The organism is Oceanobacillus manasiensis, from assembly GCF_000724085.1.
GTDB lineage: Bacteria > Bacillota > Bacilli > Bacillales > Amphibacillaceae > Oceanobacillus_B > Oceanobacillus_B manasiensis.
The window spans coordinates 1,555,184-1,670,526 of the sequence record NZ_CCDL010000001.1 but is presented as its reverse complement, the minus strand read 5'-3'; the positions used below and the strand labels follow the sequence as shown (position 1 = coordinate 1,670,526).

At 39.8% G+C, this 115,343-nt stretch carries 112 protein-coding genes, 2 pseudogenes and 3 riboswitches (1 of these 117 cut by a window edge); of the genes and pseudogenes, 23 read left to right on the top strand and 91 right to left on the bottom strand.

Going from position 1 to position 115,343, the window contains the following annotated elements:
* Positions 1–146: 146 nt before the first annotated feature.
* The 18 genes from hpf to BN985_RS08115 all read right to left on the bottom strand — a co-directional run bounded on the left by hpf (position 147) and on the right by BN985_RS08115 (position 14,164).
* Complete coding sequence (gene hpf / locus BN985_RS08200; protein WP_042222463.1) at positions 147–704, bottom strand: ribosome hibernation-promoting factor, HPF/YfiA family; 558 nt, start codon at positions 702–704, stop codon at positions 147–149.
* A gap of 270 nt (positions 705–974) precedes the next feature.
* Positions 975–1,328 (bottom strand): flagellar protein FliT, encoded by a 354-nt coding sequence (locus BN985_RS08195; protein ID WP_042222461.1) that lies wholly within the window; start codon positions 1,326–1,328, stop codon positions 975–977.
* The gene (gene fliS / locus BN985_RS08190; protein ID WP_084157481.1) at positions 1,328–1,726 is read right to left on the bottom strand and encodes a flagellar export chaperone FliS; all 399 of its coding nucleotides are present in this window, start codon (positions 1,724–1,726) and stop codon (positions 1,328–1,330) included. The genes BN985_RS08195 and fliS overlap by 1 nt, the downstream gene beginning before the upstream one ends.
* A gap of 30 nt (positions 1,727–1,756) precedes the next feature.
* Positions 1,757–3,304 carry a flagellar hook-associated protein 2 gene (locus BN985_RS08185; protein WP_042222457.1) on the bottom strand — a complete coding sequence of 516 codons (1,548 nt, stop codon included), beginning with the start codon at positions 3,302–3,304 and terminating at the stop codon, positions 1,757–1,759.
* A 29-nt stretch (positions 3,305–3,333) separates the two neighbouring features.
* Complete coding sequence (gene flaG, locus BN985_RS08180) at positions 3,334–3,675, bottom strand: flagellar protein FlaG (RefSeq protein WP_042222455.1); 342 nt, start codon at positions 3,673–3,675, stop codon at positions 3,334–3,336.
* 80 nt (positions 3,676–3,755) lie between these two features.
* On the bottom strand, positions 3,756–3,983 hold the full coding sequence (gene csrA / locus BN985_RS08175; RefSeq protein ID WP_042222453.1) for a carbon storage regulator CsrA: 228 nt from the start codon (positions 3,981–3,983) through the stop codon (positions 3,756–3,758).
* A gap of 2 nt (positions 3,984–3,985) precedes the next feature.
* The gene (gene fliW, locus BN985_RS08170) at positions 3,986–4,435 is read right to left on the bottom strand and encodes a flagellar assembly protein FliW (protein WP_042222451.1); all 450 of its coding nucleotides are present in this window, start codon (positions 4,433–4,435) and stop codon (positions 3,986–3,988) included.
* Positions 4,436–4,452: 17 nt separating this feature from the next.
* Entirely contained in the window at positions 4,453–5,010 is a 558-nt protein-coding gene (locus tag BN985_RS08165; protein ID WP_042222449.1) for a DUF6470 family protein, read from the bottom strand.
* 96 nt (positions 5,011–5,106) lie between these two features.
* Positions 5,107–5,979, bottom strand: a complete 873-nt coding sequence (flgL, locus tag BN985_RS08160; RefSeq protein WP_042222447.1) for a flagellar hook-associated protein FlgL — start codon at positions 5,977–5,979, stop codon at positions 5,107–5,109.
* Positions 5,980–5,988: 9 nt separating this feature from the next.
* Positions 5,989–7,521 (bottom strand): flagellar hook-associated protein FlgK, encoded by a 1,533-nt coding sequence (gene flgK, locus BN985_RS08155; protein ID WP_084157480.1) that lies wholly within the window; start codon positions 7,519–7,521, stop codon positions 5,989–5,991.
* Positions 7,522–7,544: 23 nt separating this feature from the next.
* Positions 7,545–8,033, bottom strand: coding sequence for a flagellar protein FlgN (locus BN985_RS08150; protein WP_042222443.1), 489 nt, complete (start codon positions 8,031–8,033; stop codon positions 7,545–7,547).
* A gap of 30 nt (positions 8,034–8,063) precedes the next feature.
* Complete coding sequence (gene flgM / locus BN985_RS08145) at positions 8,064–8,324, bottom strand: flagellar biosynthesis anti-sigma factor FlgM (RefSeq protein ID WP_042222441.1); 261 nt, start codon at positions 8,322–8,324, stop codon at positions 8,064–8,066.
* 102 nt (positions 8,325–8,426) lie between these two features.
* Positions 8,427–8,840 carry a TIGR03826 family flagellar region protein gene (locus tag BN985_RS08140; RefSeq protein ID WP_042222439.1) on the bottom strand — a complete coding sequence of 138 codons (414 nt, stop codon included), beginning with the start codon at positions 8,838–8,840 and terminating at the stop codon, positions 8,427–8,429.
* 42 nt (positions 8,841–8,882) lie between these two features.
* Positions 8,883–9,557, bottom strand: coding sequence for a ComF family protein (locus BN985_RS08135; RefSeq protein WP_052360647.1), 675 nt, complete (start codon positions 9,555–9,557; stop codon positions 8,883–8,885).
* Positions 9,557–10,969 (bottom strand): DEAD/DEAH box helicase, encoded by a 1,413-nt coding sequence (locus BN985_RS08130; protein ID WP_232225558.1) that lies wholly within the window; start codon positions 10,967–10,969, stop codon positions 9,557–9,559. The genes BN985_RS08135 and BN985_RS08130 overlap by 1 nt, the downstream gene beginning before the upstream one ends.
* Positions 10,970–11,085: 116 nt before the next feature.
* Positions 11,086–11,928: a DegV family protein gene (locus tag BN985_RS08125; RefSeq protein ID WP_042222437.1), complete on the bottom strand. Its 843-nt coding sequence runs from the start codon at positions 11,926–11,928 to the stop codon at positions 11,086–11,088.
* Between the two features lie 300 nt (positions 11,929–12,228).
* Positions 12,229–12,924 carry a response regulator gene (locus BN985_RS08120; RefSeq protein ID WP_042222436.1) on the bottom strand — a complete coding sequence of 232 codons (696 nt, stop codon included), beginning with the start codon at positions 12,922–12,924 and terminating at the stop codon, positions 12,229–12,231.
* Between the two features lie 100 nt (positions 12,925–13,024).
* The gene (locus tag BN985_RS08115; protein WP_042222434.1) at positions 13,025–14,164 is read right to left on the bottom strand and encodes a sensor histidine kinase; all 1,140 of its coding nucleotides are present in this window, start codon (positions 14,162–14,164) and stop codon (positions 13,025–13,027) included.
* A gap of 172 nt (positions 14,165–14,336) precedes the next feature.
* Here BN985_RS08115 and BN985_RS08110 point away from each other — a divergent pair, with 172 nt between their 5' ends.
* Positions 14,337–14,975, top strand: coding sequence for a YigZ family protein (locus BN985_RS08110; protein WP_042222432.1), 639 nt, complete (start codon positions 14,337–14,339; stop codon positions 14,973–14,975).
* A 36-nt stretch (positions 14,976–15,011) separates the two neighbouring features.
* On the opposite strand, the gene nagB is transcribed toward BN985_RS08110, so the two are convergent.
* The 10 genes from nagB to BN985_RS08065 form a co-directional block, all read right to left on the bottom strand.
* Complete coding sequence (nagB, locus tag BN985_RS08105) at positions 15,012–15,737, bottom strand: glucosamine-6-phosphate deaminase (RefSeq protein ID WP_042222430.1); 726 nt, start codon at positions 15,735–15,737, stop codon at positions 15,012–15,014.
* A gap of 3 nt (positions 15,738–15,740) precedes the next feature.
* Positions 15,741–16,904: an N-acetylglucosamine-6-phosphate deacetylase gene (nagA, locus tag BN985_RS08100; RefSeq protein WP_156960100.1), complete on the bottom strand. Its 1,164-nt coding sequence runs from the start codon at positions 16,902–16,904 to the stop codon at positions 15,741–15,743.
* Positions 16,905–17,003: 99 nt separating this feature from the next.
* Positions 17,004–17,174: a hypothetical protein gene (locus BN985_RS19215; RefSeq protein WP_198029983.1), complete on the bottom strand. Its 171-nt coding sequence runs from the start codon at positions 17,172–17,174 to the stop codon at positions 17,004–17,006.
* 142 nt (positions 17,175–17,316) lie between these two features.
* Entirely contained in the window at positions 17,317–17,808 is a 492-nt protein-coding gene (locus BN985_RS08095; protein ID WP_042222429.1) for a VanZ family protein, read from the bottom strand.
* Between the two features lie 186 nt (positions 17,809–17,994).
* On the bottom strand, positions 17,995–18,324 hold the full coding sequence (locus BN985_RS08090) for a helix-turn-helix domain-containing protein (RefSeq protein WP_042222427.1): 330 nt from the start codon (positions 18,322–18,324) through the stop codon (positions 17,995–17,997).
* A gap of 71 nt (positions 18,325–18,395) precedes the next feature.
* Positions 18,396–18,530 carry an anti-repressor SinI family protein gene (locus BN985_RS08085; RefSeq protein ID WP_156960099.1) on the bottom strand — a complete coding sequence of 45 codons (135 nt, stop codon included), beginning with the start codon at positions 18,528–18,530 and terminating at the stop codon, positions 18,396–18,398.
* Positions 18,531–18,553: 23 nt separating this feature from the next.
* Positions 18,554–18,636: riboswitch (cyclic di-GMP riboswitch) on the bottom strand.
* A 153-nt stretch (positions 18,637–18,789) separates the two neighbouring features.
* Complete coding sequence (locus tag BN985_RS08080; RefSeq protein ID WP_042222424.1) at positions 18,790–19,461, bottom strand: hypothetical protein; 672 nt, start codon at positions 19,459–19,461, stop codon at positions 18,790–18,792.
* Between the two features lie 36 nt (positions 19,462–19,497).
* Positions 19,498–20,088 (bottom strand): signal peptidase I SipW, encoded by a 591-nt coding sequence (sipW, locus tag BN985_RS08075; RefSeq protein WP_042222422.1) that lies wholly within the window; start codon positions 20,086–20,088, stop codon positions 19,498–19,500.
* Between the two features lie 2 nt (positions 20,089–20,090).
* Positions 20,091–20,945, bottom strand: a complete 855-nt coding sequence (tapA, locus tag BN985_RS08070; protein WP_198029982.1) for an amyloid fiber anchoring/assembly protein TapA — start codon at positions 20,943–20,945, stop codon at positions 20,091–20,093.
* A 141-nt stretch (positions 20,946–21,086) separates the two neighbouring features.
* Positions 21,087–21,701 carry a CalY family protein gene (locus tag BN985_RS08065; protein ID WP_042222419.1) on the bottom strand — a complete coding sequence of 205 codons (615 nt, stop codon included), beginning with the start codon at positions 21,699–21,701 and terminating at the stop codon, positions 21,087–21,089.
* 439 nt (positions 21,702–22,140) lie between these two features.
* Here BN985_RS08065 and BN985_RS08060 point away from each other — a divergent pair, with 439 nt between their 5' ends.
* From BN985_RS08060 to BN985_RS08050, 3 genes are all read left to right on the top strand, one after another.
* Complete coding sequence (locus BN985_RS08060) at positions 22,141–22,731, top strand: class D sortase (protein ID WP_042222416.1); 591 nt, start codon at positions 22,141–22,143, stop codon at positions 22,729–22,731.
* Between the two features lie 142 nt (positions 22,732–22,873).
* Positions 22,874–24,901: a penicillin-binding transpeptidase domain-containing protein gene (locus BN985_RS08055; protein WP_042222414.1), complete on the top strand. Its 2,028-nt coding sequence runs from the start codon at positions 22,874–22,876 to the stop codon at positions 24,899–24,901.
* Between the two features lie 83 nt (positions 24,902–24,984).
* A complete protein-coding gene (locus BN985_RS08050; RefSeq protein WP_052360646.1) occupies positions 24,985–25,602 on the top strand; it encodes a hypothetical protein in 618 nt (205 codons plus the stop codon).
* 297 nt (positions 25,603–25,899) lie between these two features.
* Here BN985_RS08050 and aldA read toward each other — a convergent pair whose 3' ends face one another.
* The 23 genes from aldA to motA form a co-directional block, all read right to left on the bottom strand.
* Complete coding sequence (gene aldA, locus BN985_RS08045) at positions 25,900–27,342, bottom strand: aldehyde dehydrogenase (RefSeq protein ID WP_042222412.1); 1,443 nt, start codon at positions 27,340–27,342, stop codon at positions 25,900–25,902.
* Between the two features lie 93 nt (positions 27,343–27,435).
* The gene (locus tag BN985_RS08040) at positions 27,436–27,873 is read right to left on the bottom strand and encodes an IDEAL domain-containing protein (RefSeq protein WP_042222411.1); all 438 of its coding nucleotides are present in this window, start codon (positions 27,871–27,873) and stop codon (positions 27,436–27,438) included.
* 159 nt (positions 27,874–28,032) lie between these two features.
* Complete coding sequence (locus tag BN985_RS08035; RefSeq protein ID WP_042222409.1) at positions 28,033–28,380, bottom strand: DUF779 domain-containing protein; 348 nt, start codon at positions 28,378–28,380, stop codon at positions 28,033–28,035.
* Between the two features lie 22 nt (positions 28,381–28,402).
* A complete protein-coding gene (adh, locus tag BN985_RS08030; protein WP_042222407.1) occupies positions 28,403–29,923 on the bottom strand; it encodes an aldehyde dehydrogenase in 1,521 nt (506 codons plus the stop codon).
* A 285-nt stretch (positions 29,924–30,208) separates the two neighbouring features.
* Positions 30,209–30,391, bottom strand: coding sequence for a cold-shock protein (locus BN985_RS08025; protein ID WP_042222405.1), 183 nt, complete (start codon positions 30,389–30,391; stop codon positions 30,209–30,211).
* Positions 30,392–30,559: 168 nt separating this feature from the next.
* Entirely contained in the window at positions 30,560–31,300 is a 741-nt protein-coding gene (locus tag BN985_RS08020) for a Cof-type HAD-IIB family hydrolase (RefSeq protein WP_042222404.1), read from the bottom strand.
* Between the two features lie 3 nt (positions 31,301–31,303).
* Positions 31,304–32,497: an MDR family MFS transporter gene (locus BN985_RS08015; protein ID WP_042223044.1), complete on the bottom strand. Its 1,194-nt coding sequence runs from the start codon at positions 32,495–32,497 to the stop codon at positions 31,304–31,306.
* A gap of 104 nt (positions 32,498–32,601) precedes the next feature.
* Complete coding sequence (locus BN985_RS08010) at positions 32,602–33,201, bottom strand: pyroglutamyl-peptidase I (RefSeq protein ID WP_042222403.1); 600 nt, start codon at positions 33,199–33,201, stop codon at positions 32,602–32,604.
* A gap of 1 nt (position 33,202) precedes the next feature.
* Complete coding sequence (locus tag BN985_RS08005) at positions 33,203–34,150, bottom strand: 5-oxoprolinase subunit C family protein (protein ID WP_042222401.1); 948 nt, start codon at positions 34,148–34,150, stop codon at positions 33,203–33,205.
* Positions 34,151–34,175: 25 nt separating this feature from the next.
* Positions 34,176–34,904 (bottom strand): 5-oxoprolinase subunit PxpA, encoded by a 729-nt coding sequence (locus tag BN985_RS08000; protein ID WP_042223042.1) that lies wholly within the window; start codon positions 34,902–34,904, stop codon positions 34,176–34,178.
* Position 34,905: 1 nt separating this feature from the next.
* Positions 34,906–35,658, bottom strand: coding sequence for a 5-oxoprolinase subunit PxpB (gene pxpB / locus BN985_RS07995; RefSeq protein ID WP_042223040.1), 753 nt, complete (start codon positions 35,656–35,658; stop codon positions 34,906–34,908).
* Positions 35,659–35,682: 24 nt separating this feature from the next.
* Positions 35,683–36,885: a CynX/NimT family MFS transporter gene (locus BN985_RS07990; protein ID WP_042222399.1), complete on the bottom strand. Its 1,203-nt coding sequence runs from the start codon at positions 36,883–36,885 to the stop codon at positions 35,683–35,685.
* A 392-nt stretch (positions 36,886–37,277) separates the two neighbouring features.
* A complete protein-coding gene (locus BN985_RS07985; protein WP_084157475.1) occupies positions 37,278–37,373 on the bottom strand; it encodes a putative holin-like toxin in 96 nt (31 codons plus the stop codon).
* A gap of 292 nt (positions 37,374–37,665) precedes the next feature.
* A complete protein-coding gene (locus tag BN985_RS07980; protein WP_042222397.1) occupies positions 37,666–39,684 on the bottom strand; it encodes an LTA synthase family protein in 2,019 nt (672 codons plus the stop codon).
* Positions 39,685–40,023: 339 nt separating this feature from the next.
* Complete coding sequence (locus BN985_RS07975; protein ID WP_042222395.1) at positions 40,024–41,718, bottom strand: methyl-accepting chemotaxis protein; 1,695 nt, start codon at positions 41,716–41,718, stop codon at positions 40,024–40,026.
* Positions 41,719–41,830: 112 nt separating this feature from the next.
* A complete protein-coding gene (locus tag BN985_RS07970; RefSeq protein WP_052360644.1) occupies positions 41,831–42,466 on the bottom strand; it encodes a response regulator transcription factor in 636 nt (211 codons plus the stop codon).
* Positions 42,467–42,575: 109 nt separating this feature from the next.
* On the bottom strand, positions 42,576–44,285 hold the full coding sequence (locus BN985_RS07965; RefSeq protein ID WP_042222393.1) for a methyl-accepting chemotaxis protein: 1,710 nt from the start codon (positions 44,283–44,285) through the stop codon (positions 42,576–42,578).
* Between the two features lie 35 nt (positions 44,286–44,320).
* A complete protein-coding gene (locus BN985_RS07960) occupies positions 44,321–44,677 on the bottom strand; it encodes a response regulator (RefSeq protein WP_042222392.1) in 357 nt (118 codons plus the stop codon).
* A gap of 21 nt (positions 44,678–44,698) precedes the next feature.
* On the bottom strand, positions 44,699–45,157 hold the full coding sequence (locus BN985_RS07955) for a chemotaxis protein CheW (RefSeq protein WP_042222391.1): 459 nt from the start codon (positions 45,155–45,157) through the stop codon (positions 44,699–44,701).
* Positions 45,158–45,448: 291 nt separating this feature from the next.
* Complete coding sequence (locus BN985_RS07950; RefSeq protein WP_042222389.1) at positions 45,449–47,434, bottom strand: chemotaxis protein CheA; 1,986 nt, start codon at positions 47,432–47,434, stop codon at positions 45,449–45,451.
* A 33-nt stretch (positions 47,435–47,467) separates the two neighbouring features.
* The gene (locus tag BN985_RS07945) at positions 47,468–47,935 is read right to left on the bottom strand and encodes a chemotaxis protein CheX (protein ID WP_042222387.1); all 468 of its coding nucleotides are present in this window, start codon (positions 47,933–47,935) and stop codon (positions 47,468–47,470) included.
* Positions 47,936–47,947: 12 nt separating this feature from the next.
* Positions 47,948–48,730: a flagellar motor protein MotB gene (motB, locus tag BN985_RS07940; protein WP_042222385.1), complete on the bottom strand. Its 783-nt coding sequence runs from the start codon at positions 48,728–48,730 to the stop codon at positions 47,948–47,950.
* A complete protein-coding gene (gene motA, locus BN985_RS07935; protein ID WP_042222383.1) occupies positions 48,723–49,508 on the bottom strand; it encodes a flagellar motor stator protein MotA in 786 nt (261 codons plus the stop codon). The genes motB and motA overlap by 8 nt, the downstream gene beginning before the upstream one ends.
* Before the next feature lie 153 nt (positions 49,509–49,661).
* Positions 49,662–49,745, bottom strand: a riboswitch (cyclic di-GMP riboswitch).
* Positions 49,746–49,991: 246 nt separating this feature from the next.
* Between motA and BN985_RS07930 the strand changes: the two genes are divergently transcribed.
* Complete coding sequence (locus tag BN985_RS07930; protein WP_042222380.1) at positions 49,992–51,977, top strand: methyl-accepting chemotaxis protein; 1,986 nt, start codon at positions 49,992–49,994, stop codon at positions 51,975–51,977.
* Between the two features lie 199 nt (positions 51,978–52,176).
* Here BN985_RS07930 and BN985_RS07925 read toward each other — a convergent pair whose 3' ends face one another.
* The 4 genes and pseudogenes from BN985_RS07925 to BN985_RS07910 form a co-directional block, all read right to left on the bottom strand.
* Complete coding sequence (locus tag BN985_RS07925) at positions 52,177–53,472, bottom strand: NCS2 family permease (protein ID WP_042222378.1); 1,296 nt, start codon at positions 53,470–53,472, stop codon at positions 52,177–52,179.
* A gap of 248 nt (positions 53,473–53,720) precedes the next feature.
* Positions 53,721–53,820, bottom strand: a riboswitch (purine riboswitch).
* Positions 53,821–53,968: 148 nt separating this feature from the next.
* A complete protein-coding gene (gene ltrA / locus BN985_RS07920; protein WP_198029994.1) occupies positions 53,969–55,237 on the bottom strand; it encodes a group II intron reverse transcriptase/maturase in 1,269 nt (422 codons plus the stop codon).
* Positions 55,238–55,832: 595 nt separating this feature from the next.
* A complete protein-coding gene (locus tag BN985_RS07915) occupies positions 55,833–56,636 on the bottom strand; it encodes a flagellin (RefSeq protein ID WP_408634677.1) in 804 nt (267 codons plus the stop codon).
* Between the two features lie 272 nt (positions 56,637–56,908).
* A pseudogene (locus tag BN985_RS07910) lies at positions 56,909–57,115 on the bottom strand (flagellin N-terminal helical domain-containing protein); the annotation flags it as partial.
* A gap of 295 nt (positions 57,116–57,410) precedes the next feature.
* Here BN985_RS07910 and BN985_RS07905 point away from each other — a divergent pair.
* Entirely contained in the window at positions 57,411–58,745 is a 1,335-nt protein-coding gene (locus BN985_RS07905) for a short-chain fatty acid transporter (protein WP_042222372.1), read from the top strand.
* A 71-nt stretch (positions 58,746–58,816) separates the two neighbouring features.
* Here the strand turns inward: BN985_RS07905 and BN985_RS07900 are convergent, their stop codons facing one another.
* The 5 genes from BN985_RS07900 to putP all read right to left on the bottom strand — a co-directional run bounded on the left by BN985_RS07900 (position 58,817) and on the right by putP (position 63,804).
* Positions 58,817–59,020, bottom strand: coding sequence for a hypothetical protein (locus BN985_RS07900; protein WP_042222370.1), 204 nt, complete (start codon positions 59,018–59,020; stop codon positions 58,817–58,819).
* Positions 59,021–59,199: 179 nt separating this feature from the next.
* Positions 59,200–59,454 carry a hypothetical protein gene (locus BN985_RS07895; protein WP_042222369.1) on the bottom strand — a complete coding sequence of 85 codons (255 nt, stop codon included), beginning with the start codon at positions 59,452–59,454 and terminating at the stop codon, positions 59,200–59,202.
* A gap of 167 nt (positions 59,455–59,621) precedes the next feature.
* Positions 59,622–60,938, bottom strand: a complete 1,317-nt coding sequence (locus BN985_RS07890; RefSeq protein WP_052360643.1) for a globin-coupled sensor protein — start codon at positions 60,936–60,938, stop codon at positions 59,622–59,624.
* A 394-nt stretch (positions 60,939–61,332) separates the two neighbouring features.
* Positions 61,333–62,286: an agmatinase family protein gene (locus tag BN985_RS07885; protein WP_042222366.1), complete on the bottom strand. Its 954-nt coding sequence runs from the start codon at positions 62,284–62,286 to the stop codon at positions 61,333–61,335.
* A gap of 18 nt (positions 62,287–62,304) precedes the next feature.
* Complete coding sequence (gene putP / locus BN985_RS07880; protein WP_042222364.1) at positions 62,305–63,804, bottom strand: sodium/proline symporter PutP; 1,500 nt, start codon at positions 63,802–63,804, stop codon at positions 62,305–62,307.
* A 402-nt stretch (positions 63,805–64,206) separates the two neighbouring features.
* Between putP and BN985_RS07875 the strand changes: the two genes are divergently transcribed.
* Entirely contained in the window at positions 64,207–64,590 is a 384-nt protein-coding gene (locus BN985_RS07875) for a hypothetical protein (RefSeq protein WP_042222362.1), read from the top strand.
* 164 nt (positions 64,591–64,754) lie between these two features.
* Here BN985_RS07875 and BN985_RS07870 read toward each other — a convergent pair whose 3' ends face one another.
* From BN985_RS07870 to BN985_RS07760, 23 genes and pseudogenes are all read right to left on the bottom strand, one after another.
* On the bottom strand, positions 64,755–65,888 hold the full coding sequence (locus BN985_RS07870; RefSeq protein WP_042222361.1) for an endonuclease/exonuclease/phosphatase family protein: 1,134 nt from the start codon (positions 65,886–65,888) through the stop codon (positions 64,755–64,757).
* 291 nt (positions 65,889–66,179) lie between these two features.
* On the bottom strand, positions 66,180–66,467 hold the full coding sequence (locus BN985_RS19570; RefSeq protein ID WP_408634676.1) for an FIMAH domain-containing protein: 288 nt from the start codon (positions 66,465–66,467) through the stop codon (positions 66,180–66,182).
* Positions 66,444–67,670: pseudogene (locus tag BN985_RS07865) on the bottom strand (exo-beta-N-acetylmuramidase NamZ family protein); the annotation flags it as partial. The pseudogene BN985_RS07865 and the gene BN985_RS19570, both read right to left, overlap by 24 nt.
* A gap of 99 nt (positions 67,671–67,769) precedes the next feature.
* Entirely contained in the window at positions 67,770–70,445 is a 2,676-nt protein-coding gene (gene ggt / locus BN985_RS07860; protein ID WP_042222359.1) for a gamma-glutamyltransferase, read from the bottom strand.
* Between the two features lie 78 nt (positions 70,446–70,523).
* Entirely contained in the window at positions 70,524–71,984 is a 1,461-nt protein-coding gene (locus BN985_RS07855) for a serine hydrolase domain-containing protein (protein WP_042222357.1), read from the bottom strand.
* Positions 71,985–72,006: 22 nt separating this feature from the next.
* Entirely contained in the window at positions 72,007–72,594 is a 588-nt protein-coding gene (locus BN985_RS07850) for a CalY family protein (protein WP_042222355.1), read from the bottom strand.
* 31 nt (positions 72,595–72,625) lie between these two features.
* The gene (gene sipW / locus BN985_RS07845; protein ID WP_042222353.1) at positions 72,626–73,180 is read right to left on the bottom strand and encodes a signal peptidase I SipW; all 555 of its coding nucleotides are present in this window, start codon (positions 73,178–73,180) and stop codon (positions 72,626–72,628) included.
* On the bottom strand, positions 73,158–73,619 hold the full coding sequence (locus tag BN985_RS07840; RefSeq protein WP_042222351.1) for a SipW-dependent-type signal peptide-containing protein: 462 nt from the start codon (positions 73,617–73,619) through the stop codon (positions 73,158–73,160). Before BN985_RS07840 ends, sipW (BN985_RS07845) begins: the two co-directional genes overlap by 23 nt.
* A 32-nt stretch (positions 73,620–73,651) precedes the next feature.
* Positions 73,652–75,679 (bottom strand): glycoside hydrolase family 3 protein, encoded by a 2,028-nt coding sequence (locus BN985_RS07835; RefSeq protein WP_232225557.1) that lies wholly within the window; start codon positions 75,677–75,679, stop codon positions 73,652–73,654.
* 760 nt (positions 75,680–76,439) lie between these two features.
* Complete coding sequence (locus tag BN985_RS07825; RefSeq protein WP_042222348.1) at positions 76,440–77,447, bottom strand: HAAS signaling domain-containing protein; 1,008 nt, start codon at positions 77,445–77,447, stop codon at positions 76,440–76,442.
* Entirely contained in the window at positions 77,434–77,796 is a 363-nt protein-coding gene (locus BN985_RS07820) for a PadR family transcriptional regulator (protein WP_042222346.1), read from the bottom strand. Before BN985_RS07820 ends, BN985_RS07825 begins: the two co-directional genes overlap by 14 nt.
* 166 nt (positions 77,797–77,962) lie before the next feature.
* A complete protein-coding gene (locus BN985_RS07815; protein ID WP_042222344.1) occupies positions 77,963–78,232 on the bottom strand; it encodes a hypothetical protein in 270 nt (89 codons plus the stop codon).
* A 3-nt stretch (positions 78,233–78,235) separates the two neighbouring features.
* Positions 78,236–79,078, bottom strand: coding sequence for a carbohydrate ABC transporter permease (locus tag BN985_RS07810; RefSeq protein ID WP_042222340.1), 843 nt, complete (start codon positions 79,076–79,078; stop codon positions 78,236–78,238).
* 36 nt (positions 79,079–79,114) lie between these two features.
* Positions 79,115–80,008 (bottom strand): carbohydrate ABC transporter permease, encoded by an 894-nt coding sequence (locus tag BN985_RS07805; RefSeq protein WP_042222338.1) that lies wholly within the window; start codon positions 80,006–80,008, stop codon positions 79,115–79,117.
* Positions 80,009–80,084: 76 nt separating this feature from the next.
* The gene (locus BN985_RS07800; protein ID WP_042222336.1) at positions 80,085–81,449 is read right to left on the bottom strand and encodes an ABC transporter substrate-binding protein; all 1,365 of its coding nucleotides are present in this window, start codon (positions 81,447–81,449) and stop codon (positions 80,085–80,087) included.
* Positions 81,450–81,513: 64 nt separating this feature from the next.
* Positions 81,514–82,428 (bottom strand): N-acetylmuramic acid 6-phosphate etherase, encoded by a 915-nt coding sequence (gene murQ, locus BN985_RS07795; protein ID WP_042222334.1) that lies wholly within the window; start codon positions 82,426–82,428, stop codon positions 81,514–81,516.
* A gap of 376 nt (positions 82,429–82,804) precedes the next feature.
* A complete protein-coding gene (locus tag BN985_RS07790) occupies positions 82,805–83,659 on the bottom strand; it encodes a MurR/RpiR family transcriptional regulator (RefSeq protein ID WP_042222333.1) in 855 nt (284 codons plus the stop codon).
* Between the two features lie 12 nt (positions 83,660–83,671).
* Positions 83,672–84,634, bottom strand: coding sequence for an N-acetylglucosamine kinase (locus tag BN985_RS07785; RefSeq protein ID WP_042222330.1), 963 nt, complete (start codon positions 84,632–84,634; stop codon positions 83,672–83,674).
* Positions 84,635–85,230: 596 nt separating this feature from the next.
* A complete protein-coding gene (locus BN985_RS07780) occupies positions 85,231–86,253 on the bottom strand; it encodes a LacI family DNA-binding transcriptional regulator (protein WP_042222328.1) in 1,023 nt (340 codons plus the stop codon).
* 21 nt (positions 86,254–86,274) lie between these two features.
* Positions 86,275–88,632, bottom strand: coding sequence for a glycoside hydrolase family 31 protein (locus BN985_RS07775; RefSeq protein ID WP_042222326.1), 2,358 nt, complete (start codon positions 88,630–88,632; stop codon positions 86,275–86,277).
* A 28-nt stretch (positions 88,633–88,660) separates the two neighbouring features.
* Positions 88,661–89,503, bottom strand: a complete 843-nt coding sequence (locus tag BN985_RS07770; RefSeq protein WP_042223033.1) for a sugar ABC transporter permease — start codon at positions 89,501–89,503, stop codon at positions 88,661–88,663.
* Positions 89,504–89,508: 5 nt separating this feature from the next.
* Positions 89,509–90,807 (bottom strand): sugar ABC transporter permease, encoded by a 1,299-nt coding sequence (locus BN985_RS07765; RefSeq protein ID WP_042222324.1) that lies wholly within the window; start codon positions 90,805–90,807, stop codon positions 89,509–89,511.
* Between the two features lie 85 nt (positions 90,808–90,892).
* Positions 90,893–92,167 carry a sugar ABC transporter substrate-binding protein gene (locus tag BN985_RS07760; protein ID WP_042222322.1) on the bottom strand — a complete coding sequence of 425 codons (1,275 nt, stop codon included), beginning with the start codon at positions 92,165–92,167 and terminating at the stop codon, positions 90,893–90,895.
* A gap of 263 nt (positions 92,168–92,430) precedes the next feature.
* Here BN985_RS07760 and BN985_RS07755 point away from each other — a divergent pair, with 263 nt between their 5' ends.
* A complete protein-coding gene (locus BN985_RS07755) occupies positions 92,431–94,194 on the top strand; it encodes a glycoside hydrolase family 13 protein (RefSeq protein ID WP_042222321.1) in 1,764 nt (587 codons plus the stop codon).
* A 37-nt stretch (positions 94,195–94,231) separates the two neighbouring features.
* Here the strand turns inward: BN985_RS07755 and BN985_RS07750 are convergent, their stop codons facing one another.
* Positions 94,232–94,744, bottom strand: a complete 513-nt coding sequence (locus BN985_RS07750) for a DinB family protein (RefSeq protein WP_042222319.1) — start codon at positions 94,742–94,744, stop codon at positions 94,232–94,234.
* Between the two features lie 202 nt (positions 94,745–94,946).
* Here BN985_RS07750 and BN985_RS07745 point away from each other — a divergent pair, with 202 nt between their 5' ends.
* On the top strand, positions 94,947–95,387 hold the full coding sequence (locus BN985_RS07745) for a cell wall hydrolase (protein ID WP_042222318.1): 441 nt from the start codon (positions 94,947–94,949) through the stop codon (positions 95,385–95,387).
* A gap of 93 nt (positions 95,388–95,480) precedes the next feature.
* On the opposite strand, the gene BN985_RS07740 is transcribed toward BN985_RS07745, so the two are convergent.
* Positions 95,481–95,834: a VOC family protein gene (locus tag BN985_RS07740; RefSeq protein WP_042222316.1), complete on the bottom strand. Its 354-nt coding sequence runs from the start codon at positions 95,832–95,834 to the stop codon at positions 95,481–95,483.
* 254 nt (positions 95,835–96,088) lie between these two features.
* Here BN985_RS07740 and BN985_RS07735 point away from each other — a divergent pair, with 254 nt between their 5' ends.
* From BN985_RS07735 to BN985_RS07715, 6 genes are all read left to right on the top strand, one after another.
* Positions 96,089–97,165 (top strand): EAL domain-containing protein, encoded by a 1,077-nt coding sequence (locus BN985_RS07735; RefSeq protein ID WP_042222315.1) that lies wholly within the window; start codon positions 96,089–96,091, stop codon positions 97,163–97,165.
* Positions 97,146–99,590 (top strand): bifunctional diguanylate cyclase/phosphodiesterase, encoded by a 2,445-nt coding sequence (locus BN985_RS07730; protein WP_042222313.1) that lies wholly within the window; start codon positions 97,146–97,148, stop codon positions 99,588–99,590. The genes BN985_RS07735 and BN985_RS07730 overlap by 20 nt, the downstream gene beginning before the upstream one ends.
* A 96-nt stretch (positions 99,591–99,686) precedes the next feature.
* Positions 99,687–99,818, top strand: coding sequence for a hypothetical protein (locus BN985_RS19490; RefSeq protein ID WP_269635266.1), 132 nt, complete (start codon positions 99,687–99,689; stop codon positions 99,816–99,818).
* A 62-nt stretch (positions 99,819–99,880) separates the two neighbouring features.
* A complete protein-coding gene (locus BN985_RS07725) occupies positions 99,881–100,096 on the top strand; it encodes a hypothetical protein (protein WP_042222311.1) in 216 nt (71 codons plus the stop codon).
* Between the two features lie 407 nt (positions 100,097–100,503).
* Positions 100,504–101,667: an erythromycin esterase family protein gene (locus tag BN985_RS07720; protein ID WP_042222310.1), complete on the top strand. Its 1,164-nt coding sequence runs from the start codon at positions 100,504–100,506 to the stop codon at positions 101,665–101,667.
* 232 nt (positions 101,668–101,899) lie between these two features.
* A complete protein-coding gene (locus BN985_RS07715; protein WP_042223032.1) occupies positions 101,900–103,960 on the top strand; it encodes a thioredoxin domain-containing protein in 2,061 nt (686 codons plus the stop codon).
* A gap of 316 nt (positions 103,961–104,276) precedes the next feature.
* Here the strand turns inward: BN985_RS07715 and BN985_RS07710 are convergent, their stop codons facing one another.
* Both BN985_RS07710 and BN985_RS07705 read right to left on the bottom strand, forming a co-directional pair.
* Positions 104,277–104,516 (bottom strand): indolepyruvate ferredoxin oxidoreductase subunit alpha, encoded by a 240-nt coding sequence (locus BN985_RS07710; protein ID WP_036575320.1) that lies wholly within the window; start codon positions 104,514–104,516, stop codon positions 104,277–104,279.
* Between the two features lie 99 nt (positions 104,517–104,615).
* Positions 104,616–104,942: a CHY zinc finger protein gene (locus BN985_RS07705; protein ID WP_042222307.1), complete on the bottom strand. Its 327-nt coding sequence runs from the start codon at positions 104,940–104,942 to the stop codon at positions 104,616–104,618.
* An 82-nt stretch (positions 104,943–105,024) separates the two neighbouring features.
* On the opposite strand from BN985_RS07705, the gene BN985_RS07700 reads away from it, so the two are divergent.
* Positions 105,025–105,222: a DUF2188 domain-containing protein gene (locus BN985_RS07700; RefSeq protein WP_036575325.1), complete on the top strand. Its 198-nt coding sequence runs from the start codon at positions 105,025–105,027 to the stop codon at positions 105,220–105,222.
* Positions 105,223–105,287: 65 nt separating this feature from the next.
* Positions 105,288–105,800, top strand: coding sequence for a YtxH domain-containing protein (locus BN985_RS07695; protein ID WP_042222301.1), 513 nt, complete (start codon positions 105,288–105,290; stop codon positions 105,798–105,800).
* Between the two features lie 183 nt (positions 105,801–105,983).
* On the opposite strand, the gene BN985_RS07690 is transcribed toward BN985_RS07695, so the two are convergent.
* Positions 105,984–108,155, bottom strand: coding sequence for a DNA topoisomerase III (locus BN985_RS07690; protein ID WP_042222299.1), 2,172 nt, complete (start codon positions 108,153–108,155; stop codon positions 105,984–105,986).
* A 149-nt stretch (positions 108,156–108,304) separates the two neighbouring features.
* Between BN985_RS07690 and ytaF the strand changes: the two genes are divergently transcribed.
* Positions 108,305–108,907 carry a sporulation membrane protein YtaF gene (ytaF, locus tag BN985_RS07685; protein ID WP_042222297.1) on the top strand — a complete coding sequence of 201 codons (603 nt, stop codon included), beginning with the start codon at positions 108,305–108,307 and terminating at the stop codon, positions 108,905–108,907.
* Between the two features lie 213 nt (positions 108,908–109,120).
* Here ytaF and BN985_RS07680 read toward each other — a convergent pair whose 3' ends face one another.
* Complete coding sequence (locus BN985_RS07680; RefSeq protein WP_042222295.1) at positions 109,121–110,017, bottom strand: AEC family transporter; 897 nt, start codon at positions 110,015–110,017, stop codon at positions 109,121–109,123.
* A 13-nt stretch (positions 110,018–110,030) separates the two neighbouring features.
* Positions 110,031–110,255, bottom strand: coding sequence for a hypothetical protein (locus BN985_RS07675; RefSeq protein WP_156960097.1), 225 nt, complete (start codon positions 110,253–110,255; stop codon positions 110,031–110,033).
* Between the two features lie 101 nt (positions 110,256–110,356).
* On the opposite strand from BN985_RS07675, the gene BN985_RS07670 reads away from it, so the two are divergent.
* From BN985_RS07670 to BN985_RS07655, 4 genes are read left to right on the top strand one after another with little or no spacing between them, the layout of a single operon-like run.
* Positions 110,357–110,731: a GntR family transcriptional regulator gene (locus BN985_RS07670; RefSeq protein ID WP_042222290.1), complete on the top strand. Its 375-nt coding sequence runs from the start codon at positions 110,357–110,359 to the stop codon at positions 110,729–110,731.
* 4 nt (positions 110,732–110,735) lie between these two features.
* Positions 110,736–111,590, top strand: coding sequence for an ABC transporter ATP-binding protein (locus BN985_RS07665; RefSeq protein WP_042222288.1), 855 nt, complete (start codon positions 110,736–110,738; stop codon positions 111,588–111,590).
* Positions 111,587–112,228: an ABC-2 transporter permease gene (locus tag BN985_RS07660; protein WP_042222286.1), complete on the top strand. Its 642-nt coding sequence runs from the start codon at positions 111,587–111,589 to the stop codon at positions 112,226–112,228. The genes BN985_RS07665 and BN985_RS07660 overlap by 4 nt, the downstream gene beginning before the upstream one ends.
* A gap of 13 nt (positions 112,229–112,241) precedes the next feature.
* Positions 112,242–112,907: an ABC-2 transporter permease gene (locus BN985_RS07655; RefSeq protein WP_042222284.1), complete on the top strand. Its 666-nt coding sequence runs from the start codon at positions 112,242–112,244 to the stop codon at positions 112,905–112,907.
* A 193-nt stretch (positions 112,908–113,100) separates the two neighbouring features.
* Here BN985_RS07655 and BN985_RS07650 read toward each other — a convergent pair whose 3' ends face one another.
* Positions 113,101–114,522, bottom strand: a complete 1,422-nt coding sequence (locus tag BN985_RS07650; RefSeq protein WP_042222282.1) for a serine hydrolase domain-containing protein — start codon at positions 114,520–114,522, stop codon at positions 113,101–113,103.
* Between the two features lie 574 nt (positions 114,523–115,096).
* Here BN985_RS07650 and BN985_RS07645 point away from each other — a divergent pair.
* Positions 115,097–115,343 carry the 5' portion of a CvfB family protein gene (locus tag BN985_RS07645; RefSeq protein ID WP_042222280.1) on the top strand. Its footprint extends 608 nt past the window's final position, so only the first 247 of its 855 coding nucleotides appear in the window; it begins with the start codon at positions 115,097–115,099; the stop codon falls past the right edge of the window.

Here is a 115,343-nt window from a genome sequence, read left to right as displayed (position 1 = left end):
TACAAAACAAGATTATTTACAGCAGAAAATGCGATCTAAAATCCTATTTCGGTGTTTTGATCTACATTTTTCGACATCGTGAAAAATAGCATGCAAAAAGCGACCCCTCAGCTTTCAAGGGATCGCTTTATTTCTAGTTTTTATTATTATGCATTTGGTTCAATCAATCCGTAACGTCCATCTTTTCTTCGATAAACTACGTTGGTGTCTCCTGAAACATCATTTGTGAAAACATAAAATGCGTGTCCAAGCATGTCCATCTGCAATACTGCTTCTTCAGAGTCCATTGGTTTTAAGTTAAATCGCTTCGTTCTTACAATCTCAATATCTGATGATTCATCTTCAACAGCTACACTTGCTGCTTCTTTTTCTAAATCCGCAAAAACATGCTTAGCAGCACCATTTTGTCTCGTTTTACGATTTACTTTTGTTTTATACTTTCGAATTTGTCTTTCAAGCTTATCGACAACCAAGTCAATGGCAGCATACAGGTCAATGTGTTGGACTTCCCCACGCAATAGTAGGTTTGTCATTGGAATCGTAACCTCAATTCGCTGCTCATCATTATAGACACTTAAATTCACATGTACATCCGATATTGGCGTTGAATCAAAATACCTTTCTAGTTTACTGATCTTTTTCTCTACATATTCTCGTATTGAGCCAGTCACCTCTAGATTTTCACCACGAATGTTAAATTTCATTAAAGTGTCCTCCTTTCATCTTGTACCTATATTATACTATGTTTCCCATGAAAATTCCTGCATAAACCCCGTACAAATTCTAATATAGCTTACTTTTTTACGAATTTTCTGTACAAAACCCTGTCACACCGCTTTACACTCGCTTCATAAAGTTTACAATAATAAAAACAAATTTTCTTTTTTGTTAATAAAGAGTTTAGATTCTTTCAATGTTTTGATCGAGCTCAACTAATAAACACCCACGAAACATTTCTGCTCCGTGGGTGTTTATTAGTTTCTGCTATCCATAAATTTCCCATCTCGAGAACTCACTTTTTCATATGGATTAATATAAGTACGATTTGATTTCTTTTGTTTTTTGACCTGTTTCATTTCCAACTTAAGGTCACGGAATAAACTTTCCATTTTCTCTTCAATCGTCCGATTCATCCCTAAAAGCAATTCACCTAGCTGTATTTCTTCATTGGAAAATGGGGGAAATACTTTTTCCATCTGCTTTCCTCGCAACTCCACCAACTGATTGACCTGCTCTATAATGGTTTCTCTGTTTTTTGGAGTTGTCTCCTGGCTTAATACTTTTTCAAGTCTAAGGGTAACATCATATACAGGCTTAACACGATTCATTACACTTGCGCGCCCTGTGTATAAGTAGTCTGTCGGCTTTTTAGGATCACTTGTTTCCACGTATCCCTAAAATCCACTGTTAGTCCGAGCACTTCTTGTAAAATAGCAGGGTCATTTTTTATATTGGCTTCTTTTAGCTGAAAATGCATGTACTCATACAATGGTAAGATTTGCTTAGAAATCTCAACCTTTTGATCTAGTGTGATCATAAGTTCTTGTATGATGTTTTGCGCCTTTTGAATATTGGTGTTCTTCTGTTCAAACTCACCATTTTCAATATTTCTGCTCGCCTGCTTAATGAATTTAATACAGCCATTATAAAGCATGAGAGTCAATTCCCCGCTAGATGCTGTATTTACTGCGTTGTTCTGGTACGCCTGATACTGCTTAGTCGACAATACACTCACTCCTCTGTTGGTATTCCATTTTTACATTTGGCCTCCGCCAAATTGTGACATTAGTTGAGCGGACTGGTTATTCATTCGGGAAATCGCTTTTTCCATTGCAGTAAATTGGTTCCAGTAACGGGTTTCTACCTGTGTAAGCCTATCTTCAAAAGCAGATATTCGTGTATCTAACTGCTTCATTCGTTTGCCAAGGGTATAACTTTCCAACGTTGTACTTGTAGCTTTTCCAGCCCGTTCTCCAATCGTATTCATCGTCCGATCTAATGAATCTTCTAAACGATTGATAATTCCCCGATCAGTTCCATCACTACTATTAGCAAAAAGTTTCTGGACATCTGCCGGGTTCTCTTGTAAGGCTGTTCTTAATTCATCTTCATCAACGATTAACTTCCCACCATCCATGTAGTTAGAGGAGGTGGTGATGCCAATTTGCGTTAGGGATTTATATTCCCCATCTGTTTTAACTGAAGAGTACCAGCTTTGACGCATATCAAAAAGTCCTGACGTTAAGGAGGATTCCCCTCGGAGAATACCGCTTTTCGCTCGTTCTTCCCAACGTTCTATTTCATCCTCTGACATTTCTTCTTTTTGTTCTTCTGTTAAAGGTGGATAGTCACGGTATCTCTCTTCTTTTTGAACATCATTTATTTTTTCAACCACTTCATTATATTTATCAACGAACTTCATGATCTTTTCCACGGATGCATCTACATCATTTGATACTGTAAGCTTGGCAGATTCAGCCCCTGTTGTATTCTTGAAGTTAAATGTCATTCCATTTAGTTTATAGCTGTTTTCTTTGGACTCCACTTCGTGGACGCCATTGTATGTGAATTTTGCGTTTTGTCCACCTTTTTCAGAACCTTGGTCCATTCTTAAAACTTTGGCGAAGAAAGAATTGTCTTCAAAGGTGATTTCTTGTCCACCAGTATTATTATTTTCATCATTTTCTGGATCATTGAAATTCCCTGTACGAGTCGTTTCCATGATAACTTTATCTGTTACTTCATCATAAAATGCTCGTACATTGTTATCCTCATCGGTAATCCTTTTTAAGAGACTGTTAAGCGTGTCGCCGTCCTTAATATCAACAGTCTTTTCTTCAGGTTTGCCCTCGGAATTATATGTTGTAAAAGCTACGACACCTTTAAATTCCTCTATTACACTATCTGGCAGAGGCTCGGTAGCAGAAGTGACACGGATAAAGTTTTCATCTCCTGATACTTCTTCACTCAAGCTTTTTGTACTCACATTAATCGCATTCGTAGCAAGTTGCTCCACTTTCATCTCGAAGGAGCCATTAGAAGTACTTGGTGTTCCTGTTGCGGTTACTGCGCCTGCCATCGAAGAAGAGATCGTCTTCGGATTGTATGTCTTACTCAATTTCATATCAAGCATCAAGTTGTCGAGCTCTGATAATTTTGTGTTGATTTCACGGAATCCATCCCGTTTCCACTCCAGCATTGTTTTGTCTTGCTGCATTTTATCCAATGGCATTCGTTCTGCTGTCATAAGTTTATTTACTAGCTGATCTATGTCCATTCCGGATGCTAATCCACCAATACGCATGGTTATCCCTCCTCCTCATATCTTTCAATCTAGATCTTCTTATCAATTAAAATCCCCATGAATTCTGCCATATTAGCGTACATATCCAAAAACTTTTTAGGTGGAATTTCCTTAATTACTTCATTTGTTTCTGAATCCACTACTGACACATAATATTTCTCCAATTTATCATGGAGCTCAAATTTCAAATTAGTGCGTAATGGTTTCATCAATTCATTTAACGTATCGGCAGCCTTCTCTATGTCTGTTCTGTTAAACTCTGGTAGAAAATTATTTGTTTCACTTTTTCTATCTATCTCTGGAGCGATAGTCTTGTTGTTTTCACTTGATAGAAGAGGTAGTGATGTGTTTACAACATTATCTATGCGCATGTTCATGCAACTCCTCAACTATATTATTCAATTTTTATATCGGCTAAGATGGATTAAAAGTAAAGCAGAATAAAAAACTTCTACTCTTTATCTGGATTTTTTAATAGTTGCAATAAGTCCTCTGTTACATTTAATGCCTCATTGTTTTGCTGTTTCGTGTCTATGTATAGCTCTTTGCGGTAAATATCTACTGATCCTGGTGCCTCTATCCCAATCTTTACCTGATCGCCTTCAATGCCGAGAATTTTAATTTCAATCTCTTCGCCTATTTGGATGGACTCATTTCTTTTTCGTCTAAGTACCAGCATTGTTATTCCCCTTTCACTTCCAGTGGATTCTCAGGAACAATGGGAGCCGTTGTAGAATATTCATCGATCGCTACGATATATTGCTTGCCTCGTTTACTTCTTGAATTAATGACCAGTGGGGATTTTAAGTTTAATGTACTTTTTTGAAATGGACTTTTTAACGTCACAATAGAAAATAATAGAACATCGTTTTCCGACTCTATCTGCAGACTCTCAATAATGGTATCATCCAGTTTAATCGTATAATCCGGGTATACGGTATGCGGGCTTGTTACAACAAAGGCCACGTCCTTTGTCTCGACAGATTGTAGAATCTGAAATGCAGGATTATCCGCTAACTCCATTAATATAAAATGTTTTTCATCTATAAAGCCAGGAATACCTGATGCAAAATGAATCAGTCGCTGTTCATCTATCTCAACTTCTCCTAAGTATTTCGTTGGGATTTTCAAAAAAATCTTCCTTTCGTTTACAGGTTAACAAAATCAATTTCTAATGACGGTAGCTGTTTCAACCCTGTTTCCACCTTACCTGGAATATAGCTTATTTCCGGTTTATTTGACTTGGCTTCGATTATCGGTTCATTGGCTTTCACCGAGATATCTAGTTGAGATGGTTGATAGCTTGTTTTCACACTAAATGCTGAAGGGATAAAAGTCAGTCCGAGCGATTTCAATGGCTCCTCAGAATTGGTCTTTGCTTGCGTTATAATTGGGTTCCCGCCGTTTTCAATCTTCATCAGGGCTGTACCCTGTTGAGCGCGACGTGCCATTCCTTCTTTAACCGCTGCAAGGCCTTCCTGTGCATAACGATCATTTCGTTTAAAAATATGCATGAGGTTCATATCCTCCCATGCTTTCGTTTGGTCTATCATTAATTTAGAGGGCGTTGTCTTCATCGTCATCTGTGCAGCTGGTTGCTGAATACTTAGATCTGCTTTCGGCTGCCTGATCTCTTGCCTAGCCGGCGTTTGCTGTATTTGAATTTTTGCCATTTGCGATTGCATCCTGATTTGAGGTAATTTCAACTCATTCCACCACCTAGTTTTTAACGAGCCATTTCAGCCCTCTCTTAACAAATAAATAAACCCTGCGCCCTTTTCTGGGTCAGGGTTTATGTTTAACTACCGCAGGAAATCAACCAATGAAGGTTGAATAATTCTGGATCCAGCAGACAATGCTGCTCGATGTAAGCTTTCTTGGGTAATCAATTCTGTTATGGCTTTTTCATAATCCACATCTTCATTATCAGCCATCGTTTTCGTTGCGACAATTTCTTGTTCACTCAGTCTGTTCTCAACAAGCTCTAGTCGATTCATTCGTGCCCCAAGGTCCGCACGAGCATTAATGATATTATCAATCCCACCCTGAAGTTTCTCTATATTGCCTTCGATCGCTTCCTGATCGTTATTTCCAAGGTCTTCGATAAACGAATCAATGTTTGCAAACAGGTTGTCCCCGAACACGTCCTCTGGGTTTACGTTAGCTTGTAGCTTTGTGCCACCAGCCACATCAATTAAAACGGGGCTTGTACTGGAAGGAGCAAATTCGTCAGCCTCATTAACAGGAGGCGTCTCTGTATCTGTCCCATTAAAAATATACTTCCCATTTACACTAGTGTTCGCAATATCCATCATATGTTTTTTCAACTGTTCTACTTCCTTCATGATATTTTCACGCTCAGAAGCATCATATGTATCATTGCTTGCCTGTACAGCTAGTTCACGTAACTTTTGCATTGTTTGTGTTGCTTTATCAAGTGCTGAATCCGTATTATCCATCCAGTTATGAACTTCACTTGTATTACGTTTATATTGTTCAATTTGCTTGAGCTCTGTCCGATAGCCCATTCCCTTCATTGCAATAACAGGATCATCAGAAGGGCGGTTTATTTTTTTGCCTGTACTAACTTGATCCATCAATGTATCCATTTTTGAATAGCTGGATGTTAGATTACGAAGCATATTATTAGATAACATTCCTTGTGTTATTCGCATCTATTCTCCCTACCTTCCTACTAACCCCATATTGTTAATCACACGATCAATCATCTCATCAATTGTTGTCATGCTTCTGGCTGCAGCACTATAAGCATGCTGGAATTTAATCATATTGGACATTTCCTCATCAAGCGAAACGGAGCTCACTGACATACGCTGATTTTCTACCTGAGAGCGAAGCACATTTGCATTATTCGTCATTCTACTTGCTTCCTGTGCCTTTACACCCATCTCACCTATTAAAGACTGATAAAAGGTATTAACAGATGTATTCTCCCCAAGCGGGTCGTCTGCTAACGATGTATCATTAAATACCTCTGCTAGCTTCGAAGCATTGCCGCCATTTCCTGTATTACCTGTTTCATCACCTGGTGCAGCTGCAATAAGATCAGGTTCATCCAGAACGTCTTGGTTTACTTTTAGCCCCTCTGCTGTACCAACAAGGCCATCTTTAAATTCAAAGAAATCTACGCCTGCTTTACCGTCAAGATCCTTACCTGAGCGATGCACTTTATTGAACGCATCCGCAAAAGTCTTCGCCATTTTATCAAGGTCTGTCAGCATATCTGTATATGTTCCAGAAACGCCGTCTTCCGCCTCATAACCATATGCATCAATTAGCCCTTTGATAGAACCATTCGACGACATAATGGAGTTACCACCAGCAGTTAGACCAGTTACCGCAGCTGTATTATCATCTGCGTAAGCCACACTGATTTCATTTACTGCACCAGGGTTGCCTGCATTGGTGCCGTCAACAAGTTTGACAGGTGGGTTAAGTGCTTTCCCTTTGTTATCAACAACTTCAATGCTTGCAAGCCCAGCCGCTATATCGGGCGAGCTTTCGGAACTCTTGTCATAGCTAACCTTGATGTTCATCATGCCAGAAAGCTTGTCTACTAATCTGTCTCGTTCATCATAAAGATCATTGGGTAGATAGCCATGTGGTTCTAATGCACCTATCTGTGCATTTACTCCATCGATTTGTCTTAGCAACGAGTTAGCATCACTTACAGATACACCAATCTGTGTTTTCAGATCTGTTCGAATGGAGCTTAATGACTCAGATAAATAGTTAAATGTCTCAGCCACAGCGCGGCCGCGTTCTACTACAACCGATCTCGCACCAGAATTTTCAGGTGTTGTTGCCAAATCCTGAAGTGATTGCCAGAAGCTATCCATCGTCTTAGATAAGCCACTATCTGATGGTTCGTTCATAATACCTTCCATTCTCACATAAGAACTGGAAAGCGATTCCCAATAACCCGTTTTGCTGTTTTCTGAACGGTATTGGTAGTCTAAAAAACTATCTCTCACTCTTTCTACAGATCCAGCTTGTACACCTGTCCCGAGCTGACCAGGGATTTCTGGACGATTCCTCGACCCAGCAGGAAAAGGATTCATCGTTTCGAAATTAACCCGTTGTCTGGAGTATCCTTCTGTATTTGCATTTGAAATATTGTGGCCTGTTGTATATAGCGCTGACTGTTGCGTGAAAAGCGCTTGCTTGGCCATTTCCAATCCATGAAATGTGCTCATCATTTTACTCCTTTATTCTTAAATTAAGCCTTTGAATCAAATACCGATCGTTTGGCAGCAGAAGATGCTGCCTTCCCTTCTCCATAATTCATGTTTTTAAGTGAGGGGTTTATTAAGTCAAGTGAAAGCTGAACAAATTGCATGGACTGGCTAATTAATGCCTGATTTAACTGCTCTTGCTGCTTTAATTTGGTAATTGTTTCGGTTAGCGAAATGGCAAGGTCAGTTAATTCTGCTTTCACTTCATTATCATCCAAATGTTCTAATAAGGAAGTAATAGAAGCATCGGTAATGGCCGGATGCTCGTTCACATAAGTTTCTACTACTTCGATACGCAAAGCCTCCGCTTTTTCCAGCTCACGAATCCGCTTTTTCTCTTTTACAAGAATCGCTTGTAGTTTCTCTACTTTACCTTCTTTGATAACTTCTGTTTTTTCTCGGGAGATTTCTAGTAAAGCTTCATGAAGCTTTACTAGACTATTTAATGCCTCTTGCACATTTTGAATTGCCATGGTGTGGTCCTCCCTGTTTATCCGAAACATCTATTTACCTGCCCAAAAATCGATCATTTTTTGAGCTGTCTTTTCTGCATCGACTTTATATTCCCCTGCATCTACTGCTTTTTTTATGTTTTGTATATACTCCGCACGTTCGGGGCTCGTTTTTCCGCCCTCCTGAAGCTGTTTAGCTTGGTTGGAAATCTCCAGTTGATCCTGCTTCGTTTCTTTCTTTATTTCCGTATGCTTTTGCAGGTGACTTTTATAAGGATTAAAGTTCGTTTGATTAGGTCCATTAATCTTCATGGCTTTCACACCTCTTTACTGAAATATACTTCTATTTTAAATTCACTGGTATCATACTCTTGTTCATTATATCGGTATTATTTTTCATTTCTAAAGGATAAATTACGATTTATCAAATAAATAGTACGTTCTACTTGGTTCATTTGACTCATCTTTTTGTTCAACAGATCTAGTTTTTTCAAATCTCTTTAAATCATCTTTTAACTCTTTCACACATTTTTCACAAAGTTCCCCTTGTACGATCGGCTCCCCACATTTGGTACATGGATAAGCAAGTTTAGGAAATTGTGATGTTCTCAGCCTTTTTTGTTTTACAAATTTCAGGATCAGCATTTGCTCGACTCCAGTTGCTTCCACAACTTCCTGGAGTGTTGCTTCTCTATTTTTTCGTTCACGTAAAAAGCGATAAACCGTGTCAAATGCAGCTTCTTCTTCTTTAAAGCAGTTCTGGCATATATCCCGCATTCCTTTTACAAATACCGCATCACAGCGAGAACAGTTTGCTAATTCAGCCATTTTTCTTTCTCCTTTAATTCTATAATAATAACACCGCAGTGACTACCCTCTGATTAAGGTATAAGAACTAACCTTTGGGCAACCATTTTGTCGTAATAGCTCTGCTGCATGTCTTAAAGTTGTACCTGTCGTATATATATCATCGACCAAAATTGCGGGTTTGTTAAGTGTTTCTGTCATGATAAATGGATTCTTTCCTGCAATTCTTTGCTTCCTTGATTTTTTTGATTGCTTTTCACTATCTGTTCGTGTAAGAAGGTTCTTCGATTGAATTGGTAATTGTCTCGCCAAGGCTTCTGCCTGGTTAAACCCTCTTTCGGCTAACCTTGCATCACTTAGTGGAATAGGGACGAGAACGGTATCTTTATACTTACCAAATTCTTTTCTAAACGCTTCAAGGAAAGCCTCCTCGAATACTTTCTTTAGAACATAATCCCCACGATATTTCCATTTCGCAATAATTTCCTTCATAAAAGCATTGTACACATAGATAGAATGATTTTTTGCCAAGACCTCTCGTTTTTGGGTAGACCACCACTGACAATCGGAACATATCTGCTCGGCTGACTTTCTACTACATTTTTCACATCGACTTCCTGTTATCCGCTCTAGTTTCCCTTCACACTCTTCACAAAGTGTAAGGGAACGTGGTGGCAGCATAAGATTGCCCCAGTTAACAGATGAGATAATTTCCTGGTCACACCATAAACAATACATTATACAAAACCTCCTCGTCTGTTCATGTCCCGAATAGAAGCAGCTGCTTCTACCATGGCATCTGTCTTTCCATCATGAAATAACAACACTTCACCATGTGGATCATCTGGACTCCTGCCAGCTCTTCCCGCAATTTGCACAATTGCTGCCTGATCAAACACCTGATGCCCGGCATCCAGGATCACCACATCTACAGATGGAAATGTCACACCACGCTCTAAGATAGTCGTAGTTACGAGCACAAACAATTCCCGATTTCGATAAGCTTTCACTTTTTCTTCTCTTTCAGCATCTGAAGCATGCACGGCACTTGCCTGTTGTTTTGTTTGAATGACATTATTTTCTAGTAAGAAGTTGGTAAGTGGCTTTTGTAAGTGGTCAGCTAAATTAATTGTAGGAACGAAAATAAGGATTTGACGTTGGGTCTTTTCACGAGTTAGGAGCCATTTTAAGAAAGCTTTAGGGAGTTGCTTGCTTTTCAATTGTCGCTTAAGGTTAATAACTTGTTTCGTCTTTGGAACAGGAAGGGGATAGCCATGAAAGCGACGGGGGACAAAAATGTGGGGCAAGTTGTTTTTACGAAGACGTTTTAATTGTTGTTTTCTAGGCGTTGCTGTTAGGTAGATCGTCGTACCGCTAGGTTTAACCGCCCGTTTTGTAGCAAAGGATAATGAAGGATCAGCATGATAAGGGAAGGCATCGACTTCATCAATTATCATGACGTGAAAAGCTTGCTTAAATCGAAGTAACTGATGTGTGGTGGACAATATAAGCTGTGCCGAACCTGTTTTGTCATTGCTCCCCCCATAAAGCGCCTGAACTGTCACTTCCTCAAAAGCCTGCTGAATTCGAGGCTTTAGTTCACGGACAACGTCAGCCCTCGGTGTAGCAAGGCAAATTCTTTTGCCCTGTTGCAATGCAATCGTAATAGCAGGAAATAACATCTCTGTTTTCCCTGCCCCACAGACCGCCCAAGATAATAACTCTTTTTCTTCAGCTTGTATGGCTGTCGCAATACGATCTGCTGCGTGCTGTTGCGCATCTGTCAGAGTTCCCTTCCAACTACAAGGGTTCACATAAATTGGCCAATGTGGTGTTTGGTCAGCCCACTCATAGAGCATACTGCAGGTACTTACTCTTCCCATTGCAATACACTTACGACAATATCTATGTGCTTTGCCACAACGACTACATGGATAGCGAGGCAGTAGATGCTTGGCAGTATTCCCGCATCGATTACATTGCAGAGTGAAATGCTTCTTAGAAAATGGGGAGACAGTACGGAAGATCTCTTGCTTTAAAGCTTGTGAAAAGTGGGCTTCAGAGAGAGGAATTTCGTGACGGAGTAATAATTTACCGGCAAATAGTTTCGCAAGATCCATTTCTTTCTGCCGGTGTTGCGGAACAATCATCATACCAAATCCTTTCTTTAATAAGAAGGCAACCTAATAAGCGGTGGAAAATACGGGCACTTCTTAAAATGCCAAGCATTTTCCGGATCGCTAATAGTATTTATACGTAAAGGACACTATTTTACATACCAACCAACACCAATGGCGCCTTCCCCTAGATGGGTACCAATAACAGGCCCAAAATAACTAATGGACGTATCCATATTCGGATACTTTTCCAAAAACGATTGCTGTAACTCTAATGCTGCTTCTTCGTTATTTCCATGAATGAAGACAATGCGTAGCTCGTTTCCTTTCACTGCATCTTCTTCCACCATACCCATTATGCGGGAAATAGCTTTCTTACGGGTTCGGATTTTTTCAAAAGGAACGATTACTTTATCAACAAAGTGAAGTACTGGCTTAACTTGTAGCAGGCTTCCAACAATTGCCTGTGCGCCATTTAGCCTTCCACCACGTTGTAAATTTGTCAGATCATCTACCATAAAATAGGCAATCATCGACTGTTTCATGTGATGCAGTCGATTCATGATCTCTTCTGGCGATTTATCCTGTTTCGCCATTTCCGCTGCCTCTAGTGCATAAAAGCCTTGTGGCATACAGCTCAATTCTGAATCAAATGCGTAAACTTCAATATTATCCACCATTTCACCAGCACTAACAACTGTTTGGTATGTACCACTAATACCACTAGAAAGATGGACTGAAATGACCGCATCATACTCTTCAGCCAACTGTTCCAATTTTTCTGTTATATAACCAATAGACGGTTGAGAGGTCTTTGGCAATGTTTTCGTTGTTTTTATTTTTTGGTAAAATGCCTCTGTGGTAATATCTAATTCTTCTCTAAACGATCCATCTTCAAAAACAACACTAAGTGGAACCATATGTATGTTATGCTGTTCGCGGATATCGCTAGGAATGTATGCTGTACTGTCTGTCATAACAGCAACCTTCATGACTACCTTCTCCTTTTTTATCACAATTTAAGGTATATTACATAAGTATTTAATAGCTTTAGTAGAATGATGATTAAGATACTATTATTTTACAACAATCGCTAAGAAAAAGCACCAGTTAGTTTTATAAAGAGAAAGCACTTGGGTCTACCTGTAATAATTGCTGTATTCCAATAATTTAGCGAATAGAAATAAAAAAACACTCCGGCTTAGAATCCGGAGTGCTCGCTATAGGTAGAATAGCTATAAAAGGATAAAACATTGTGGCAGGAACAAATATATTTAGGGAGTAGGACTTTACTAGATTACCTCTACCCAGCCTTTGCGAATTGCAGAAACAACAGCTTGCGTACGATCATTTACATTCATTTTCTGTAAGATGTTACTAACATGGTTTTTTACTGTTTTTTCACTGATGTATAATGTTTCTGCTACCGCACGATTGCTCTTTCCATCTGCCAAAAGTTGTAACACCTGACATTCTCTCTTTGTAAGTAAATGCAGTGGCTTACGGTATTCAATTCCATTTTCCGTCATATTGGAATTGTTTTCCTTCGCAAGTCTCCGGTATTCCAAAACAAGATTGTGGGTAACTTTAGGATGTAAATAAGAACCGCCTTCCGTTACCACTTTAATTGCTTCTATTAAAGCATCAGAGTCCATCTCTTTCAGTAGATATCCCTGGGCTCCTGTTTTCAAAGCATGAGTCACATAACTTTCGTCATCATGAATAGATAAAATGATTACACTTGTGTTTGGGAAATAGCGAACGAGATCGGCTGTAGCTTGTACACCGTTCATGTTCGGCATATTAATATCCATCAAGACTACATCGGGTTCGTTTTCTTTCACTAGTTTAGAAGCAACAGACCCGTCATCCCCTTCTGCTACAACATCGAAGGATGGTTCAAAATCTAGAATTCGTTTTACACCTTCTCGAAATAATTTATGATCATCAATTAATACAATCTTAATTTGTTTTTCCGTCGTGTTCATATTTTGTTCCTCCAGGTTCTTTTTCTATATTTACCCTATTACAATGGAAATGATAGATTGAGAGTCGTATATTTATTACATATCTATAACTAGTATAACCTTAGCTCGGCGTATAAGGAACTTTTATTAGAATTGATGTTCCATTGCCGATATTAGAATTGATCTCCAGCTTCCCTTCTAGCATTTCTACTCTTTCTCGCATTCCAATTAATCCAAAGGACTTGTCTCGCTTCATTGAAGTGTCAAAACCTTTTCCGTTGTCTTTAATTAACATCGTTAAGTTCTGCTTACATATCTCCAACTTAACCTGTATCACCGTTGCTTCGGAGTGTTTCACTGCATTCTGTACTGCTTCTTGGACGAGTCGGAAAAAAGCTACCTCGTATTTCGTATTCAACCGCTTTTCTTCCCCAATTGAAGCAAATTCTATTTTCATGTTATTGTAATCAGCGATTGTCGCAACATACTTTCTGATTGTAGGGATAAGACCGAGATCATCCAAAGCCATTGGTCGCAGGTCATAAATAATACGTCGGACTTCATATAGAGATGAGCGAATCATCTTTCGAATGTCTTTAATTTCTTTTAGTGCTTGGTCCACATCATTCTGACGAAAAATACGATCCACCAATTCAGATCGCAGCAATATGTTGGCAAGCATTTGGGCTGGTCCATCGTGAATTTCTCTAGAGATTTTTCTTCTTTCATCTTCTTGAGCTTCGATGATCTTTAAACCAAACTGTTGTTTTTCTTTCGCTTCCTCAATCATTTCGTTCACTTGTCTGAAGTCATCATGTAAGTAGTTAAGGATAACCGATATCTTCCCTGCTAATCCCTCCGCCCTGTCTATCGTTTGGCTTAAGGATATTAAGCGTCGTTCGAGATCATCGCGTTTTTCTCTTAAAGCACTCTCTTCTTGACGAAGCATTGCTAGCTTTGTTTGCATGGCATGCGTATTTTCATAGACTTCACGAATTTCGTTTTCTGAATACCTATCAAAATACCTGCTTACCTCTGCAAGCCTTTGTCTGGAAAATCTTACTTTTTGTTCAAGTTGGTCTCCATCCTCGATATGCTGGGCGACTTTGTGCTTTGTATCCTTTAATTCACGGACGAGGTGTTCATGCTCACTACGCGCTTCTTCACTAATATTAAAAATCTCGTCCTTGCTGTTTTCAACTACCTCAATCATTTCATTTATAATATAATCGAGTGCTGTTTCACTTATCTTTTGTGCCATCGTCTCCCACCAACCTATGTTATAATTATACGTATATATTCAAAATTTTTATAGGGTCTTTTCTCATGCATCTTACAATTTTTCAAACCCGACTTCCTACCTATGTACATAAATGTGCATTATAGAAAGGTTTTACACTCATATCATCTCTGTTAAGGAGGCTAATTGCAACATGCTAGCAACTTATTTTACAGTAAAACAACCTGCAATTGAAGAAATAACCATACAAAAGTCACGGTTTATTGGCCATGTAGCTAGAGTAGAAACAGAAGAAGCAGCTCAACAGTTTATCCAGGAGATTAAAAAGAAACACAATACAGCAACACACAATTGCTCTGCTTATATGATTGGCGAACATGATCAAATTCAAAAAGCAAACGATGACGGTGAGCCGAGTGGTACAGCCGGTGTTCCCATGCTTGAAGTATTAAAAAAGAAAGGACTAAAGGATACCGTTATTGTGGTGACACGATACTTTGGTGGTATAAAACTGGGCGCTGGTGGGTTAATCCGTGCTTATGGTAATGCTACGACAGAAGCTCTCCGTGGCAGCGGTATTGTCCAGAGACAATTAATGCAAGGCATCTCTGTTACAGTGGATTACACCCTGCTTGGAAAACTGGAAAATGTTTTGCGGCAATCGGAATATGTCCTAGAAACTATCAACTATTTAGAAAAGGTAGAGTTTGTTGTCTTTGTAAAAACAGGTGAAGAAGATCAATTTCAGAATTGGATTATTGACCTTACAAGCGATCAAGCTACACTAATACAAACAGAAAAGAAATATATGGAGATAGATGTTGCAATATAGCGAACAACTATCTCCATAATCAGATTTCTGTAATGTCTATAATAAGGACAAGGCAGCCTTATCACCAACGACGGTAACATGTGGATGCTTTTGCAGGATTGATGCTGGGAATTCTTCAGAGATTTCCCCTTCTAGCATTCTGGATACTGCTTCTGCCTTTTTCTCTCCTGATACAAGCAGAAGAATTTCCTTACTATCCATTATTGTGTCAACCCCCATGGTGATGGCCTGTTCTGGAACTTCCTCCAAGCTATCAAAGAAGCGAGCATTTGCTGTTCTTGTAGATTCTGCCAAATCGATTATATGGGTCCTGCTTGAAAAATTAGTTCCTGGTTCATTAAAGCCGATATGGCCATTTAATCCGATTCCTAATACCTGTATATCGATCCCGCCTGCCTGTTTAATTCTAGCTTCATAATCAATGCACTCTTGATCCAAGTCTGCTGAAGCGCCATTAGGCAAATAGGTGTTTGCTAAATCAATGTCAATATGGCTAAACAAATTCTCGCGCATATAGTAATCGTAGCTTTGTTTATTTTGTTTCGTTAATCCAACATATTCATCTAAATTAAACGTCTTCACATTTTGGAACGAGACGTTATCTTGTTTATACTGCTCGATCAATTGTTTATATAATCCTTCTGGTGTAGAACCTGTGGCTAAGCCAAGCACAGGACTTTCCAGTTGTTTTACTTTTTCCATAATAATAGAACATGCAACCATGCTCATATCCTGGTAATTTTCTACTGTTTTTAATTGCATCTATTATTCCTCCCTAAACGCTACTTCCCCGCGACAAATAGTTGAAGCGATTTGAAGCTCGCGATCAACTAACAACAGGTCAGCATCCTTTCCTACTGTTATACTACCCTTACGTTCATAAATGCCAAGCTGTTTTGCTGGGTTTACAGAAGCCATTTCAATTACATCCCGTAGAGTTACCCCATTTAGATCTAGCATTCGTTTTACGCCATCACGCATTTTAAGGATACTGCCTGCCAAGGTTCCATCTTCTAGAACTGCACGGTCTTCTGTTACCTCAACAGGTTGACCTCCAAGCTCATATTGACCCTTTTGCAAGCATTTAGCGCGCATAGAATCGGTAATAAGCAACAGTCGTTTACTCCCCATTGTTTGATATATCAATTTCAGCATTTCCTCACTCACATGAATACCATCCGCAATCAACTCTGCTCTTAAGTCTTGGAGCATAAAGGCAGCTCCCACAGTCCCAATATCCCGATGATGTAAGCCAGTCATGGCATTACATAAATGCGTAACCTGTCTAACACCATGGGATACTGCTTGTTTCATATCTGAAAAATTTGAGTCTGTATGGCCTGCTGATACATTTATACCTCGATCATATAAGTGCTTAATAAATGTTCCCTCTGGATCGTGTTCTGGAGCCATCGTGATAGTCCTAATTTTGTTTCCCGATAGTTGCTGCCACTTTTCAAACAGGTCAATGTTAGGCTCGCTTATATATTTATGAGGCTGTGCTCCTGCCTTGGCCTTTTCGATAAACGGCCCTTCCAGGTGAACGCCAATCACCTCAGCTTGTCCCGGTTTATTATGATAAGAAGCTATTGCCTGTAGTGCTTTTTCAATATTTTCTGGTGCTTGCGTTATCGTTGTTGCAAGAAAGCTGGTGGTACCTTCTCTTGGTAGAACTGATGCTATACTGTCAAGTGCTGCATCACTGGCATCCATTACATCTGCTCCATTAGCACCATGAATATGTCCATCAATAAATCCAGGAATCACTATTTTTCCTTTTCCATCCAAAATATATACTTCTTCAGGAAGGGACTCTAATTTTCCAATCTTAGCGATCTTCCCATCTTCTATAAAAAGTGCGCTATCTTCGAGAAGTGTATTTTCTGAAAAAACACTAACATTTTTTATGTAAATTGATTTTGTTTGCAATCATTTCCCCTCCTTTACTCTACCTATATCATACCATTTTTCATAAGGTTTTGTAGAAAGAAAAAACTGCATTTCACTAAATGCAGTAAAGGGAATCCATTATTTACTTTTCAATCCAGATTGTGGTGCACTTGCATTTGGAATTAGTGTTTCGTGTGTAAGTTCATTTATTAGCGTCTGGATCATTTCTTGAGAGGATTTTATATGATGATTTTCTGTCTCATGAATTACTTTACTTAACATCAGTTTAAACTTTTCTTGCTCAACCATGTTCTATTCCCGCCCTTTTGAATTTGTCATACTTGTTGAATCGTAGCATACGGATAACGAAAACGCTGTCGAATTATGTCGCAAAGCATCAATTTTTACAAAAACTTTAGATTTATTACCTTATTCGTACGTTGATGTGGTTTTAATGAGGTCTTCTTGCTTTTCTTCTATTAAATAATGCTAGAAGCCCTATAGCCAATAGTGCCCCAAAACTATCCAGGATTACATCTCCTGCATAAGGTGTTCTATTTGGTGTAAATCCTTGATGCACTTCATCTGTAATGGCATATATTACCGTTAGCAGAAAAGAAAAACCAAGAATTTTACTAGATTTTAGTGTACTAGATTTTCTAAAAGCCAAATAAAATAGCAAACAGAGTATTAAAAAGACAGATACGTGTGCACCTTTACGTATGAAAAATTCAATAAATCCTGCAACACCTAAACTTTCCACACTCACTACACTATTATGATAAGTAAAGGCTATCCAATTAAGATAAGGCTCAAGAAAAGATAAGTCTATTATAGTATTTAAGAATGGCTTAACATCCTGGTTTTCATAGGGCTGATGTGAAGAATAAAAAATGACCCCCATCCAGCATACGGGCAAAAGCCAAAAAATGTGTTTTTTCATGATTGTGCTCCCTGTTCCAATTATTATGGAGTTATATGAAATAATTGCTTGTTTAACCAATTTGCAGAAGTTAAAAACTATCCTTTTAATAAGATAACCTTAAAAATCCCTATCGACAATACCCCCGTTTGAAAAAGACCAAACAAAAAACCGTGCATCACTGCAACGGTTTTCGAGAGAGTCATCTCATCTACCTTTATTGCTACGCCATTTGTTAAACTCAAGGTATTCTTTAAATTGTTCTTTTGAGACACCAGACTCCATTGCTTCCTGTACGATTCTTAACCATTCGTCATCTAAATCCTCAGGATCGGTTATGTTTTCTTCCCGTAAGAGATCATTTACCGTCGTACCAAGAACGGTGCTTATTTTTTCAATAAACTGGATCGATGGATTTGTCTGTAGGTTCCGCTCAATTGAACTCAGGTATGACTTAGCCACCCCTGCTCGTTCAGCTAGTTCAGAGATAGACATCTTTTTTTCATTTCGAAGTTGCTTGATTTTTTCACCGATCAAGTCCTCACCTTCTTTCAAAGCGAATTATATCATAAAGTGGGTGAGGAGTTCTATATAAAGTACAATTAAATTCATGCATTATGTACTGATTCCGACTGTTGTAGAAATTGGCGGATTTCCTCTGTTGTCATTCCTAAATTTTTTGCCCGTTTAATTAATTCAACCCATTCACCATCTAATGAAACTTGCTCCACTATTTTTTCCATATCCCTATCCCCCATCATTATTTCCAGATAACCCAGCCATCTTAGCACATGCCTTAGACCTGTGGTTTTGCGCCCCCGCCTTTCGAAGAGTATGCCTTTTTCTGAGGAAAATTTAAATTAGATACCAATTAGAAGTGCCTAGTGATATGATACTATAAAGCTGCGACTATTTGCGTAGGTTCTTTTGTCTTATTTCAACTAGTTTTGTAAGAGAAAGAAATTCAATTACACCTGTTTTGTCGAAGGATATGGAATTTTTTTAAATGCGTTGATCTTTTATTGTTTGTGCCTTCCGTATGAGGAGAATTCCAGCCCCGACAGATAAGAGGATCGTTCCAATAAGAAGAAGGGTAAATATACTTGTTGCTGTATTAGGTAACGCTGCTCCGTTTTTATCTGACGTAGCTCCACTTCCATTTCCATCTCCATTACTAATATTGCCACCCACACTAATTACGTCCTGTTGTTCTTTCCCTTCTGCTGTTACGATGAGAATAAATTCTGTCGCTAATCCTTGAAATTCATTACCCAAGTGTTCCGGGAAAAAAACGGTAAATTTAAGTTCCTCCTGCTTACCTGATGCAAGATTTCTTTCCTGAATTTCAAAGTTTGGTAGATTCCCTTTATAAAGTATTTCATCCCCGTCCATTACCTCGATAATTAATTCATTAAAGAGCTTTTCCTCATCCTGTGTATTTCGAAGCTCTATCTGATAGTCGAAATGCTGTCTACCATTGTTCGAAACGATAAGATTCCGCGGGGCCCAGTCACCTGGCTTCATATTTTGAACCTGAAACAAGTAGTCATTTGGTGACAGTTTTATATCTAACTCCTCTGAAGTGTTTGAAGCATCATCTGCAGAAACGTATCCTAAAGGAACAAAGGCACATAGCAATACGATAAGACTTGAAATGAAAAACCGTTTATTCATGGAATCCACCCCCTATGATCAGAATTTCGCTTTCTATTAGGAAGAGAGCGATTGGCTCTCTTCCAGTTTTTCATTGTTCTTTTTATTTTGCTTCTCTATTTCTGCTAACGTTCTCCATATCGTAATGCCAGAATAGAAGAGAAGCATAATTCCTGGTATGAGCAATAAAAAGGCACCGTTTTTCGACTGAGCAAAGTTGACCAGGTATCCTAGGTAGGGGATGGTAAACCCTGTATATTCCGCTACAACATTATCAGATAGTACTGGTTCAAGATCCACTGCATTATTATTATCACCTTTCGTGCGGTACATCACTTGCTCACCACTTGTGACAACTTCGGTGATACGGTGAGTAATGAGTTTTTCTTCCGCATCCATAAACGTGATGACATCTCCATCTTTAAATCGCTTCATATCTCCGTCAGGCTTTACTGCGATCAGAGAGCCTGTTTGGATCCCTGGTTCCATCGAGCCAGACAGAACTGTTTTCAACTGGTACCCAGCGATCTCTGGTTCCCCTCCAGAAGCTTTGGAGGTAACAACAACGACTGCCAGGACAATGAGTACAGCAAATAGTAGATAAGTGGTAAGCGCGCTAACCCACTTTTTTATTTTTTTAAATGACATGTTTATTCTCCCTCTTCCTCTTCTGTAGCTTGTGGCTGCTCTTGCGTTTTAGCTTTCTGATCTTCTTGAGACTTCTCTGCTTTTTTGCTTTGTGTTTCCTTCTCAGTCTGTTGCTCTTCTTTTCCTTCCTGCTTAGAAGATTCCGTATTCTGTTCGTTGTTTTGCTTTGTTTCTGGTGTTACCTCACTATCTTCTTCAGGTGCTTTCTCTGTTTCGACTGTCTTCTGCTCTTTATTGTCTTTGTTGTTCTCCGCACTTTCTTGTTGTTCATTTTCTTCGGTTTGGACTTCCTCTACTTGATCCTTTTCTACCTCTTCAATCTTTTCTTCTTCTTTTACTTTTTTCTCTTTACACTTCACCTTTACTTTTTTACTCCAGACCTCTGATGCTTTATCGGTTTCTTCTTCATATAGTGAATGCTGGTATGTTTTGAAAATATAAAACCCTTCTTTTTCTGCTGTATAAGTGAGGGTTGTCGTTTCATTTTGATCAAGTGGGACAATTTCTCCAGACCCTACTTTCTCACCTTTCTTATCTGGGTTGCCCTGTTTGGAAAAGAACACTTCATAGGTAGTTGGCTCTGTCATGGAAAAACCTTTATTTTTCAATCCCACCGATAAATTTACTTGAGGACATGATGTTTCATCCGCTTTCGGATCCCCTATAAAGGCAAGTTCACTACCATCCCACCAGGTCCCTGCCTGGATTATCTGTTCATTTTCCTGTGAGGATACGAAATAGGCTCCTGTTCCGGAAGCAAGGTATCCTAATGTAAAGATAGAAATATAACAAATAGCAGTAACCTTCCACAGTGTTACAAATTGCTTATACCTTTTAAACTTACGCATCCGACTCATTCGCAACATTTTCCCTCCATTCAACATGATTCATTGCTTTCGTAAACGTAGCGATCTAAGTGCTACCCTTACGAAAGCAATATCTCTGTTTTATAATATGTATGGAAGAAAGACGGGAATATCCCGCCTTTCTTTTAAAGCTTATCTGCTTTGCCCTTCACCTTGGTGTCCAGTAAAGTTCCAATTAAGTTCTAAAGAATCTCCCTGGAATTTGTTTTGATCTTCTCCGCTATCAACAAATTCAAATTGAACATGTAATTCATCCGAATCGCCTGGTTGTAGTCCACCACGTTCTTCAAAGAAAGGAATAAAGACTTCATTAGCAACTGCGTCTGGAGACATACTCTGCAATTCTGCAAGCGTCGTATAGTAGACAACATTGTCTGGAGACCATGGTCCTAATACTGCTTTATCTTCATTCCATAAGAAGTTAACTCTGATATGCTCACCGAAATCTTCTCCAGCATTGTTGCTGCCAGCATCGATAACTTCATATGATGTTTCTAGTAAAACTTCAGCAATTTCAAGTGAGCCCCCATTACCAAGAGTAAACGAACGGTTCATCCAATCACCTGGCTTTAAGTTTTCAACATCAATGATTGTAGTTGGATTAGCATTAAGATCTAATGTACCTGCAGCAAATGTGCCATTTGTTTCTGCTGTATCACTAAAGTATGCAAATGTTCCTCCGCCTACTAATGAAATTCCTAGTGCTGCTGATGCAATACCTAAACCTAATTTTTTCTTCATGCTCATAATAAAATTCCTCCTCTTATTTTTTACATATTGTGAGATACATTACGCTGCTGTTTCCTGAAGAAATACATGATAATTACCTTGACAAACGAACAGATACTACTTCAATCATCTTCATATACAGCGAATATCCCCCTCCCTATGTATAATCCTCGTTCTTTTTATCTATAATTGCGTTTGTTATAACGAACGATTACTTGCAGTATAGGTCATATTTCACAGTTTGAAAAACTTCAAATTTGCTCATTAATTCTATATAAAGAACAATAAACTCTACTTTTCTTTCATTTACTTAAAATTTCTTACTATTTTAATTTTTTGACCGGAATTTTGTTCTTAATAAAATGTAAAATTATTGTTTCTTTCTTTTTCTAATCTTTTAAAAACAGAAAGCTTTCTATATACTAGAAGTAAATGATGAACCCAAGGAGAATTGCCTATGAAAAAGCTCTCTCTATTACTAATTGTTGCTGGAATTGTTTTACTCGGTTTTGGAGGGTATCAGTGGTTCCATACGGCCCAAGCTCAAAAAAACAGTCTCGCTGAGGCGCACACTATGCTGGATAAGGAAGGCAAAGTTTTGGAAAAGGAAGAGGTTGCAGAAACAGCTAAGAGTTTCTTTCCGGAAATGGGTGAAACTACTGGTATTTTAGAAATCCCAAGGCTTAATGCCGAGTTACCTATCGTAGAAGGAACTGACGAAGATGAACTTGCCAAAGGTGTAGGCCATTACAAAGGAACAGCCTATCCTGGACAGAATGATCAAATTGTATTATCAGGTCACAGGGATACTGTTTTTCGCAGTATGGGAGAACTTGAACTAGGGGACCATTTAACTGTAAAAGTTCCTTATGGTGAATTCACCTATGAAATAGTAGATACAAAGGTTGTGGATGCAGATGATCGTACGATTATTTCGCCTACTACACCTGATGAAGTGTTGACCTTGACCACCTGCTATCCCTTCTCTTTTGTAGGCAGTGCCCCAGATCGTTATATCATTACTGCATTACCAATCGAGAAAAAATAGTGTACCCATCACAATAATTGTATAGTAGCAAAATAGCCACCGGGGTTTCTAACTCCTTGTGGCTGTCTGTATTTGCTGAATTCTTTGCCAAACATGTTATAATAGACCTAGATAATTAGATAGAATACTGGAGGGGGATCCGATGAAAAAGATAATATTAGCCTTAGCTGCTATCATTTTGGTAGTGTTAGCCGGCTGTTCAGACGATGAAGTGACACCAAATGAACGATTTGATACATATGTGAAGCATTGGAGTGAAAAGGAATTTTCTGATGCTTATGAGATGCTTTCAAGTGAATCAGAAGAAGCGTATCCGACCGAGGAATACGTGGATCGTTATAATAAAATATACGAAGATCTAGGAATCTCAGATCTTTCCATTAGTTTCTCAGAGTTGAAAGAGGAAGAGCTGGAAACCGCCATGGAAGAAGGAGCAGCTACCATTCCTTTTGAAGTAACCATGGAAAGCATCGCGGGACCGATTAACTTTGACTATGAAGCAACCCTTATACAAGAAGGAGAAGAAGAGGAACAAAACTGGTATGTGCAGTGGGACCCTGGCTTCATATTTCCAGAATTGCAAGATGGCGGGGAAATTAGTATTGTAACTGACCAAGCTACACGAGGGGAAATTCGCGACAGGAATGAAATGCCGATTGCAATGAATGATAAAGTTTACGAAATTGGAATTGTTCCTGGGAAACTGGGCGACAATCCTGAACAGAACAAAAAAGCAATTGCAGACCTTTTAGGACTTTCAGTAGATGCCATAGATGAAGCATTAAATGCCTCGTGGGTAGGACCAGATGTATTTGTTCCTATTAAGAAGATACCAGCTACGGAAGAAGAGCTATTATCTCAATTATGGGAAATTGCAGGTGTTGGTGGGAATGAAGGAACTGGCCGTGTCTACCCTACTGGTGAGACTGCAGGGCATCTAGTCGGTTATATTGGGCTGATTACAGCTGAGGAGTTAGAGGAACAGGAACCTGGCATGTATAGCGCTAACGATATGATTGGTAAAAGAGGCCTTGAAAGCCTTTATGAAAAGCGGCTGAAAGGAAAAAAAGGTACACGTATCGAGGTAGTGAAGGAGAACCAGGAACCTGTGATACTTGCTGAAACCCCTGTGGAAAACGGAGAAAATATTACGGTTACCATTGATGTTAACGTACAAGAAAGCATTTATGAATCTTTTGAAGAAGATTCCGGTACTGCTGCAGCCATAAATCCTAAAACCGGTGAAACGATGGCACTTGTAAGTAGTCCGTCATTTGATCCAAATGACATTTTATATGGTACAGATGCCAACCTTTGGGCAAACTTGGAGGAGGAAGAACAGCAACCACTGTTAAATCGATTCAGTGCGACTTTTGCACCTGGTTCAACCTTAAAACCAGTTACCTCTGCGATTGGGTTAAAAAATGGCAGTATTGACCCCAATGAAGGGTTAGAAATTGATGGAAAGAAATGGAGTAATGGAGAAGGATGGGGAGAATATGCTGTTACGCGTGTGTCAGAGTCAAATGGCCCTGTTGATCTAGAAGAAGCGCTTGTTCGTTCTGATAATATTTACTTTGCCATGCAAGCTGTCAACATGGGAAGTGAAGCTTATGTAGAAGGGTTACAGAATTTCGGATTTGGTGAAGATTTTCCATATGAATACCCATTTACCTCCTCTAGTATTTCTTCTGAAGGAAATCTAGATGATGAAGTATTGCTTGCCAATTCAAGCTATGGACAAGGTCAATTAGAAATGAGTGCCTTACATCTTGCTACGACATATACTACTTTTTTAAACGAAGGGAATATGCTTAAACCAACACTACTTGCCTCAGAAGAGACTGGCCAAGTATGGAAAGAGAACTTACTTGATCCTGAACAAGCAGACTTAATGAATGATTTACTCTATGAAGTTGGTCAATCAGGTACACCATCCAAATATACTGCCGACTCAGAAGTAGCAATTTCCGGTAAAACAGGTACAGCAGAGTTAAAACGAACCACAGAAGAGTCTGGCGAAGAAAATGGCTGGTTTGTTGGCTACCCAACAGAGGAAAATAAACAGGATTTGTTAATCGCAATGATGGTGGAAAACGTGAAGGAAATAGGCGGAAGTGGGTACACGACCGAAAAAGTAGTAAAGGTAATAAATGAATTAATCGAATAATCGTATCAAACATCCAGAGGCCAAATCACAAGAGGATTTGGCCTTTTTTTGCCATTTAGTTAAGCTCCTAAAGACACGAGGAGGTGTTCACCATTAAAAAAGTCCTTCATCTTATATCAACTGAACGTATGGTATTGTATTTCGCTCTAGTAGGTTGGTTTAAAGACCAGACTGTCCAAAGAAACACATCCATTTACCCCTACAATAAAACATCCCAAATAAAGACGATTGTCATTTTATTTTCCATTCTTATCTTGTTAGAAGGAACCATTTTTCATTTTCTCATACAGTTATGGAGCCAAGTCGCTGCCTGGGCTCTAACCATATTAAATATCTACGCATTGCTTTATATGGTTGGTTTATATCATTCAGTTAGAACATTGCCACACACACTTAATAAAGATACACTCATAATTCGCCATGGATATCAAAGCAGCATAGAAATAAATATAAAAAACATTGAAAGTATCAAACCAGCTAAGGATCAGGAAGGAATTGAGGACAAACGAAAAAAAGATATATTTTACGCTTTAATGGTCATGGATTCTCCGCAATATGAAATCTTACTAAAAAAACCTGCTCCTATGATAGGTATGTATGGAAGAAAAAAATACGTCAAAACGATAGTATTCAGAGCGGATGATCCTAATCAGATGGTGGAAGATATCAAACGTACAATGGGATCTTCAGGCCACAGCTAAGAAGCCATTATTTTAAATGAAAAAAGCGGATGGACCAAAAGTACTTTAGTTACATGAAAACCCGAGCTATCCTTGAATAAAGGATAGTTCGGGTTATTTTAATTTAAGCGTAGGCAGAAAACGGAGACTCCAACGGGAACAGCACGAGCCGAAGACCCCACAGTGGTGAACTTTCCACGAGGAGGCTGAGGCCGTGCCCGTGGAAAGCGGAGTGTTCTGCCGAAGTGATGCCAGAAAGTATTGTTCGCATTTAAGCATTGCTCCTTTAGTTATGTCCCAGACCTTTTCTTCATTCATTTACTGCTTATACTGCATATAAACAACCTGTGTCACAAGAAAGTCTTCTACTCCGTGTTTACCGTCTGTTCCACCAAGTCCTGATTGACGCATCCCTGCATGATAGCCTTGGATTGCTTCAAAGTTTTCTCTGTTTACAAATGTCTCGCCGAATTTCAAATGATTTACTACATGCATGGCTTCGTGAACATTATCGGTATAAACAGAAGAAGAGAGTCCATACTTCGTGTCATTTCCCATTTGAATTGCATCATCTAGCTCTTTATATGTCACAATAGGTACGACTGGCCCGAAAATCTCTTCTTTAATAATTTCGGAGTCATGTTGAACATCTTTGAGAATTGTCGGCTGTAAGAAAAATCCTTTTTCCTTATCAGCTCGTTCCCCACCTGTTACAAGCTCAGCCCCCTCTTTAAGTGCTGTTTGTAACATCTCTTCTACTTCTTCCAATCTTTCCTTACTTACAAGGGGTCCCATTCCCGCTTCTTTGTTTTCTCGAGGATTATCCACTTTTACTGCTTCAAAAGATTTTTTTAATCTTTGAGTGAATTCCTCTGCTACCTCTTCTTGGACATAAATTCTTTCGGCATTCGTACAAGCCTGTCCATTATTCGCCAGTCTTGAAGTGGTAATATGCTTTGCAGCTAAGTCTAGATCAGCATGTTTTGTTACAATAGCAGGTGCTTTCCCGCCAAGTTCCAGGTTTACCTTGGTTATGCTTTGAGCGGCTGCCTCCATTACTTTTGTCCCTGCCGTAACACTACCAGTCATGGATACCATGTCCACATCCGGATGCGATGCCAACGCATTTCCTAAAGTAGAGCCTTTTCCTGTAATGAGATTGTACACTCCTGCTGGAATTTCTTCCGTTTCGTGAATCAGTTTAGTGAATTCTACAGCTGTGTTTGGTGTTTTCTGGCTTGGTTTAAGGACAATGGTACAACCCGTTACGAGTGCTGTGGCAACCTTTCTAGCTAAAATGAAAACAGGAAAGTTCCATGGCACAATTCCTCCAACAACTCCTATTGGCTTTTTGTATAAGAGGATATTTTCATTTGGTCTGTCACTCGGAATAATATCTCCTTCTATTCTACGAGCCCATTCAGACATATACTTAAAGAAATCGATCGCCATATCAAGTTCCCCATTAGCTAAATCGAAATCCTTCCCTTGCTCTTCCTGTAATAGGTCTACAAATCTACTTTTATTTTTTTCTAACTTTTCTCCTAGTTTGCGAACTATTTCACCACGCTCAACAGCTGGTGTATGTTCCCAACCATATTGTGCATCTGCAGCAGCCTTGACTGTCTTATTCACATCTTCTTCCGTTCCGTTAGCTATCTTTGAAATCACCTGTTCTGTGGAAGGATTTAATACTTCAATTGTGTCTGTTGCAGTTGATTCCGTATATCTTCCATTAATGTATATAGGGTGTGTCTCCAAAGTAATGCCTCCTTTGTGGTATGCTACTTAAAATTTTCCACTGTTGGATGGCTTTGAAACATTTTTAAAATGGTCTATGTATTACAAAAATGACTACAACATTTTTAATAAAGAATGGAAAGTTTCCTCATCCCTTTCATCAAGAGCTTTATCAATGGATCTTTTAATGTTTGCTAACTCAAGCTGGTCAATTAAAATATCTAGTTCATCATTGTCCCATAGAGAGGTCGCTTTCTTTGAAAAATAAGGTTTTATAAAGCCCTGAAGATGAATAAGGAAGTCACTTTGAAAAAGGAGCTCATACATAGAAATGTGTTTTTCCTCTTTTCCATGTTGAAAAACAAAAATAGCATCCTTATTAACCACTTCACCTGTTTCTCTGTTTACATGAATTGAAGTAGCATCAAGAGGCACATAGTGGTATTCCTTACCATTAACTAAAACTACAAATCCACCAATTGATAATTTCAAATAAATGGCACTGCTGCTTAAGCCTATTCGAAACGGCAAAAATGACTTAATGATGACCATACTTTCCTTCCAGCTCCTTACTCTAGGCATTTGTTCATTAAAAAGAACGATTACTTTATTATAATTCATTTTGCCTAGTAATTAAAGCCTATACTATGTAATTTTGTATAATGAAAAGCCAGCCCCTATAATAGAAGCTGACTTTATAGTTACATAATTCTAATCCACTTTTTCTTCTTCTGTAAAAATGCGGGATCTTGTAAGGAACCTTTTTCCTTCAGGACCCTCAAGGGAAAACATTCCGCCCCTTCCTTCAACCGCATCTATTATAAGCTGTGTATGCTTCCAGTAGGCATATTGGTCCTTAGAAATATAAAAAGGTGTGGAACCAATTTCACCGAGCAATATGTCAGAATCTCCAATACGAAATTCACCCTGCGGATAACACATTGGAGAACTTCCATCACAACAACCACCAGACTGATGAAACATTAAATCCCCATGTACTTCTCTTAACGTTCGAATAAGCTCCAAGGCCTCTTCCGTAGCAGTGACCCGTTCTGTCACATACCTCATCCTTTCTTGGTTCTTAAAATAGACCTGCTGGTTGCTCACTATAGCTAACAAGTAAATTTTTTGTTTGCTGATAATGACTGAGCATCATGAGATGATTTTCACGACCAATACCCGATTTTTTATAACCGCCAAATGCCGCATGGGCAGGATATTGGTGGTAACAATTGGTCCACACGCGGCCTGCTTCAATATTTCTACCGAAACGATATGCAGTGTTCATATTTCTTGTCCACACCCCTGCACCTAGCCCATATAACGTATCGTTTGCTACAGCAAGCGCTTCTTCATCATCTTTAAATGTGGTAACAGATAAAACCGGACCGAAGATTTCTTCCTGGAAAATACGCATCTTATTATTACCTTTAAAGATCGTAGGCTGAACATAATATCCGCCTTCTAGTTCTTCTTCTAATTTGTTAACGTTCCCCCCTGTAAGCACCTCTGCTCCTTCCTGTTTACCAATATCCAAGTACGACTGAATCTTTTCCATTTGTTCCTTAGAAGCTTGCGCACCCATCATGGTGTCCGTGTCTAGTGGGTGACCAATTTTGATTTGGTTTACTCGTTCAATTGCCCGCTCCATAAACGTATCGTAAATGGATTCATGTATAAGTGCTCGTGAAGGACAAGTACAAACCTCTCCTTGGTTTAAAGCAAACATAACAAATCCTTCTATTGTTTTATCCAGAAAACCGTCATCTCTATCTAGCACATCTTCAAAAATAATATTTGGCGACTTGCCACCTAATTCAAGTGTCACTGGAATAATATTTTCCGAAGCGTATTGCATGATCAATCGCCCTGTTGTTGTTTCACCGGTAAATGCTATTTTAGAAATGCGACTGTTGGACGCTAGCGGCTTACCTGCTTCTACACCAAAACCGTTCACAACATTTAAAACACCAGGAGGCAGAAGATCACCGATAAGCTCAATTAAAACGTGGATGGATGCTGGTGTTTGTTCTGCAGGTTTTAAGACAACACAATTACCTGCTGCAAGGGCTGGTGCCAGTTTCCATGTAGCCATCAGGATTGGGAAATTCCATGGTATAATTTGTCCTACCACACCAAGTGGCTCATGAAAATGGTATGCGACTGTATCATTGTCTATCTGGCTAATTCCACCTTCTTGGGCCCTAATCACTCCTGCAAAATAACGAAAGTGATCTACTGCCAGCGGTATATCTGCTGCAAGTGTCTCCCTTACAGCTTTACCGTTATCCCATGTTTCTGCTACTGCTAACAATTCTAAATTCTCTTCAATTCGATCAGCAATCTTGTTTAAAATATTGCCCCTAACTGCTACAGATGTCTCTCCCCATTCCTTCTTTGCTGCATGTGCTGCATCAAGTGCTGCTTCGACGTCCTCTTTCGTCGACCTAGACACCTCACAAAATACCTTTCCCGTAACCGGGCTGACGTTTTCAAAGTACTTGCCATTTGCCGGTGGACGATACTCTCCCCCAATGTAATTGTCATACCTGTCTTTAAACTGGACTATCGATCCTTCGCTATTCGGATTTGCATACCTCAAACTATTCCCTCCTCCTATTGTAACCGCTTACAAACTAGGTGATAAAAACTAGGTGACATTCTATTAATAATATATCAATTAAATCAGAATCATTCAAACAATTTGATTAGACAGATTTCAATAGGGAGTAGCTAATTATGGAATAAGATCCGACGTTATGTAGTAGCATAAATTGACACTTAAAAAGATCCCCCGAGTTTATGAAAAACTCGAGGAATCTATTCTAAGGGCAATATATTTATTTGCCTATCTTATAAATGCTAATTCAAGAGAGACGCGATCATATTACTTTACTTCTGGAAGTACACGTACTTCCTGTTCCATTGTAGATTTACAAAGTGGACATTCTGGCTCCTGTGCAAAACTGTAGCTTTCTCTCATCCAACCTTGACAGTCGTCGCTAGTACATGACCATACGTTTGTTTCCACTTCTGGAACTGGCTCCTTAGGTCCGCGAGAAAATGACATATCGGCATCCCCTTTCCTGTTACCTTTCTATTATACTCCTTTCCAGAGAACAAAGAAAGGTCCTATCCTAATTTGATGTCCATGTTTCAAACACTCTAACTAGTATTATCCTTCTAGATAGTATAGTCAGATTTCAAGAAATTTATACCAAAAAAGGGGAGAGAGATGTTATAGGGCAAACCGTGCAATTGCTTTTGCAACACCGTCTGAATTATTTGTATCTGTGACAAAATCTGCCGCCTGTTTAATAGCGTCTTGTGCGTTCCCCATTGCCACACCGATCCCAGATTCCTGAATCATTTTCATATCGTTTAAACTGTCACCTACCGCCATGACATCGTTCATCGTTATGCCAAGCTTTTCACATACAAGTTTTAGCGCACTTGCTTTGCTTACACCTTTGGGATTTGCTTCCACGTTCGTCGGTAGGGAATTCGTTAATTCAAGATCATCATAGTAGGAAAGCTCTTTTACCATCACATCGAGCTTCTCTTTATCAAATGACTCACAACCAAATTTCAGCCAATCATGTGCATAAAAATCCTCTGGTGGTGTTTCTCTATACACACCATCTGTCGAAATCATCCACATGCCGACACCTGTTTCAATCCCTAGATTCCAGAGTTTTTCCATTTTGGTCGGATCCATCAAATGCTGGTCCACAAGTTCTTTCTGTACTGTCCAAACTTCTCCCCCATTAGCTGTTACCAAATAGGATTGGAGACCTAGCATTTCTGCATATGGGTAACAGGAGTTCAACCATCGTCCTGTACTAAGTACGACTTGGACTCCTTTTTCAAGCGCTTTGGCGATAACCTCTTGTGTATATGGTGTTACCTTGTGGTCACTCGTTAGTAATGTTCCATCCATATCAAGTGCAATAAGTTTCACTTCTTGCTTTTCTTCCATTTGTCAAACCTCCGTGTTTTCAGTTCTATTCTCTAATTTAATTTTGCGATCATATACTTTTGTCGTGATAAAAGGAATCATTAAGAGACCTAATAAAATAATAAATAAGAGTTCAATATTATAGAAATCAACGATAAAACCCCCAAGCACTGGGCCTAGCATTCTTCCTGTTGCAGCAACACTGTTTACAATCCCCTGATAAAATCCTTCCCTGCCTTTAGGCGATAGCTCGTTTGCCAAAGTTGGGATGGCGGGCCATACAAGCATCTCACCTATTGTCAAAATGACCATAGCTGCTGCAAACATCGTAAATGTCTCTGAGACCATGGCAATGAGATAGGAAACGATAAAAATGGCTGTGCCCATGTAAATATGTACCTTTTGAGATGTTATACGTCCTGCAATCCATTTTACCAGAGGTTGGCCAATAACGATAAGGAAACCGTTTATTGCCCATAGGGTACTATATTGTTCTAATGGTATGCCAATATCCTGTGTATAGGAAGCGATGGTTGACTGCCATTGACTGTATGCAATCCAAGCGATAAGAAAGCCACCACATAAAATAAACAAGGCAATAAAAGATGTTCTGCTTTGTATTTTTGCCCGTTGCTGCAAAATAGATGTGTGCATTTGCCGATCTTTTTCTTTGTCGAGATTCCGAAATGTAAACAGAACGATAATAAAATAAATGACAAATACAGTGGCATTGGAAAAAAATATATAATTAAAAGAAATACTGGCAATATAGCCACCCAATGTCGCACCCAGCGCCACTCCAAAATTTTGCGCAACATAAATAGCGTTGAAAGCTCTTCTTCCTCCTTCAGGCCAGATTGATCCAGCCATAGCAAACATAACGGGCCAGGTAATTCCTGAACCGAATCCGATTAGCACGAGAAAAATGGAATAAGTCACGATGCTATCATGTGTGAAGGCAAGCATGATGGCAGAAACCACAGCAATGCCTGTCCCTCCCAGAATCGTTTTATAGGCGCTAAATTTATCGAAAAGGAGCCCTCCGATTAGATTTCCTGCGATCGACGCACCTTGATTAAACATTAAAATGAACCCCGCAAAAGCTAAGCTTTTACCGAGCTCATTATGCATATAAATGGTGTTTAACGGCCAAAGAAAAGAGGCCCCTGTCACATTAATTGCTGTTGCTATTACTAATAGCCAGATATATTTTGGCATTCTCATCATCTCGCAATCTCTCTTATGTACCACGTAATTTTATTACACTTTTCATACCGTGGCAATCCCTAATTGCGTTTTGAAAATTAGCCTATTTGTCTATATCAGGGTAGTGTCTCAATCGCGATTATAATAGCTTTTTGTAAATCTTCTTCAGACCAGCTTGGCATACTCTTTTCCACAGCTAGTGCATGAGATGCCGGCATATGAATAAAACCTGAAAGAATGTTCAAACCATGCTGCTTTGCATAATGTAAGCCGTGATACATTACATTATTACATAAATAAGCACCTGCAGTATTCGATATTTTAGCAGGTAATTTCTCTTCCTTTAATCGGGCTACAATCTGTTTGATTGGTAATGTGGAAAAATAGCCATCTGGCCCATCACTGAAAATGGGCTCCCCATCCGGTTTATGCCCTTCGTTGTCCACTGGACCATCATTACAATTTATTGCAATTCTTTCTGGTGTGATACAATTCCGACCAGCTGCCAATCCTAGTGAGATGACAGCATCTGGTTTGTGCTGTTTCATTAATTCGATCAATTGCTCTCCAGATTTACTGAAATCCACTGTAAGAACTTCCCCTGTAACCTCATACCCATTGATCTGTCGCCCATTCAATGTCTGAGCAATCGATGTAGTTGGGTTTATTGGGAAATCTAAAAAAGGTTCAAATCCTGTTAAAAGTAATCTTTTCATCTTATTTCCTTCTCTCTATATGTTGTCGGAATTGTTCTAAGCGATGGAGAAATTGCTCTTCTTTCCGAACCTTCTCCTCTGCTTCTTCAATGGAGGATGGCCTAAAGCAAATCTCCCCGCCAGGGATGAGCTGTGCAACCCTTGGGAGATCTGTTGAAAAAACGGTACCAATTCTCGGGTAGCCACCAGTTGTTTGCCTGTCTGCCATTAGAATGATCGGTTCTCCACCACTCGTTATCTGAATTCCTCCAAAAGGGATGCCATCTGACCATACTTCCACTTTTTCTGGCTTTATTGTTTCCCCTTCCAGCCTATAGCCCATTCGGTTTGAATTGGATCCCACTTTATATGGTACTGCAAAAAATGTTTCCCGATCTTTCTTTGCAAAATAATCTGTATGTGGTCCTTCTACCAATGAAACAGTAATCTTTTTTTCATAGCTTGGAATCAAGGAACTTGCTAAACTAATACCAGAAGCTACTGTGATTGGGTAACCCTTGATGGTATCTCCTTTTTCTAATGGCTTTCCGAAACCACTATTTCCATCAACAGAACTACTACCAAAGTATTTCGGTGCCTCAAATCCTCCAGCTACAGCCAAATATGCCCGCACACCTGATTCGTGTTTGCCAAAAGCAAGTTCATCTCCTTTTTCAATTCTTACTGTCTTCCACATGTCGATAGGCTCTCCATTACATGTCGGGTTTAAATTTGCACCTGTGATGACAATCGTCATGGAGGATTTCGCAACTAGGTTAGGACCTATTAATGTAATTTCAAGGCAGGGGCTTGTTCGACTATTTCCTAAGAGAATGTTCGCCACTTGGAGTGCGAACTTATCCATGGCTCCTGATACAGGTACACCGAACTGCTGATAGCCCTTGCGTCCCAAATCTTGAAACGTTGTCTGTACTCCTGGCTTCATAACCTGAAAGAGCTCTTGCTCCATGATGCGCGCCCCCTTATAGGATTATTTAGATGCTTGCTTTGGTAATGCTTTGCTGTTGTAGTGCTGAGGTTAATTCTTTTACAAAGGAAACTGCAGACGCTCCATCACCATGTACACAGATTGTATCAGCTTGAATGGGAATATTTTTCCCTTGCACGGTCATAACCATGCCTTCTGATAGCATTTCCCTCACTTGCTTAACTGCCTGATCCACCGTTTTAATTAACGCTCCTGGCGTGTTTCTTGGGGTAAGACTTCCATCCTCTTGGTAAGTACGGTCAGCGAATACTTCGGAAGCGACACGTAAGCCTGCACGTTTACCCTCCTGAATTAAGTAACTACCTGCAAGTCCATATAAGATAAGATTTTGATCAAAGTCTGAGACAGCTTGGGCAATTGCCGTTGCAACACGCTTATCTTTCGCTGCTACATTATACATAGCACCGTGAGGCTTCACATGGTGCAACGGTACTCCATGCACCTGACAAAAGGCGTTTAATGCCCCAATTTGATAAAGGACTTGGCGGTAGATTTCCTTATCTGAAAGGTCGATCATTCTCCGTCCAAAGCCTGCAATGTCAGGAAACCCTGGATGTGCACCGATTGCCACTCCATGATCTTTTGCTAATTTAACGGTATCTGACATGATGTTTGGATCTCCAGCATGGGCGCCACAAGCAATATTTGCTGACGTTATATGCTTGATTATCTGTTCGTCTGCTCCGAAAGAATAAGTACCAAAGCCTTCACCCATATCACAGTTCAGATCTATTTTCTTTTTCAATCGAAATCACCTCTTCCCATAAGAGATCTGACTGCATATCTTTTAATGTTAACTGATTATATTCCGCTTCTGATATCTCGTAAAACGTAACGCGGTCACCCGGTCTAAACAGAAAAGCATGCTCCTTCTTTTCAGCATCAAACAACGGTATGGGCGTATTTCCGATAATATTCCACCCACCAGGTGAAGTGAAAGGATAGATTCCTGTTTGGGCATCTGCTATACCTACAGATCCTGCAGGCGTATTTGCTCTAGGCTCCTGTAGTCTTGGTGTAGCAAGCTCAGGAGACAAACCACCAAGGTAAGGGAAACCTGGTAAAAATCCAAGCAGATAAACAAGATACGTTGGTTCTTGATGAAGCCTGACTACTTCTTCCTCTTTCATTTGATGTCGCTCGGCCACTTTATGGAGATCGGGTCCTTGCTCTCCACCATAACAAACCGGTATTTGCAACAACCGCCCTTTTTCTTGGATATTTTCTCCAATTGAAGACGCTAACAGCTTCTCTAGCTTCGTTATCAACTCGTTATAGCGAACTTCAAATGGCTCATAATATAAGGTGATAGTATGATAACCTGGCACTAGCTCCGTAACACCGTATATAGCCTTCCCCTGTATAAGTCTACAGTAGCGTTGAATTTGTTGGTTCATTTGTGGGCTAACCTCTCCCGCAAAATCCACTCGAATAACCCCATCTCCGATCGCCGTCATTGTATGTTGCATTCCATCACCGCCTGTCACATTCGATTATTCTAAAACATATTTATTTCTTCCTGCTCCCATGCCGAATAGAACAACACAGGATGAAACCCCAATAAGAAATAGTAAAGGGATACTCCAGCTATGTGTTAGGTCATAAAGCAACCCAATTAGCAAAGGTCCAACAGCTGCTAGCAAATATCCTAGACTTTGAGCCATACCAGATAATGCAGCAGCCTGCTTTGCATCTTTTGCACGCATCCCTAGAAAAGTTAAAGCAAGAGCAAAGGTTCCACTTAGTGTAATGCCAATTAACACCGTGCTTATGCTCATAACAAGGTAGGATTCTCCCATTAAAAGGCCTGTATAACCCGTTATCGATAAAACTCCATTCACAATCACAATCGGACGCTGTGACTTTAGTTTTCCTGCTATAACCGGCACGAGGAAACTTGCTGGCAAACCGACCAGCTGCATGATTGACAGCATCCACCCTGCTGCTGACATACTTAGCCCATATTGATGTAAAATTTCCGGCAACCAGGAAATGGTTACATAAAATAAAAAGGACTGCAGTCCCATAAAGGCTGCAACCTGCCAGGCAAGCGCCGATTTCCAGATTGCATTATTTTCACTTGTAACAAATGCCACCTTCATCGACTTGGTAGCTTTCTCCTGTTTGTTTAAGGATGCCCAGATAAAGATCCCTACAAGGGCAGGTAATGCCCATACAGTCAAGGCCCATTGCCACCCGAGGCCGATATTATTGGCCAGCGGTATACTTAGTCCTGAAGCAGCCGCAGCGAATATTCCCATAGAAGTGGAATAAACACTTGTCATGAAAGCAACCTTTAAAGGAAACTTTTCTTTTATCACGCCTGGTAACAGCACATTGCATATTGCTATCCCAATACCAACAAGCAATGTCCCTAAAAATAACAGAGAAATTAAAGAGAACGATCGTACACTGATGCCTATTAATAAGATAACGAGACCAGCCAGCATTACACGCTCATTTGTATACCGATTCGCAATTCTCGGAATCAGGGGAGACATGATTGCAAATGCGACAAGCGGTAAACTAGTCAGCAAACCTACACTCCAGTTTGACATACCTAACTCGTCTCGGATTGTCGAAATTAGCGGTCCTACGGAGGTAATCGCTGGTCGTAAATTAAATGCGACAACAATAATCCCCGCAATTATTAGAAACTGAGATAATTTCTGCTTGTTTTCTAAGGTGTCTCCCATTTTGTGTTAATCTCCTTTTTCTTATCTCTGTTAATAGTAGCACAATTAGGAAGAAAGAAAAAAATGTAATGATCAGAACGTTATTCAGCTTTCTTTCAAGCTATGTACATATGGAAGGGGGGTTGCAGGCATTATGCTACTTAACCAGGCTATGAACGGTAAATTAAGTGAGGTATAACGGTTAACTACTTTTTAGCTATCATGAAAAAACTGCTTTATGAAACCGTGAATATGGTATAATATTAGTGTAATGCAACATATACTAAGACAAAAGTTTCATTTTAAAAAAGACCACAGCTGCAACTGTGGTCTAATGGATAAGCGGTTCTCCCAGAGGATCGGCTACCTAGTAATAGGCCTCTCCCACATGACAATTGTGGATATGGAGAGGTCTATTTTTTATTGATCATACGAATGATCAGAGTCAGGAGCGCTATCAGAAACGTCCCAAACGAGAGCATCACCATAAATACTTGATAAATATCCAAGTGGCATCCCCCCCTTCATTAGAAAAGGGCTCGCCGATCACTCATGTAAAGAACTTTATCTAGCTACTAGTATACCACACAATAAAGTAAAAATACCCAAAACAGGAACAAACGTTCGTTTTTTATAGAGAAGTTTTTCTACTAGGTGTGTGGTCGTACAACAAGCATATGACTGCTTGTTTAAGATATTATATGCCGCTAATTTAATTCCTTGTAATGCAAATGGGAGGATAAAATATATTTATATAAAAAAGGACACTGACGGCTATGTCAGTGTCCTTTTGCGCTTGCTCTATTCTGCTTCATCCTCAGGAGCGTGCACTTCGTCCTGAATGTCTTCGGGTTGTTTAACCTCTTCCGATTCAGATGATTTTTCTATACCTTCTTCTTCTGGTGAGCCGTAGAAATACTCAGAAGCGTCTATTGGTGTCCAAGATTCATTCGGTGTGTAGAACCTTAGAAGATCGCCGTATAAGACTTCATCTGATAATTCAAGCTCTTTCAGTACTTCTTCTTTCTGTTTCTTCATTTCTTCCGTTGGGTTCTCAATTACTTCTTTTGTTTCGTTATCATAGAACACATCATTTACAGAGCTATATTCTGGTGTCATAAAGTTACCATTTCTGAAAGGAACAACTTCCTCATGTTCCTCTGAGAACAAGTCTGTACCAAACTGAATATAGTCCTTCGCATCAATACCCATTAAATGAAGCATTGTTGGCATAACGTCTACTTGACCGCCATAGGAGTGGTTCGTCCCTTGTCCTTCAACGCCAGGAACTTTAATAAAAAATGGTGTCCGCTGAAGTTCCGCGTTCTTTAATGGTGTAATTTCTTCTCCAGTAATCTCTTCCATGGCGCGATTATGGTTATCTGAAATACCGTAATGGTCTCCATAGATCATAATAATAGAGTCTTCATAAAGCCCTTTTTCTTTTAGATCAATGAAGAATTGCTCCAATGATTCATCAAGATAACGCGCAGTTTGGAAATAACGGTCTACTGAACCATCACCCGTTTCTGCAGGAGCAATACTAGCATCCTCTTCATCTATTAAATATGGATGGTGGTGTGTCAATGTCATCATGTGTGCATAGAAAGGTTGTTGCATGTTCTCCAAATATGGCATGGATTCTTCAAAGAATGGTTTATCCTTTAACCCATAATTTATAACATTTTCTTTACTCATATCATAAAAATCAGCATGGTAGAATTCATCAATTCCTAAATGCTTGTATACTTCGTCACGATTCCAGAACGATTTTCCGTCACCATGAAATACTGAACTAGTGTGACCCTGTTCTTGGTTTAAGATTGCTGGCAATGACTGATACGTATTTGTTCCCTTTGTTACAAACGCAGAACCTTGTGGCAAACCGTAAAGGGATGTGTCCATCGTCAACTCAGAGTCAGCTGTTTTCCCTTGCTCTGTTTGATGGAAGAAATTATCAAAGTACGTAAAGTTTTGGCTCTCATCATGTACGAGAGAATTAAGGAATGGCGTTACTTCTTCTCCATGCAACTCGTAATCTATTAAAAAGGACTGGAAGGATTCTAAATGGATCTTAATAATATTTTTTCCTTCACCTTTACCAAAATATTCTTCATTTGGTGCAGCATACTTGTATTTCGTATAGTTTTCAACTTGTGTAATATCATCACTATCAGCTAATACACGACGTGTAGATGTTTTGGCACTTTGGATCGCATCATAGATTGTGAAATTATAAGCACCTAAATACTTCACAACATAGTTACGGTCAAATGTACGCTCCAACAATTGTGGGCGATCCGCTTCAGCCAACCCAAGATTAATGGAGAAAGCAATAACACCTGCAGCCATAACAGCAAGTGGCTTACGGATTTTCAATCTCGTAACAGACCAATTAGATTTCATTTTAATAAACAAAACAATTAGTATTACAAGGTCCAATGCATAAAACAAGTCAGACACCTGGGCCAAATCTGCAATACTACCACCAATGCTACCAAAGTTGTCTGTTTGCATTAATGTAGGGATGGTAATAAAGTCACTATTGAAACGATAGAAAACAACATTTGCATAAAGAATAAATGTCATGATCGCATCAATTATAATTATAAATAGTCCAGCCTTTCTACCTTTAGCGAATAAGGCTAGCCCTAGAAACAACAGGGCAGAACTTAGTGGATTGAAGAATAATAGAAATTCCTGCATCGCCCCACTTACACCAAGATTAAATTCAAATGAGTAGATTATATACGTTTTTATCCAGAGTAATACAACAGCGATAGCGAAGAATCCCATCTTCGTAGATATTAATTTCTTCACTTATTTTCACCTCTTAGTTTTATTTACATTTAATTAACAATACAACGATTTTTTATTATACCCTACTTATTTACATCGGTCAAAGTTATTTTGAACCAGGTATAACTAACTGTATTACTTGTTTGCTTGTACAGTAAGCCTTCTAGGAAAGGCTTACTAGAAAAATAGAACAATTTACCTATGAAACCAACTAAACAAAATAATATTAAAAAAGGACAGAGCTCCTGTCCCTTTACCTTCACTTCATACTATCTAAACATACTATACCATTATTATATAAAAGTTAAACCTGTTCTAGATTTATTTTTACATCCTATGAACGGGCTCACAAGAATTATCTTAAACTTTAAACCTGGTAACAAGGTTATTTAATTCCTCTGCCGTGTTAGCCAGTTGTTTAGAACTGTTTGCTACAGCTTCCATTGCACTGCTTGTCTGCTCAGAAGAAGCTGAAGTCTCTTCTACTCCTGCAGCCGATTCCTCCGCTATTGCCGCAATTTCTTCTATAGAATGGTTCATTTTGCCACTTTTTCCTGCTAAATCTGCCAGATTAGCAGAGATGGATTGTATACTATCTACCATTGTGGTGACAGCATGGTTAATTTCCGTAAAGGTTACCGAAGTAGATTCAATTTTTTCAGTTCCCTGTTCTACCTCTTTATAGCTGTCGTTCAATGAAATGGAAATAGCCCTGGTCTCCGTCTGTATATTTGTTACAAAATCTGTTACACCAGATATCGATTTTGCTACCTCTTCAGCGAGCTTTCTCACTTCATCTGCAACTACAGAAAAGCCTTTTCCACTTTCGCCTGCTCGTGCTGCTTCAATTGCAGCGTTCAACGCAAGCAAATTTGTTTGTTCTGCAATATCCTGTATGACAGAAACCAATTGTGTAATATGTTGTGTATGTTGATCCAATCCCTGTACTTTCACCACTGCTTCTCGTACAATCTGATCTATTTTTAACATCTGAGCTTTGGAACCATCCATTAAACTTGCTCCTTCTTGCGTCTTGGCAAGTACATTTTTTGAAGTTGCTTGGATGTTCTCTCCGCTCTCATTTGTCTCCTGCACACTCTTTGTAAATGTTGCCATCACTGAGGATAAGCTACTAGCATTGGTTGCCTGTTCTTCCGTTCCATTAGCTAGTTCCTCCATCGTTACAGCAACCTGTTCTGATCCAGCTTTTACTTCATCAGCTGATTGGGTTAGCTCTTCACTTTGATTAGATACCGTATTTGATACCTCGCCTATTTTTAGGATCATCTCTCTCGTATTGTTGGTCATCAAATTTGTTGCTGCATAGAGCTCACTTAGTTCATCCCTTGTAGTAATCATTAAATCTTCGTGACGAAGATTTCCAGAAGCAATCTCTTTCATTCGTTGCATGACGGTTAAAATCGGTTTGGTTATTTTATTCGTGGTAACGAAGGCAATGAGGAGGCCAGTTATTATCACGATTACTGCAATACCAATAGTAACCCAAAAATTAGTTTCACCGCTTTTTACAATTTGTCTTCCAAGCTCCTGTATCTCATCCTCGCTTGATGCTGCCATTTCTTGAAATGATCGTGTGATTTCTTCTTCCAACGGTTGGACGAACAAAGCCATGATTTCTAACGCCCTGTCTTCATTCCCATTGTCATATTCAGCGATCACTTCATCAGTAAACGTGCCCCATTCTATTTTTTTCTCCATTAACTGTTGGACATCATCTGAATCATTTAGTTCTAGCAATTTGTTTTCCAAAGCAATGGATGCATCAATGCCTTCGTTAAACTGTTCCTTTATGGAAGGGTCTCCATATAACAAATACCCACGTAGCAAGGATGTCCTACGTTGCATATCAATCGTTACTTTCTCTTGTGTTATAAGTAGTTCCAGCTGATAATCCGTCATTTCTTTCATGTCTTCATTAGTCTGATCTACTGTATAACCATTGTAGAAAGATAAAAGTACAACTAAAAAAATTACAATCCCAAAACCAAAAAGTATCTTACTTTTTATATGTTTAAAACCAAATTTCCTTTTCACGTCTTCCACCTCTTTATGTAAATATCCTAATAGTTTTCTACCTATTGGATATATCGGCGGTAATGGAAAAGAATGTAGGTTTTAGAAAAAAGCAAAAATATTAAATTAATTCTCATGGAATATTGATCCATTTATATTTTACTGCTTTAAGTGCTGCACTCGTCCTATCTGAGACATTTAATTTTCTTAAAATAGCGCTCACATGATTGTTTACGGTATATGAAGAGAGGAATAGTTCATTGGCGATTTCGGAGTTTTTCTTTCCATGTACGACGCGTTCTAAAACCTTCCACTCTTGTTCACTTAACATTCCATGTGGCTTTGTATTCGTTTCTGCATTCTTATATATGTAATCACTCATGAGCACTGGACATAATTGCGGATGTATGTACTGCCCTCCCTGGAAAATAGCTTCTATCGCTATTTCCAATTCTGCTAATTCCATCCCTGAATGAAAATACCCATCAAAACCCATTTGGAAAAGTCTTTTTAAATCTGTCTCACTTATTTTCTTAATTAAAAGCGCTATAAGGGTATTAGAATTTTGTAAGCTAGCAATGATCTCTTCAATGTCTGTATCCTTACCTAATTCAATAATGAGTAAGTCGGTATTTAATTTATTTTTAGAGGGCATTCCGTGCTTCACTATATTATAGGAGTCGATTGTGTATGATGACATGCTATCACTTAAGATAGTACATATAGCATCCACCAGTTCTGATCTTGACATAACAGTGACTTTTTTCATGCTTCCACTCCCCCTTCCTAGATAATATTCCCTAGTTAATTTTTTGCATGCAAAAAGGGAGCCGATAGCCCGGCTCCCTAATGGGACACTTCATGTTACCATTATTTGCTTATAATTTAAACTTTCTTACTAGCTCATTTAATTCCTCAGCCAGTCTTGCAAGCTGTTCTGAGCTTCCTGCAACTTCCTCCATTGAACTGCTCGTTTGCTGTGATGAAGCAGAGGTTTGTTCCACACCAGCTGCAGATTCTTCGGAAATAGCCGCAATCTCTTCAATTGATCGGTTCATGTCTTCACTGCTTACTGCCATTTCGGAAAGATTTTCGGAAATTTGCTTCACACTATTCGTCATTTCTGTTACAAATAGCTGAATCCCCTGGAATGTTTCGCCAGTCGTTTTCAATTGTGTGGTACCCTTTTCCACTTCTTCATACCCTGTTTCTAAAGAGCGAGCAACACTTGTTGACTCTGTTTGAATTCCCGTAACAATACTCGTTATATCTGTTACCGAAACGGAAACTTGTTCAGCTAGTTTTCGTACTTCATCAGCGACAACCGCAAATCCTTTCCCTTGTTCGCCCGCTCGTGCTGCTTCAATTGCGGCATTTAATGCAAGGAGATTCGTTTGTTCAGCGATGTCTTTAATAACAGAGACAAGCTTTGAAATTTCCTTTGACTGCGCATCAAGCCCTTGCATCTTCTGAACAGCTTCTTTCACAATGCGATCAATGGCTACCATCTGCTCAGTGGATTCTTCCATCAAGGTACTTCCTTCATTGGTCATCCCCATTACTTCATTGGATGCCTGTTGAACCAAACTTCCTTTGTCATTGGCCTGCCTTACCTTTGTAGTAAAGCTACTCATTACTTCTGCCAAATCACTTGCACTGTTGGCTTGTGTTTCCGTACCACTTGCGAGTTCTTGCATTGTTACTGCTACTTGCTCACTTCCTGCTTTCACTTCATTAGCAGATTGTGTCAATTCTTCACTATGACTACTCACCGTTTGGGAAACAGATGAGACCTGTTGGATCACATTACGCAAATGACTTGCCATTCCATTAATGGCTGTTGACAATTTTCCTATCTCATCTTTTCCTTTATATTCCATCGTTTCCACAGCCAAATTCCCTTTGGCAATTTGATTACTAATAACGATGACCCGTCCAAGATTACGAGAAACCATTCTACTAATAAAGTAGACGAGAATTCCACCAATCAAAATGACACCTGCCATGGTTGCTAATTGAATGATAAAGGTCATTGATTGTAAATCTTTCGTTTCCGTTATCGCTTGGTCACGTTCTTCATTTATAACTGTTCTTAGATCCTCAAGATGATAAACGATTTCCGATCGAAGCGTGTTTGCCTCAGAAGATAGGGAAGCTGCTGTGGAAGTATCTCCCCTGTTTGCTGCAGGAACCATTTCATTAAGGAAAAGTGTGTTTAATTCACTATCCTTATTAACGATTTGGTTAAACAGCTCTTCTTGCTCCGTAGTATTCAACCTTTTTTGAATCTCTTGGCTAAGCTCATTAAATTGATCAACATATACGCCATACTCGTCAACATACAAATTATTTTGATTATATCTGTACATTGAAATAGGGATCCCTTTTTCTTTTATAATCGATCCCATTTCTGTCATATCAGTGGCTTGATTTCCCCTTGTTTCCACATTTTCTACATTATCCCCTATATCTGCGATCAGAGTGGAAATGAGCGCTGTTGAAGCAGCTATTAGTAAAAATACTAAGAAAAATGTAATGCCATATTTCCAGCCTATCCTAACATTCCGTAATGTAAGCTTTTTTCGCATTCCCCTATTTCCTTCCCCCTATGTAGCTTGGTGTATTATAAAGCCTTTGATAATGCCTCATTAATTCTGTCTGCAGTAAAAGGCTTCACGATAAAATCTTTTGCCCCAGCTTGAATTGCTTCTACAACCATTCCTTGTTGCCCCATTGCCGAACACATAATAACTTTAGCATCTGGGTCCACTTTTTTAATTTCCTTTAAAGCATCTACACCATTCATTTCTGGCATCGTAATATCCATTGTCACAAGATCCGGTTTTAGCTCTTGGTACATTTCTACTGATACCTGGCCGTTTTCTGCTTCCCCAACAACTTCATGTCCTAGCTTTGTTACAATATCCTTTAATTGCATACGCATAAATGCTGCATCATCTGTTACTAAAATTCTAGCCATTATTGTACCTCCAAAATTAAATTAATTGATCGCTTGTTTTACTTCCTGTACTTCATTCACATCTAAAATATGTTCCAAATCTAACAGGATAAGAAGCTCCTCCCTTAATTTGGCAACGCCCTCTAGATATTGAGCATCCACTCCTGCAATCATACCAGGAGGTGGCTCAATTGCTTCTGCTCCAATGTCTAGCACTTCATTTGCACCATCTACAAGCAGTCCAACTTGCATTTCGTTTATCTCTACTATAAGAAAGCGACTTTCGTCGGTTGTTTCTGTCTCACCAATCCATAGGCGCTCCCTTAAATCAATTACTGGTATTGTCGTACCTCGCAAATTGATTACGCCTTTAATGAAGGAAGCAGTTCGTGGCACCTCTGTTACTTTCTGTAGACGTTCGATGGAATGTACCTGTCTTACATCCACTCCATACGACTGATTTTTTAATGTAAATACAATAAATTTCCTTACTTCTTCCACAGCTTATCCCTCCTTATAATCTGTTTAGATTTACCTAATGTAAAGCTTTCTTAGCTCCGTTACCTTTCTCTACTGACGGACGCTTTCCGCGGGCATGGCTTGAGCCACCTTGCTCGCAAAAAACGCTCACTGCGGGGTCTCAAGACTCATGCTATTCCCGCAGGAGTCGCCGCCATTCGCTCCAGGTAACTCAATTTTCCATTTATTAATTTGAACCGAACCTACGAATAAGTCATCAAACTTGGACGTTCCGTAATGTTTGTTCCTTTTCTCTTCACATTATCGCAGGTCTTATTTCACTAACGCGTTTGGATCTAGAATTAATGCTACTCGGCCATCACCTAAAATGGTGGCACCTGAAATAGCGAACACATCTTTTAGATATGCTCCCAACGACTTCAGTACAACTTCCTTTTGACCAATGAAGGAATCTACCAATATACCTGTCAGCTTGTTTCCTTTTTTCACAACAACAATCGGCTGAATGGAGGAATCCTTTGTTGTAGATTCTTCTACATCAAATACTTTTCTTAAGGAAACCACCGGGATAATATTGCCACGGAAATCAATGACTCTCTGTCCGTGAGCATCCATAATTTCTTTTTCTTCTAACATAAGTGTTTCTATAATAGAAGAAAGTGGGATGGCGTAAATCTCTTCTGATACATCAACAAGAAGTGTAGATAGTATGGACAATGTGAGCGGAAGCTGGATGGAAAACTTACTACCTTTTCCTTGTGTCGACTCAATAGATAGCTTTCCACCGAGGGACTCAATTTTACTTTTCACCACATCGAGACCAACTCCACGGCCGGAAATATCCGAAACTGTTTCAGCTGTACTAAAACCAGAAGCTAAAATGAGTTCATTCACTTCTTGGTCCGATAATTTCTCTAACTGTGCTTCCGTTAAGACACCATTTTGGATTGCTTTTGCAGCAACTTTTTCACGATTAATCCCTGCTCCATCGTCTTCCATCTCAATAAACACATGGTTCCCACTATGGAAGGCGCGTAATGTTAGGCTACCCTTTTCTGCCTTGCCTGCTTTTTTGCGCTCTTCCGGTGATTCAATTCCATGGTCTATCGAATTTCGAATTAAGTGCACAAGGGGATCCCCTATTTCATCGATCACCGTACGATCGAGCTCTGTTTCTGCTCCTATAATATCCAGGTCTAAGTTTTTATTCAGATCTTTTGCCAATCCGCGGACCATTCTAGGAAAACGATTAAACACCTGTTCTACTGGCACCATACGCATTGTAAGGATCAGGCTTTGCATGTCCTCAGACACTCTAGACATATGCTCCACTGTTTCCTGAAGTGCATCGTTTTTAATTTCACTTGCCAAATCTTCTAACCTGCTTCTATCAATAACCACTTCCTCAAATAGATTCATAAGATCATCGATACGTTCCAGGTTCACCCGGATGGTTTTCGACGTGACGGCTTTCTGCGTTTCTTCCTTTTGTTCGGTTTGAGCTTCCTCTGTCGTGGCAGCTATTTCTTCTGTTGCTGGTGCTGCTTCCTCTTTCACAGCAACATACAGGCTGATATCAGCAGATTCTACTTCTGATACTTTATGTACACTTTGCTTCACATCTGCTGCTGGAGATTTTGTAAGCACGATAAGAGAAAAACGATCCACTTCTCCTGCTTCTAGCTCTTCAACCGTAGGTGAGGTTTTTATGATTTCACCATGTTGCTCCACGGCTTCTACTACCATGTAGGCACGTGCTGCTTTCAGGATACACCCTTCGTCTAACACTACCTCCATTTGGTAAGCCTCAAAGCCTTGTTCTTTCGCTTGATCGAGTACGGTTAATTGGTATTCATCCAAATCCAGACTTTCTAGCGCTTCTTTTGCTGCAACTGGTTCTTTGGATTCTTCTGGTTGTTTACCATTTTCAATTGCTTCTAAACGAGCAATCAAGTCTGTTACATCTTTTTTCCCAGTATTTCCACCTGCAATGGATTCAACCATTTCTTCGAGTGCTTCTACAGCTGTGAATGTCACATCAATTACTTCTGTCGTAACATGCAAACTACTGTTTCTAATTTTATCTAATACATTTTCCATATTATGCGTAAGTGACGCGATATCCTCATACCCCATTGTGGCTGCCATCCCTTTTAATGTATGGGCAGAGCGAAAAATCTCATCCACGATGGAAAGATCATCAGATTGTTTTTCCAGCTTTAATAATTGGTCGTTGACTGCTTGTAAATGCTCATTACTTTCATCTAAAAATATCTCAATATAATCATTCGTATCCATAAAACCTTCCTTTCACCTTCACACTCTTATAGACTAGCTATCTAATAAGAACATAACTTTCAATTCACCAATATTTTTGAAGCCTGCAGTTAGTTGGATCGCCTTCTTGTAGCCTGATATCTTTGTTGATCCTTGTAAAACGGTTGGTGCTGTAATATCTGTCTGTAAGCCTTCATTTATCACAATCGTGGAAATACCACCAGCTAACATATTTCCTAGCTCTCCACTAAAGGAAACAAGCATCTCTCCCTCCACAGCCATTCCAAACATGACACCGCCTATGCCACTAAAGACAGCGGGGTCGCCTGCAAGCATGAGTTTCCCCTTGATGTCTCCTGTAATCCCTATTAACACACCATATTCCACGATTGGTGGTTCTGTCAGTAATTGCGGTTTAGATATGTTTTGTTCAGCTGGGATAATCGATTTCATGGTGGTATTCGTGCCATTTAATAAATGTGTTATAACCTTGCTTTGGTGATTGGCTGTTGTTGTTGTCATCTTGTTCTCTCCTTATTGTTCATCTGTCGTGATGTCGTAATTTGGTAAAATCAGTACTTCTACACGTCGGTTTTTAGCCCGGTTTTCTTCTGAGTTGTTTGGCACGATTGGTTGGTGTTCTCCAAAGCCTTTTGCACTGAATTTTCCTGGGTCAAGCTGGTCATTTTGCAAAATTAAACCCATGAAGTTAATCGCCCGCATGACACTAAGCTCCCAATTCGATGCAAATTCTGCAGTATTTATAGGACGGTCGTCAGCATGACCACTTATTACAATTTGATGAGGAGGATCTGTATACAAAAGCTCTGAAACATCTTCGGCAAGTTTCTGTCCCTCTGCTTTCACCCTTGCACTCCCCGAGTCAAAGGAAATATCATTTAGTATCGTTAAGAGTAGGCCTTCATCTGTAAGCTCTGTATCAAACACTTCTTCTAGTTGTTCGTTTTTTATATAGTTGTTTATGTGCTGCTGGATTTCCTGTAATTCCTCCAGCTCTTGGTCTTCGTTGCTTATTTGTTCGGGTTCTTGTTCTTCCTCTTCTTCCTCTTCTTCCTCTTCTTCTTCTGGAAGATCTGTTGTCGAGTTATTCGGCGCATTGCTTTCTTCCATAAAACTTTTTCCTCCACTAAATTCCTCTTGAAATACTCCTGCTAACTGCTGATATTTCTCGGAATCTACCTCACTCATGGCAAATAACACAATAAATAATGCAACTAGTAATGTAAGTAAATCAGAATAGGGAAGGAGCCAGGATTCATCAACATGGTTTTCATTATGTTTTTTCTTCCTACGCATCTTCCTGTTCCTGCCTTAAAGCGATTAGTTCCTTAGTAGATAAGTAGGATCCAAGTTTATCTCTTACCATCATGGCAGAATCACCATTCGTGATTGAAAGAATCCCTTCTACGATCACTTCTTTACGCTGTACTTCTTTTTTTGACTTTTCCTTTAGCTTGTTAGCAAAAGGATGCCATAGCACGTACCCTGTAAAAATTCCGAGTAGCGTCGCTATAAATGCTGCAGAAATGGCGTGGCCTAATGCATCCATATCATTCATATCACTTAGTGCTGCAATCAGACCAATTACCGCACCAAGTACGCCGAGGGTCGGAGCATACGTACCTGCCTGAGAAAAAACGGCCGCACCTTCCTGGTGTCTCGTTTCCATGGCATCTACTTTTTCCAACATCACTTCTCGAATAAATTCTGCTGATTGACCATCAATCGCAAGCTGTAAGCCTGAAGATAAGAAAGGGTCCTCCGTGTCTTCTACTTGTTTTTCTAATGATAATAGACCTTCTTTTCTTGTTTGGTCTGCCCACTCGGTGAACGTCATGATTAATTCCTTCGTGTCTTCCTGCTTCTCTTCAGAAAAGATAATTTTAAATAAAGAAGGAATCTTTTTTACAGTACTCATTGGAAAAGCAATGACCACTGAAGCGGCAGTTCCCACAAGGATGATTAGAATGGCAGCAGGATTTACTAATGCACCGACGCCAACACCTTTTAATACCATCCCGACACCAACAGCAATCACACCGAGTATGACACCAATGACAGATGTTTTATCCATTTCACATGTCTCCTTTGTCTCGTTGTCGCTTGTAAAATTAACTAGTAGGCTTTCGCTAAGGTGAGGGGAACCTTGTTTGGTTTCATTCTTTCGACCTTATTAAAAACGCTATCCTTGAATTAGAATAGCCAAAAAAGAATCATTGATTTTCTTCTTGGCAGCCAGGCTATCATAGTTCAGTACCTTAGACCCTTTGCTTTGCGTCCCACTCTTTCAAGTGGTTTGCCTTTTCTAGAATTGGATTTTGTCCCGTTAGTTAAAAATACCTATGCTTTTATATCGTCTCGTTTCGAAAAAAATTTAGGGATTATGGAAAAATATAATTTGGAACATTCCCCCAGCTGGTATCTTCGCTATTTTTAATAGTTGCCCAATCATTTCCAAAAATTAAATATTTACATACTCTTAATAAATCCTTTTATCTGTCGATATAACTTGAGAATGTACATTTCAAATCATCTAAGAGAGCTGGTGTTACAAAACATGAAAAGTATCAAGTTTAAAAAATTTACGTTTAGTTTAAGAAATAAGTTACTTCTATCCTTTTTGCTCGTACTATTAGTTCCAAGTTGCATTATTGCCTATTCTTCTTATACTAGTGCGAAAAATAATACAGATAGTCGTATGCTAGAAACTGCGCAAGAAACGGTACAAATGGTAGACTCCACAATTAATCAGCTACTTCAAGCGCAAATGGAAAATGTGGATTTTCTATCTAATGCAATTTCAGCAGAGGATATTGTAGATGGGGATACGGAAAATTTACAGTCCATACTTAGCAGATCTCAAGCATCTAAGGCTGACCTAGAGCAATCTTATGTAGGAACTGTGGGAGGCGACTTTATTGTGGCTCCTGATACGATTGAAGTTAAACCTGATTATGACCCACGCGAGCGACCGTGGTACCAATCAGCAATGGAAAACAAGGGAAAAGTTATTATAACTGATCCCTATGTTTCTAGTTCTACTGAAGTAGTTGTTGTTACAATTGCCAAAGCAACTGCTGATGGGCTAGGCGTTATTGGAGTGAACTTACAGCTTGATAGCTTATCAGAAATGGTTGATGAGATTAACATCGGCAAAGAAGGATACGTCTTTTTATTAGATGAGAACAGCCATTATATTACCCATCCATCAAATGAAGCAGGATCCGAAGCAACCCAAGAATTCATGAAAGATCTATACAAATCAAATAATGGCATGTTTGACTACAAAATGGAGGGAGATAAGAAAAAGCTTGCTTTCACAACAAATGAAACAACTGGTTGGAAGATAGCTGGTAGCATGTATCAAAGTGAAGTGGAGGATGCCGTACAGCCTATTTTCAATACGACTTTAATTGTGATTGCGATCGCATTGGCAGCTGGGATTGCTGTCGTAGTCTTTATCATTCGCTCTATTACTAGACCGGTGAATAAATTGGTTGAAGCAGCTGATAAAATGAGCAATGGCGATTTAACAGTATCTGTTACAACAAAAAGCAATGATGAAATTGGCCAACTAGCTAATGCATTTAATCGTATGAGAAAGCATTTAAATGAAGTTATCGTACAGGTACGAGATAAAGCGAACAACCTTGCAGCTTCTTCAGAAGAGTTGAATGCAAGCTCACAGCAAAACACTGTAGCTACAGAACAGATTACGAATTCTATTCAGGATGTAGCTTCAGGTGTAGAAAATCAATCAAACAGAATAGATTCCAGCTCTAGAATGGCACAAGACATGTCATCATCTATTCAGCAAATTGCTTCTAGCTCAAATGAGGTTTCTTCTACAGCTGCTGATGCTACGTCTGTTGTTCAGGCTGGGAATAAAGCAATTGAAACAACTGTAGGACAAATGGAATTCATTAAGAAAACGGTACATGAACTATCCGGAAATATTGAAGGGCTTGGTAACAAAACGAGAGAAATTGGTAATATAGTGGATGTTATTACGAATATTGCGGAGCAGACCAATCTATTAGCATTAAATGCAGCAATTGAAGCAGCTAGAGCAGGCGAACATGGAAAAGGCTTTGCAGTTGTAGCTGATGAGGTACGCAAGCTAGCGGAACAGTCCTCTCAATCATCTGAACAAATCAAAGATATGATTCAGTCCGTACAAAAAGAATCTGTCGATGCAGTAAAAGCGATGGCAACTGGCACAACGGAAGTAGAACGTGGTATTGAAGTAGTTAGCCAGGCAGGCCAATCCTTTACCGACATCACGTCATTCGTTAATACCGTAACATCACAGATCCAGCAAGTCGCTTCCAAAATACAGGAAATTTCCTCAGGTACCGAACAGTTTAGAGAAACGTTCGACAGCCTTGCAGGAATTTCTGAAACAACATCTGGAGCGGCACAGAATGTTTCAGCTTCAACTGAGGAGCAGCTCGCTTCGATGGAAGAAATTACTGATTCTGCAAATTCGTTATCCGTTATGGCGGAGGAATTGCAGGAGGTAGTGGAACAGTTTAAGTTGTAACAGAAAAAAGAGTGATCTTCACCAACTTATTGGCGAGGATCACTCTTTTTGATAATAAGGTTTTGCCCTAGTCTCTATGTTTCTAGGGACTAACGACGAAAGGTTTTTATTGTTAGTTGAATGTTCCATAGAACCGCATTATTCTAAGAAAAAACCTAAAGAAATATGTCTTCCTTAGGCTTTTGGTCTACATAGATCACTATGCTATAAAAATAAAATATAAAATAAATAACAGGCAAATAACATACATAATGGGATTGATTTCTCTATAACGCTTTTGAGCTATTAATGCTAAGGGATAAAGGATAAACCCAAAAGCAAGTCCCATTGCGACACTGGAAGTTAGTGGCATCATAATAATCGTCAAAAATGCTGGTATTACAATTTCTATTTTACTCCAATCAACATTCCGAATATCCATTGCCATTAATGCCCCCACAACAATTAACGCTGGAGCAGTGACTTCTGTTGTTATGACAGCAAGAATCGGTGAAAAGAATAATGCAATCGCAAAGCAAAGCGCAGTGATTATCGAGGTAAATCCAGTTCTTCCCCCAACCGCAATTCCTGAGGAGGATTCTACACTCGTGGCAGGTGTGGAAGTTCCTAATATCGCTCCGATTGACGCAGCTGAGGAATCGGCAAGCAATGCTCTTCCTATCTTCGGAATCTTATTATTTTTCATGATTCCCGCTTGGCTCGTAAGTGCAATTAACGCACCAGCTGTATCAAAAAAAGCAACAAATAAAAAGGTAAAAATAACGGCTAATACATCTGGTGTAAAAATAGCATCGAGATTCATAAACACAGCACCAAATGTTGGTTCAAGACTCGGAATCGTACCGATAATCGAGGAAGGAATCTTAATAAAGCCAACAAGCATTCCAATAATCGTTGTAATTGCCATCCCATAAAAAATTGCTCCATTCATTCCACGAACGAGCATGATAATTGTTATAAGGAGGCCAACGATAGCTAATGCTGTTCCAGGCAATGTTAAATCACCAATCGAAACAAACGTATCCGGATTGGCAACAATAATTCCTGCATTTTTAAAACCAATAAACGCAATGAAAAATCCAATCCCAGCAGCAATTGCATGTTTTAAATCCTCCGGAATCGCATTAATGATTTTTTCCCTGATTTTCATCAAGCTTAAAATCATAAAAATAATTCCCGCAATAAAAACCCCAGTCAAAGCAACTTGCCATTCAATCCCCATTCCAATAACAACGGAAAACGTAAAGAATGAATTCAGTCCCATACTGGGCGCAATTGCGATCGGATAATTTGCAAGCAAACCAATAAGTAAAGTACCAATGATTGCAGTAAGCGCAGTAGCTGTAAACACAGCCCCTCTATCCATCCCTGCTTGACTAAGAATAAGCGGGTTTACGACTAGAATATACGAGACGGAAAGAAATGTTGTTAGACCGGCGAAAATCTCCTGTTTATATGTTGTATTTCTCTCTGTAAAACCAAAAAAGTTTCTCATGATGTGTAGTATCTCCTATTTGCTACTTCCGTATAAAAAAACTTTGGCGTCGTACCAACATGCCAAAGTCATCGTAAAAGGTACGTGTTCAAAAGGAGGACAAAAAGGACCGAGAAGTTCAAGGCGGCGAAGCTTTGAGTAGCGGAACGTATGTATTTAATACGTGAGCAACGGAAAATCAAGCCAACGAAGAAATTCGATGTGTCATTTTTACCGGACTTTTTGAACAACCTCTTAAAGGTATAGGAAAATACATTTCCATCCCTTGTAGACAAGCTATTATGGTAGCTGGTAGAAACGTCCAAGCCATATTCCTGGACTTATACAAGATGTAGCTATTTTTTTGAGCAATAGAGAAATAATAACAATTTGGGGGTGGTGCGTCAATGGGGGATGAGAGGAATCACTAGAACGCGGTGAATCGAGTAGGAGACTAATCATTAATTGATTAGTCGACCTCTCACACCACCGTACGTACGGTTCCGTATACGGCGGTTCAATAGTTTGAGTATGTGCGCTCATATAAATGGTTAAGGTCTTTCAGACCCCATTGTATGAGCGTTTTAAGTTTAATCGCTTTATGGAGAGTTTCGCTATGCGAAACTCTCCAGTAACCTTTTCGGGTATTGGCAACTTTCCAAGCTTCCTCTTCCGTTATTCCTAACTGTTTCAATCGGATGAATCGGGTTTTGATTTTCTTCCAACGTTTCCAAACAAGCTGTCTTAGTCGGTGGTTTAACCACTGGGCCGTTTTCTTTATAAAACTTTTCATAAAGCTGATTCCATAATAGTTAATCCACCCAACGGTGACTTGGTTAATTTCTTTGGCGATTTCTTCGAACTCTCCTGGGCGGTTCCGTCTAGTTAGAGTCTTCAGCTTTGATTTAAATTTCTTCTTTGCAGATTTATCGGGACGGCATCTTACTTCTTTGGCTGTACGGTGTATACAGAACCCCAAGAACTTGATTTTTGTGGGAGAACCGACCTTGCTTTTCTTACGGTTAACCGTTAGTTTCAAGTCTGTTTCAAGGTATTTTGTAACACTCTCTAGCACCCGAAAACCCGCTCTATTGCTATTAACGTATATGCAAAAGTCGTCCGCATAGCGTACGAATTTGTGCCCACGTTTCTCTAACTCTTTATCAAGCTGATCCAAGTAGACATTGCTCAAAATCGGTGATAGATTTCCACCTTGAGGTGCCCCCATATCCGAGGAGGAAATGAGTCCCTTCTCCATAATGCCGCTTTTAAGAAATTTCCATATCAACTTTAATACCACTTTGTCCTGTACGAATACCTTCAGGTATTCCATCAGTTTTTGGTGTTGGATTGTATCGAAATAGCTTTTCAAATCACAGTCAACTACCACACGGTAACCTTTTTCGTAGTATTTTGCGGCTTGTTTTATTGCTTGTTTGGCGTTTCTCTTTGGTCGAAACCCGTAACTGTATTGGGAAAAATGGGGATTTATCCTTCCTTCAATGACTTGATAGATAGCTTGTTGAACTACTCGATCGAGTACACAAGGAATGCCCAATTTCCGTTTAGATCCATCGGGTTTAGGAATCTCCACCCGTTTTACAGGTTGAGGCTGATAAGAGCCATCTCTTAATTTCCTTTTAAGTGGCTTGTAGTATTTCTGCATGTGACCAAAAAGCTCGTCTACCGTTATACCATCAATGCCAGGGGCTCCTTTGTTCGCTCTAACTTTCTTGTAAGCTAGATAGAGGTTGTTATCCTCTACTACTTGATCAATTAAACGCATACCATCTCGTTGATTTATTTCTGTGTGGATTGTACTACACACTTCTACATACTCTTCGGTTTCCAACCTATCCCTTTGTAGATAGCCATCTTTCGATGTATTCGGTGGTCTATGCATGATCCACACCTCCATATTTCTTCAAGATTACTATTGTTCAGCCCTTCATCCTTTAGGATTACTATGGCCTCTGCTGACTTCTTACAATTCATCTAGACATCACTGTCTACATTGTTCCTGTGGGAAGTTCCTTCCCTCTTGTCGGGAACCCTTGTAAGACCTCCCCGGGTAAGAGCTATAACCTTCCTCCCATGTAACTGCTGTATTTACTGTATGGAATTCGTGCAGTATTGGACTTCGTTTTGAATTGCAAACTTATCCGTTCCAATTCAGCCTTGTATACAGTTTCTGTTCGTCAGTTCGGGATTTTGCCTCCGGCTTCCTTCAGATTCTACCTCACGGTAGACACCCTTGCCTTCAGCTAACAGTTCCTACTGCCAAGCCTGTAGTGGACTTTCACCACCAAGTTATAGCCCATGCCGGGCACACAATTTTAAAAGGGACTCTAGCTTTGCTAGAGTCCCTTTTACATCTAATATTATTGCAACAATTGTAATACACCTTGTGGTTGTTGGTTGGCTTGAGCCAGCATAGATTGTGCCGCTTGTGAAAGGATGTTATTCTTAGTGAAGTTCATCATTTCTTTCGCCATGTCAACGTCACGGATACGTGATTCTGCAGCAGTTAGGTTCTCTGCAGAAGTCCCTAGGTTGTTAATAGTGTGCTCTAGGCGGTTTTGTACAGCACCCAATTTGGAGCGCTCCTGAGAGACACTTTGAATAGCTTCATCAAGAGTTTTAATTGCACCATCTGCGCTTTCACGGTCAGAAATATTTATACCAGATGTTACAGTTTCTCCGTCTTCTGCAGCAAGTACTAACTCATCATCATTGTTATAAAAACCAGCTGGAGTACCTGGAGTTGTGACAGACCCATCATTTTCATCCACTACTTCTTCGACAGCATCTTTCCAAGTTGCAGTCTCACCACCAACTGTAATTGTAGCATCCGTTCCTGCTTCAACACTAGTTCCAACTTTTAAAGCACTAGCAGACATATCAGCTACTGAAATACTAATATTTTGTCCATCATTAGCACCAATTTGGAAAGTAGCGTTAAATTCCCCACCTAATAAGTTTTGTGTGTTGAATTCAGTGTTATCAGCAATACGGGTTATTTCTTCTGAAAGTTGATCTACTTCTTTTTGCAATTCTGCACGGTCATCAACGGTATTTGTATCACTAGCACTTTGTACTGAAAGTTCACGCATACGTTGAAGGATTGAATGCGTTTCATTCAATGCTCCTTCAGCAGTTTGAATTAAAGAAATCAAATTTGTTATCGTATTGGTGTTTAATCCACTACTTCTTTATGTTTCCATAAAGTTCAGATCATATCTTCATCCCCTTGGGATGCCCCGCGCTCGTGGGTAGGTTATTGGTCTGTATCCTCACTACCTGATCGTTACACCTTCCTAGCTACAGCTTTCTTTACAATTCACTAGGCTTGGCTCGGTATTGCCCACCATCCGCAACTGCTAGCTTGGTTTGGGGTTCCACCGAATTCACGGAGTTTTCATCTAAGTATTACTACTTAGAGCGGCATTTCTAGTTTACCGTCTTGAGCATTCTTTGAAGCCATTTCAAGACCTTTAATTTGTCCACGCATTTTTTCAGAGATTGCTAGACCTGCAGCGTCATCTCCAGCTTTGTTGATTCCAAGACCTGAAGAAAGTTTCTCCAAAGAGTTTTGAGTAGAACTTTGGTTTGCTCCTAATTGGCGGTGTGCGTTAAGAGCGGAAATATTGTGATTGATAATCATAATTTTCTTACCTCCATGTAAGTGTATTTTTTGGGCACGTCCTTGTGTCCCATCTATAACAATACATTGGTGAAAATCACCGTTGTATTATTAACATTGTCAATGTTCGGCCAAAACATTTGTCATCATGATGACTACATTTCTTATATCGACCGTTTTATAGAATGTTTAAATGTTTTTATAAAAAAAGTTAAATAATTTTTCAGGTGTGACAGGCATATGATTCTTTAACAGCGCTCATATAATCTGTTATTCTATTTGAAAGCGCTTAACAAAAAGGAAGGAGTATGAATCTATGAAAAGTATTACGCGGTTTTGTGACCGTATGGTGCAACGGTATTTGCCTGACGCATTTTTGTTTGCCATTATTTTAACGCTTGCTGTCTTTATTCTTGGCATGATTTTTACGGATAGTTCCCCTGTGGACATGGTGTCTTACTGGGGAGATGGATTCTGGGACTTGTTAGCATTTGCCATGCAGATGTCTCTCATTGTGGTGACGGGGTATATTCTAGCTAGTACGCCAGCAGTACGAAATCTATTAAAAAAGGTAAGTACGTTGGCGAACACGCCTCCACAGGCCATTTTACTTGTTACATTTGTAGCTTCCATTGCTTGTATTATTAATTACGGGTTTGGGCTTGTTGTAGGGGCATTATTTGCCATCCATGTTGCCAAACGAGTTCCTTCGGTAGATTATCGTATTTTAATGGCCAGTGCCTATAGTGGTTTTCTTCTTTGGCATGGTGGGTTGTCCGCATCCATTCCTCTTTTGATTGCCACACCAGGTCATTTTATGGAAGATACGATGGGAACAGTGCCAGTTACCGAGACATTGTTTAGTAGCTTTAACTTATTTATCGTCTTTTTCCTTTTATTCACTCTTCCATTTGTAAATCGCTTCTTAATGAAATCACGTGATCCATTAAATCAGGGAGACGCACATTTATGGAGACCAGAGTCAATTGATGGGTCGAATGAAGAGACTGAGGAAGAAAAAGCAGCCGAGACACCTGCAGAAAAATTGGAAAACAGCCAGGTATTATCTGTCTTTATTGGTTTGTTAGGCTTTGGCTTTATTGTTTACTTTTTCATACAAAATGGATTTGATCTAAATATTAATATCGTGAACTTTATCATGCTATTTTTGGGGATTCTATTCCATCGTACACCGAGAAGGTTCTTGAATAGTGTAACGAATGCTGTGAAAAATGTTGGCGGGATTATCGTCCAATTTCCTTTTTACGCAGGCATTATGGGGATGATGGTAGCGTCTGGGTTATCAGAGCAAATGTCAATGGCATTTGTAAACATGTCTAACTCTTTCACTTTCCCACTATTTTCTTTCCTGAGCGCGGGGCTAGTCAATTTCTTCGTTCCATCTGGCGGTGGGCAATGGGCTGTGCAAGGGCCGATTATGATTCCTGCTGCGCTTGACCTGGGAGTTGATACTGCCAAAACTGCTGTCGCCGTTGCTTGGGGAGATGCTTGGACCAATATGATACAGCCATTCTGGGCACTGCCTTTACTCGCAATTGCTGGGTTAAAAGTACGCGATATTATGGGCTTTTGTGTCTTAATTCTCGTATATAGTTTTATTCCAATCTCAATTGGTCTATTATTCTTTTAAACAGAGAATCCTCGGACAACCGGGGATTTTTTCTCTTTAGAGCAAAAAAAATAAGCTTGCGGACGCACGCTTTAATGTTGGTTTTGTTTTAATAACTTCATATCAGCCTTTGTTTCAACAACACTATCACTAAGCACAGAAAACTTGGCGTCCAATTTGCGAATGTCCTGTTTAATTTCTTTTTCTAGATTGGCAACGCGTGTATCTAAATCGGATACCTTTTTTCCCAGTTCTGTGATAGCCTGCATAATATCTCTGTTTGAAATATCTCCCACATTCCTCACCTCTTTCTTAACTTATCCTACCATGGTTAGGCTTACCCAACAAGCACCCAAAAAGTTATTTTAGTAGTTAAAATCCTAACCATATTACACTTTTTCCTATTGGAAAACAGAATTATGTCTCCCAGAAATTCACACAAAAAGAAAAAAAAATAAGCCTGCAGACGCACGCCCTATTGAATCATCCCTTGGGATAAAAACTTATTAGTGCTTTTTTCAAGCTGTCTCTCTACCACTGTTGCGATTCGTTGGTCTAATCGTACGACATTCTGCTGTAATCCGTTTAACGTCAGTTCTATGTTATTGGCTCTAATTTCTAAACTTAGAAACAGTTCATCCATTTGCTTGCTGTTTGTTTGTAATTCATTGATTTCATCTAATAGCTTTGTGACACTTTGCAACAGATCTTCCATCATTTCTTTGGTCAATCTGTCCCCTCCTTGTATGCTTAGAATAAGTTTGTAATATAATCGTAACATTTCAGTTTATTAGCAACAAGTGTATATAGGAGGATATTTATATAGGAAGAAAGTAGGTCTATTTATCTGCATGGTATGAAAAAGGAACTCTTCTAATGAAGAATTCCTTTTAACGTTTATCTATCTCTATCTGCCAACAAGCGATTTAATGTATCAGCTGATTGGGAAATCGTTGTCGCAGATTGTTCAATTCCGCTAACTGCTTCATTAAAGATTTCCAAATCATCCTGAATTGTTTCATTGCTGCGTTTCGACTTATCCATGCTCGCATCAATTTCACCAAAAGCATCTTCTGTATTTTTTAGTTCGCTTTTAATTGTATCCAAAAATTCCTGTGCCACTTTGATATTAGATGAGCTATTGAAGACTTGCTCTCCTGTTTGGTTAACAAGATCGGTAACATTTGTCACGGAGCTGCCTGTCTGTTCAGCAAGCTTACGCACTTCTTCTGCTACAACAGCAAAGCCTCGTCCATGCTCGCCTGCTCTTGCCGCTTCAATGGATGCGTTTAATGCTAACAAATTAGTTTGGTCAGCGATGGACTTTACAATTTCAATGATTTCTTTAATTTTCACAGACGTTGTTTCCAAATTGGACATTTCCAAAACAATCTTCGCTGTACTATCCTCTAACTCTTGAACAGAAGAACGCATATCAGAAAGTCTGGAAACTCCTTTGTCAGCGGCATGTTTAGCATTTTGCGCCAATTCCGTACCGCTTCTTGAGCTCGTTGTGATCACGCCAATTTTTGCGGTCATGTCACCAATAGATGCATTTGTCTCCTCAGCTAATGCCGCAAGCTCTGCGGAAGTTTGCTCAACTGAATGAAGGATTTCCATCTTAGCCTGTTCTTGTTGGTCTCGGTATTCTGTCACTTCATCGTCGTATGCTTCCAACACAACTTGTTGTTCGAGGTTCAATAGTTTATTGACAAGCTTTATTCCGAGTAGACGATCATCCTGGTGTGGGAACTTTTCTACAATTAAATTAGTAAGCCCGTCAAATAACTTCTGAAATGAAGCAATATACCATTTCTGCGTAAGGCCAATTTTCACATGGATATGTGCGATACGTTTTCGACGTTCAATAAACGCTTCACTAATTTCGCCGGAAAACATCTCAATAATATGTCTTTCTAACGTCAGCTTCAATTTATCTATGGAACTATGTTCTTTAATAATCGCGATAAGCTTAGGATTTTCTTCAATGCTGCCATAGAAGCAGTCAATGATATTTTTATTATCTTCTTCCACATATGGCTTTAACGCCATAGCCATTGCAAAGTCTTCTCGCTTCAAATCAAGCATCTTTAATTGCTTTTCCAAATCTGACCCTGGTGTTACTTCAATCGTAGGATTCATTTCACTTGCAGCTAACTGCAGTGATTGCTTGTTCTTTTCATTTTTTTGCTTTTTATGTATGGTTAATCCCAATATGATTCCCCCTCTTTGTTACCTCTACTTTTTATATCGGCTTAACTTGTCTTAATTTATAGGTCTATTGACGGATTGTAGATATTTTTTGGAATTCATTTTTTAGGACACGTGATTCTGTTTTGCCTCGAGTGGGCTTAGGCGAGGGGGGCGTCATTTCCTGAGATAGGTGCGTCTCTTCGCTGGAGTGCTGCGTCTCTTACTGAGTTCGGTGCGTCTCTTCGCTGGAGTGTTGCGTCTCTTACTGCGTTCGGTGCGTCTCTTCGCTGGAGTGCTGCGTCTCTTTCCAAGATTGCTGCGTCACTCTTAAGGAATAATATTTCGTTTCAAGCTTGAATGTCTTCCTTTTACAAAAAAACCACTTCCCCTCAAGGAAGTGGTCCACCTGCTCAGCTTATTTCGCTTTTTCATGTAATATATTCCCGGCCAATGCGTAGAGAACCGCATAGGTAACAAAATGGGAGGAATTATCGTTAGGATCTTGCTGTGGATAAACTTCTACGTAGTCCATTCCGCGAATACCCATTTTGGCAAACTCATGCACGAGCTCCAATAACTCATAAGACGTGAGCCCATTTCCATCAACTGGGCCGCCTGGATTGAATGCAAAGTCGAGTACATCACTGCAAATGCTCAAATACACTGCTTCTGTTCCTTCACTGGCAATGTTATATGCTTTTTCAGCTAATGCTGCCAGATCCTTTGCCTTGCGCACCTCTCTAACAGAGATGGTAGTTGCGCCGACTTCCTTGGCGTATTTTCCTGTTTCTGGTGCGTTCCTCGGACCGTGAATCCCCATATGAACTATACTTTCATTCCGCACGCTTTCACTTTCGTAAATTCGATGGAATGGTGTGCTTCTGGCATATAGGTCGCCTTCATACTCTTTATAGTTATCATAGTGTGCATCCAGATGAATGACGCCCACTTTACCATCCACTTCTTCACTTAAAGCTTTTACAATGGGATAGGTAATACCATGATCACCACCGAACGCGACAGGGAATTTGCCAGTTTTCCAAACACCAGAGGCAAAGTCCTCAATTCGTTTCATTGTCTCAATTGTATCTGCTGGTACTACATCGACATCCCCGAGATCTCCAATTGTATAATGGGAAAGAACATCGATGTCATCAAGTTCCGGTAAGTAGCCTGAATACCGAGCAGAGTTGAGTCGGATAGCCTTTGGACCTAGCTCACAGCCCGTGTAATCTCCCCATGTTACGGCGCCCTCCCAAGGGACACCGTAAATGAGCACATCGCGATCAGAAACATCATCTTTTCCTAATTTCACTTTTTTTCCATTAAGATAGCAAGGTGTATTGCCATATAATTTATTTTGACTCATGCTGTATCACTCCTAACGTTATTTTACGCCTGCAACTTTATCGTATTCTTCCTGTATTTCTTTAGAAGGTCCATTTCCAATTAAACTGAATAAAATAATCGCAATGCTTGATAGAACAAATCCTGGTACGATCTCGTAAAGAGCAGAGCCTGTTAGTGGCCATAGGAAGACCGTTACACCACCGACAATGATCCCCGCAACTGCACCATTTCGAGACATTTTTCTCCAGAACAGGGAAAACAAAACGGCTGGACCAAACGTTGCCCCAAATCCTGCCCATGCATAGCTAACAAGATCAAGCACAGAGCTTGTTTCATTCCATGCAAGCATGATCGCGATAATCGCAATAACAAGAACGGAAATTCGCCCAACCCATACGAGTTCTTTATCCGAAGCACTTTTTCGGAAATATCTACGATAAAAATCCTCGGAAAGTGCACTAGAAGAAACAAGTAGTTGTGAATCTACCGTACTCATAATCGCTGCCAGTACTGCTGCTAGTAGAATCCCTGCAATCCATGGATTATAGATTACTTGTACGAGCTGAATGAAGACCTGCTCAGAATCAGCGAGAGGCTCTGTAAATGTTACGATACCAAGCATCCCGACAATTAAGGCACCATATAGAGGGATAACAAGTCCAAAACTTACACTGATCAGACGTGCTTTTCGTACTTCTTTATGTGAACGAATTGCCATAAAACGAGCTAGGATGTGTGGTTGCCCAAAATAACCAAGACCCCAGGCAAGCGCAGAAATAATCCCAACCGCTCCGATGGCTCCCAAAGGTTCCCAAAGTATTCCTTCTGCTTGGTTATAATCTGTTGCTGCGAATGCATTAATTAAATTCGGTGTGATTTGACCAAGCTGATTAAATAATTCCCCAAATCCACCAATCTGAATCAATCCATAAATCGACGTAAATAAAAGTGCTGCCGACATAAGTACTCCTTGGACAAAATCGGTATAGCTAACTGCCAGAAAACCACCCAAAAAGGTGTAAGATACAATAATAATGGCACCAATCGTTAAAGCAAAGTGATAATCCATATCAAATGTTCCCTGGAATAATTTAGCACCCGCCACCAGTCCAGAGGCTGTATAAAATAAGAAAAACGCTAATATAAATACTGCTGAAATAACACGTAAGAGGTGGGAATTATCCCGAAAACGATTTTCAAAAAACTGCGGTAAAGTTATGGAGTTATTGGAGTATTCGGTATAAATGCGCAGTCGTTTTGCGACATATTGCCAATTAATCATGGCACCTACCGCCAGACCAATTGCAATCCAAAGACTCCATTGTCCAAGCCCTGCTGCATAAGCCGCACCAGGCAAACCAATTAAGAGCCATCCGCTAAAATCACTTGCAGAAGCTGAAAATGCTGCAACCCAGCTGTTTAGCTTTCTACCTCCAAGCACATAATCTGATAATGTGTTCGTCATTCTATACGTCACAATACCGACGACGATCATACCAACTAGATAAAAGATAAATGTTATTAATGTGGGATTCATTTCGTTTCATCCCCCTTTTCTGTGAAAAAGGTAATCACTGCCCAGACTACCAATAGCGGCAAGGGAACAACAAACCAAAATAATGTCCACCCACTAATTGCATATTCCATCCTATTCCTCCTTTGTCTTTATCTTTACCATATTAACATAACAATTAGAATATTTCATTTAATCGAAAATAGGTGTTAATTAAATGAGAAAGGGAGCCTCAAACTTACAATGTAAAGATATATTTACATTATGCGTAAGGTATGTTATAAATTAAGTAAAGATACCTTTACATTTACGACGTTGAAAAAAATGCCTGAAAAGATAACAAGTATAATCTTAGTCTTGAATTAGCTCTGAAAATCGCAACCTTCCAATTGAAAAATTATTCATTTTAGAAGAGGAGTGATCGACTTGAATAAACGAAATTATTCTCAATGGACATTAAGTTTTGCAGCATTAGGAGGGTTAATTGGAATATCCCTTGGTCAAATAGGTGACTTTAGCTGGGGAGCCATACTTGGAGGATTGACTGCAGTAGTACTATCTTTCATCGTTAATGTAATCTATGTAAAGAATAAATCAGACAATACACCGGAATTTGATGAAAGAACTAGACAGAAAATGAAAACGTTTTATTTTTATGCTTCCCATACTTTTCTAGCTATCATTATTATTGTACTGGCGATTTTAATCTCGATAGGTGTTACATCTATTTCTACTTCAACTGTTATGCTGGTTCTTTTCGGTTATTTTGTTATTAGTGGAATGATTGCTTTTGTCATTAGCCGGGTCTAATATGTGTTGAAGGAAGAACCCAATTCATCATTACAATTTCTATACGATCATATAAACTAAACTGCCTTCCCCCTATTCAATTTAGGGCAAAGGCAGTTTCTTTACTTCTATTACTAGGTCAGCTCAACTAGGGGGACTTTACTCCTCCATTTGACCACAAAATGTTATAGATCCCATTCCCCCATAAAATAATGTATATCCCTGATGAGATCTTGCCACGCTTTTTCAGAAATCAACTCTGACTCCTTTTGATGGTCAAGCAGTACTTTCATCCCTTGCAAGTGCTTCAGGAGTTTTTCTTCTTTGTCCTGTTTTTCGTAATAGTGAAGTGCTCTCAAATGGTTGTGTAACATGCTGGAAGTCTGTGCATCTCGAATTTCTCCATAGTCCGTATAATGATCGACAAGCCATTCTGTCCCTTTCAAATTATATGAATGACTTCCTTGTAGGAGAGAAATTTCAGCAACAACTGGCAGATGATCAGCTGCCTCAGTAGACATCGTCTCAGCTGATTGGATTTCTATTCTAGGTGAGGCAAATATATAATCAATTCTGCGATCGGCTTCGGTAGCTGGATATGTGTACCCCTCACCGTTTTCGCTCCACTTCCAAGCATCGTTATATTTCTGAAATATTGGCTGAAGTTCTGGTGCCTCTGGTCTTGCGTTCATATCGCCAACGAGAAGACTATATGTTTGTTCAGCCATAATAGCTTGCATATCAGCAACCTGCATTTCTCTTACTGTTGGGTCTCCTCGGTAGTCAAGATGTGTAACATAAAAGGATACCTCAGCACCTTCCACGTTAATTTGTGCTTCTAAGAACCCTGGTGCAGGCGTAGGTTCTGGGTTCGGATCTTGTGTCGACAATCTTGCAATCTCTCTATTTGCTGCATTCGTAATCGGATATTTACTTAAAACAGCTACACCAAATTGCCTGCGAGGTTCCCCTTCAACTGTTGGGGCAAAATCATAGATTGGTGCGAAATAATAGTCCATATTTAAATGGTCAGCAAGTATTGCTACCATGTCGTCATGATTACTTCGCGCTCCCCAATGGACGTCTACTTCCTGTAACCCTATAATATCGGCATCCGTTTCCTCAATTGCCCTTGCGATACGTTCTACATTATATACACCATCTGTCCCCCTTCCTGCTGCAATATTATACGTAGCTACCTTAACTGTCTTTTCTTCGACTTGATCTATACCTTGCACAGCATACATTTCATGGGAGGGCGAAAGAGAGACCCACAGTAAAGCAAAAAAACCTGCAAGAAACAACATCGTCTTTTTCATTAAATTTACTCCCCTTTCAACTTAGAAAAAAGAAGCTATGAGAAATGATTTTAGAAAGCAAACACGGCGCAGTTTTTCAAAGACTATTAACTAGTATGGTTAAATTTGTCCGAAACGCTATACCATTTAAGCGAAGGAAAATACGTAGACTCCTTGGGGAGGAAAGGCTTCGGTAAGACCCCGTAGTGCGTAGCACACGGAGGCTTACCAGCCGCCCCAGGAAAGCGGAGTATTTTCCGTAGCGTTGATTAAGCAAGTCACCCCTTACAAATTATCCCTGTCAAGTTTCCATTAATTCCACATTGCCAACATGTCTGTTGCATCACTATAAAGGACGTCATAGGCACTTGCTGAGATTCGATCAGCGTCTAATTGCTGATCCAATATTAGAAGGAAGCTTTCCATATGCTTCGCCACTTTAGCAGCATCCTCCCTATTTTCAAAACGTTCTACTGCTGTAAGATGCATACTCAGTTTGCGAGCCGCATCATTTTTCAACTCATCGCTGTCACGGAATGCTTCAATTAAGCTATTCAAATCAGCTGTGCTTACCGTATAAACGAGATAGTTTCTACGCACATCTTTAAATTCCTGCAACCCTTCTTTCCATTGATCAACCATGGAATCAACACTTTCGCCATTCTCTATCGCTTCACGCACCCAGCCATTGCCAATCAGGTTGTCAAAGAATGACACGCCAGCACTGTTTTCTGCGCGGAAAGCAAAATCTTCAGGGTACATGTCATGTAACGTTTTAACAATATGAAGACCAGCAACGACTGGATCATAAGCCTTTTTATCTGTTACATGAATTTGCACGCCATGGCTTAATGTCCCACTATGCTTGGAGAACGTCGGAGTAAAGGAAGCTGCTCGGAACGTTACGCCATTAAGTTCTAAATCATTTAATGCTGCTGCATAATCCGTACTGTTAACAAATGGCGCACCGATTAATTCAAATGGCTTTGTTGTCCCTCTTCCTTCTGACACATTTGTTCCTTCAATTAAAGCTGCACCAGGATAAACAAGTGCTGTATCAAGTGTTGGCATGTTTGGTGATGGCAAAACAAATTCTAAATCTGTATCATCATAGTACTGCCCACGCTTCCAGCCATCCATTTCAACAACTGTCAGCTCTGCTCCAATATCAAATTCCTCATTAAATAATTTTGCTAACTCCCCTACCGTCATGCCATGTCGTAATGGGATTGGGTAGTTTCCGACAAAGGAAGCATACTCTTCATCTAACACTGGCCCCTCAACACTGTTGCCACCAAGCGGATTTGGTCGGTCTAACACGAGAAACTCTACACCGTTCTCCTGTGCTGCTTCCATTGCATAGGCCATTGTGTAAATGTACGTGTAAAATCTAGCACCTACATCCTGGATATCAAATAATAAAACATCCACATTTTCTAGCATTTCTGGCGTTGGCTTTCTTGTCGATCCATACAGGCTATATACTGGCAGTCCTGTTTCATCATCAATATAGTATTCTACATATTCTCCAGCCTGTGCATCGCCTCGCACCCCGTGCTCCGGTCCATAAAGTGCGGTTAATTCAACATCTGGATCGTTATGCAATGTATCTACAATACTATTTAACTCTTGGTCTACCCCTGTTGGGTTGGTAATCAGTCCAACACGTTTTCCTTCTATTAAATCCTTATGCTGGTCAAGCAACACCTCTACCCCTAGCTTCAATTCTTTTCCTTCGTTATCCGCATTGCTCTTCAACTTATCTGCCATAACGACTGATAAAGAGCCAAGGATGAATAACATACTAATCACCAAAATTAACGTCTTTTTTTTCAATGAAAGCGCCTCCTTTATTTTCGGTAAAGCTGGCGGAGAAAATGTAATCCTCCGCCATGACCTTCTTTAATCCATCTCTTTCTGCCAAATCCGTACCAAGGCCTCTGTATAATGAGTTAGCTCGTCTTTAGCCTGTTCTGAGATGTTTCCGTTTTTGTATTGAACATCGAGTAATTGTGTTAATACTTCCATATGCTTTGTTGCTTTATCTAGTCGGTCTTGATTCACAAAACGGTCCACTGCTATCAAATGGGTATGCAAGAGTCTTTCTGTCTGGCTGTTTTCTATCTCACCGTTATTTGCAAACTGTTCGACTAGTTGCTTCAGTTTTGATATAGATGGAAGGTCCTCAGCTGTGATACCAATTGCAGTACCTTCCCTGGTTGAATCAGCCGCTCCACTAAAGGTGTCGCCTTGCAGCAGGATACTGTTTACATTTCCAATTTCTCTAGGGGAGCTTTCCCATGAATGTCCCATTTGCTCGAGTAGATCACGTACATTTACAGGTACTCCATACTCCCAGCGAATGCTTGGATAGCTGTTACTATAAATACGAGGCTCTTCTATCGAATCCTTTAGATCCATTCCATATCCCAGGAGGTTAACTAGTGTCTGGGTTACCGAAGTGATAATTGTTGCGCCACCTGGTGATCCTACCGTCATCCGAGGTTCACCATCTTGTAATACAATAGTAGGTGTCATACTGCTAAGTGGCCGTTTATTTGGCTGCACTTCATTCGCTCCACCTGGAATCGCGTCAAAGTCGGTTAGCTCATTATTCAGCATAATTCCATAGCCTGGTACCATAATGCCGGAACCAAACACCTGCTCAATTGTTGTTGTATAGGAAACGAGATTCCCCCATTGATCAGCAACGGTAAAGTGTGTTGTTTCTCCATCGACCTTGTCGTCTACCTGTGTGACAACTTCTGGCGCTCCTCCGTCCTGATATGCCCAAGGATCCCCAGGCTCAACGCTCGGGTTAGCCGTTTCAGGGTCGATCAATGCTACTCGTTCTGCCACATAATCCGGGTTAAGCAATCCTTCTCTCGGTACCTCCACATATTCCGGATCTCCCATATATGCACCCCTATCCGCATAAGCAAGATGCATCGATTCTGCCATATAGTGGTACTTCATCGGTGATTTCACATCATGCTGAGTGATATTTGTTTGTTCGAACATTTTCAAAAGCTGAAGCATCGTTAAGCCACCAGAACTCGGTGGAGGCATGGATGCTATTTCGTATCCCTGGTAATCACCCCAAACGGGTTCGTCTTCTGTTACATCATAGCGACTGAGATCATCAGTCTCCATACTTCCGTCAAATGCCTGTACTTCCGCAGCTAGTGCTTCCCCAATCTCTCCATTGTAAAAAACATCGGCCCCCTCGTCTCGGATTAATTTAAATGCTTTAGCTAAATCTTCCTGCACAAGGGTTTCTCCTTCTTCCAATGGCTCACCATCTGGTAAAAACACATCTTTTGCTGCTGTCCGTTCTAATTTACTTGCATTACTCGCAATTGCATTTGCTAGTACCCAATTTACTGAAATCCCCTGTTCAGCCATATCGATCGAAGGCTGAATTAATTCTTCCATTGACAATGATCCCCACTTACCAAGTGCTGTCTCAAGTCCTTTTAATGTTCCTGGAACTCCAACAGATTTTCCGCTCCGGACCCGCTCAGAAAACGGAATCACACTACCTGCAGTAACCTCACTATCCCACGCTTCTGGCTCTTCTTCATTTTCTCCCCATTGTCGGACCTTCAGTTTGTCTCCATCAACTCGGAATCTTAGTGATTGCCAGTCTGTGGTACGATCAAAGGAAATGGTATCCAATGTTGAATTGCTTCCGTCTTTCGCCTGGATTAATTTCAATTCACTTGTATTCGTATTGATTTCTACACCATAACCATTCCGAGCGAAAGTAGATCCGCTCGAACGGAATTCGTCAGCACGCAACCATAGGCGAAGTCTTCTGTCGTCACCTGGATCATCAGTGCGAAAACGAATGAATAATTCACTGTCTTCCACTGGTTCCATTATCGACTTCACCTGACCAAACGAAGTAGAATTACTCCCATATGGCGCTCCAAAATGAATGTTTCCTCCTAATTCATTTATGCGAAATTCTGTCCCTCGCTCAAACAGTTGATATTTATTCACATCCCATGGTTCACCATGGTCTCCTGTAAAATGGGATGAAAAAGCTTGCTCGCCTGTCGCAATATCTTCAACCTCAATTTCTGCAACATGAAATTCATTTTCTTCTTCATCACCTAATTCATTGGCTCCTAATAAAAATGTGCCTGGTTCCTTCACAGTATTGCTTTTATCCATGAACATATCTGGAGTTGCTCCTTGTGGCGCACGCTCTCTGCTATTAATGATGGAAACATCCTCGGTTTCAGCGTCATAATACATCATAAAGCCACCACCACCGATTCCAGACATCATCGGTTCCGCAACATTTAATGCAAATTGCATAGCGACTGCAGCATCGACTGCGTTTCCCCCATGTTTCAGGACATCTGCTCCTATTTCAGAAGCTAACGGATGTGCTGAAACAACCATTCCTTTATCACCTATATCTGTCTGTTCAGGTTGTACTCCTGGGTTTTCTGGTTCATATTCCGTGTTGTCGTCCGGGCTGTTAACTGCCGAAAATGCATGAACTGGAATGCTGAGGAGCAATCCAATAATGAGCAGTATTGCTAAAAATCTAGAATTCTTCTTCATGTTTCCCCTCCTTACTTCTTAACTTTTAAAAAGGAAGCAGTGAGAGTAGCTGAGTTGCTCCCACTGCCTTTTCATACGTCACTCCCACTTACCAATCAAATAGTCAGCCGTTCGCTGAAGATCTTGATAGGTTGCCTCATTTATTTCCTCAGTCCCTTGTAATCGATCCACCAAATGCTGGAACCTATTTAAATGCTTTAACACTTTAGCTTGATCTTCCTTCTCCTCAAAACGGTTAACTACCGTTAAATGGAGGTTAAGAGACCTTGCTGTTCTTTCATCTATCTCTTCTCTTGTAAGCAACCGCTCCACCATTTGCTGCATTGCCTCCGCACTCCACGCATAGATGGCATCAGCCGTCTTTTCCGAAACCTTTTTACGAATCGTGTTTGTGGAAACTGTGTTCCTTGTAGGATGTACACGGTTCGTTAATAAAATCGTGACAGAATCATGATTGGGACTAACTACAATCGATGTTCCGGTATAACCTGTGTGGCCCAACGTATTATGTTCTGCCAGGTCGTCCATGTACCATGATTGGTTGAGTTCCCAGCCCAGTCCTTGATCCTGGCCAGGGTAGGCTTCATTCCAATTGGTTTTCATCAATTCCACGGCTTCTTCGGAAAGAATTTCTTCGCCCGCATAGGTTCCATTCTCTAACATCACCTGTGCAAAAACGGCCAAATCAGCTGCACTACTGAAAATACCGGCTTGTCCTGCAAGTCCATCTAATGACCAGGCATTTTCATCATGGACACTTCCCCATACTAATCCACGGTTTGTCCATGGTTGATACTCCGTCGCTGCAATACGTGATTTTAATGATTCTGGTGGGTTATACATCGTGTCATCCATCCCTAGGGGTTCGGTAATTTTCCGTTGCACAAAATCATCCTGCCGCTCCCCACTAAGACGTTCGATTAACACGCCAAGTGTGATATAGTCCAAGTCACTGTATACGTAATCGGCACCTGGTGCTTGTTGCAATGGCTCGCGTAATACAAAATCAAGTCTGTCAGCACGATCTCCCTCGACTTCATAAAGTCTTTCACTAGGACCTGGTGCAAAACCAGATGTATGTGTAAGTAGCTGCCTGATGGTCACTTCCTCTTTGCCTTCACCTGTAAATTCCGGTATATACCAATGCACTGGATCTTCTAACTCAAATAGCCCTTCATCCCATAATTGCATAACAGCTGTTGCGGTAAACAGTTTGGAAATGGACGCCATATCAAAGATTGTCTCCTCCTGCATGGCAACAGGCTCTTCCATTTCCGTAAATTGATCATCCGTATAACGGGCAGCATAGCCATAGGCATCATGTTTTACGACTTCGCCATGTTTTGCAATATACACGACAGCCCCCGGCATTACGCTCTCAGCAATGGACTGCTCCACCTCTTCATCAAGATCATCAAGTGGCTGTTGGAGCATTTGAACAGAATTGCTAGCAGCCGCTTTTGTAGGCACTGCTGGAATAACCAGTGTGAGACATAGCATAAACAGGACGAGCATGGATAACGCTTGTTGTTTTTTCATAGAATCATGCCTCCTTGTTTAATTACTTTTCTTCCCCTTCTGTTTGAAGTGCAGTGAATGTCCATTCCAAGCTCAATGTGTCCCCTTGGAATTCATTTTGATCTTCGCCGTTATCGACAAAGTTAAACTGCACCACAAGATCATCAAGTGTCCCAGCAGGCAATCCATTTTCTCCAAGCAATGGTAAGAATACATTTTCATTTACCGCTTCTGGTGTCATGTTTTTAAGCTCTGCTAATGTTGTTTGGTAAATCACTTCATCCAATTTATCTGCATTGTAAAGAAATTCGACCATGATGTGCTCTCCAAAATCACTGACATTGTCTCCTGCTGCATCCACAACCGTATAATCAGTGTCGAGCAGAACTTTTTGGATATCGAGCGTGCCATTATTTTGTAACTCAAAATCACGGATCATCGTGTCACCTGGCTTTAGGTTATCCACTTCAATAATCTCAGTCGGTGACGCAGTAAGGTCTAACGTTCCAGCAGCGAACGTATTCGTAGACGTTTCGCTGTCACTAAAATATGCAAATGTGCCCCCACTTACTAAAGTAAGACCTAACGCCGCTGAAGCAATCCCTATACCTAACTGTTTTTTAATATTCATTTATAAATTCCTCCCCATTTTTTATAATCGTTCATTCTGTACCGATCTTTTTTTCATTGAGTAGATGTTTTACGTGTTTTAATGTTCTTCTGATGGTTAAAAATGCATAACAAAGTAATAAAACCCCTGGCACAATCATGAGAAGTGCCGCTCCCTGTGGTGATGTGGCAAACTGTAGCACATAACCCGCATATGGGATCGTAAACCCGCTATATTTCCCCACCACATTTTCTGAACGCACTGGGCTGATATCCGCGCCGTTATTGGCATCCCCTTTTGTTCTATATTGCTGCCCATCGTCCAAAACCTCTACGATTCTGTGGGTGATCAATATATTGTCTTCTGCACGATAGGTGATCACATCGTTTTCTGAAAATCGTTGCATATCGCCACCTGTTTCGATTGCGATAACAGACCCTGTTTGAATTCCTGGCTCCATGGATCCGGATAGCACGGATTTTACTTGGTAGCCGAAAAGACTAACCTCATTGCCTGATGCTTTGGAAAGACCGACGACAAGCAGAGCACAAAGCAACACAGCAAGGATAATGAAGTACAAAATGTTACTTACTCTCTTTAATATCATCCTTTTTCTCCTCTCCACTTTTCACTCCATCTTCATTTTCTGATTCAGTAGGTTCGTCGCCTTCCTCGTCATTAGAAGGTTCCTCTTTTTCGGGTTCTGTTTCACCTTCCGTAGTTGCTTTTTCAGTACCGGTTTGATCTATTTCAACGTCTTCAGATTCGCTTGTTTCCTCTTCTACGTGCTTGTCTGTTTCTTCACTTTCACTAGGTGATTCTGTACCTGCCTCTGGTGCCTCACCTTTCTCTTTATGCTCTTCAGAGTTCGGTTCCTCCCCTGTTACTGGTGTTTCCTCAGCAAAGTTTCCTGCTGTTACCGTTCCTTCTACAGTTGATGTTGCCGTAAAGAAAGCAGTTGTAGGGGAATGAGCCTGGGAGACGAGCAGAAAGAGCAAGTACATGATAGTAAACAAACGCACCATTATACGCCCGATTCTATGCATACGTATCCCCCTCGTTTTCTTACGATGTAAGCTTATTCCTGATTAGTCCAAACTTCATGTAACTTTAAGCTTTCTGTTTCCAAATAGCTGTGTGCTTTGTCTGAAAGTGAGTCGTTCTCATTAAAATATGTTAGCAATTCTTCAAAGCTCTCCAAATGTTTGATAACCTTATCTTGAAGCTCTCGCTTTTCATATAGCTCAATGGCACTTAAATGTGTAGTAAGAGACCGCTTCGTCTGCTCATCTACAATCTCATCCTGTTGAGCTAGATCTTCAACTAACTGCTTCATACCAGTGGCACTAAGTGGTGTATCTGTGAAATCTAAGCTATGCCCAATGTCATATAGGTCTGGAATAGTGACAGGGAGTTTTCCAAATGGATTAATATCACCTGCGAGCACTCCTGCCACGGCATTGATGGAGACATCCAAGTAACTGTACGTACTGACATAGCCATCTACTTCAGGGAATACCATCACATCATATGGATTACGATGGGCTGAAACAATAACAGGCTTCCCTGTTTGTTGAAGCGCTTTCACAAAATCTTGCTGTTTCTCATTCGTATTCGCCGTGTATGTCGTAACAATAATTTTATCCACTTCCGCCGCATGCTCTACAGCCTGTTCAATCTGGCTGTCAGTTGGACTGGTACTCGTTGCATAGCTGCGTCCATCCATTCCTTTTTCCTCTAATAATTGGAAAAGGGTTGAAGGTTTGGCGACAGAAGGACCAGTGACGAGTACCTTCTCTTCATTTTGAAGTGGCAACACGTCATCATTTTTAACTAGCGTAATGCTCTTTTCTGCAATATCCTTAGCAGCCTGCAGGTTTTCGTCCGTTCCAATGTTCCCTAATTTGTCAGGACTTGTCTGTGCATCGTCAAATAAGCCATTGTCCATCTTTGCAAGCAGAATGCGGTAAACCGATTCTTCCACTCGACCCTCGGTAATCTCACCGGACTCTACAGCTTCTAGCATACTTGTATATGCCACTTCTACATCTGGCGGATTAAGTAAAATATCTACTCCTGCTTTAAATGATTCTACAGGAACACGCTCTGGTGGTACGACATTGGCACCTGACATACCAAGGCTATCGGTGATAACCAAGCCATCATATCCCATTTCGTCACGAAGTAGGTCAGTTATAATTGGTTTTGACAATGTTGCTGGCAATCCTGAGTCATCCAATGCAGGTACCACAATATGACCTGTCATAATCGAACCAACTCCTGCATCAATTGCCTCTTTAAATGGCTTCAAGTCTACTTCATGCAATGTTTCCAAATCATGATCAATGACCGGAAGTCCATAATGCGAGTCAACGTCCGTGTCACCATGCCCTGGAAAATGCTTAGCCGAAGCAATGACATTCTGTTCTTTATATGCATTGATTTGGGAAACACCTAATTTTGATACTAGATCTGGGTCTTCACCAAAAGAACGAATACCGATTACTGGGTTAGCTGGGTTTAAGTTCACATCAACCGTCGGTGCAAAGTTCATATTAATCCCTAAGCTATCTAGCTCTTTACCAATAATACTCCCGGTTAAGGCTGCAAATTCCTCAGATCTCGTTGCACCAATTGCCATATTTCCTGGGAAAACTGTACCTGGATCTGTCACCCGCTGGACAATACCGCCCTCTTGGTCAGTTGAGATGAAAAGAGGAATACCGGAATCCTGTTCTACGGCAATTTCTTGGATTCCATTGGATAAGGATTGTACCTGCTCGGCATCTAGAGGGGTTCCAATGTTGTCTGTCCAGTTAAAATAAATCACGCCACCGACATGGTAATTTTCAATGACTTCCTGAAAATTCTTCCCACCACGGTTGTTCCTTAAATTAATATCCTCATAGGCTGGATCTGTAGGGGTTTGTCCATAAACATGTACAATAAACAACTGCCCAATTTTCTCTTCTAATGTCATATCATCTATGATGGCGTTGATCTCATCCTCGTTTACATCCTTTTTTTCAGCAGCCAATCCTGGCAATGGTAAGGTAAGGACTAATAAAACTGCTGATAATAATGCAATCATCCTACGTAGCTTCAACTAAATCCCTCCTTTATTCTTTTGATTGGTTTCAACGTACAATTCCGATTTAACACTCGAATGTCATGGAAACACCGCCTTCCAAAAAGGTCAAAGGTAGAATCCCCCGTGTGCTAATAGGGTTAATTAGACAATAGCAAAAAGTGTTTGAAAATGTTGTTCTATTGTGTCTAAATTTTCTATGTTTTCAAAATTGATTAGTTAGGACTAGTTGTGCATGACATGTCCTAGTACGAAGGATTTGCATGCATTACTCTATGAAAATTGATCCATTCTATATCACTAGGCATTCCCTCATACGTACTGCTCATTGGGGAGGAAATTACGTTAAATGATGATTTTTTTACAAAATCAACCAAGTGGTAATTCGACAAATTTAGAGTTAATGTGAGGAAGTTTGGCTTTTATTTAAGGTGGGAGTGTTTTTTTTGGGGGGGTGGGTTCACTTTGCGGGGTGCTGTGGTTTCACTTTGGGGGGTTGTGGTTTTACTATGCAGGGCTGTGGTTTCACTTTGCGAGGCTGTCTTGTCACTTTGTTGGGCTGTCTTGTCACTTTGCTGAGCTGTCTTGTCACTTTGGGGTGCTGTCTTGTCACTTTGCTGAGCTGTGTTGTCACTTTGCAGGGCTGTCTTGTCACTTTGCAGGGCTGTCTTGTCACTTTGCGACGCTGTCGTTTCACTTTGACTAGCTCTCAATTCACTTTTTATAAAAAAGGCCTAATGTCATACCTGTTGAACAGGAAACTTTAGGCCCTATAGTGTTATTTCTTATTTTTCCTAGCTCTTATAAATCCATCGATACTGTTCCAAACGATATTTATGAGTAGAAGTATAATAATCCATAACGGTGCTTGATTCCAAATCCAATCAACAGTATGATAGGCGTCACTGCCTGCTGTAACGACATTTGCTTCCACTAGCTCATTCATAAACGTTGGATTCCAAAAGTCGGCTCCACTTAACATGAACAAGAGTACGATCATAGAAATTGTATTTGAAAGGGTTGTATATAAAACTAACTTATAGGTCCATTTTCCAAAAGCTAATTTTACACATTCGTTTAAAATCCCAATACTCAAAATTAGAATAATGAAAACGAAATATGTTGCATATTTCTGGTCATTCAAAAACGGAACTACCCCACTAAATCCATCATGAAAAACCCAAATGCCCAGATAATCGCTGGAAAAGGAAAACAATACAATAAAAAAAGCATAGAACACAATACTTGCGACGGCATCCCGGCGTTTAATTCGACTCTGCTCAACAGGAATAGGCGGCAAGTTAGCTGGCTTCCACTCTCCTTCAAACTGTAAATCTTTCCGCTTCACATTACCGGCCAACTCTCCCATCGCAAATCCAAATGTCGTCCAGCCGAAAGCCATTGGAAATGCAGTAACACTTGAAACAATCATGTCAATAAAGTGATCTAAAATATTAACTGGATTCAGTACAACTTGGATTAAGAAACCAACCCCGATTGAAATCCCTAGTACGGAAAATACAACCTTTAGTATATATACATAAGAGTCAAAAAGCTCTGGCCCGATCAAGTATTTTTTGGTACTGCGATATTTATCTGCCAATTCCTTCGGGTTGCCCAATTCCAGTAAAACTTCTTCTATATCGCTACCCGAATATCTTCCCTTTTCACTGCGGTCTTCCAGCATGTCTTCAATCAAACCGCGAAGTTCAACAGCAATATCTTCTCTCTGTGATTGTGGTAGCTTCTGGGTAACTGCATAGATATATCGTTCAATCATTTCCATCCACATCATCTCCCTTATCCTCGATCACATGATTCAAACTATTTACGATATTTTTCCATTCACCAACCAGTAGTTCAAATACCTCTTTTCCTGTCTTACTAAGTAAATAATACTTTCTTGGTCGTGCTTCATTGGTGTCCCACTTACTATCCAATAACCCTTGTTTTTCTAGTCTTCTTAACAGTGGGTATAATGTGCCAGGCTCCACACGGATCCCGTTTTTGCCGAGCATAGTGACAAGTGAGTAGCCATATTGGGGCTCAGAAAGCTGGCTTAGTACACCAATCGTAATCGTTCCCCTTCTAAGTTCCTGCATAAGTTTATCTAAATGCTCGTGTGCATCTTTCATATGATCAACTCCTGTATTCATTATAGTGTATGTCGCACACTATTGTAAAGAACACAATAAAGTAGGTTATAAATCATTGTATGTATAGTTAAATGAAATGATGATTATTGTGGAGAAATGCGCAGGTAGGAATGAAAAAATTCTCACACGGTACTACTGGTTAGCATTAGAGCGGTTCGTATTGCACCTGATAAAGGAGGTTTACTGCAAATTGGCTACATGGATCATTCGGCTCTTTGTTTCTGCTTCGTCTCTTTCCTGCTTCTTCACGCGACTTTTCTGCTTCTTCACGCGACTTTGCCACTCCCTCATGCGACTTCACCGCTCCCTCACGCGACTTTGCCACTCCCTCGTGCGACTTCACCACTTCCTCATGCGACTTTGCCTTATTCTCACGCGACTCAAAAACACCAATCGAATTTTGATTGGTGTTCATTCGTTATCCTTTTATAGCGCCTTCTGTCATTCCTTTGGATATACGTCTTTGGAAAATAGCGTATAGGATGATGACAGGCACGATGGCGATGACAAGCCCGGCGAATAATGTTCCCCAAGCATTTGTATATTGTGCTTCACTGCTAATAAAGTCAATGGCAAGTGCTAGAGTATAGTTTTCGCTAGAGTTTAAGAATATCAACGCCATAAAATATTCATTCCAAAATTGGATAGCGTTCATAATCGTAACCGTAATGATCCCTGACATACTTAACGGTGTGATGATTTTCCATAAAACTTTGTACGGAGACATCCCGTCCATTGCTGCGGATTCTTCTAAGGATTTAGGAATTGTTCCGATAAAGCTAGTTAGAACAAAAATGGAAAATGGCAACTGACTTACGGCATATACGATGGCAAGCCCGTAAATATTGTCCAATAAACCTAAATCTGAAAGAAGGAAAAAGAGCGGGATCCAGCCAAGTACCATCGGTATCATCATGGCGGACACATAGACGGTAAATAAAATCTTACTGCCTCGGAAATTAATTCGTTCAATCGCATAGGCGGTTGGAATGGCTAATATCAGTGTTAGGATAGCACCAACTGCTGTGACGATCAGACTATTGAATACACTGACATCAATATTATAGTTTGTCCAAGCAGTGGTGAAGTTTTCAAAACTAAAGGACTCAGGGAATCCCCAAGGGTTACGGTATATTTCTGCATTCGATTTAAAGGCTCCTAGAAACATCCAGAAAATCGGATACAATACTGCTAATGACCAAAGGATCAACGGAATCCGTATTCCAGTTCTCCCCAGGATCTGGCCGACGCTTCGTTTCACAATAAATTCCTCCTCTTTATCGATATTCCGTACAAATTAATATTCCACTTTATCTCGGCGCATAAAGAACTGAAGTATTAATACCGTCAGCAAGGACAAGATTAAAATCATTACGCCGATCGTGGCACCATAGCCAAAGTTATACTGAACGAAGGCCTGTTGATAAAGGTAGGAGCCCATTACGTGCGTGGAGTTATTCGGCCCACCACCTGTCATTACCTGTACAATAATAAAGGAGCCATTTAATGTGGTAATCACGATATATAGTATGGAGATTTTCACCTGAGGCCAGATAAGTGGGAGTGTTACCTTCCAAAATTGCTGCCATTCTGATGCTCCGTCCAATTCTGCTGCTTCATAATAGCTTTTTGAAACATTGGATATTCCACCCATTAGTAGCAACATAAATAACCCAATACCTGCCCAAACCGATGGCAACACAAGACTAGGCAATGCCCAATCCTCGTCTCCCAGCCATGGTTTTGCCCAGCTTTCTAACCCAATAAATTCAAGCCCTGAGTTAACTAGACCAAGGTTCGGATTATATATAAATGTCCAAAGAATCCCGATCACCACAACACTCATAATATTTGGGAAGAAGAAAACGATACGATAAAATGGTGCTTCCTTAATTTTCAGTTGGGTTAGTGCAACTGCAAAGAATAAGGCCAACACCATAATGCCGATTACTTTGGTAGCAACAAGAAAATAGTCATGGATAATGGTATTCGGTATAATTGCATCTTTTACAAGCTTTATGTAGTTCGCCAATCCGACAAATTCTTTGTTTTGCGAGGAGCCCGACCAATCAAAGAATGAATAGTACAGACCACTAAATAGCGGATAAAGAGTAAATATAGCAAACATGATAAAGGTTGGGATTAAACAAAAAGCCAGAAATAAGTATTTTTGCTTTTTTGACTGTACCATTTTATCCCTCTTTCTTTAATGTAGTCGAAAAAATGGATCAGCAGGAGAGATAATACTCCTGCTGATACCTGTTTTCCTATTCGTTACTGCTACGGTATTCTGCAGCTGCTTTCTCGGCTGCTTCTACAAACTCTTCAGCCGAAGCGTTTCCAAGCATTAGAGACATTAGCGCATTTCCAACAGGTGTTTCCAAATCAGAACTCATTGGATGTGGCTTGTTGTAAATTTGTACCTGATCTGGATCATTGATCATTGCATTTGCTTCAGTCAGGTATACTGGTACTTCATCACTTTGAGAAAGATCAACCTCTGTAAGGTTCATGATTGCGCCTGTATGCTCTGAGAATGACATTGCATAGTCACGCGTGAAAGCAAACTCTACAAATGCTTTTGCAGCCTCTGGATTTTCTGCATTCTCCGCAATAGCTAGTGGACGTAAATCAGGAACGATAGCAAATGTCTCATCTGGAGCTTGCATTGGGGATGGGATAAACCCAAACTCAAATCCATCTGGAATATCATTTGCCATTTCATTCGGCAGCCAGAACCCTACAGGGATAAAGGCATTGTCATGTAAAAGGAAGTTCATTTGCGACTGGGTATGGTTTAGTGCTCCAAGTCCAGAGTCAAACATTCCTTCATCAGCCATTCTCTCAACTCGCTTCATTACTTCAAGAACTGGCTCACTTGTCCAAGCCCCTTCTTCTCCTTTAATTACACTTGTTAGCAACTCTTCTCCGCCAGCTGCCCCAAATGCAGGATAAAGTGCCCCACGAAGGAAGTAGTATGGATGCTGCCCACTTGTTACAAATGGATCGATCCCTTCGCTTTCCTTAATCTCTTCCATTGAACTCATTAAACTTTCAAAATCAGTTGGAACTTCAAAGCCTTTGTCCTCAAACAATGCTCTGTCATACCATGTTCCCCATGTATCGAATACAAGCGGAAGCGTGTAGACGTCGCCATCATAATTCGCTGGCTCTACAATAAAACTGTCAACAAGTTTATCTCCGTTTTCTAACTCGATATCCTGTAGCCAATCTGATAGATTCATAAGCTGCCCATCTTCTACCATTTGTGCTTCACTAGATCCTGCGCCGTCGATATACACGACATCAGGTGGATCATTGGATACCCAGCGCGAGCGCATTTCTTCGTTAATATTCGGTCCTGCATGCTCAATGACATTTACATCAGGGTACTCTTCTTTAAAACCGGCAATAACTTCTTTCCACCAAGAATCCCCGTATCCCCCTACAAAATACTGAAGCTCTAAATCTCCTGAAATACCACCATCTTCACTACTACCTGTATCATTACCATCTGAGTCTGAATCTGCATCTCCACCTGCATCTTCATCATTAGAGCAGGCGACAGTGAATGCGATTAGCAGCATGGCAACAAATAGAAACAAGATGCGGCTTTTCTTTATTCCCTTCATACTAAAATCCCCCTTTGTTTAATTACTAATATATGAAACACATGAAGGCTAAAATGCTTTCATGTTATTCCCCTACTAAGGCCGTGATTGCCTCTCGTACATTACCATTTGTTGCAACCAAGGCAGCGTCTACTTCTTGCAAGCTCTTTCCTGTTTTCAACATAATAATCGCTGGTTTCACTTTGTAATCCGTTTTTTCCAATACTTCTTCAGCTGATTCATAGCTTGCTTCGGTAACTGCGATTACATTTCGCTTTGCCCTTTCCTTCAGCTTATAGTTGCTTGCATGGACATCGACCATTAAGTTTTCATAAACTTTACCAAGCTTCACCATAACGGCTGTACTAATCATGTTTAATACCATTTTATGTGAGGTTGCGGCTTTCATTCGGGTTGACCCAGTTAAAATTTCCGGCCCCACAACAACTTCCATTGGAAAATCTACAAAACTGCTAATCTCTGAGTTTGGATTACTTGTAAGCGAAGCGGTAAATGCCCCTATTTTCTTTGCGTACTTCACAGCACCAATTGGATATGGAGTTCTCCCACTTGCTGTTATTCCAATCACGGCATCTGCTGCTGTGAGATTGCGTTCTGCAATATCAAGAGCTCCCTGTTCTTCTTGATCCTCTGCTCCCTCTACTGCTTTGAAAAATGCTCCATTACCACCTGCCATGACTGTCTGGACCAATTCTGGTGAAGTCATAAAAGTTGGTGGGCACTCCGAGGCATCCATTATACCTAGTCTTCCGCTCGTCCCTGCCCCTACATAAAACAATCTGCCTCCACTTTTCAATGCATTGTATACTTGTGTAACAACCGTTTCTATTTGGGGCAAAACGTTATCCACTGCAACTGCTACCTGTTTATCTTCCTCATTTATAAGCTGTAAGATGTCACGAGTAGGCATTCCGTCTAGATTAATAGAGTTTGGATTCCTTTGCTCTGTAACCAATCCTGAAAGGTTAGATAGGTTCATATGTACATAATCTCCTTATCTGCTAAGTGTCATAAAATGGGTGGTATTTCCTTTTCCTCCCAAATATTACTCGAACGAATCGGACCTTCACCGGCTATGTAAAAGCGCTTTCATATATTTTTTATAAGAAAGCCCGTAAAAATCCATTTATTTTACCGGCTTCATTCTTCTGCCAGCTGCCTTGAATATGTCATAGGTGCCTGTGCAGTTTATTCGTTAAGTTGTTTTTATTATAGGGTGAATGATATTTTTTGTCAATTTTATTTTTAAAATTAGAAATAAAATTTCAATTACTAGTTAAAAAGTACCGTTCCCCACAAAGTTGGAACCTATTTCATATAGGCTCCAGTTATCTTAGAACACTACCATCCTCATATTAATCTCTTAAAAACATGACTGCTTCCCTAGATGCATCAAGGTGTTCCACTGTTTCTTCATAATGGTTGGATGCAAGGCACATTAACAACATATCAATCACATGTAGCTGGGCAATCCTTGATGAGGTAGCCCCACTTCGGAAGGTCGCTTCCTTAGCGGCAGAAGTGTGTAATAAAATGTCAGCATACTGGCTAACAAGCGAGTTCCCGTATTTCGTTATTCCTATCGTAGTGATCTTTCGCTTTTTGGCCAGCTGAAGTAATTTCGCAACCTCCTGGGTGTCTCCAGAAAAAGAAACTCCAATTACCACGTCGCCTTCCCCTTTGTTTGCAATCAGTGTCGCCGCTAGATGAATGTCTGAAAAAGAATAGGCATTTTTATCAATTCGTTGAAATTTTTGTTCAGCATCCTTTGCAGCAATGTAAGAGGCTCCAACACCTGCTAACACAATCGAGTTTGCCTTCGCTAATGATTCCACAGCTTTTTTAAGTTGGTTCTCATCAAGGATATCGACTGTTTCTTTTAACGTTTGCACCGTGTTTGCCGTCACTTTATCAATAATGCTTTTATAAGACTCATTTGGTTCAATGTCCCGGTATGTTGTTTCCTCACCTGTCTGCAGATCACCTGCTACCCGAATTTTCAGTTCCTGAAATCCTTTGACGCCAATAGATTTACAAAGCCTTATAACAGCTGCACTGCTCGTATTACTTTTTTCACCGAGACCGAGGGCGGTGAGATGAATCGCTTCTTTTGGGTTTTCAATAATATATGTTGCAACCTTGCTTTCGGACGGTGACAAGCTGTTCACCATTTCCTTTAAAATAACCAGTCCGCCTTTTACATGGGCCATGTGATCACCCTCTTATAGTGTAATTTTCATTTGCTCTAATATGTGCGTATTTATTTGAATGTTTGCTTGTTTGTATGCTCCGATAAGCGAACCACCAACTGGCGGGATCTCCGGCTGTACAAGCATGAGCTGAAGAACATCCTCAAGATTTTTCTCTAGCAGCCTTGGCATGATGCCTTTTTCTTGAAAAACACCGCCACATAAAACGACTTTTGTTCTCTCTTCGCCATTAAACAGTTTACGATACAGCGCCTTAATTTGGGAAGCAATGTCTTTTGCAGATTGTTCTAGGATTGTCTGTGCAACAGGGTCGTCTTTTAGGTATGCTTGAAAAACAATGCGTGATAAGGGTGCAATAACAGACTTTGGCTGTTCGGCATCATAGACTGATTTTATAAGCTCCTGTGGGTGGGAAACGTTAAAATGGTCGTAAAGCATTTTCAGCAAAATGGTCGGTTCCTCTCGCCCATCCAGTGATTTTAATGCAGCTGTTATACCTGCTCTTCCTATCGCATACCCACTACCCTCATCACCAATTAAGTAGCCCCAACCGCCTACTCTTTCTTGTTCACCAGATTCATTCATTCCGTATGCAATGGAACCAGTGCCTGCTATTTGTACAATTCCTGCTTTTCCATAAGTCCCTGAATAGAGAGCACATATGGCATCAGGCTCAACTACGATCTTAGCCTGTGGCAGGATGCTGGCAAGGATAGCTTCTAAAATTGTTCGGTTAGCAGGATTGGCGGAGCCGGCAATACCCGCATACACGACTTTGACTTTCTTGAGCCGTGTTCCTTCCTCGTTGTCCAATTCCTTAAAAAGGGATTGAAACACTTCGATAAGTTGCTGCTCTCCGATAGCATTTGGGTTACTCGCTCCACTGATGGCCTGCGAAATAATAGTTCCATTCCCATCAGCCAATAAAGCATGTGTCTTCGTGCCACCACCATCGATCCCGATATAATATGCCATTCGTCTCCCTCCCCACATCATTACTAATTTATGATTCATCGCAAAATATTATTTCATTAAATAAATCTATTATTGAAATAATATTGTAACACAAAATGTTATTCAAATGTCTTTAATGATTTAAGTGCTTTTTTCTTAAATGAACTTTAAGAAGGGAGGCGGTCGGGTTGAAAGTGCAGTTCATAGGGGGATGAAATGCAAAAAGGAACGCCTCCCTTGATGAACTGCACTTCATAAGACTGATGAACGTCAAAAAAAGCTCCTACCCTAGCGAAAATGCACTTCATAAGACTGATGAACGTCAAAAAGAGCTCCTACCCTAGCGAAAATGCACTTCATAAGACTGATGAACGACAAAAAGAGCTCCTACCCTGGTGAAAATGCACTTCATAAAACTGATGAACGCCAAAAAGAGCTCCTACCCTGCTGAAAATGCACTTCATAAGACTGATGAACGCCAAAAAGAGCTCCTACCCTAGCGAAAATGCACTTCATAAGATTGGTGAACGTCAAAAGAATCTCCTCAGGTAAAATAGTTATGAGGAAAGTTTTCACGAAAAAATAGCTCCATTCTAAAAGAATAGAGCTATCTTCCGTTATTCTCCTATTTTACTAACTGAATCCCTGTACACAATTTGATGTGGGATAATAATTCGCTTTGCCGGCTCATCCTTATTCAGCGTTAATTCTATCAGTGCTTTTGCAGACTGTGCGCCAAGCTGATGAATTTGTACATCCACTGTTGTTAAGGCGGGGCGGGTTATTTCCGACAAATAGACATTATTAAAACTAACGAGCGACATGTCTCGCGGAACATGAAAGCCTAATTCCTCTAATGTGCTTAACACCCCAAGACTCATTAGATCATCTGTTACGACAATGCCTGTTGGTTTTACATCAAGCGAGAGCAATCTTTCAACTGCCTCCCTACCACCAGACTTTAAAAACTCAGTATGCAATTTATACGCCGGATTTTCTGGTATCCCTGCCTCTCGCATTGCCGCCTCATAACCAGCTTCCCGGTCAACTGTGACAAATAAATTCTTTGCCCCACCAATAAAGGCAATCCGTTCATGCCCCTGCTTAATCAGATAGGAGGTGATATCCTTACCTGCTTTAAAATTATCATTGTCCACATGCGTAATATTGCTTACATTGTCATACGGCTTCCCGACAATAACAAAAGGAAAGTTTGTTTCAATTAAGAAATCCGTAATTCGATCATTCACACGTGAATACAAGAGAATTACGCCATCCACGTAACTTCCATACACCATACGTTCCACTTCATTAAAAATCTCATCCTCTGTATCTCCACTTGATAATGTCATGGAATACTGCATTTTATGTGTGATGGAACCAATTCCCCTTAGTACTTCTGGGAAAAAGGGATTTTGCAATGATTTATCAGCAGAAGATGGAAGGATGACACCAATTGCCTTGGTTGATTTTGCAACAAGGTTACGTGCGTTTACATTCGGATGGTATCCTAGTTCCTTCATTGCTTTGCGAACCTTCTTTTTCGTATCTGGACTTATTCTTGGATTATCGGCAATCACTCGTGAGACAGTAGAAGGTGATACCCCAGTTGCCTTTGCTACATCTTTTATTGTTACCATATACTCACCCACTACTTTTCTTTATAAAACGTTTAATTTCAGTTGTTGTGTGTCTTCGGTCATTTTTCCATTTAGTATAACATTTTGACTTGGTTTTAACCCAATTAGGACAATGTTCACTTCCTTGTATGGAGGTAAATAATTTCCTTCTTTATCTAAAATGGTAACATGAATCGCATCCTTTTCAGATTTGATCTCAATATACCATTTTAAGTAATCGCCTTTTTCGTATGCATACGTCTCGCCATCATCATCATAATACGTAAAGGAGTACACATCACCTGGGTTACCTGCTACTACTTTCATGCTTCGTTGCTTCGTTTCTTTTTCTTGGTTGGAAATCCAATTTGTCTGCATGATAGCAGTCCCTTTTTTCACGAAAAGAGGCATGTCAGCAAGTTCTGCATGGATTAAATGGGAACGATTCCCCTCATAAAATTCACCCGTTTCCCATAGCATCCATTCTCCTTCTGGCAAATAGACAGCACGATCTGTGACCCCTGGCGAAAGAATGGGGGCCAACAGAACATTATCCCCGATCATTACTTCATCATTTAAGTTATACGTTCGTTCATCGTCTGGATATTCCATGAATAGTGGACGCATAACGGGAAGCCCTGATTGGCTTGCCTCAAAGAAAAGGCTATATAACTGTGGCATCCATTCATACCGCATTTGAATGTATTTTTTCATAATGGCTTCATACTTTTCCCCGAATTGCCAAGGCTCCTGATACGTTGTGTTCAGTGCAGAATGGTTCCGGAAATAGGGTGTAAATGCACCAACCTGTGTCCAGCGAACAAGTAGCTCAGGGTTGGTATCATGGGCGAACCCACCAACATCCGGGCCTGTAAATGCCACACCAGATAAACCGAGATTCATGACCATTGGGAGCGACATTTGCAAATGTTCCCAGAAACTACGATTATCCCCTGTCCAGACAGCCGCATAGCGTTGGACACCAGAATAACCTGCCCGTGTAAGCAAGAAAGGACGTTTTCCCTGAAGCTGATCCTTCATTCCTTCATAGGTTGCTTTTCCCATTAACAGACCATACACATTGTGTAATTCTTTGTGTGTGGTAGGGCGGCCATCATTACGGTGCATGACCGAGGTATCCATCGTTTTCGTTTCATTAAATACAGCAGGCTCATTCATATCATTCCAAATTCCCTCAATGCCCATATCTGTATAGAATGCATGCTTTTCGCCCCACCACTTCCGAACTTTCTCTTCCGTGAAATCAGGGAACGCACTTTTGCCTGGCCAAACATCGCCAAAATAGATATCGCCTTCAATATATTTACAGAAATTATCACCTTGTACGCCTTCTTGATAAATTGGATATGCTGAATCCTGCTTCACCCCAGGATCCACGATTGGTACGACCCGTATGCCCATTTCGCGCAGATCAGCGATTAGCTTTTCCGGATTTGGAAAACGATCTCTATCAAAGGTAAAAACCCGGTATCCATTCATGTAGTGGATATCAAGATGGATGACGTCTACTGGAATGTCGCGTTCTAGGAAATTGGCTGCGAGCTCTCTTACCTCAGCTTCAGATTCGTAACTATAACGTGATTGGTGATAACCGATTGCCCACTTTGGAGGAAGCGGCATTCTTCCTGTTAAGTACGTATACTGTTCAAGCACGTTTTTCGGATCAGCTCCAGCTAGGACGTAGTAATCAAGCTGTCCCCCTTCTGCTGAAAAGGAATATCTATCAGTCTCTGACTTCATATCAAAGAAGGTACGGAATGTGTTATCAAAGAAGATACCGTGAGCTTTCCCATTCCGTAATGTCATGAAGTAAGGAATCGATTCGTATAATGGGTCCGTTTCGGGGTTATGTGGTGCATACACATCTGTGTTCCACATTTCATATTTTTCACCGCGTTTATCGAGGAAGCCACTTTTCTCTCCAAACCCATAGAAATGGTCTGATTCCTCCATTTGTTTCCATACACGTATTTCTCCGTTATTTTGGTATGCCATTCCCCGCTCCTGTTCTTCTACTAGAACCCGAGAATTCTCATCCTTGACGGTGATCCGCAATGGTTTTTTTTCTAGCTTTACTTCAAGTTTCTTCGTTTTTAGAAGCAGTGCCCCTTCATAATCCTTTTCAGAGAAGGAAATATCTACTGGTTTTACATTTACTGCATTGGATAGATTCAGATCAGGTTGTGATGTAGGATTCATTACAATCCGGAGAATGGATTCCGTATAAAAACAAAGCGTCACAAACCCATTCGTACATGTAAGTTGAAACATATCCTGTTGTTTTTCAATGGAAAGAACATTCCCTATATCGAGATAATGGTTTCCAGTGGTATCTTGTTTATTTTCTGGTAGTATGGCAAAGCTTGTATCTTCAAGCATATGGGTTCCTCCTGTTTCTTTTTGATGTCTACCCTTTTGTAGCTCCTGATGTTAAACCAGAGATTAAATAACGCTGTAGGAGTAAAAAGACAAGCGCTATTGGTATTGCGATCAAGATAGAACCAGCAGCAAATCTGGTAAAGTTGGTAGAAAACTGATCATTAATAAAGTTATATAAACCAAGCGCTAAAGTATAATTTTCCGGACTTGTTAATACGATTCTCGGCAACAAAAAGTCCATAAACGGCGCCATAAAATTAAATAACGCGACAACAGCTAAAATTGGTTTTGCGAGCGGTAGCATAATTGTCCAGAAGATCTTAAGATGCCCTGCGCCGTCTATTTTAGCTGCTTCATCTAATTCTTTCGGAATCGTATCAAAATAGCCTTTCACAAGCCATGCATTAAATGGAATCTGACCACCTAAATAAATAACCATTAAGCCAAACAGTGAATCGGTTAGCCCGACTGTGTTAAGCAAAATATACAAAGCTACCATCCCCATAAGCGCTGGGAACATTTGCAGTAAAAGGAACATATACAAACCATATTTTCTTCCCACAAACTTGTATCTGGAAAATGCATAGGCAATTAATGACGTAATAACTACTGATCCAACTGCATTTACAATCGCAACATATAAACTATTTCGATACCATATCAAGTAATCACTTTTAGGATCTGTAAACAACCATTTATAGTGTTCCATGGTTGGTGCACTTGGAAATAAATCTGTAACGAGCATATTTGAGCCAGGGTTAAGACTCATCATCAGAGCCCAAAACAAAGGGTAACCAATAATGACAAACATAATTAAAAAGAATAAATAGATGAACGCTACTTCAATTTTTGATTTCTTCTTCCTAGACATTGCCATTAGTAACGTCCCTCCTCTTTAAATGATGCAGTTTTTCTAAATTGGAAAAAGGCGAAGACAGAAATAATCAATCCCATAATAATTGTGATTGCTGCTGCCATGTTATAGTTGTTTGTTTCAAAGGTTAGCTTGTAGACCCAAGAAATTAAAATATCTGTCCCACCTGCATTTTGTCCTCGTACAGCAGGATCTCCTCCGTTAAACAGGTAGATAATGTTAAAGTTATTAAAATTCCCCGCGTACTGCATGATGAGTAAAGGGGCTGTAGCAAATAATAAATGAGGCATCGTTATAAATCGTAGCTTTTGAAAGCGCGTGCCACCATCCACATCTGCAGCTTCATACATATCCTGTGGTACACTTTGTAGAACTCCCGTAAAGAGAGCAAAAACAAAGGGAAACCCTAACCATGTCTGAATCATAATCAATGCTATCTTTGCCCAAAACGGATCTGACAACCATGGAATCATGAGTTCAAATTGGCTAAGCAGATCTCGGTTAATTGCCCCAAAGGTTGGATTGAATAACGCAGAAAATATTAAAATAGAGACGAAAGCTGGTACAGCCCATGGTAGGATCAGTACTGTACGAATTGTACGCTTGAATTTAATTCTTTTATCATTTACAAGTAATGCTAAAAATAGACCAAGTGCAATTTGCAGGGTTGTAGCCACAACAGTCCACACAATAGTCCATGAAAATACACTTAGAAAAGTATCTTTCCATATTCCAACGTTAATCAAGTCTTTAAAGTTATTAAAACCAACCCAATTTAATAGATTACGAGGTGGCGCATTATACTGATTATAGTCGGTAAATGCTAAAGCTAGCATAAATACTAGTGGAACAACTACAATAAATAGAAGTAAAAGCAATCCAGGTAGGATCATGAAGTAAGGAAAACCATTGTCATAAAAACTGGTCATCCCTTGTAGTAAGGTTGGATTTGGTTTGTTATCCTCCCTTGCTTTCGCATCTTTTCTAGCATCCCGAATATTGTATACATAGATTGCAATTCCGAACGCAATTACAATTAAAGAAATAATACCTTGAATTAACAACTGTATGGAATGGTGGTCACGAGGAATAGTACCAAGCGTAAACAAGCCCCAGATTCCAATATCTATATAGTTCCATGTGGTGACTAAAAAAGACACAGATACAAGAAAAATGAGAATACCTTTTAAAAATCTTCTATTATATAGTTGTCCCAGTCCAGGCAAAATGATAGATAGAAGTGTTGCTAAGTTTCGAGGCCGTGTTATGCCGGTTTTCCCTTTTGATTGTTTCGTTGCCATTTGCGTTCCCCCTATATTTTTAACACGTCACTAAAAACAACTGTATGGAAAGCGTAAAATCTCTTTCCATACAGTTAATTTATATTTAATTTGCTCCAGAGGCTTCAATCTGATCATGGATTGCGTCTACAGCTTCTTGTAGAACTTCATCTACCGGCTCACCCTTCGAAATAAAACTCAAGGCATCATTAAATGGATCCCAAACTTGTTGCATTGCAGGAATGCTCGGCATTGGTTCGCCATATGTTGTTTGTTCAGCAAAGGCAGAAAAGATGGGATCTTCTGAAATAATTGGGTCCTCCATCACATCATCCCTTGCAGGAATTTCTCCAGCTGTATCATAGTAAATTTTTGAATTATCATAGTTTGTAATGTAGGCCATTAAATCTTCTGCCCACTCTTTATTATCAGAGTAATAGGAAAGCATATAAGATTTAACTCCGACAAAGGATTTCGGATTTTCACCATTTTCTAAAACCGGAAGTGGTATAGCTGCCAGATCATCTCCAAGAGCTTCAGAGTATTCTCTGACCATCCATGGGCCATTAATAACACTCGAAACTTTCCCCTCTTGGAAAAGACCATTCATAATATCTGGTGTTAAATCCTGTGGAATGTACCCATTATCGAACCAAGATTTCACGAGTTCTCCGCCTTTTACTGCACCTTCATTTGCAAGGCCAATATCTGAAATATCATAATTCCCGCCATCATTCTCAAATACATATGCTCCGTTACCTGAGAAGAACGGATATACAAAGTAGAGGTTAGCAGCTTCCATTAAAAACCCAAATTCATCATTAGCTGCGTTCGTATCGCGCTCCGCAATAGCCATGATATCTTCCATTGATTCGGGAGCTTCTTCCACAAGGGATTTATTATAGTACATTGCATACGTTTCAATTACAGCAGGATAGCCCCAGTATTCTTCTTCAAACTGGACGGCTTGTAATGCTGTATCTGTGTAATCGCTTTCTAAATCACCAAAATTAACAGGCTCCACTAAACCTCTTAAAGCCAAATCACCAATTCTGTCATGAGGCTGGAAAATAATATCTGGGCCGTTACCTGCAGGACCTTCAACATCAAGTTTTTCCACCTGTTCAAGCATATCAACTGGAACCATTTCTACTTCGATCCCCGTTTCTTCTGTATAGCTGTTTGTAATTTCTTCAACTGCTTCTTGTTGTTTCTCTTCAGCGTTCACCCACAGCTTTAAAGACTCAGGCTTTTCTGGCATTTCACCTTCAACACTTTCCTCTTCTGAACTACTTTCCTGATTCACTTCATCAGGTCCGCAAGCTGCTAGAATGCTAATAAACAATACCATTGCGAATAAGTAAATAAAACTTTTTTTCATCTAATTTACCTCCCCTATTTCAGCGCGTTAAACACTTTTGTGAAATCGTTTGCACAAACGCTGTACCTTCATTATACATTTTTCTATCAAAAGAACAACTACTTTTTTAATATTTTGTAAATCCTTTATCATCAATTAAGTTATCGCTTACATTTCCATTCACTTTATGCTATGCTCTCTACAAATCTACCATACTTTAATAATCATAAATATTACAAAACTGGACTAGATGCGCAAACGTTTGTTCAAATGGAGGTATACAAATGTTAAAACAAGCAATCTATCATCGACCGAAAAATAATTTCGCCTACGCCTATGATGAGGAGACACTTCACATTCTTCTACAAACAAAAAAAGGTGACATGAAAAATGTCCAACTGATCTCCGGGGATCCTTATGATTGGAAGGATGGCAAATGGCAAACTGAGACAAGAATCATGACACTTTCAGGTTCTAGTGATTTATATGACTACTGGTTTATTGCCGTTAAACCGACGTTCCGTAGAATGCGATATGGCTTCTACTGCTCAGATGGTGAAGAAGAATGCTATGTTGCCGAAGATGGGATCTTTTCTACCCTTCCAACTGAAATAAGTCATTTCTTCTGTTTTCCTTATTTAAACAAGGCGGATGTCTTCCGGGCTCCAAATTGGGTGAAAGACACCGTTTGGTATCAAATCTTTCCAGAGCGGTTTGCAAATGGTGATCCCGAAATTAATCCTGACGGAACACTTCCCTGGGGATCAGAAGAACCAACACCTACCAACTATTTTGGTGGGGACTTTCAGGGCGTTATAGACAATCTTGATTATTTAGAGAAACTTGGCATTAACGGGATTTACTTTACCCCTATATTTAAGGCATATTCTAATCATAAATACGACACCATTGATTATATGGAGATCGACCCGCAATTTGGTGACAAGGAGACCTTCCGTAAGTTGATTAAAGAATGTCATAAACGTGGCATTCGCGTTATGCTAGATGCCGTTTTTAATCATAGTGGATACTATTTCCTTCCATTTCAGGATGTTCTTCATAAGCAAGGACAATCCGAATATAAGGATTGGTTTCATTTGTGGGATTATCCCGTTGTGACAGAGCCTAGGCCAAACTATGACACATTTGCCTTTGTATCGTCGATGCCGAAGCTGAATACGGAAAACAGCGAAGTGCGCGACTACTTGTTAGAGGTTGCTCGTTACTGGGTAGAGGAATTTGACATTGATGGCTGGCGACTCGATGTTGCCAATGAGGTGGATCATGCGTTTTGGCGTGATTTTCGCCGGGTCGTAAAAGAAGTAAAGCCTGAAGCATATATTCTAGGAGAAATTTGGCATGATTCCATGCCATGGTTACAAGGTGATCAATTTGACGCCGTTATGAACTACCCGTTCACCAACGGAGCAATCGACTTTTTGGGCGCAAATAAATTGAAGCCAACTGCCTTTTCCCAAGCTATTAACCGGGTCATGCACATGTATCCCCAAAACGTAAATGAGGCAGCCTTTAATCTACTGGACAGTCATGATACCCCGCGTATCCTAACACTGGCTAATGAGAGTCCAGAACGAGTAAAGCTACTATATTTATTCCAGTTAACCTTTACTGGCACTCCTTGCATCTATTATGGAGATGAGATTGGTATGAAAGGCGGGCAAGACCCTGGCTGTCGTGCTTGTATGGAATGGGAACCGAGCAGGCAAGACCAAGATCTGTTCCGCTTCGTTCAAGAATTAATTTCCTTACGAAAGCAGGATGCACTATTTGGAAATGAAGCCACATTCCATTTCACTCATGCAGATGATGAAAAAAATGTGCTTGTATATGAAAAAAGATTAAATGACCGGCGGCTAGTTGTCATGATTAACAATAGTGAAACGATATGCCAGGTATCTAAAGACATTGTTGGAAAAGAGGTAAGCAAGGAAATCTCTTTACCTACCCAAAAATCTTCCTATGATGATAGCAATACGGTATGGGAAGTCCCTGCATTAGGGTGGAGAATTTTTGAAGTATTAGCGTAGGTTAAAAAGGAACCCAATCTTGAGGGTTCCTTTTTCATCATTCAACTGACTGCTTTTGCTCCTTTAGGAAGCCCTCGATCTGTCTTCTATGATGATTATCATGCCAGACAAAACCACTAAAATAGTTAAAGACAGAGTGCGGATAACCTGAATGCTCGTCAAGACTTTCCCCATTTAATTGAAAAGTGGTGTCAAAAAATGCTTCATCTTCATTATACCGTGCTTTTAAAGCTATAAGTAAAGCATTTCTAGCTTGCTGTTGTTCCTGTATAATTTGTTCCTGACTGAGTCCGGAACGCGCGTGAACTTCCGCCTCTTGATTAAGTTTTTCAATCTCTATGCTCTGAATATCTGTGTCCTGTTTCATTTCCGGCAAAATCCCGGTAAGTATATACGTGTCCCAGTACGAAATATGGGTAATAATTTCGGCTATCCCCCATTTGCCCTCTGCAATTGGCTCAAAGAATTGCTTTTCCTCGATGTTAAGTAAGGTTGCCGCCCATTCATTGAATTGTTCTAGATCTTGAATAAGGTCCTTTGTTGTATACATTTTATCCCCTCCCTTTTCTGTAACTATTCTACAAAAAAAGGAACATTCCTTTATTCCTTTTAAAAAACTCAGAGGACTAGGGTGTGCTCAATTAAACATTGTGAATCCGCCTAAAAATTTCTACTTGTCCATTCATAAAAATGATAAAAAAGTCTACATTTTAGTAGGCTTTTTTCATACACTGCTTTTAGAGGTGATGAAAATGGCTAGAGTGAGATACACGGACAACGATGTTGATTTAGTAGCAAGGATGATGCGGGCAGAGGCTGAAGGTGAAGGGAAACAAGGGATGCTGATGGTTGGAAATGTTATCGTGAACCGGCTCAAGGCGAATTGCTTAGATTTTCAAGATTTAAGGTCAATAGATGATGTGATTTTTCAAATTCAAGGTGGAAATTACTCCTTTGAAGCAGTACAGAAAGGAAACGTCTTTTATAACAGAGCAAGAACTGCAGAAAAAAGGCTTGCAAAACAAACCTTAGACTATTGGAGAGAGCATCCTTCTAAATATGCGCTATGGTATTTCAACCCGTATGGTGAATGCCCGCCTACATGGTATGGTCAACCCTTTACAGGGCAGTACAAACAACATTGCTATTATGAGCCAGTAGCCGATACGTGTGAAGGTGCTTATGGCTATTAAGCTCCCTCCCTTTCAAGTCTTCTAAAGATAGAATTCCCCTTCAACATCTAAGAGCAATGCGCTTCGTATTGCTCTATTTCCTGTACCTCGCATTTAACATTTGCACACCATAAGCACATTTCCATCTGGATCTGCAAAATTAAAGTAATGACCGTGTTCAATTTCAGTGATTAAGTTAACACCTTTATCTTTCATAAATTGAAATGCTTCCTCAATATTTTTCGAATTCAAATGAAAAGCTGGAGCTTTAAATATACTGTCCTCAGAATAAATTTTGCTATCTAGGACAATTCCTGTTCCATCCATCGGCAATACATAAAGATGGCCGAATTGAATTTCTCCCTCTTTCTCTAACCCTAAGATATCACTATACCAATCTCGAGCTTCTTCTATATTTTTCACGGGTATGAAAACTGTACCAATTTGATTCTGAATTGGATGATCCATTTAAACACCTCCGAAAATATTTCTATAATACATGGATTAAGCTTAATTTATTTTCCCAAAATTAACAATAGACCAAATACATCTCTAGATTGCTTAAAAGTAAGCAAGAAGTTGCAAATCAAAAGAGAACAAGTCCTTCCCTGTTCGATGTGCCTTGTTTAAAAACTCTGTAATACTACCTCTATTTATTAGTAATAGGTCTTCTTATCTGGTATAAATAGACTAGTGAGAGATTGAATAAGGGGTGTATACATATGTTTTGTGATATTTGCCAGCCAAAACCCAGAGGGTATACTGTTTATTTTGCCGAAGATCAAGAGGCGAAGTTACTTTTGAAATACATAGAAGGAAAGCCGGAGAACCACTGGGGACCAATAAATGATAGAATGTTTTGGGTTAAAGAGACTATCTTCTTCAATATGATGGATTATGTTGAAGCCCACCTAAACTCTGAAAGTATTTATGCCGTCGAATCAGACAAGGTAGACCCCCTTAAAACATTATATAAAATGAAGCCAATTCAGCAGTTTCAAGAAGAACGTGAAGCAAGCTGGATTGATGGGATAATACAAGATAGCCAACTTACGACACATTATCAACCTATTATAAATAGAAAAAATGGTGAACCCCATATAATAGGATACGAGCTTCTTTCAAGAGGAATCGACCAAGACGGAGGGGTTATTCCACCTTTTAACCTATTTGAAGCTGCTAGAGTGAGAAATCGGATGTTTGCGCTCGATCGTGCATGCAGGCTGCAGGCGGTAAGAAATGCAGCTACTTTACCTTCTGATAAACTTATTTTTATTAATTTTATTCCAACTGCTATTTATGTTCCAGAGCATTGTCTTGCCACCACTTTCGCTATAGTTAAAAAGCTGAATATGAAACCGGAGCAGGTAGTATTTGAAGTGGTGGAAACAGATGAAGTAGAGGATATCGAGCATTTAAAATCAATATTAGACTATTACCGTAAGCATGGGTTTAAATATGCATTAGATGATGTGGGTACAGGCTTTAATGATTTACAAAAGTTGGCTGACCTAAAGCCAGATATTGTCAAGCTCGCCATGGAGTTTTCTAATGGCATAAGTACAGATAAATTCAAACAGGAAGTAGCATCCTCCGTTTTGAAACTTTCTAAAGAAGTGGGAGCGCAGACGCTTGCAGAAGGTGTAGAAACAGAAGAAGATTACAACTATCTTTCTGAAATGGGTTATGAATTATTTCAAGGTTATTATTTCGCCAAGCCAACTCCTACCCCCATAGAAACACTCAACTTAGAAAAAGACGGAAGGCCTGATCACACACATGATAACAGCAGAATATAATGTACCTCTTGTAATTCTTTCCATTGCAATTGCGATTTTTTCATCATACACAGCACTTAGTTTAGTGAATCGATTAAAATTAGCAAAAGGCAATCTGCGAAGAGTCTGGCTCTCTGCAGGTGCCTTTTCCTTTGGGTTTGGAATTTGGTCCATGCATTTTATTGCTATGCTTGCTTTTCATTTATCAATTGAGGTTAGCTACAATGTTGTCCTTGTGGTTCTTTCTATCCTTCTAGCAGTACTAGCAAGTGGCATTGCATTTTTTATTGTAAGTAAAGAATTAACGAAAAGAAGATTTATGCTGATTGGCGCGTTTTTCATTGGCACTGGTATTGTATCCATGCATTATATTGGAATGGATGCGATGCAAATGGAAGCAACTATCGTATACAATCACTTTTTATTAATTTTATCCTTCATCATAGCCTATTTAACATCTTGGGCGGCTTTGTATTTACTTTTTTATTTTCAGAAAGACTCCTCTCGCTTCAGCCTTCGTGTTAGAAAGGTTATTAGTTCTGTCGTTATGGGGATGGCTATTTCTGGGATGCATTACACTGGTATGGCAGCAGCAGATTTCACAACGATGCATGAGCATCATGCCATGCATAACATGGGCGGGACAATTAACAGTACAATCATGGCATACACCGTTGGAGTTGGAATGGCTGTAATATTAGGTATTGTCCTAGTTAGTATATATTTTGACCGGAGACTACAATTAAAAACTTCTGAATTAGAGTTTATAGATAACATTTATCAAAGCTTTGTAATGAATGCGAGTGATGCAGTAATCCTAAGTAACGGAAACAATAAGATTATATCGTGGAATAAAGCTGCGGAGGAAATTTTTGGTTATAAAGCAGTTGAAGCATTGGGGCAAGATGTGGAAATCATGATCCCAGAAAGATTTAGGCAAGCACATAGAGAGAAAGTAAAACCCTATTTAAATAGTAATCAAACCAGTAACACTGGTAAACCAGTGGAGGTTCTCGGTTTAAAAAAGGATGGAACAGAACTACCGATAGAATTATCTTTCTCTACATTAAAAAGAGAGGAAGAAACGTACTTTAGTCGTATTATACGCGATATTTCAGAACGAAAAAAAGCCGAGGAGCAGATCAATGAACTGGTTTATCGTGATCCGCTGACCGATCTACCAAATCGTCGCTTATTCAATAATTACCTGTCCAAATGTATTGAACAAGCCTCCTTTGATGGACAGATTCTAGCAGTCTTGTTCATTGATTTGGATCGTTTTAAAAACATTAATGATTCGCTCGGCCATGCGACAGGAGATAGTTTATTGAAAGAGATGGCCAGAAGAATGGAGGCCTGTATTGGAAAGAAGGACATGCTGGCAAGACAGGGTGGTGATGAGTACATTCTCATCTTTCCCCACACTTCTCATAAGGAAATTGCCAACACAGCACAAGCTATTTTGGAATCCATTAATCAGCCATTTTTTCACGAGCAGAATGAACTGATTATTTCGGGGTCTATTGGAATTAGTATTTATCCTGAAGATGGAATGGATGCAGAAACCTTGGTGAAACATGCTGATATATCCATGTACAGAGCAAAAGAACTTGGGAAGAATAATTATCAATTTTTCACCTCTGACATGAATGACATCATTGCCAATAAGATGAACCTTGAACTCGGTCTGCGAAAAGCACTTGTAAATGACGAATTTGTATTGCATTATCAACCACAAGTGGATGTAAAGACAGGAAACATAAAAGGAATGGAAGCACTGATAAGGTGGCAGCACCCTGATCTGGGGCTAGTACCACCTAACAAATTTATTCCATTGGCAGAAGAGACTGGCTTAATCATCCCCATTGGAAAATGGGTGATGCAAACTGCTTGCGAACAAGCAAAGAAGTGGGAAGCGTTGATAGACAGACCATTAAGAGTAAGTGTGAATATTTCGGCTTTGCAGTTTCAGCAAAGCGACTTTACTTCGGTAGTGAAGGAAGTATTACAAACAACGAATTTTCCAGCCTCTTCATTAGAGCTTGAATTAACAGAGAGTATTGTCCAAGATCCAGAGCATGCGCTTCCTGTCATGATGGAATTAAAGGAGATGGGAGTTCTCTTATCACTCGATGACTTTGGTACAGGATATTCTTCATTAAGCTATCTAAGATCTTTTCCACTTGATACGTTAAAGATCGACAAGCTTTTTATTGATAATATGCATCATGTGAAAGATGAAGCCATTGTTAGCACCATTATCAGTATGGCAAACAGTCTCGAACTAAATGTCATAGCAGAAGGTGTAGAAACAAACGACCAGTTACATTCTTTAACAGGGAAAGCTTGTGATGAGTATCAGGGCTATCTATTTAGCAAACCTATCCCACAAATAGAATTAGAAAAAATACTGCAAGACAATAGATTTACTATACCCGAGTTATAATACTACTAAAGTGACTCCTTTTCAGGGGCCACTTATTTTTTTATAGACTTATTTCCTGTATACTTGGAATATGTAATGAATTGGAGGAGAACAGAAATGAAGGTAAAAATGAATGTACAAACAGCATATCATGGGGATTTGCTCCGTGCGGGGAAAATCTATGAAATTGATGAAGCGACTGCAAAACGTTGGATTGCCAGTAAAATTGCAGTAGCTGTTGAAGAATAAATTCCTCTGTAAAAACCTAATAGACGGTACGTTAGAATGGTTAGGACAAGGAGGTGATTAGGTTGAGTGAGGAAAGATTTGATCGTTTAGAACAGATGTTGGATAAACAAAATGAAAGATTTGACCAAATAGAGAAAACACTATCACAGCTTATCACTACAGTGGTTTCTATTTTGGAAGAACAAACAGTTATGAAGCAAGAAAGCAAGGAGCAACATACTGAAGTAATGGACAAGCTAAAAACCATCGAGGCGGACCAGGGAAAAAGCCGCTCGTAATGAACGAGAGTTTGCGCGATTTAAGAATCAATTCCACTTTTAAAAATCCACAACTAAAAACAAACTACAACTGGACAACCCCATTTTTTACCCACAGATAATTCGAAAATATTTTAAGGTAACTGGATTTGCTTCCATCTCATCCTTATTCCAGGTGTGTTTGCAAGTAAACTTCTGCCACAGCCTCTGCGGGCAAGATTTCGAAGCCAGGAAGCCAGTTTATTTAGAGACACTGCTGGCTTGCCATGTTAGGCTATCATGCCCGCCTCTCCAAGTAAAGTGGGCGTTTCGCTACTAAAGAGTGCTCATTTCTACTTGGTGGTTGCGCTTATATTCGTTAGGCGTTGAATAATCTAAGGATCCATGGATTGAAAGTTTAGTAGATAATTAGCGAGGAGCTGATTTATATGAAAACTGGTTATCTGGTAGAAACCATTCAAGATGAATGTATAAAATTAAATACTCCTGGGAATAAAAATAATTACGATTTTTTAAAAACTCTTTTAGAGAACAAGAAATTTATCTTCTTAGGTGAGAGCAGCCACTGTGTGAAAGAATATAGTTCAAGTAAAATTGATTTAATTAAATATCTGCATAAAGAACTAGGTTTTAATGTTATAGCTTTTGAAAGTGAGTTAGGAGATTGTTTACTTGGAGACTATTTAGTAGAAACAACAAATATAGCACTCTTAGAGTTTATGCAAGGTTCAATAGGAAAGATGTGGCAAAATAGTACAAACCTTGAACTGTTTGAATATATTCAGCAAACAAAATCATATGAACAACCTCTTAAATTAGCTGGTGTCGATGTACAGCAAAGTGAAGGGAAGCATCTAAGTAGTTTCCTGCTTAAGGAACTACCAAATGACCTAAAACAAAAATTTCAAAAGTTTGATGATCGGGTTAATGAAATTCTAAAAATGGAGCGAATCAAGAAAAAGGAAATACAGAAAGAATTCGAAGAACTTATCAATTTAGGAGAAATACTTCTTCAGGAATTAAAAGGTATAGATCTTCTAAACGAACAGCGTTTGAAAAAAGGAATTATACATTCTATAAATAATCGAGTAGATTACTTCAAAGCTAACATAGAAAAAGGGTTTTCCCAACTATTTGAATATAGGGATTATTTAATGGCTAGGAATTTAGAATATTTAGCGGAGGAATTATATCCTAATGAAAAGATTATTATTTGGGCACATAATCTTCATATTAAGAAGTTAAGTTCTTCAAGTCTTCTTTCTCCTTATAAGTCTATGTTTGAAAACACAAATAATAATATTAAAGAACAAAGTATTGTTATAGGGTACTATGCCAAGGAAGGCAAATATGGCAATCCTTTTGGTGAAGTTTTCTCTTTTAAAAAAGTAAACAAAAAACATCTAGAATGGCTTTTAAATCAAACAATGTATGAATCGTTTTTTATACCATGTCAACCTAGCTGGGCTAATCAAAAAATGAAGGTCCTCGAAAGTGGTGGTTTAAGGTTGACAATAAAACCAATTGAACAATATGATGGCATAATATTCTTTAAAAATGTAAATCCTACAGGTTTTTTAGCAAATAATTAATGTTTATCTGTAGAATAAGAACCACCCTTGGCCTTTGTATTGCACCCTAAAAGTTAGAGTGTCAAGTCTAACTTTTGGGGTGTTATCTTTTCTTTCAATTTTCAATAATTTCAGTTTACCATTAACGTTAACGTCAAGTTCAAGAAGGAATGATGCTTTCCTATTTGGTATGGAATTGGTGTTTTGTGGTAAAGTAACATATAACATTTTACGAATAGAAGGTGATCATCCTATGACATCAAACCAAAAACCGAACGGATTAATAAAAGAAAAGTCTCCATACTTACTCCAGCATGCATATAATCCTGTGGATTGGCTCCCATGGGGAGAAAAGGCGTTTGATAAAGCAAAGCGGGAAGGAAAGCCAATCTTCTTATCTATTGGATATAGTACTTGTCATTGGTGTCATGTTATGGCACACGAATCCTTTGAAGATGAAGAAGTTGCCGACCTTTTAAACTCCCATTATGTCTCGATAAAAGTAGACAGAGAAGAACGTCCAGATGTTGACTCGATTTATATGAAGGTCTGCCAAATGATGACAGGGCATGGTGGCTGGCCATTAACAGTTGTGATGACACCTGATCAGATCCCTTTTTATGCGGGTACCTATTTCCCTAAAGAAAGTAAATATGGAAGACCAGGCGTAATGGAAATGCTGACACAATTGCACAGAAAATATGAAGATGATCCTGCCCATATTTCCGAAGTTACGGAAAGTGTACGTGCAGCACTGAAACGAACCGTCATGGCCAAAAGTGAATCCAGACTTACGGAGAAAAGCTGTCAGGAGGCTTTCGATCAACTTTCCAAGCAGTTTGATCTTTCGTATGGAGGCTTTGGGGATGCTCCAAAATTCCCTATGCCACATGTACTTACCTTTTTACACAGACACTATCAAGCAAATGGGAACAATGCTGCACTCGATATGGCGAAGAAAACCCTTTACTCTATGGCAGAAGGCGGCATGTATGATCATATTGGATTTGGTTTTGCCAGATATGCGACAGATGAAACATGGCTTGTCCCCCACTTTGAAAAAATGCTCTATGACAATGCTTTACTCTTAATTGCATATACAGAAGGATATCTGCTAACAAAGGATGAACATTTTAAAAAAATAGCTACTGAAATCATCACCTTTTTACAGCGGGAAATGAAGGGAGCAGATGGAGCCTATTATTCTGCAATTGATGCTGACTCTGAAGGTGTAGAAGGAAAGTATTATGTGTGGAACTATGACGAGATATTATCTGTCCTAGGAGACGAAGCAGGCTCTTTGTTTGCAGATGTCTATTCCATTTCCCCTCAAGGTAATTTTGAAGGAAAAAATATTCCGAACCTTATTGGCAAGGACTTAGGAATAGAAGCAGCAAAACACGGCATCAAGCCTGCACTGTTAAGCAAGCAGATAGAGGAATCCCGGCAGAAACTGTTAGAGGTAAGGGAGAAACGCGTCTACCCACATGTCGATGACAAGGTCTTAACCTCATGGAACGCCATGGTAATTGCCGCTCTAGCAAAGGCATCAAGAGTATTTGATCAGGATGAATACTTAAATTATGCCAAGGGGGCAGTTGCCTTTATTGAAGAAAAGCTTATGGATGATGACCGCCTGATGGCTCGGTATCGTGATGGCGAAACGAAGTATAAAGCTTATATTGACGACTATGCTTATCTTTCCTGGGCTTACCTCGAATTATATGAAGCAACGTATTCGCTGGACTATCTAAGGAAAGCCAAGCATCTAGCTGATCAAATGCTTGCATTATTCTGGGACGAGGAAAATGGTGGCTTCTTTTTCAGTGGAAAAGACAGTGAGGAACTTATTGCAGAAGATAAAGATGTTTATGATGGCGCCATACCTTCTGGTAACAGTGTAGCAGCTGTTATGCTTGCTAGGATTGGATATTTAACCGGAGAGTCTCTTTATCTTGATAAAGTGGATGAAATGTACCATAGCTTTTATGATGATATAAAGCGACAGGCTTCGGCAGCGCCGTTCTTCCTGCAAGCATTGCAGTTAACCGAGAATCCAACGAAGGAAGTTGTAATTATCGGTATGGAGAACGACCCAGCTAGACAGCGTTTAATCCGAGAACTGAACCAGCATTTCCTACCCCATATTACGTTATTGGTCGCTGAAGATGCTGAGCGTTTGGCAAGGGTCGCTTCATTTGCAGCTGATTATAAGCAAATAGAAAATAAAACGACTATTTATATTTGTGAGAACTTTGCTTGTCAGCAGCCGACGACAGATGTGGAGAGTGCTTTGGAGGAGATATTGAAGTAGTTTAGGATTGGTGCGTCTCTTTCAGGTGGTGGTGCGTCTCTTGGGAGGCGGGCTGCGTCTCTTTCGAGTGGTGGTGCGTCTCTTTCGGGTGGTGACGCGCGACTTTTCCGAGTTGCTACGCGACTTTTCCGAGTTGCCACGCGACTTCACGAGATTACCACGCGACCTTATGAAGCCCCCACGCTACTTTTTCGAGTTGCCATGCGACCTTACGAAGCCCCCACGCTACTTCACGAGACTCCCACGCGACTTTTCAGGAACCATAATAGGCACAGAAAAACCGCCCCATCAAACGATGAGGCGGCTTTCCATCTATCTATTTATTTGCAAAGAATTTCTCTGCTTTTTCTAGGAATACTTCTTGTTCTGGTGTTATATCGTATTCTTCCTCTATTGCATCTACTGGACAGACGGCTTTACATGCTCCACAATCGATACAAATATCTGGATCTATGTAAAACTGATCTGGGCCTTCCTCTATACAATCAACTGGACACACACTGACACATTCGGCTGCTTTCTCCGGTCCGCATGGATCCAATATAACGAATGCCATTTAAGTTACCTCCCTTATTACGTAAAAGATAGCTAGTATCTCTTCTATTATGATACATGAGAGGACAATTGCAAGTAAACAGCTTAGAACAAATTCCCGCTATTTTTCGAAGTAAAGTTCGTAATGTAATGCACATCCTGGGTTAAAAGGTGCATGACAGGAAGGACAAGCATAGCCTGACTTTAAATATTCACCAATACTTAGTTCATTACCACAAGACCCGCAAAGTATGGCTTTATTATCGAATTTCTCCTTTGGCCAAACTTCTTTTTTCCCACAACCGTACTCCTCATGACATTTATAGCACGGGTAATATTCCTGACAGCAATAAAACTTTATTGCAATCCGGTCTGTAGGCCCGTGATAATGCTCACAACGTGTCTCATTGTCGATAGAACCTTTTATATTAAAACCATGTATATTCAAAAAATTAGCCCCTTTACAATGTTTTACTTACTCTTTCAGTGGGAAAAGCTTAGATATAATCATTATAAAGGAGTTTGTCAAAATGAAAACATATAGTGTCGTACCAAATGTAGATGTGTCAGGATGGTTTGTTAAGCTAGAAAACGTTGCACCAGAAGATGTATACGAGGCAAAAGATGACGCCATCGCTGCCGCAGAGCAAATGGCTAAAGAAAACACACCAAGCATGGTGGAAATTATGGACAAGAACCATAACGTCATAGAAGAAAAACGATTCTAGTAGTTTACATTTCTATCGCGAGGGTACTAGTAAACTAAATCAATAAAAGGCAGGAGAGATGAACAATGGAAAAAACAAAAAATAACAAAGTTGGATTACTAGTAGGTGCTGGAGCTTTAGCAGGTATTTCCTTCATCCTTCTGAATCCAAAAACAAGAACAAAAGTAAAAGATTCATCCATGAATGCGAAAGATTCTGTTGTAACGTACACTCAAAAGATTAAAGATGATCCAAATGGTACGAAACAGTCTCTTGTTGAAAATGCAAAACAAACACTATCTAGTGCACAGCAAGCACTTGAGAAAGTACAAAACGTTTGGGCTAATGAAGGCCAGGAATTGAAAGAGACAGCTAAAAATATTGTGGAAGATACAAAAGAGCTTGGTGACCATGCGAAAGATGCCAAAGAAGGTGTAAAGGATGCCAAGTCTGATATTGACGAAGCAAGAAACACTGCAATGGATGCTGGTAAAAAGGTGAAGAAGGAAGCAAAAGCTACTAACTCCTCTTCAAAATCCAGCAACTCTTCAAACGAAACAGATCATCATGTACTAGACGAACCAGTAAATAAAATGTAAAAGAGAAAGCGCCCATAGTGGCGCTTTTTTTAGGTATAAGATTTCTTTAACACAAGCAATTTACTATTATTAATTTCACCCCATCACCCTTACCGTTTAATAGAGTAACACATTCGGTATAACAAAAAAGGCCTAATTCCTTTCTACACTAATAAAGGATTAGGCTTTTTTTCATACAGCTATCTACTTCTTCAACTTAGCCAATTGCTCTGCCAAGGCATTATTGGTAAAGCCTTCATCCTGTTTCTTCAAGTACTTATTAACATCTTTCTTGGATACCTTATGCTTTTTCTCTTTTTGTTTTCGCTCGTTAAAGGTAGACAGTTTTTCTCTATGTCCACATTTACACATAAACATCTGGCCTTCCCCTTGTCCGCGTAGCTCGAGACGCTTATGGCATTTTGGACAGCGTGCATTTGTCTGTTTGGCGATGTTTTTCTTATGGCCACAGGAGCGATCCTGACATACGAGCATTTTGCCGTTTTTGTTCTTGATTTCAAGCATTAATTTTCCACAGTCCGGACATTTGGTTCCTGTCATATTGTCATGCTTGAACGTTTCCTGCGTGTTTTTAATCTGCTGTACCACATCTTTGGCATAATCCTTCATTTCTGCAATAAATTTATTTTTATTTAATTTCCCTTCTGCTATGAGGCTAAGCTTTTGCTCCCATTCTGCAGTAAGTGCTGGGGATTGTAGATCATTTGGTACTAAATCAAGCAACTGGCGCCCTTTTGATGTGATGAAAATATGCTTTCCTTTCATCTCCATGTACATGCCATTAAACAATTTCTCAATAATGTCAGCACGGGTGGCGACTGTTCCTAGGCCTCCTGTCTCGTTAATCGTTCCAGCAAGATGCTTTTCATCTGGTTGCATATAACGTACAGGGTTTTCCATTGCCTGAAGCAGCGCACCTTCGGTAAAGCGTTCTGGTGGCTTGGTTTCACCTTCTGTGCGAGAAATGTTTAAGTTAGAGAAGGTGTCCCCTTTTTCCACTGCAGGCAATTTCTCCTCATTCTGGCTATCCTCATCGTCAAAACGGTTGTTGTAAACCTCTTTCCAGCCTTGTTTCTTCACTGTTTTCCCTTTTGCAGAAAAGTGTTCTCCATCAATGGTTGCAACTAATGTAACCTGTTCGTATTCAAACGGATCGGAAAGAACAGCTAAAAAGCGTTTCACAACAAGGTCATAAATCTTACGTTCCTTATCATCAAGATCTGCTAGGATCACATGCTGTTCTGTCGGAATAATCGCATGGTGATCCGAAACTTTTTCATTATTCACGACAGATTTAGGCAGCTTAAATTGCTTATTCGCTAGCTTTCCTGCTACCTTGGCATATTCATCTACCCCACATGCTTTTAGACGATCCTTTAATGTTGGGACGATATCTGTAGTGAGTACTCTTGAATCTGTACGTGGATATGTCAGTACTTTATGGCGCTCGTATAGTCGTTGCATCAAGGATAGTGTTTGCTTACCAGAAAAGCCAAATATTCGGTTAGCATCCCGTTGCAATTCCGTTAAATCATATAGCTGTGGTGCATGCTTTTTCTTATACGCTTTGTCTACTTGTGTGATTTTGGCGGACTTGCCTTTTAGACGCTTGTGTAGAGCATCTGCTTTTTCCTTGGAAAAGATCCGCGTATTATTTTTTTCATCCTGCCATGTTAGTTTAAAGCCTTTATTTGTTTTTGCTACAATTCCATAAAAACTGCGTGGCTGAAAGGCTTTGATTTCGTTCTCTCTTGCCGCTATCATCGCTAGTGTTGGTGTTTGTACCCTGCCACTTGAAAGCTGTGCGTTAAACTTCGTCGTTAAGGCTCGTGTAGCATTAAGTCCAACATACCAGTCAGCTTCAGAACGTGCTACAGCTGCATGGTACAGATTTTCAAACTTTCCTCCAGGTTTTAATTGATTAAACCCATCTCGAATGGCTTTATCTGTAACAGAAGAAATCCACAGTCGCTTCACTGGTTTTGTGTTGCGCGCTTTTTCTAAAATCCAGCGTGCTACGAGCTCTCCTTCTCGTCCAGCATCTGTTGCGATAACAACAGATGAGACATCATTTCGGTTTAGAACGGATTTTACTGCATTAAACTGCTTACCAGTTTTTTTCATAACAACAAGCTTTAGCTGCTTTGGCAGCATTGGCAGGTCATCAAGCTTCCAAGTCTTATATTTTTCATCATAAACCTCAGGATCTGCCAATGTTACTAAGTGTCCCAACGCCCATGTCACGATATATTTTGAGCCTTCCATAAACCCATTGCCTTTTTTATTGCACTGTAATACACGGGCAATGTCTCGGCCCACGGAAGGTTTCTCTGCTAATACAACGATTTTACTCATACACAAAAATCCTCTCTTTTGGTTAAAGCCCTTCTTCTACTTTACCACAGAATGCAGCGGTGTTGCAGGGCCACTTCGTTGGACAGGAACAGAGTCTGCCCTCCTACCATAAGCTAAAGATACAACGAACGTGTAAAGGAATTGGTCGTATGCTTTTCTATACAGGATTATTACTTTTAGTTGTTGCCGTAAGTCTTGATGGGTTTGGTGTGGGTGTCACATATGGGATGAGGAAAATACATGTCCCTGTTGCTGCATTGTGTATTATCATGCTTTGTTCAGGTGGGATCGTACTAGTAGCGATGTCCATTGGCACAGGCATTACTGCTCTCTTATCTCCTGAAATAACGAGGTATATCGGTGGCGGAATTTTGATTGCCATTGGGTCACTTACCTTTTACAATAACTTGCGCTCTGGTAAAACACAGCAACAAAATCAAAACGCCATTACAACCGTTTTAACTGATCCTAACAAAGCAGACTTAGATAAATCTGGGAATATATCTACTTCGGAAGCCCTCTTATTAGGGGCAGCGTTAGCTTTAGACGCCTTTGGAGCAGGAATTGGTGCTTCCATGCTAGGCTATCCACCTGTTTTAACTGCCATACTCGTTGCCTGTATGAGCGGAATTTTCCTTTTTAGCGGTATCAGACTAGGTCTGTTTTTGGCTAAAAGTAAACAGATGCAGCAAATGTCTCTTCTTCCATCCGTGCTGCTCATAGCAATTGGCGTATGTAATATTATTCTATAACTGCCTGTTATAGCGGAATAAAATAATCCCGAATGCTTTAGAGGCATTCGGGATTTTTTCATTGCTTACAGCATGGAGATGATCCAACCTATAACAACGATTGCTCCGATAATCATTAGAATTGTGCGTAACATACATTTCATCCTTTCAGTGTTCGCTTGTTTTCTTTTGTCTCCTGCCTATAGCTTACCCTCTATTGGTCGGTAAAAAACATTACGAAACAATGTTAAGAAGTATTGTAATTGTCACAATGCTGATGAGTGTACTTGCAAAAGTAATGCTTGATACAAGATCAGGCTCTGTATCAAACTCAATGGCATACATCGTCGTAGTGGCTGCTGTCGGCATTGCAGAAATAATGATTAAGACCGATGCAATGAGCGGATCCACGTCCAAGATGGCCACAAAGCCAAAAGCAATGAGTGGTGCGATAATCATTTTTAATGTCACAGCCGAAGCTAACACCTGCCAGTTTAATTTCAGTCCTGTAATAGAAGCAAGCTGCATACCCAGCATAACCATCATGACAGGAATCGCGGCGTCCCCCACCATGGAAAGAGTCGAATGTGCCGCCTCCGGAACAGTTATATTAAATTGCTGAAAAGCAAAAGCAAGTATCGCCGCATAGGTGGTTGGCATTTTCATTACATTTACTACTGCCCGCTTCATGCCACTCGTACTTCGTGATGCATAATAGACACCGAAGAAATTATTTTGCAATGCTTGGACAACCATTATGAAAATGGCATATGGCACTGCCTCCTGCCCTATACTAAAAAGGACAACAGGCAATCCATAATTACCAGAGTTCATAAATCCTGTGGATAGAATGGATGCACTCTCCACAGAGGGCGACCATTTTAATAGGCGTGCCAGTATTTTATTAAGAATGACCATCATAAAAAACAAGACAAACATATAAATGAAAATAATGAAAAAATCGCTATCAAATGAAGCGTCGTACAATCCTATGAACACAAGTGCTGGTGACAGAATATAAAGGGATACAGCTGAAACAGATTTCACATCAAGCAACCGAATCCTTTGTAATACATATCCTGCAGCAAAAACTGCCATAATTGGCAAAATAACATTTAAAAATAAACTCATGATGACATCCCCACTATATATTTTTGTATTTTCCTAGTTTACCATATTTGTTTCGTTCGGGGCGGGTGAATTGGGTGGTTTCACTTCTGGGTGTTTTGGTTCCACTTTGCGTGGCTATGGTTTCACTTAGCATGACTGTGGTTTCACTTAGCATGACTGTGGTTTCACTTTTGGGTGGTGCGGTGTCACTTTGCATGGCTGTGGTTTCACTTTCCAACTCTCTCGATTCACTTCCCACCACTCCCGATTCACTTTCTAATTACAACTGTTGACAAAGAAACTAAATGTGTATATATTGTATATAATGTATATACACAATAACAAAATGAGGTTTTGTAAATGAATATTCTAATTGCTAGTACGAGCAAGGAGCCTTTGTTTCAACAAATTAAAGAACAGATTAAACAGCATATTTTTTCAGGAGAGCTTAAAGAAGGCGATGCACTTCCCTCCATGCGTACACTGGCTAAGGATTTAAAGGTTAGTGTCATTACAACGAAAAGAGCATATGAAGATTTGGAAAACGAAGGTTATCTCATCTCCTCTGTTGGCAAGGGAACCTTCGTTGCCGGTCAACAACCACATGTGTTGAAGGAATGGCAAGTGCGCGAGCTGGAGAATGAACTGGAAAAGATTGCATTGGAAGGAAAACGGCTTGGGCTTTCAAAAGGGGAACTATTGGAGCTGCTGGAAATCTATTATGAAGGAGAATAAAGGGATGAATGTAGCGGAATTTCGGAATGTAACAAAAGAAAGAAAGGATTTCACCCTAAAAAATATAAATATGACGATCCCCCGAGGCTTTGTCACAGGATTTATTGGCCCAAATGGCAGTGGCAAAACCACGACCATCCAAATGCTGATGGACCTCCTCCACCCAGATTTTGGTGTTATCAAATTATATAATGAAAGCAATAAAAACTATCGGATCAAGCAAAAGATTGGCTTTGTTTATGATGAACTTTATATGTACGACGAATTTAATATCAAGAGAATGAAATCGTTCCTTGCCCCAATTTACGAAAATTGGAATGAGAAGCTATTTGAAAAATACGTAAAAGAATTTGAATTGCCGTTAACGAAAAAACTTAAGCATTTCTCTAAAGGTATGAAAATGAAATGCTCACTACTTTTTGCACTATCCCATGAACATGAATTTATTATTATGGATGAACCAACATCCGGTCTTGACCCTATTTTCCGTAGGGAGTTGCTTGATCAATTACAGGAATTAATGCTGCGTGATAATCAAACGATTTTCTTATCCACACACATTACGACTGATCTAGAGCGCATCGCCGATTATATTGTTTTCATTTACAAAGGAGAAATCATTTTTCAAAAAAGCATGCTGGAAATACAGGAGCAGTTCCATATTGTGAAAGGGAAGCGGGAAATGATTGATGCAGATACAGAGACACTCTTTTCAGGGATAAAAATGAACCAGCATGGATTTTCAGCACTCTTTGAAGGAGACCCAACTATTTTTGATGACTATAGCGATGAAATAGTGATCGAAAATGCTAGTCTTGAAGATATAATGTACTTCCTGACGAGGGAGGGACATGCATGATCACACAGTTAATGAAAAAGGATCTTTACCTAAATGGTGTTTATTACTTAGTTATTGTGCCCTTAATCCCTGTTTTTTACGTTATCGAGCTGTCAGATATCTACTTTTTCTTTGCTATAATCTTAGGTTTTCTTTTCAGCCTATTTTATAGTGATAATCTCAATAACGTGAATCGCTTTATAGGAAGTCTCCCTGTCAAGCTTCACCACATCGTATTAAGCAGATATGCATCTTTGCTATTATTCGTGATCGGCTTCTTACTTTACGTTTGGCTTGTTGATAGTCTCGCTCATTATGGGTCGCCCTATTTGGCCTCCCAACAGATAGACTCCATAAGTATGACTATTTTGTTTACTACTATTTGTATAATTGTTTCCATATCTTTTCCAATCTACTATTATGTAGAATCTTTTAACAAAGCTTTCTTTTTTCAAATAATATTTTTACTCTTCAGTTCCTTCACTTTTGCAATTTTCCAAGGAAATGAACTGATTTCTTTTCACGAACCGTTTTTAAAATGGCTATTCGATGTGATTGCCTTTCAACCAATAGTTATTCTAATCGTAATATCTTTTGTATTCTTATACCTGTCCTACCTTTTATCTGCAAAAATATACACTAAAAAAGCGAAAGTGTGAAAGGAGGATCCCGATGCTACACTTTGTTAAATATGATCTTATGATGCCTACTTGGGGAACAATACTGCTTTTTCTCCTTACCATACCAATGTTTTATGCTGTTATGTTTCCCTTGTATTTTATTTTTGTTGCCTATGTACTGGCAATTACAGTAGGCTTATTTTTTACCGACCAGCGGGAGAAAAGTAAGCTTTATATGTCTAGTCTTCCTGTCAATAGGGTTTCGATCGTGCGAGGTAGATATGTGTCCATTTTAATGGTAAGTATATGTTTCGTCTTATACCAAAGCATATGGGGGAGGATCCTCAGCCTTACGTTAGAAAATAACTATTATGTTTATAGCTGGAAGGATATGCTGGTCCTTTTGTGTATAGCAGCCTTAATAGAAGTTGTTGCTATTCCAATTTATTATGGTCTTTCTTCCTTTTTAATGGCTACTGGAATCCTAGCATTTTTGTATTTTCTCTCCATAATCTTAACCCTACCTCCTCTAACTAACGTTTTAGGGATGGAGCATGAGATTATCTTTAATGACCTTGATCCAGGATATGTACTACTCGTTGAAAAGTATATTCCTTTTCAGCCTTATATAACGCTTGTCTTGGCTACAGCTATCCTTTTCTATCTTTCCTTAAAGCTATCCGAACTGTTGTTTGTTAAAAAGGAAAAGGTGACTTGAAAATAGTATGTTTTCGAGAGGCTATGCCGTTAATTATATCCTTGTGTTTTCTCAATAAAAAACAGCCTGGAACCTATGTAATTACTGGTTCTTTGGCTGTTTCTGTTTGTCAAAAAGTTGTATTATAATACACCCTATTTGAATTCTCCTATATTTATCCCTATGAGGTTTATGTTCACTTATTTTCTACCCTTTACCTTACCTTTAGAAGTTGCCGGAATGCAATTTCAACCCGATGGATATTTTTATCCTTATTTCTTTTAAAACGAATGGTGGTATCTTGGTCCCTCACGGATGTTAAAAACTGGTCATTACCAATTGGTTTAAGTACTCTAGTAGCAAAGCCAGGAATTGTCACATACAGCTCATCATTTTCTAAATAGAACGTGCTTGTAATGCCATCATTTGCTACGAAAGTTCCTTCAAACTCTTTTAAACTTTCATGTGGTATGTCGACAATCTCGACATTTAAGTGTGAAGCGTCAGTTGGTTTTCCTAAGTTACCTGCAAATGCGCTAAATAAAAGTTTGGAAGACGGGGCTTCTGCAAGATTTGCAAGCGATATTCCGGTTAATCCGAGTTCTGGAAGAATTCCCATTTGGGCTGTTACCCCTTTTATATCTCCACCATGGTGAATGAGCTTATATCCAAAGAAATCTGGAATAATCATGACGCCGTATCCGTAATAAGTATCATGTGAACACTGCATGTAAGGTGTCGTCATAACCTTCACACTTTCAGTGGATAGAATTCTTGCACTTCCAACTTTTCCTTCATTTCGTATCACTTCCATGAATTTGAGCATATCATTCAATGTCGATTTTATAAATCCTGCTGCACGCATTGCAGGCGCATCCCATGCATGATTGGACCTCTCTATCATTTTTTCATCCTCATTATTTTCCATGACATATAAGACGGCTATATCTTCATATCCCTTCAAGTCTTCATATTGAAAAACACTATGGTGCATGCCAGCAGGAGTAAAAATATTTTCTTGCACATATTGTTCATATGACATACCACTAACCCTTTCTATAATTGCACCTAAAAGGGCATAACCGTCATTGGAATAACTGAATTCTGTTCCTGGTTCCCCGAGCATTGTGAATTCTGTTTTTGCAATGGTATCCATTAAATCCGCATGTGTATCAATTGTTTGAATCGCATCCAATGGATTTCCTTGCTGTGGATCTACTTTAAAGTCTGGATCACTTTCTATACTTTTCTTTACTGACCCCATTAAAGTGGCTAATGGTGGAAGGCCTGATGAGTGCACCAAAAAATGGTGTAGACTTATTTTTTCGGATTGTTCTTTATTACGCGTTTTAAAAGCAGGTAAATAGTTGCTGACAGGGTCATGTACGTTTAGCTTTCCCTTCTCCTGTAACTGAAGAATAGCAATTGCTGTAACGGCTTTTGTTATGGAACCTACCCCAAATACGGTATCCAGTGATAACGGTAGCTCAGCTTCACTGTCCCGGTATCCAAACGCTTTCTCATACCCTATTTTACCATTTTCAGCTATTCCCATTGCAAATCCAGGTACGTGATATCTTTTCAAAATGTCATCAAAATATTGTTCGAATTCGCGGACCACTGTTTCTTTTCTCATAAAATAAACCCTACTCTCTTTTTTGTCTTTAGATACACTTTAATCTTCTCAGGTCGCTTATGCACCCTCCGTTAGTTTGGTATTATCTACGACTTCAGACCGATATTCACATATGTTATATTGCAAACGAAATTCTTCTTGACAACGTACAGCATATATGAGATTATAAACGTTGGTATTAAAAAGAAGTAACAGATAAGTGATCTGGCATTCTACAATGTTTTTGAAGATGCTTATTCACACTGGCGCGACTAAGGGGTCGCAAGGACATAAGAGCAGGTAGGGCTTATGTTGCTTAAGTTAGAGAACAACCAGTGGAACACGTACCGCGGTTAAGTGAAATTCTAAAAAAACCTCATAAAGGTTTTCGAATTATAAATGAAGAATATATGGCTTGTAGCCTAAATACGCCTGGAAATCGTATGTTTTCCGAGGTTATAAAAAGAATTTCCCACCCGATATACTCGGGGTTAATAAAAATTTAAATCTTATGTGTTACTTTGCAAATCAAAGGGGTACTCTTACTAGTGAGTACCCCTTTTCCAATCCTACATAAATGAAAGAAGGTTTGCTGATGAGTGATTTACCTATAGGTACTATCCAGACGATGGTGGTACTACGAAAAATTGAAACAGGCTATGTTCTGCAAAAGGATCTAGAAGAAGCATTGCTGCACGAAAATGAAACCGAAACGGAGCTTGAAGTCGACCAAGAAGTAGAAGTTTTCCTTTATCAGGATAAAAAGGGAAACACCATCGCTACAACAAAACTTCCCCATATCCAAATGGATGAATACGGATGGGCAGAAGTGTCAGAAGTCC

Bases quoted from the DNA above. Each gene is read 5' to 3' on its own strand.
- BN985_RS07925 (WP_042222378.1), bottom strand. From the start codon at position 53,472: ATGAGAAACTTTTTTGGTTTTACAGAGAGAAATACAACATATAAACAG.
- BN985_RS07770 (WP_042223033.1), bottom strand. From the start codon at position 89,503: ATGTCTAGGAAGAAGAAATCAAAAATTGAAGTAGCGTTCATCTATTTA.
- BN985_RS07800 (WP_042222336.1), bottom strand. From the start codon at position 81,449: ATGAAGGGAATAAAGAAAAGCCGCATCTTGTTTCTATTTGTTGCCATG.
- BN985_RS07855 (WP_042222357.1), bottom strand. From the start codon at position 71,984: ATGAAAAAACAACAAGCGTTATCCATGCTCGTCCTGTTTATGCTATGT.
- BN985_RS07695 (WP_042222301.1), top strand. From the start codon at position 105,288: ATGGAAAAAACAAAAAATAACAAAGTTGGATTACTAGTAGGTGCTGGA.
- BN985_RS07745 (WP_042222318.1), top strand. From the start codon at position 94,947: ATGGCTAGAGTGAGATACACGGACAACGATGTTGATTTAGTAGCAAGG.
- BN985_RS08130 (WP_232225558.1), bottom strand. From the start codon at position 10,969: ATGATTGTTCCGCAACACCGGCAGAAAGAAATGGATCTTGCGAAACTA.
- csrA (WP_042222453.1), bottom strand. From the start codon at position 3,983: ATGCTGGTACTTAGACGAAAAAGAAATGAGTCCATCCAAATAGGCGAA.
- flaG (WP_042222455.1), bottom strand. From the start codon at position 3,675: ATGCGCATAGATAATGTTGTAAACACATCACTACCTCTTCTATCAAGT.
- sipW (WP_042222353.1), bottom strand. From the start codon at position 73,180: ATGATATTAAAGAGAGTAAGTAACATTTTGTACTTCATTATCCTTGCT.
- BN985_RS07950 (WP_042222389.1), bottom strand. From the start codon at position 47,434: ATGGATACGAATGATTATATTGAGATATTTTTAGATGAAAGTAATGAG.
- BN985_RS07775 (WP_042222326.1), bottom strand. From the start codon at position 88,632: ATGCTTGAAGATACAAGCTTTGCCATACTACCAGAAAATAAACAAGAT.
- flgK (WP_084157480.1), bottom strand. From the start codon at position 7,521: ATGAGCACATTTCATGGATTGGAAATGGCCAAGCAAGCGCTTTTCACG.
- pxpB (WP_042223040.1), bottom strand. From the start codon at position 35,658: ATGCAACATACAATGACGGCGATCGGAGATGGGGTTATTCGAGTGGAT.
- BN985_RS19490 (WP_269635266.1), top strand. From the start codon at position 99,687: ATGAAGGTAAAAATGAATGTACAAACAGCATATCATGGGGATTTGCTC.
- BN985_RS07740 (WP_042222316.1), bottom strand. From the start codon at position 95,834: ATGGATCATCCAATTCAGAATCAAATTGGTACAGTTTTCATACCCGTG.
- BN985_RS07960 (WP_042222392.1), bottom strand. From the start codon at position 44,677: ATGGCTAGAATTTTAGTAACAGATGATGCAGCATTTATGCGTATGCAA.
- BN985_RS07840 (WP_042222351.1), bottom strand. From the start codon at position 73,619: ATGCATAGAATCGGGCGTATAATGGTGCGTTTGTTTACTATCATGTAC.
- motB (WP_042222385.1), bottom strand. From the start codon at position 48,730: ATGCGTAGGAAGAAAAAACATAATGAAAACCATGTTGATGAATCCTGG.
- BN985_RS07655 (WP_042222284.1), top strand. From the start codon at position 112,242: ATGCTACACTTTGTTAAATATGATCTTATGATGCCTACTTGGGGAACA.
- BN985_RS07870 (WP_042222361.1), bottom strand. From the start codon at position 65,888: ATGAAAAAGACGATGTTGTTTCTTGCAGGTTTTTTTGCTTTACTGTGG.
- BN985_RS07850 (WP_042222355.1), bottom strand. From the start codon at position 72,594: ATGAATATTAAAAAACAGTTAGGTATAGGGATTGCTTCAGCGGCGTTA.
- BN985_RS07665 (WP_042222288.1), top strand. From the start codon at position 110,736: ATGAATGTAGCGGAATTTCGGAATGTAACAAAAGAAAGAAAGGATTTC.
- BN985_RS07720 (WP_042222310.1), top strand. From the start codon at position 100,504: ATGAAAACTGGTTATCTGGTAGAAACCATTCAAGATGAATGTATAAAA.
- sipW (WP_042222422.1), bottom strand. From the start codon at position 20,088: ATGTCATTTAAAAAAATAAAAAAGTGGGTTAGCGCGCTTACCACTTAT.
- BN985_RS08025 (WP_042222405.1), bottom strand. From the start codon at position 30,391: ATGTCATTTTCTCGCGGACCTAAGGAGCCAGTTCCAGAAGTGGAAACA.
- flgL (WP_042222447.1), bottom strand. From the start codon at position 5,979: ATGCGAATAACACAAGGAATGTTATCTAATAATATGCTTCGTAATCTA.
- BN985_RS08185 (WP_042222457.1), bottom strand. From the start codon at position 3,304: ATGCGTATTGGTGGATTAGCATCCGGAATGGACATAGATCAGCTAGTA.
- BN985_RS07815 (WP_042222344.1), bottom strand. From the start codon at position 78,232: ATGAACACCAATCAAAATTCGATTGGTGTTTTTGAGTCGCGTGAGAAT.
- BN985_RS07765 (WP_042222324.1), bottom strand. From the start codon at position 90,807: ATGGCAACGAAACAATCAAAAGGGAAAACCGGCATAACACGGCCTCGA.
- BN985_RS07825 (WP_042222348.1), bottom strand. From the start codon at position 77,447: ATGGAAATGATTGAACGATATATCTATGCAGTTACCCAGAAGCTACCA.
- motA (WP_042222383.1), bottom strand. From the start codon at position 49,508: ATGGATAAAACATCTGTCATTGGTGTCATACTCGGTGTGATTGCTGTT.
- BN985_RS07700 (WP_036575325.1), top strand. From the start codon at position 105,025: ATGAAAACATATAGTGTCGTACCAAATGTAGATGTGTCAGGATGGTTT.
- tapA (WP_198029982.1), bottom strand. From the start codon at position 20,945: ATGAGTCGGATGCGTAAGTTTAAAAGGTATAAGCAATTTGTAACACTG.
- BN985_RS07660 (WP_042222286.1), top strand. From the start codon at position 111,587: ATGATCACACAGTTAATGAAAAAGGATCTTTACCTAAATGGTGTTTAT.
- BN985_RS07780 (WP_042222328.1), bottom strand. From the start codon at position 86,253: ATGGTAACAATAAAAGATGTAGCAAAGGCAACTGGGGTATCACCTTCT.
- BN985_RS08125 (WP_042222437.1), bottom strand. From the start codon at position 11,928: ATGAAGGTTGCTGTTATGACAGACAGTACAGCATACATTCCTAGCGAT.
- BN985_RS07805 (WP_042222338.1), bottom strand. From the start codon at position 80,008: ATGGTACAGTCAAAAAAGCAAAAATACTTATTTCTGGCTTTTTGTTTA.
- BN985_RS08135 (WP_052360647.1), bottom strand. From the start codon at position 9,557: ATGTATTGTTTATGGTGTGACCAGGAAATTATCTCATCTGTTAACTGG.
- BN985_RS07820 (WP_042222346.1), bottom strand. From the start codon at position 77,796: ATGAAAGATGCACACGAGCATTTAGATAAACTTATGCAGGAACTTAGA.
- BN985_RS07650 (WP_042222282.1), bottom strand. From the start codon at position 114,522: ATGAGAAAAGAAACAGTGGTCCGCGAATTCGAACAATATTTTGATGAC.
- BN985_RS08150 (WP_042222443.1), bottom strand. From the start codon at position 8,033: ATGGCAATTCAAAATGTGCAAGAGGCATTAAATAGTCTAGTAAAGCTT.
- BN985_RS07710 (WP_036575320.1), bottom strand. From the start codon at position 104,516: ATGGCATTCGTTATATTGGATCCATGCGGACCGGAGAAAGCAGCCGAA.
- BN985_RS08000 (WP_042223042.1), bottom strand. From the start codon at position 34,904: ATGGGTGAAGGCTTTGGTACTTATTCTTTCGGAGCAGACGAACAGATA.
- BN985_RS19215 (WP_198029983.1), bottom strand. From the start codon at position 17,174: ATGGTTGAGCAAGAAAAGTTTAAACTGATGTTAAGTAAAGTAATTCAT.
- ltrA (WP_198029994.1), bottom strand. From the start codon at position 55,237: ATGCGTTTAATTGATCAAGTAGTAGAGGATAACAACCTCTATCTAGCT.
- BN985_RS07680 (WP_042222295.1), bottom strand. From the start codon at position 110,017: ATGAGTTTATTTTTAAATGTTATTTTGCCAATTATGGCAGTTTTTGCT.
- BN985_RS07945 (WP_042222387.1), bottom strand. From the start codon at position 47,935: ATGACAACAACAACAGCCAATCACCAAAGCAAGGTTATAACACATTTA.
- murQ (WP_042222334.1), bottom strand. From the start codon at position 82,428: ATGAACCTATCTAACCTTTCAGGATTGGTTACAGAGCAAAGGAATCCA.
- BN985_RS08095 (WP_042222429.1), bottom strand. From the start codon at position 17,808: ATGAAAAAACACATTTTTTGGCTTTTGCCCGTATGCTGGATGGGGGTC.
- BN985_RS07715 (WP_042223032.1), top strand. From the start codon at position 101,900: ATGACATCAAACCAAAAACCGAACGGATTAATAAAAGAAAAGTCTCCA.
- ytaF (WP_042222297.1), top strand. From the start codon at position 108,305: ATGCTTTTCTATACAGGATTATTACTTTTAGTTGTTGCCGTAAGTCTT.
- BN985_RS08040 (WP_042222411.1), bottom strand. From the start codon at position 27,873: ATGGTCATCATTAAGTCATTTTTGCCGTTTCGAATAGGCTTAAGCAGC.
- BN985_RS07690 (WP_042222299.1), bottom strand. From the start codon at position 108,155: ATGAGTAAAATCGTTGTATTAGCAGAGAAACCTTCCGTGGGCCGAGAC.
- BN985_RS08060 (WP_042222416.1), top strand. From the start codon at position 22,141: ATGAAAAAGCTCTCTCTATTACTAATTGTTGCTGGAATTGTTTTACTC.
- BN985_RS07760 (WP_042222322.1), bottom strand. From the start codon at position 92,167: ATGAAAAAAAGTTTTATTTACTTATTCGCAATGGTATTGTTTATTAGC.
- nagB (WP_042222430.1), bottom strand. From the start codon at position 15,737: ATGCAATTAAAAACAGTAGAAAATTACCAGGATATGAGCATGGTTGCA.
- BN985_RS07670 (WP_042222290.1), top strand. From the start codon at position 110,357: ATGAATATTCTAATTGCTAGTACGAGCAAGGAGCCTTTGTTTCAACAA.
- BN985_RS08055 (WP_042222414.1), top strand. From the start codon at position 22,874: ATGAAAAAGATAATATTAGCCTTAGCTGCTATCATTTTGGTAGTGTTA.
- flgM (WP_042222441.1), bottom strand. From the start codon at position 8,324: ATGAAGATTAATGGACCTAATCAAACGAACTTTAATCCTTATAAAAGT.
- BN985_RS07885 (WP_042222366.1), bottom strand. From the start codon at position 62,286: ATGAGTCAAAATAAATTATATGGCAATACACCTTGCTATCTTAATGGA.
- BN985_RS07755 (WP_042222321.1), top strand. From the start codon at position 92,431: ATGTTAAAACAAGCAATCTATCATCGACCGAAAAATAATTTCGCCTAC.
- BN985_RS08005 (WP_042222401.1), bottom strand. From the start codon at position 34,150: ATGGAGCAAGAGCTCTTTCAGGTTATGAAGCCAGGAGTACAGACAACG.
- BN985_RS07965 (WP_042222393.1), bottom strand. From the start codon at position 44,285: ATGCGAAAAAAGCTTACATTACGGAATGTTAGGATAGGCTGGAAATAT.
- BN985_RS08140 (WP_042222439.1), bottom strand. From the start codon at position 8,840: ATGGCTGAATTAGCAAACTGTTCTCGCTGTGATGCGGTATTTGTAAAA.
- hpf (WP_042222463.1), bottom strand. From the start codon at position 704: ATGAAATTTAACATTCGTGGTGAAAATCTAGAGGTGACTGGCTCAATA.
- BN985_RS07730 (WP_042222313.1), top strand. From the start codon at position 97,146: ATGATAACAGCAGAATATAATGTACCTCTTGTAATTCTTTCCATTGCA.
- BN985_RS07990 (WP_042222399.1), bottom strand. From the start codon at position 36,885: ATGGGAGACACCTTAGAAAACAAGCAGAAATTATCTCAGTTTCTAATA.
- BN985_RS07735 (WP_042222315.1), top strand. From the start codon at position 96,089: ATGTTTTGTGATATTTGCCAGCCAAAACCCAGAGGGTATACTGTTTAT.
- ggt (WP_042222359.1), bottom strand. From the start codon at position 70,445: ATGAAGAAGAATTCTAGATTTTTAGCAATACTGCTCATTATTGGATTG.
- BN985_RS08080 (WP_042222424.1), bottom strand. From the start codon at position 19,461: ATGAATAAACGGTTTTTCATTTCAAGTCTTATCGTATTGCTATGTGCC.
- BN985_RS07785 (WP_042222330.1), bottom strand. From the start codon at position 84,634: ATGGCATATTATATCGGGATCGATGGTGGTGGCACGAAGACACATGCT.
- BN985_RS08115 (WP_042222434.1), bottom strand. From the start codon at position 14,164: ATGGCACAAAAGATAAGTGAAACAGCACTCGATTATATTATAAATGAA.
- BN985_RS08010 (WP_042222403.1), bottom strand. From the start codon at position 33,201: ATGAAAAGATTACTTTTAACAGGATTTGAACCTTTTTTAGATTTCCCA.
- BN985_RS08065 (WP_042222419.1), bottom strand. From the start codon at position 21,701: ATGAGCATGAAGAAAAAATTAGGTTTAGGTATTGCATCAGCAGCACTA.
- BN985_RS07970 (WP_052360644.1), bottom strand. From the start codon at position 42,466: ATGAAAAAAGTCACTGTTATGTCAAGATCAGAACTGGTGGATGCTATA.
- BN985_RS08120 (WP_042222436.1), bottom strand. From the start codon at position 12,924: ATGAACACGACGGAAAAACAAATTAAGATTGTATTAATTGATGATCAT.
- putP (WP_042222364.1), bottom strand. From the start codon at position 63,804: ATGAATCCCACATTAATAACATTTATCTTTTATCTAGTTGGTATGATC.
- BN985_RS08195 (WP_042222461.1), bottom strand. From the start codon at position 1,328: ATGAATCGTGTTAAGCCTGTATATGATGTTACCCTTAGACTTGAAAAA.
- BN985_RS08110 (WP_042222432.1), top strand. From the start codon at position 14,337: ATGCTAGCAACTTATTTTACAGTAAAACAACCTGCAATTGAAGAAATA.
- BN985_RS07750 (WP_042222319.1), bottom strand. From the start codon at position 94,744: ATGTATACAACAAAGGACCTTATTCAAGATCTAGAACAATTCAATGAA.
- BN985_RS07905 (WP_042222372.1), top strand. From the start codon at position 57,411: ATGAAAAGTATTACGCGGTTTTGTGACCGTATGGTGCAACGGTATTTG.
- BN985_RS07790 (WP_042222333.1), bottom strand. From the start codon at position 83,659: ATGGCCCATGTAAAAGGCGGACTGGTTATTTTAAAGGAAATGGTGAAC.
- BN985_RS08085 (WP_156960099.1), bottom strand. From the start codon at position 18,530: ATGGAAAAAATAGTGGAGCAAGTTTCATTAGATGGTGAATGGGTTGAA.
- BN985_RS08015 (WP_042223044.1), bottom strand. From the start codon at position 32,497: ATGCCAAAATATATCTGGCTATTAGTAATAGCAACAGCAATTAATGTG.
- BN985_RS07930 (WP_042222380.1), top strand. From the start codon at position 49,992: ATGAAAAGTATCAAGTTTAAAAAATTTACGTTTAGTTTAAGAAATAAG.
- BN985_RS08020 (WP_042222404.1), bottom strand. From the start codon at position 31,300: ATGGAAGAAAAGCAAGAAGTGAAACTTATTGCACTTGATATGGATGGA.